At 66.7% G+C, this 112,238-nt stretch carries 110 protein-coding genes and 6 tRNA genes (2 of these 116 cut by a window edge); 43 read left to right on the forward strand and 73 right to left on the reverse strand.

Going from position 1 to position 112,238, the window contains the following annotated elements; all coding sequences use genetic code 11:
* Both KIH07_RS00705 and KIH07_RS00710 read left to right on the forward strand, forming a co-directional pair.
* A protein-coding gene (locus KIH07_RS00705) for an ATP-binding cassette domain-containing protein (protein WP_226490133.1) crosses the window boundary here: on the forward strand, window positions 1-730 show its 3' end. Its footprint begins 1,166 nt before the window's first position; 730 of the gene's 1,896 nt are visible here — the last part of the coding sequence; its start codon lies beyond the left edge, outside the window; the stop codon is at window positions 728-730.
* Between the two features lie 37 nt (window positions 731-767).
* On the forward strand, window positions 768-2,948 hold the full coding sequence (locus KIH07_RS00710; RefSeq protein WP_226490134.1) for an ATP-binding protein: 2,181 nt from the start codon (window positions 768-770) through the stop codon (window positions 2,946-2,948).
* Here KIH07_RS00710 and KIH07_RS00715 read toward each other — a convergent pair.
* Window positions 2,923-4,392: a PLP-dependent aminotransferase family protein gene (locus tag KIH07_RS00715; RefSeq protein ID WP_226490135.1), complete on the reverse strand. Its 1,470-nt coding sequence runs from the start codon at window positions 4,390-4,392 to the stop codon at window positions 2,923-2,925. The two genes, KIH07_RS00710 and KIH07_RS00715, sit on opposite strands and share 26 nt — an antisense overlap.
* 155 nt (window positions 4,393-4,547) lie before the next feature.
* On the opposite strand from KIH07_RS00715, the gene KIH07_RS00720 reads away from it, so the two are divergent.
* The 8 genes from KIH07_RS00720 to KIH07_RS00755 all read left to right on the forward strand — a co-directional run bounded on the left by KIH07_RS00720 (window position 4,548) and on the right by KIH07_RS00755 (window position 10,988).
* On the forward strand, window positions 4,548-5,186 hold the full coding sequence (locus KIH07_RS00720) for a LysE family translocator (RefSeq protein ID WP_226490136.1): 639 nt from the start codon (window positions 4,548-4,550) through the stop codon (window positions 5,184-5,186).
* Window positions 5,183-6,097, forward strand: coding sequence for a DMT family transporter (locus KIH07_RS00725; RefSeq protein ID WP_226490137.1), 915 nt, complete (start codon window positions 5,183-5,185; stop codon window positions 6,095-6,097). Before KIH07_RS00720 ends, KIH07_RS00725 begins: the two co-directional genes overlap by 4 nt.
* 106 nt (window positions 6,098-6,203) lie before the next feature.
* Complete coding sequence (locus tag KIH07_RS00730; RefSeq protein ID WP_226490138.1) at window positions 6,204-6,533, forward strand: DHCW motif cupin fold protein; 330 nt, start codon at window positions 6,204-6,206, stop codon at window positions 6,531-6,533.
* Between the two features lie 20 nt (window positions 6,534-6,553).
* A complete protein-coding gene (locus KIH07_RS00735; protein WP_226490139.1) occupies window positions 6,554-7,765 on the forward strand; it encodes a PLP-dependent aminotransferase family protein in 1,212 nt (403 codons plus the stop codon).
* 5 nt (window positions 7,766-7,770) lie between these two features.
* Window positions 7,771-8,388, forward strand: a complete 618-nt coding sequence (locus KIH07_RS00740; protein WP_226490140.1) for a glutathione S-transferase family protein — start codon at window positions 7,771-7,773, stop codon at window positions 8,386-8,388.
* A gap of 14 nt (window positions 8,389-8,402) precedes the next feature.
* On the forward strand, window positions 8,403-9,308 hold the full coding sequence (locus KIH07_RS00745; RefSeq protein WP_226490141.1) for a PhzF family phenazine biosynthesis protein: 906 nt from the start codon (window positions 8,403-8,405) through the stop codon (window positions 9,306-9,308).
* Complete coding sequence (locus KIH07_RS00750) at window positions 9,305-10,000, forward strand: VOC family protein (RefSeq protein WP_226490142.1); 696 nt, start codon at window positions 9,305-9,307, stop codon at window positions 9,998-10,000. The genes KIH07_RS00745 and KIH07_RS00750 overlap by 4 nt, the downstream gene beginning before the upstream one ends.
* A gap of 16 nt (window positions 10,001-10,016) precedes the next feature.
* Entirely contained in the window at window positions 10,017-10,988 is a 972-nt protein-coding gene (locus KIH07_RS00755; protein WP_226490143.1) for a threonine dehydratase, read from the forward strand.
* A gap of 98 nt (window positions 10,989-11,086) precedes the next feature.
* Here the strand turns inward: KIH07_RS00755 and KIH07_RS00760 are convergent, their stop codons facing one another.
* A complete protein-coding gene (locus KIH07_RS00760; protein ID WP_226490144.1) occupies window positions 11,087-13,450 on the reverse strand; it encodes a PAS domain-containing sensor histidine kinase in 2,364 nt (787 codons plus the stop codon).
* A 155-nt stretch (window positions 13,451-13,605) separates the two neighbouring features.
* On the opposite strand from KIH07_RS00760, the gene KIH07_RS00765 reads away from it, so the two are divergent.
* The gene (locus KIH07_RS00765) at window positions 13,606-14,292 is read left to right on the forward strand and encodes a histidine phosphatase family protein (RefSeq protein ID WP_226490145.1); all 687 of its coding nucleotides are present in this window, start codon (window positions 13,606-13,608) and stop codon (window positions 14,290-14,292) included.
* Here the strand turns inward: KIH07_RS00765 and KIH07_RS00770 are convergent, their stop codons facing one another.
* On the reverse strand, window positions 14,293-15,126 hold the full coding sequence (locus KIH07_RS00770) for a creatininase family protein (RefSeq protein ID WP_226490146.1): 834 nt from the start codon (window positions 15,124-15,126) through the stop codon (window positions 14,293-14,295).
* 81 nt (window positions 15,127-15,207) lie between these two features.
* On the opposite strand from KIH07_RS00770, the gene KIH07_RS00775 reads away from it, so the two are divergent.
* Complete coding sequence (locus KIH07_RS00775) at window positions 15,208-15,984, forward strand: alanyl-tRNA editing protein (RefSeq protein WP_226490147.1); 777 nt, start codon at window positions 15,208-15,210, stop codon at window positions 15,982-15,984.
* Window positions 15,985-16,085: 101 nt separating this feature from the next.
* Here the strand turns inward: KIH07_RS00775 and KIH07_RS00780 are convergent, their stop codons facing one another.
* Entirely contained in the window at window positions 16,086-17,309 is a 1,224-nt protein-coding gene (locus tag KIH07_RS00780) for an SAM-dependent methyltransferase (RefSeq protein WP_226490148.1), read from the reverse strand.
* 290 nt (window positions 17,310-17,599) lie between these two features.
* Here KIH07_RS00780 and KIH07_RS00785 point away from each other — a divergent pair, with 290 nt between their 5' ends.
* Complete coding sequence (locus tag KIH07_RS00785) at window positions 17,600-19,804, forward strand: protein-disulfide reductase DsbD family protein (protein ID WP_226490149.1); 2,205 nt, start codon at window positions 17,600-17,602, stop codon at window positions 19,802-19,804.
* Window positions 19,805-19,828: 24 nt separating this feature from the next.
* Here the strand turns inward: KIH07_RS00785 and KIH07_RS00790 are convergent, their stop codons facing one another.
* Entirely contained in the window at window positions 19,829-20,038 is a 210-nt protein-coding gene (locus KIH07_RS00790; RefSeq protein ID WP_226490150.1) for a DUF4287 domain-containing protein, read from the reverse strand.
* Window positions 20,039-20,662: 624 nt separating this feature from the next.
* Between KIH07_RS00790 and KIH07_RS00795 the strand changes: the two genes are divergently transcribed.
* Window positions 20,663-21,595 (forward strand): right-handed parallel beta-helix repeat-containing protein, encoded by a 933-nt coding sequence (locus tag KIH07_RS00795; protein ID WP_226490151.1) that lies wholly within the window; start codon window positions 20,663-20,665, stop codon window positions 21,593-21,595.
* A gap of 616 nt (window positions 21,596-22,211) precedes the next feature.
* Here the strand turns inward: KIH07_RS00795 and KIH07_RS00800 are convergent.
* Entirely contained in the window at window positions 22,212-22,805 is a 594-nt protein-coding gene (locus KIH07_RS00800; RefSeq protein WP_226490152.1) for a YdeI/OmpD-associated family protein, read from the reverse strand.
* A 298-nt stretch (window positions 22,806-23,103) separates the two neighbouring features.
* Here KIH07_RS00800 and hemE point away from each other — a divergent pair, with 298 nt between their 5' ends.
* From hemE to KIH07_RS00820, 4 genes are all read left to right on the forward strand, one after another.
* Window positions 23,104-24,207, forward strand: coding sequence for a uroporphyrinogen decarboxylase (hemE, locus tag KIH07_RS00805; protein ID WP_226490153.1), 1,104 nt, complete (start codon window positions 23,104-23,106; stop codon window positions 24,205-24,207).
* 241 nt (window positions 24,208-24,448) lie between these two features.
* Window positions 24,449-24,727, forward strand: coding sequence for a hypothetical protein (locus KIH07_RS00810; RefSeq protein WP_226490154.1), 279 nt, complete (start codon window positions 24,449-24,451; stop codon window positions 24,725-24,727).
* A 16-nt stretch (window positions 24,728-24,743) separates the two neighbouring features.
* On the forward strand, window positions 24,744-26,930 hold the full coding sequence (gene priA, locus KIH07_RS00815) for a primosomal protein N' (RefSeq protein WP_226490155.1): 2,187 nt from the start codon (window positions 24,744-24,746) through the stop codon (window positions 26,928-26,930).
* Window positions 26,931-26,939: 9 nt separating this feature from the next.
* Window positions 26,940-27,323, forward strand: a complete 384-nt coding sequence (locus tag KIH07_RS00820; RefSeq protein ID WP_226490156.1) for a DUF167 domain-containing protein — start codon at window positions 26,940-26,942, stop codon at window positions 27,321-27,323.
* 303 nt (window positions 27,324-27,626) lie between these two features.
* On the opposite strand, the gene katG is transcribed toward KIH07_RS00820, so the two are convergent.
* Window positions 27,627-29,822, reverse strand: coding sequence for a catalase/peroxidase HPI (gene katG / locus KIH07_RS00825; RefSeq protein ID WP_226490157.1), 2,196 nt, complete (start codon window positions 29,820-29,822; stop codon window positions 27,627-27,629).
* 323 nt (window positions 29,823-30,145) lie between these two features.
* Between katG and KIH07_RS00830 the strand changes: the two genes are divergently transcribed.
* Together KIH07_RS00830 and KIH07_RS00835 are read left to right on the forward strand one after the other, a co-directional pair.
* Window positions 30,146-30,694, forward strand: coding sequence for a hypothetical protein (locus KIH07_RS00830; protein WP_226490158.1), 549 nt, complete (start codon window positions 30,146-30,148; stop codon window positions 30,692-30,694).
* Between the two features lie 38 nt (window positions 30,695-30,732).
* A complete protein-coding gene (locus tag KIH07_RS00835; RefSeq protein ID WP_226490159.1) occupies window positions 30,733-32,025 on the forward strand; it encodes a DUF2235 domain-containing protein in 1,293 nt (430 codons plus the stop codon).
* 39 nt (window positions 32,026-32,064) lie between these two features.
* Here the strand turns inward: KIH07_RS00835 and KIH07_RS00840 are convergent, their stop codons facing one another.
* Window positions 32,065-33,027, reverse strand: coding sequence for an AEC family transporter (locus KIH07_RS00840; RefSeq protein ID WP_226490160.1), 963 nt, complete (start codon window positions 33,025-33,027; stop codon window positions 32,065-32,067).
* 161 nt (window positions 33,028-33,188) lie between these two features.
* On the opposite strand from KIH07_RS00840, the gene KIH07_RS00845 reads away from it, so the two are divergent.
* The 4 genes from KIH07_RS00845 to panD all read left to right on the forward strand — a co-directional run bounded on the left by KIH07_RS00845 (window position 33,189) and on the right by panD (window position 37,529).
* A complete protein-coding gene (locus KIH07_RS00845; RefSeq protein ID WP_226490161.1) occupies window positions 33,189-35,264 on the forward strand; it encodes an ATP-dependent helicase in 2,076 nt (691 codons plus the stop codon).
* On the forward strand, window positions 35,261-35,764 hold the full coding sequence (locus tag KIH07_RS00850) for a hypothetical protein (RefSeq protein ID WP_226490162.1): 504 nt from the start codon (window positions 35,261-35,263) through the stop codon (window positions 35,762-35,764). The genes KIH07_RS00845 and KIH07_RS00850 overlap by 4 nt, the downstream gene beginning before the upstream one ends.
* A gap of 252 nt (window positions 35,765-36,016) precedes the next feature.
* Window positions 36,017-36,997 (forward strand): cytochrome-c peroxidase, encoded by a 981-nt coding sequence (locus KIH07_RS00855; protein ID WP_226494600.1) that lies wholly within the window; start codon window positions 36,017-36,019, stop codon window positions 36,995-36,997.
* 151 nt (window positions 36,998-37,148) lie between these two features.
* A complete protein-coding gene (gene panD, locus KIH07_RS00860; RefSeq protein ID WP_226490163.1) occupies window positions 37,149-37,529 on the forward strand; it encodes an aspartate 1-decarboxylase in 381 nt (126 codons plus the stop codon).
* Window positions 37,530-37,632: 103 nt separating this feature from the next.
* Here the strand turns inward: panD and KIH07_RS00865 are convergent.
* From KIH07_RS00865 to trpE, 28 genes are all read right to left on the reverse strand, one after another.
* Window positions 37,633-37,708: transfer RNA gene (locus KIH07_RS00865), tRNA-Phe, on the reverse strand.
* Window positions 37,709-37,763: 55 nt separating this feature from the next.
* On the reverse strand, window positions 37,764-38,459 hold the full coding sequence (locus tag KIH07_RS00870; RefSeq protein WP_226490164.1) for a response regulator: 696 nt from the start codon (window positions 38,457-38,459) through the stop codon (window positions 37,764-37,766).
* A 30-nt stretch (window positions 38,460-38,489) separates the two neighbouring features.
* Window positions 38,490-40,739: a sensor histidine kinase gene (locus tag KIH07_RS00875; protein ID WP_226490165.1), complete on the reverse strand. Its 2,250-nt coding sequence runs from the start codon at window positions 40,737-40,739 to the stop codon at window positions 38,490-38,492.
* Window positions 40,740-40,758: 19 nt separating this feature from the next.
* Window positions 40,759-41,379 carry a DUF4390 domain-containing protein gene (locus KIH07_RS00880; RefSeq protein ID WP_226490166.1) on the reverse strand — a complete coding sequence of 207 codons (621 nt, stop codon included), beginning with the start codon at window positions 41,377-41,379 and terminating at the stop codon, window positions 40,759-40,761.
* A gap of 73 nt (window positions 41,380-41,452) precedes the next feature.
* Window positions 41,453-42,868 (reverse strand): 16S rRNA (cytosine(967)-C(5))-methyltransferase RsmB, encoded by a 1,416-nt coding sequence (gene rsmB, locus KIH07_RS00885; protein ID WP_264181779.1) that lies wholly within the window; start codon window positions 42,866-42,868, stop codon window positions 41,453-41,455.
* 52 nt (window positions 42,869-42,920) lie between these two features.
* On the reverse strand, window positions 42,921-43,991 hold the full coding sequence (locus tag KIH07_RS00890; protein WP_226490168.1) for a M48 family metalloprotease: 1,071 nt from the start codon (window positions 43,989-43,991) through the stop codon (window positions 42,921-42,923).
* Between the two features lie 24 nt (window positions 43,992-44,015).
* Window positions 44,016-44,609: a LemA family protein gene (locus KIH07_RS00895; protein ID WP_226490169.1), complete on the reverse strand. Its 594-nt coding sequence runs from the start codon at window positions 44,607-44,609 to the stop codon at window positions 44,016-44,018.
* Between the two features lie 207 nt (window positions 44,610-44,816).
* A complete protein-coding gene (gene rpoC, locus KIH07_RS00900) occupies window positions 44,817-49,031 on the reverse strand; it encodes a DNA-directed RNA polymerase subunit beta' (RefSeq protein WP_068176142.1) in 4,215 nt (1,404 codons plus the stop codon).
* 27 nt (window positions 49,032-49,058) lie between these two features.
* A complete protein-coding gene (rpoB, locus tag KIH07_RS00905; protein WP_226490170.1) occupies window positions 49,059-53,183 on the reverse strand; it encodes a DNA-directed RNA polymerase subunit beta in 4,125 nt (1,374 codons plus the stop codon).
* A 296-nt stretch (window positions 53,184-53,479) separates the two neighbouring features.
* A complete protein-coding gene (gene rplL, locus KIH07_RS00910) occupies window positions 53,480-53,857 on the reverse strand; it encodes a 50S ribosomal protein L7/L12 (protein WP_226490171.1) in 378 nt (125 codons plus the stop codon).
* Between the two features lie 41 nt (window positions 53,858-53,898).
* A complete protein-coding gene (gene rplJ, locus KIH07_RS00915; protein ID WP_226490172.1) occupies window positions 53,899-54,435 on the reverse strand; it encodes a 50S ribosomal protein L10 in 537 nt (178 codons plus the stop codon).
* A gap of 254 nt (window positions 54,436-54,689) precedes the next feature.
* Complete coding sequence (gene rplA, locus KIH07_RS00920; protein ID WP_226490173.1) at window positions 54,690-55,385, reverse strand: 50S ribosomal protein L1; 696 nt, start codon at window positions 55,383-55,385, stop codon at window positions 54,690-54,692.
* Window position 55,386: 1 nt separating this feature from the next.
* On the reverse strand, window positions 55,387-55,818 hold the full coding sequence (rplK, locus tag KIH07_RS00925) for a 50S ribosomal protein L11 (protein ID WP_226490174.1): 432 nt from the start codon (window positions 55,816-55,818) through the stop codon (window positions 55,387-55,389).
* 116 nt (window positions 55,819-55,934) lie between these two features.
* Window positions 55,935-56,510 (reverse strand): transcription termination/antitermination protein NusG, encoded by a 576-nt coding sequence (nusG, locus tag KIH07_RS00930; protein WP_226490175.1) that lies wholly within the window; start codon window positions 56,508-56,510, stop codon window positions 55,935-55,937.
* Window positions 56,510-56,893, reverse strand: coding sequence for a preprotein translocase subunit SecE (secE, locus tag KIH07_RS00935; protein WP_226490176.1), 384 nt, complete (start codon window positions 56,891-56,893; stop codon window positions 56,510-56,512). Before secE ends, nusG begins: the two co-directional genes overlap by 1 nt.
* A 155-nt stretch (window positions 56,894-57,048) precedes the next feature.
* Window positions 57,049-57,124 (reverse strand) — tRNA-Trp (locus KIH07_RS00940).
* A 26-nt stretch (window positions 57,125-57,150) separates the two neighbouring features.
* A complete protein-coding gene (gene tuf, locus KIH07_RS00945) occupies window positions 57,151-58,341 on the reverse strand; it encodes an elongation factor Tu (RefSeq protein WP_068176647.1) in 1,191 nt (396 codons plus the stop codon).
* 44 nt (window positions 58,342-58,385) lie between these two features.
* A tRNA-Thr gene (locus KIH07_RS00950) sits at window positions 58,386-58,460 on the reverse strand.
* Window positions 58,461-58,524: 64 nt separating this feature from the next.
* Window positions 58,525-58,598: transfer RNA gene (locus KIH07_RS00955), tRNA-Gly, on the reverse strand.
* Window positions 58,599-58,673: 75 nt separating this feature from the next.
* Window positions 58,674-58,759 (reverse strand) — tRNA-Tyr (locus tag KIH07_RS00960).
* 61 nt (window positions 58,760-58,820) lie between these two features.
* Window positions 58,821-59,567 carry a uracil-DNA glycosylase gene (locus KIH07_RS00965; protein WP_226490177.1) on the reverse strand — a complete coding sequence of 249 codons (747 nt, stop codon included), beginning with the start codon at window positions 59,565-59,567 and terminating at the stop codon, window positions 58,821-58,823.
* 8 nt (window positions 59,568-59,575) lie between these two features.
* Window positions 59,576-60,376, reverse strand: coding sequence for an indole-3-glycerol phosphate synthase TrpC (trpC, locus tag KIH07_RS00970; RefSeq protein WP_226490178.1), 801 nt, complete (start codon window positions 60,374-60,376; stop codon window positions 59,576-59,578).
* Complete coding sequence (locus KIH07_RS00975) at window positions 60,369-60,512, reverse strand: hypothetical protein (RefSeq protein ID WP_226490179.1); 144 nt, start codon at window positions 60,510-60,512, stop codon at window positions 60,369-60,371. Before KIH07_RS00975 ends, trpC begins: the two co-directional genes overlap by 8 nt.
* Before the next feature lie 11 nt (window positions 60,513-60,523).
* Entirely contained in the window at window positions 60,524-61,591 is a 1,068-nt protein-coding gene (gene trpD / locus KIH07_RS00980) for an anthranilate phosphoribosyltransferase (protein WP_226490180.1), read from the reverse strand.
* Between the two features lie 15 nt (window positions 61,592-61,606).
* A complete protein-coding gene (locus tag KIH07_RS00985; RefSeq protein ID WP_226490181.1) occupies window positions 61,607-62,263 on the reverse strand; it encodes a LysE family translocator in 657 nt (218 codons plus the stop codon).
* Between the two features lie 22 nt (window positions 62,264-62,285).
* Entirely contained in the window at window positions 62,286-63,359 is a 1,074-nt protein-coding gene (gene ltaE / locus KIH07_RS00990) for a low-specificity L-threonine aldolase (RefSeq protein WP_226490182.1), read from the reverse strand.
* Window positions 63,356-63,949: an anthranilate synthase component II gene (locus KIH07_RS00995; protein WP_226490183.1), complete on the reverse strand. Its 594-nt coding sequence runs from the start codon at window positions 63,947-63,949 to the stop codon at window positions 63,356-63,358. The genes ltaE and KIH07_RS00995 overlap by 4 nt, the downstream gene beginning before the upstream one ends.
* A gap of 5 nt (window positions 63,950-63,954) precedes the next feature.
* Window positions 63,955-65,454 (reverse strand): anthranilate synthase component I, encoded by a 1,500-nt coding sequence (trpE, locus tag KIH07_RS01000; RefSeq protein ID WP_226490184.1) that lies wholly within the window; start codon window positions 65,452-65,454, stop codon window positions 63,955-63,957.
* A gap of 407 nt (window positions 65,455-65,861) precedes the next feature.
* Here trpE and KIH07_RS01005 point away from each other — a divergent pair, with 407 nt between their 5' ends.
* Window positions 65,862-66,473 (forward strand): chalcone isomerase family protein, encoded by a 612-nt coding sequence (locus KIH07_RS01005; protein WP_226490185.1) that lies wholly within the window; start codon window positions 65,862-65,864, stop codon window positions 66,471-66,473.
* A 118-nt stretch (window positions 66,474-66,591) separates the two neighbouring features.
* Here KIH07_RS01005 and gph read toward each other — a convergent pair whose 3' ends face one another.
* Window positions 66,592-67,242, reverse strand: a complete 651-nt coding sequence (gene gph, locus KIH07_RS01010; RefSeq protein ID WP_413465796.1) for a phosphoglycolate phosphatase — start codon at window positions 67,240-67,242, stop codon at window positions 66,592-66,594.
* A 151-nt stretch (window positions 67,243-67,393) separates the two neighbouring features.
* Window positions 67,394-68,074: a ribulose-phosphate 3-epimerase gene (rpe, locus tag KIH07_RS01015; protein ID WP_226490187.1), complete on the reverse strand. Its 681-nt coding sequence runs from the start codon at window positions 68,072-68,074 to the stop codon at window positions 67,394-67,396.
* An 89-nt stretch (window positions 68,075-68,163) separates the two neighbouring features.
* Between rpe and apaG the strand changes: the two genes are divergently transcribed.
* From apaG to KIH07_RS01050, 7 genes are all read left to right on the forward strand, one after another.
* Window positions 68,164-68,565 carry a Co2+/Mg2+ efflux protein ApaG gene (apaG, locus tag KIH07_RS01020; protein WP_226494601.1) on the forward strand — a complete coding sequence of 134 codons (402 nt, stop codon included), beginning with the start codon at window positions 68,164-68,166 and terminating at the stop codon, window positions 68,563-68,565.
* A 47-nt stretch (window positions 68,566-68,612) separates the two neighbouring features.
* Window positions 68,613-70,709 (forward strand): site-specific recombinase, encoded by a 2,097-nt coding sequence (locus KIH07_RS01025; protein WP_226490188.1) that lies wholly within the window; start codon window positions 68,613-68,615, stop codon window positions 70,707-70,709.
* Window positions 70,702-71,676, forward strand: coding sequence for a thiamine-phosphate kinase (gene thiL, locus KIH07_RS01030; protein WP_226490189.1), 975 nt, complete (start codon window positions 70,702-70,704; stop codon window positions 71,674-71,676). The genes KIH07_RS01025 and thiL overlap by 8 nt, the downstream gene beginning before the upstream one ends.
* Window positions 71,677-71,810: 134 nt before the next feature.
* Window positions 71,811-72,353 carry a phosphatidylglycerophosphatase A gene (locus KIH07_RS01035; RefSeq protein WP_413465686.1) on the forward strand — a complete coding sequence of 181 codons (543 nt, stop codon included), beginning with the start codon at window positions 71,811-71,813 and terminating at the stop codon, window positions 72,351-72,353.
* A 126-nt stretch (window positions 72,354-72,479) separates the two neighbouring features.
* A complete protein-coding gene (locus KIH07_RS01040) occupies window positions 72,480-72,965 on the forward strand; it encodes a CinA family protein (protein WP_226494603.1) in 486 nt (161 codons plus the stop codon).
* Window positions 72,966-72,982: 17 nt separating this feature from the next.
* On the forward strand, window positions 72,983-74,131 hold the full coding sequence (locus KIH07_RS01045) for a DNA alkylation repair protein (protein WP_226490190.1): 1,149 nt from the start codon (window positions 72,983-72,985) through the stop codon (window positions 74,129-74,131).
* 17 nt (window positions 74,132-74,148) lie between these two features.
* A complete protein-coding gene (locus tag KIH07_RS01050; RefSeq protein ID WP_226490191.1) occupies window positions 74,149-75,066 on the forward strand; it encodes an alpha/beta fold hydrolase in 918 nt (305 codons plus the stop codon).
* Window positions 75,067-75,070: 4 nt separating this feature from the next.
* Here KIH07_RS01050 and KIH07_RS01055 read toward each other — a convergent pair whose 3' ends face one another.
* Entirely contained in the window at window positions 75,071-76,231 is a 1,161-nt protein-coding gene (locus tag KIH07_RS01055) for an Acg family FMN-binding oxidoreductase (RefSeq protein ID WP_226490192.1), read from the reverse strand.
* 33 nt (window positions 76,232-76,264) lie between these two features.
* A complete protein-coding gene (locus tag KIH07_RS01060; protein WP_226490193.1) occupies window positions 76,265-77,320 on the reverse strand; it encodes an NAD-dependent epimerase/dehydratase family protein in 1,056 nt (351 codons plus the stop codon).
* A 103-nt stretch (window positions 77,321-77,423) separates the two neighbouring features.
* Here KIH07_RS01060 and KIH07_RS01065 point away from each other — a divergent pair, with 103 nt between their 5' ends.
* Window positions 77,424-78,314, forward strand: a complete 891-nt coding sequence (locus tag KIH07_RS01065; protein ID WP_226490194.1) for a LysR family transcriptional regulator — start codon at window positions 77,424-77,426, stop codon at window positions 78,312-78,314.
* Window positions 78,315-78,346: 32 nt separating this feature from the next.
* Window positions 78,347-79,012 carry a glutathione S-transferase gene (locus KIH07_RS01070; RefSeq protein WP_226490195.1) on the forward strand — a complete coding sequence of 222 codons (666 nt, stop codon included), beginning with the start codon at window positions 78,347-78,349 and terminating at the stop codon, window positions 79,010-79,012.
* A gap of 97 nt (window positions 79,013-79,109) precedes the next feature.
* Here KIH07_RS01070 and KIH07_RS01075 read toward each other — a convergent pair whose 3' ends face one another.
* The gene (locus tag KIH07_RS01075; protein WP_226490196.1) at window positions 79,110-79,922 is read right to left on the reverse strand and encodes a UPF0149 family protein; all 813 of its coding nucleotides are present in this window, start codon (window positions 79,920-79,922) and stop codon (window positions 79,110-79,112) included.
* A 57-nt stretch (window positions 79,923-79,979) separates the two neighbouring features.
* Here KIH07_RS01075 and KIH07_RS01080 point away from each other — a divergent pair, with 57 nt between their 5' ends.
* Window positions 79,980-81,599 (forward strand): FMN-binding glutamate synthase family protein, encoded by a 1,620-nt coding sequence (locus KIH07_RS01080; RefSeq protein WP_226490197.1) that lies wholly within the window; start codon window positions 79,980-79,982, stop codon window positions 81,597-81,599.
* 82 nt (window positions 81,600-81,681) lie between these two features.
* Window positions 81,682-82,311 carry a hypothetical protein gene (locus KIH07_RS01085; protein WP_226490198.1) on the forward strand — a complete coding sequence of 210 codons (630 nt, stop codon included), beginning with the start codon at window positions 81,682-81,684 and terminating at the stop codon, window positions 82,309-82,311.
* 168 nt (window positions 82,312-82,479) lie between these two features.
* On the opposite strand, the gene KIH07_RS01090 is transcribed toward KIH07_RS01085, so the two are convergent.
* From KIH07_RS01090 to KIH07_RS01215, 26 genes are all read right to left on the reverse strand, one after another.
* Window positions 82,480-82,556 (reverse strand) — tRNA-Met (locus tag KIH07_RS01090).
* A 17-nt stretch (window positions 82,557-82,573) separates the two neighbouring features.
* Window positions 82,574-82,969 carry a 50S ribosomal protein L17 gene (gene rplQ / locus KIH07_RS01095; RefSeq protein WP_177137295.1) on the reverse strand — a complete coding sequence of 132 codons (396 nt, stop codon included), beginning with the start codon at window positions 82,967-82,969 and terminating at the stop codon, window positions 82,574-82,576.
* A gap of 73 nt (window positions 82,970-83,042) precedes the next feature.
* Window positions 83,043-84,029: a DNA-directed RNA polymerase subunit alpha gene (locus tag KIH07_RS01100; RefSeq protein ID WP_226490199.1), complete on the reverse strand. Its 987-nt coding sequence runs from the start codon at window positions 84,027-84,029 to the stop codon at window positions 83,043-83,045.
* Window positions 84,030-84,122: 93 nt separating this feature from the next.
* Window positions 84,123-84,746, reverse strand: coding sequence for a 30S ribosomal protein S4 (gene rpsD / locus KIH07_RS01105; RefSeq protein WP_068174959.1), 624 nt, complete (start codon window positions 84,744-84,746; stop codon window positions 84,123-84,125).
* 165 nt (window positions 84,747-84,911) lie between these two features.
* Window positions 84,912-85,316, reverse strand: a complete 405-nt coding sequence (gene rpsK / locus KIH07_RS01110) for a 30S ribosomal protein S11 (protein ID WP_068174956.1) — start codon at window positions 85,314-85,316, stop codon at window positions 84,912-84,914.
* Window positions 85,317-85,334: 18 nt separating this feature from the next.
* Window positions 85,335-85,700, reverse strand: coding sequence for a 30S ribosomal protein S13 (gene rpsM, locus KIH07_RS01115; RefSeq protein WP_226490200.1), 366 nt, complete (start codon window positions 85,698-85,700; stop codon window positions 85,335-85,337).
* Window positions 85,701-85,722: 22 nt separating this feature from the next.
* The gene (gene rpmJ / locus KIH07_RS01120) at window positions 85,723-85,836 is read right to left on the reverse strand and encodes a 50S ribosomal protein L36 (protein ID WP_084236402.1); all 114 of its coding nucleotides are present in this window, start codon (window positions 85,834-85,836) and stop codon (window positions 85,723-85,725) included.
* A gap of 43 nt (window positions 85,837-85,879) precedes the next feature.
* Window positions 85,880-86,098: a translation initiation factor IF-1 gene (gene infA / locus KIH07_RS01125; RefSeq protein WP_226490201.1), complete on the reverse strand. Its 219-nt coding sequence runs from the start codon at window positions 86,096-86,098 to the stop codon at window positions 85,880-85,882.
* A gap of 9 nt (window positions 86,099-86,107) precedes the next feature.
* On the reverse strand, window positions 86,108-87,421 hold the full coding sequence (gene secY, locus KIH07_RS01130) for a preprotein translocase subunit SecY (RefSeq protein ID WP_226490202.1): 1,314 nt from the start codon (window positions 87,419-87,421) through the stop codon (window positions 86,108-86,110).
* A 23-nt stretch (window positions 87,422-87,444) separates the two neighbouring features.
* A complete protein-coding gene (gene rplO / locus KIH07_RS01135; RefSeq protein WP_226490203.1) occupies window positions 87,445-87,876 on the reverse strand; it encodes a 50S ribosomal protein L15 in 432 nt (143 codons plus the stop codon).
* Between the two features lie 16 nt (window positions 87,877-87,892).
* The gene (rpmD, locus tag KIH07_RS01140) at window positions 87,893-88,075 is read right to left on the reverse strand and encodes a 50S ribosomal protein L30 (protein WP_068174949.1); all 183 of its coding nucleotides are present in this window, start codon (window positions 88,073-88,075) and stop codon (window positions 87,893-87,895) included.
* An 11-nt stretch (window positions 88,076-88,086) separates the two neighbouring features.
* Window positions 88,087-88,605, reverse strand: a complete 519-nt coding sequence (gene rpsE / locus KIH07_RS01145) for a 30S ribosomal protein S5 (RefSeq protein WP_068174947.1) — start codon at window positions 88,603-88,605, stop codon at window positions 88,087-88,089.
* 18 nt (window positions 88,606-88,623) lie between these two features.
* Window positions 88,624-88,989, reverse strand: a complete 366-nt coding sequence (gene rplR / locus KIH07_RS01150; RefSeq protein WP_068174944.1) for a 50S ribosomal protein L18 — start codon at window positions 88,987-88,989, stop codon at window positions 88,624-88,626.
* Between the two features lie 11 nt (window positions 88,990-89,000).
* On the reverse strand, window positions 89,001-89,534 hold the full coding sequence (gene rplF, locus KIH07_RS01155) for a 50S ribosomal protein L6 (protein WP_226490204.1): 534 nt from the start codon (window positions 89,532-89,534) through the stop codon (window positions 89,001-89,003).
* Window positions 89,535-89,557: 23 nt separating this feature from the next.
* Window positions 89,558-89,953 carry a 30S ribosomal protein S8 gene (rpsH, locus tag KIH07_RS01160; RefSeq protein WP_226490205.1) on the reverse strand — a complete coding sequence of 132 codons (396 nt, stop codon included), beginning with the start codon at window positions 89,951-89,953 and terminating at the stop codon, window positions 89,558-89,560.
* A gap of 18 nt (window positions 89,954-89,971) precedes the next feature.
* The gene (gene rpsN, locus KIH07_RS01165; protein ID WP_226490206.1) at window positions 89,972-90,277 is read right to left on the reverse strand and encodes a 30S ribosomal protein S14; all 306 of its coding nucleotides are present in this window, start codon (window positions 90,275-90,277) and stop codon (window positions 89,972-89,974) included.
* 8 nt (window positions 90,278-90,285) lie between these two features.
* A complete protein-coding gene (gene rplE / locus KIH07_RS01170) occupies window positions 90,286-90,825 on the reverse strand; it encodes a 50S ribosomal protein L5 (protein ID WP_226490207.1) in 540 nt (179 codons plus the stop codon).
* Window positions 90,826-90,827: 2 nt separating this feature from the next.
* A complete protein-coding gene (gene rplX / locus KIH07_RS01175) occupies window positions 90,828-91,148 on the reverse strand; it encodes a 50S ribosomal protein L24 (RefSeq protein ID WP_068174934.1) in 321 nt (106 codons plus the stop codon).
* Window positions 91,149-91,157: 9 nt separating this feature from the next.
* Window positions 91,158-91,526: a 50S ribosomal protein L14 gene (gene rplN / locus KIH07_RS01180; protein ID WP_056268999.1), complete on the reverse strand. Its 369-nt coding sequence runs from the start codon at window positions 91,524-91,526 to the stop codon at window positions 91,158-91,160.
* A gap of 204 nt (window positions 91,527-91,730) precedes the next feature.
* Window positions 91,731-93,317, reverse strand: coding sequence for a glycerol-3-phosphate dehydrogenase/oxidase (locus KIH07_RS01185; protein WP_226490208.1), 1,587 nt, complete (start codon window positions 93,315-93,317; stop codon window positions 91,731-91,733).
* Window positions 93,318-93,385: 68 nt separating this feature from the next.
* Window positions 93,386-95,119, reverse strand: a complete 1,734-nt coding sequence (locus KIH07_RS01190) for an ABC transporter substrate-binding protein (protein WP_226490209.1) — start codon at window positions 95,117-95,119, stop codon at window positions 93,386-93,388.
* Between the two features lie 109 nt (window positions 95,120-95,228).
* The gene (locus tag KIH07_RS01195) at window positions 95,229-95,537 is read right to left on the reverse strand and encodes a DUF2160 domain-containing protein (RefSeq protein WP_226490210.1); all 309 of its coding nucleotides are present in this window, start codon (window positions 95,535-95,537) and stop codon (window positions 95,229-95,231) included.
* Window positions 95,538-95,654: 117 nt separating this feature from the next.
* A complete protein-coding gene (locus KIH07_RS01200) occupies window positions 95,655-96,467 on the reverse strand; it encodes a carbohydrate ABC transporter permease (protein WP_226490211.1) in 813 nt (270 codons plus the stop codon).
* Window positions 96,460-97,353 (reverse strand): carbohydrate ABC transporter permease, encoded by an 894-nt coding sequence (locus KIH07_RS01205; protein ID WP_226490212.1) that lies wholly within the window; start codon window positions 97,351-97,353, stop codon window positions 96,460-96,462. The genes KIH07_RS01200 and KIH07_RS01205 overlap by 8 nt, the downstream gene beginning before the upstream one ends.
* Window positions 97,350-98,420 carry an ABC transporter ATP-binding protein gene (locus tag KIH07_RS01210; protein ID WP_226490213.1) on the reverse strand — a complete coding sequence of 357 codons (1,071 nt, stop codon included), beginning with the start codon at window positions 98,418-98,420 and terminating at the stop codon, window positions 97,350-97,352. The genes KIH07_RS01205 and KIH07_RS01210 overlap by 4 nt, the downstream gene beginning before the upstream one ends.
* 61 nt (window positions 98,421-98,481) lie before the next feature.
* Entirely contained in the window at window positions 98,482-99,564 is a 1,083-nt protein-coding gene (locus KIH07_RS01215) for an ABC transporter ATP-binding protein (protein WP_226490214.1), read from the reverse strand.
* Window positions 99,565-99,719: 155 nt separating this feature from the next.
* Between KIH07_RS01215 and KIH07_RS01220 the strand changes: the two genes are divergently transcribed.
* The 3 genes from KIH07_RS01220 (at window position 99,720) to proC (ending at window position 102,979) form a co-directional block, all read left to right on the forward strand.
* Window positions 99,720-100,502: a DeoR/GlpR family DNA-binding transcription regulator gene (locus KIH07_RS01220; RefSeq protein WP_226490215.1), complete on the forward strand. Its 783-nt coding sequence runs from the start codon at window positions 99,720-99,722 to the stop codon at window positions 100,500-100,502.
* Between the two features lie 26 nt (window positions 100,503-100,528).
* Window positions 100,529-102,022 (forward strand): glycerol kinase GlpK, encoded by a 1,494-nt coding sequence (gene glpK, locus KIH07_RS01225; RefSeq protein WP_226490216.1) that lies wholly within the window; start codon window positions 100,529-100,531, stop codon window positions 102,020-102,022.
* Between the two features lie 129 nt (window positions 102,023-102,151).
* Entirely contained in the window at window positions 102,152-102,979 is an 828-nt protein-coding gene (gene proC / locus KIH07_RS01230) for a pyrroline-5-carboxylate reductase (protein WP_226490217.1), read from the forward strand.
* Between the two features lie 117 nt (window positions 102,980-103,096).
* Here proC and KIH07_RS01235 read toward each other — a convergent pair whose 3' ends face one another.
* The 4 genes from KIH07_RS01235 to KIH07_RS01250 all read right to left on the reverse strand — a co-directional run bounded on the left by KIH07_RS01235 (window position 103,097) and on the right by KIH07_RS01250 (window position 107,798).
* A complete protein-coding gene (locus tag KIH07_RS01235; protein WP_226490218.1) occupies window positions 103,097-104,545 on the reverse strand; it encodes a carotenoid oxygenase family protein in 1,449 nt (482 codons plus the stop codon).
* The gene (locus KIH07_RS01240; protein ID WP_226490219.1) at window positions 104,542-105,579 is read right to left on the reverse strand and encodes a MerR family transcriptional regulator; all 1,038 of its coding nucleotides are present in this window, start codon (window positions 105,577-105,579) and stop codon (window positions 104,542-104,544) included. The genes KIH07_RS01235 and KIH07_RS01240 overlap by 4 nt, the downstream gene beginning before the upstream one ends.
* Window positions 105,580-105,788: 209 nt before the next feature.
* Window positions 105,789-106,712 carry a 4-hydroxybenzoate octaprenyltransferase gene (locus KIH07_RS01245; protein ID WP_226490220.1) on the reverse strand — a complete coding sequence of 308 codons (924 nt, stop codon included), beginning with the start codon at window positions 106,710-106,712 and terminating at the stop codon, window positions 105,789-105,791.
* 126 nt (window positions 106,713-106,838) lie between these two features.
* Window positions 106,839-107,798: a hydrogen peroxide-inducible genes activator gene (locus KIH07_RS01250; protein ID WP_226490221.1), complete on the reverse strand. Its 960-nt coding sequence runs from the start codon at window positions 107,796-107,798 to the stop codon at window positions 106,839-106,841.
* A gap of 164 nt (window positions 107,799-107,962) precedes the next feature.
* Here KIH07_RS01250 and KIH07_RS01255 point away from each other — a divergent pair, with 164 nt between their 5' ends.
* Window positions 107,963-108,421: a hypothetical protein gene (locus tag KIH07_RS01255; protein WP_226490222.1), complete on the forward strand. Its 459-nt coding sequence runs from the start codon at window positions 107,963-107,965 to the stop codon at window positions 108,419-108,421.
* 178 nt (window positions 108,422-108,599) lie between these two features.
* The gene (locus tag KIH07_RS01260; RefSeq protein WP_068174906.1) at window positions 108,600-109,076 is read left to right on the forward strand and encodes a hypothetical protein; all 477 of its coding nucleotides are present in this window, start codon (window positions 108,600-108,602) and stop codon (window positions 109,074-109,076) included.
* Window positions 109,077-109,087: 11 nt separating this feature from the next.
* Here KIH07_RS01260 and KIH07_RS25305 read toward each other — a convergent pair whose 3' ends face one another.
* Window positions 109,088-109,210 (reverse strand): hypothetical protein, encoded by a 123-nt coding sequence (locus KIH07_RS25305; RefSeq protein ID WP_264181780.1) that lies wholly within the window; start codon window positions 109,208-109,210, stop codon window positions 109,088-109,090.
* A gap of 18 nt (window positions 109,211-109,228) precedes the next feature.
* On the opposite strand from KIH07_RS25305, the gene KIH07_RS01265 reads away from it, so the two are divergent.
* A complete protein-coding gene (locus tag KIH07_RS01265; RefSeq protein ID WP_226490223.1) occupies window positions 109,229-109,783 on the forward strand; it encodes a hypothetical protein in 555 nt (184 codons plus the stop codon).
* Window positions 109,784-109,799: 16 nt separating this feature from the next.
* On the opposite strand, the gene recG is transcribed toward KIH07_RS01265, so the two are convergent.
* Complete coding sequence (gene recG / locus KIH07_RS01270) at window positions 109,800-112,022, reverse strand: ATP-dependent DNA helicase RecG (RefSeq protein WP_226490224.1); 2,223 nt, start codon at window positions 112,020-112,022, stop codon at window positions 109,800-109,802.
* A 79-nt stretch (window positions 112,023-112,101) separates the two neighbouring features.
* Here recG and queA point away from each other — a divergent pair, with 79 nt between their 5' ends.
* Window positions 112,102-112,238 carry the start of a tRNA preQ1(34) S-adenosylmethionine ribosyltransferase-isomerase QueA gene (queA, locus tag KIH07_RS01275; protein ID WP_226490225.1) on the forward strand. Its footprint extends 988 nt past the window's final position, so 137 of the gene's 1,125 nt are visible here — the first part of the coding sequence; its start codon is at window positions 112,102-112,104; its stop codon lies beyond the right edge, outside the window.

The following is a 112,238-nucleotide window of genomic DNA, read 5'->3' on the forward strand; positions in this document are numbered from 1 at the left end:
CGACCTGGACGCCACGCTGGAGGACTTCATCAGCCCGGGCAGCGAGTGGATCGAGATCGGCAACAAGCGCACCCACGTCAAGAGCTATCTGAGCGACTTTCTCTTTTCCCCGGCGCGCGCCAACGCGCCGGTGCGCACGCTCTCGGGTGGCGAGCGCAATCGGTTGCTGTTGGCCCGCCTGTTCGCGCGCCCGGCCAACGTGCTGGTGCTCGACGAACCGACCAACGACCTCGACATCGACACCCTGGAGCTGCTGGAGGACCTGCTGCAGCAGTACGAGGGCACGGTGTTTCTGGTCAGCCACGACCGGCGCTTTCTCGACAACGTGGTCACCAGCACGCTGGTGTCCGAGGGCGAAGGGCGCTGGCGCGAATACGTGGGCGACGTGCAGGACTGGCTGACCCAATCGGCCCGTGCCGAAGCCTTGCAGCGCGATCGCACGCCCGCGGCCACCACGTCCGCGCCTCCTGCAACGCCCGCGCCCGCCAAAACGCCCAGCGCCACAGCCAAACCGAAGCTGAGCTACAAGGAGCAGCGTGAATTCGATGCGCTGCCCGCGCGCATCGCTGCGCTCGAAGCCGAACAGGCCGAGATCGACCGCCTCCTTGCCGATGGCCAGCTTTTTGCCACCGACGCCACACGCGCCGCTCAACTTGGCGCCCGGCATGCCGATATCGAAGCGGAGTGGCTGCAGGCTCTGGAACGCTGGGAGGCGCTCGGCGGCAGCTGACGCCTTTCGTGCAAGGACCGCACGCAGCCCGTCTCTCATGCCAACGACGCCCCCTCGCATTGCTCAGGATCTGCAGCGCGCGCTCCAGGAGTTGCGCGCTGAGCGAGAGCGCACCCAGCAGTTGTTGGCCGAGCTGGAGCGGCAAAACCACGAACTGGACCAGTTGCGCAGCTCGGTGCACTGGGAGTCCAACAGCCGCCTGCTGGCCGAAGAAGCGCTGGACGCCACCCAATACCGACTGCAGCTGGCCGTGGACGCGGCCGGCCTGGCCTTGTGGGACTGGCAGCTCCGTTCGCCCCAGGTGTACCTGACGGCGCGCTGGGGCGAGATGCTGGGCGACGTCGCTATGGACGGCTACTGGGACACCACCGCCCTGCTTGAACGCGTGCACCCGGACGACCGGGGCCTGGTGCAGACCGCCGCGCGCAAACTGCGGACCGGGCGGCGGCAGCGTGGCGTGGTGCAGTACCGCGTGCGCACCGCCGACGGGAAATGGCTCTGGATCGAGAGCCACGGCATGGTCACGGAGCGGGACGCCACAGGGCGACCGCTGCGCCTCATGGGCACCCACGCGGACATTGGCGAGCGCAAGCGGGTGGAAGAAGCGGGCGTGCGCGCCCGCGAGCTGGCCGAGCAGGCCAGCCGGGCCAAGAGCGAGTTCCTGGCCAACATCAGCCACGAGGTGCGCACCCCGCTCAACGCCCTGATCGGTCTGACCCGCCTGCTGATCGACTCCCCGCTCAACCTTGAACAGAAAAGCTGGCTCGACCTGATGGACAAGTCGGCCCACGCCCTGCTGGACCTGCTCAACGATGTGCTGGACCTTTCGCGCATCGAAGCCGGCAAGCTGCCCATGGAAAACGTGCACTTCATGCTGCGCGACACCTTGCAGGAAGTGAGCGCTCTCTATGGTGAACAGGCACAGGCCAAGTCGCTGGGCTGGAGCCTGTTGCTGGCACCCGACCTGCCCGAGCGCATGCAGGGCGACCCCGGGCGGTTGCGCCAGGTGCTGGGCAACCTGCTGTCCAACGCGCTGAAGTTCACGCCGCGCGGTGGGCGCATCGTGATCACGGCGCGTGTGCTCGCCGCCAGTGCGACGGCGCCGCAACGCCTGCGGCTGCAGGTGCAGGACAACGGCGTGGGCATTGCCCGCAAGCACCAGGCCAGCATTTTTGACGCATTCACCCAGGCCGACGCCTCCACCGCACGCCGCCACGGGGGCAGCGGGCTCGGTCTGGCCATCTGTTCGCAGTTGGTCAAGCTGATGGGCGGCGGCATCGAACTGGTGAGCGAGCTGGGCCAGGGCAGCTGTTTCACCGTGACGCTGCCCATGGGCGACAACGCCGCGGATGCGGGGCCACACAGCGCGCCGATGGAACTGAGTGAAGTGGCCCAAGCCGGGCGGCGTTTTGCCGGCCTGTGCGTGCTGGTGGCCGAGGACCACCCGGTCAACGAGCTGCTGATGCAGCAGTTGCTCACGCGCCTGGGCTGCACCGTGCGACTGGCGCGCGACGGGGAACAGGCCGTGGCACGGTGGGAACAGGGCGGCGTGGATCTGGTGCTGATGGATGTGCAGATGCCGGGCACCAACGGTCTGCAGGCCGCCCAGCGCATCCGCGATCTCGAAATCGGCCGGCGCATCCGCCGCACCCCCATCGTGGCGGTGACGGCCAACGCCATGCCGGGCGACCGCGAGGCCTGCCTGGCCGCGGGCATGGACGGCTATATCTCCAAGCCGGTAAGCCCGCAGACCCTGATCCGCACCATGGACGAGGTGCTGATGCGCGTCTCGGGCGTGTTCAGCGACTGGCGCGAGGCGGTGGAGCTGGCGCCCGATCAGACCGGCGCCACCGGTACCGCGCCAGCGGGGCCGCTCGATCTCGACGCGCTGCGCCGCCGGCTCGACGGCGACGACACCACCCTGCGCCAGCTGGCGCTGGCCATGCGCAGCGACCTCGGCGAACGCCTGCAGCAGCTGCAACTGGCGCTTCAGGCCCGCAACGCCGACCTGGCGGTGGCCCACGCCCACGGGCTCAAAGGCTCGCTGGGCAGCATGACCGCCGAGCGCGGCGCGCGCCTGGCCAAGGGCCTGGAACTGGCGGCGCGCTCGCGCGACTGGCCGCTGTTTGGCCGTGTGTTGCCGCTGATGCAGGCCGAGGCCCAGCGCATCGACACCGCCCTGTCCGACCTGCTCAGCGCTGCGCCACCAGGCGACTGAAGACGCGCCAGAAGGCCGCGTCCTGCGTGGTCGCGAAATTGATGCGCATGAGCGTGCTGGGTGCGCGCGCGGCGTGGAACAACGCGCCGGGCGCGAGCAGATAACCCTCGTCGAGCATGCGCTGCGCCAGCACATCGGTGTCCACGCCGGTGTCCACCCAGCCAAACAGGCCCGTGGGCTCGGCCGCGAAACGGCAACCCGCCGCCAGCGCCAGCTTCACGCTGCGCGCCCGCGCCGCATCCAGCCGGGTGCGGATGCGCTCGGCATGGCGCCGCAGCTGCCCCTGCTCGATGCACAGCGCCAGGGCCTTCTCCAGCAGGGCCGGCGTGGTCAAGGTGGCCAGCAGCTTGGTGTCCAGCAAGGACTCCACCAGGGCGGGCGGCGCGGCCAGGAAGCCGATGCGCCAGTTGGGCGCGAGGATCTTGGCGAAACCGCTGACGTAGATCGTGCGCTGCAACCCGTCCAGCGCGCTCAGGCGCGTGGCGTGTTCGGGCGCGATGTGGCTGTAGGTGTCGTCCTCGACGATGTGGAAGTCGTGCTGGTTGGCCAGCTGCAGCACGCGGTGCGCGCTGCCGGGCGAGAGGCAGTAGCCGGTGGGGTTGTGGAACACGCTCACGCTCACGTAGAGCTTGGGCTTGTGCGCCTCGCAGTACTTCGCCATCACCTCCAGGTCGGGGCCGTCGGCACGGCGCGGCACGGGCAGGATGTGCATGCCCAGCGCCGAGAGCCGTGCGAACTCCACCGCCCAGCCCGGCTCCTCCACCATCACCGGATCGCCCGCGCGCAGCAGCGTGCGGCTGACGATGTCCAGCGCGTGGGTGGCGCCCACAGTGGTGATGATGTGCTCGGGCGCGGTGTGCACGTTCAGCGAGGCCAGCTTCTTGGCCAGCACGCGGCGCAGCCCGCCGTCGCCCAGCGGCTCGCCGTACTGCAGGGAAAAGTCCTGCAGCGCGCGCGTGCCGGTGACCTTGCGCACGGCCGCCGGCATGAAGGTCGATTCGAGCCAATCGGGTGGAAACACGCCCATGCCCGGCTGGGGCTTGTTGCTGATCTTGTGGAACATGCCGCGGATCAGCGCGGTGGCGTTGACCGGTGGCGCGTCGCGCCCGGGGCCGCGCATGGCCATCCAGTGGGCGGTGTTCCAGTGGGCCGCCGCGGCGCCCGGCGGCCCGGGCTCGCCCGCCGCCTGCGTGGCGTGGTCCGCGCGCTCCGGCGTCAGTTCCCGCACAAAGAAACCGCGGTTCTTGCGCGCCTCCACCAGCCCCTGCGCCAGCAACTGGTCGTAGGCGGCCACCACGGTGGATGGGCTCACATCGTGCTGCAGCGCGCACTGGCGCACCGAGGGCAGGCGCGCGCCGGGCGCCATCAGCCGGTTGCGGATGCGCTCGGCGAAACGCGTCGCCAACTGCTCGGTCAGGGATTGCGTGGAAGACTTCATCAACATGGGCGCGCATCCTTGGGGGGGTGTCTGTACTGCCACGGCAAACCATACAGTTCATCAACTGCACTGGTTAACTGTATTGGTCGTGTATTGATTTGAAAGATTACATTGAACCCCATCGATTGACAAGACCGACCGAACCACGCCCCACCCGCCCCATGAGCGCCTCCGAGCTGACCGCCCTGCTGCTGTTTTGCACCGCGATGAGTTTTTCGCCGGGGCCGAACACGACGCTGTCCACGGCGCTGGCGGCCAACCTGGGCCTGCGGCGCGCCATGCGCTTTTGCCTGGCGGTGCCCGCGGGCTGGACCCTGCTGATGCTGGCCACCGGCCTGGGGCTGGGCGCGCTGATCACCGGCGTGCCCGCGCTGCGCTGGGGCGTCACGCTGTTTGGTGTGGTCTACATGCTGTGGCTGGCCTGGAAGCTGGCGGGCGCGGGGCAGCTGTCCCAGGTGGACGCGTCGCGCCTGAACGTGGGCTTCTGGCAGGGCGTGGGCCTGCAGTTCCTCAACATCAAGGCCTGGATGCTGGCGCTCACGCTCACCGCGGGCTGGGTCGTCAACGCGGCCGGGCAGCCCTCGGACAACCCGGGGCAACGCCTGGCCATCATCTGCGGGGTGATGGTGGGATTCGCCTTCAGCAGCAATTTCCTCTACGCCCTGGTGGGCTCGCTGCTGCGCCAGTGGTTGGCGCAGGGCCGGCGCCTGCTGTGGTTCAACCGCGTGCTGGCCCTGGTGCTGGTGGCCACGGCCCTGTGGATGCTGATGGTGGGAACGCAACAAGGAGGCACCCCATGACCGCCGCCAAGGAAAAAGAAGCCCTGCTCTGGGGCCTGGTGGGCATCACCCTGTTTGCCGCCACGCTGCCGATGACGCGGCTGGCCGTGGGCAGCGCCGAGGCGCCACAGCTCTCGCCCTGGTTCGTCACCTTCGGGCGCGCGGCGGTGGCCGGGGTGTTGTCCATGCTCTATCTGCTGTGGCAACACACCCGAGGGCAGCTCAAGGTGCCCCGGAAAGCCGAGTGGCCGCTGGTGGGCGTGACCGCGTTTGGCGTGATCGTGGGCTTTCCGCTGTTTCTGGCACTGGCGCTGCGGCACGTGCCCAGCACCCATGGCGCGGTGGTCACGGCGCTGCTGCCCCTGTCCACCGCGGTGCTGGGCGCGCTGTGGTTCCGCCAGCGCCCCTCCAACGGTTTCTGGGCCTGCGCGGTGCTGGGCAGCGGCCTGGTGCTGGCCTACATGGTGTGGCGCGCGGGCGGCCTCTACCTGGGCGCGGCCAACATCTACCTCGTCATCGCCATGACCACGGGCGCCTTCGGCTACATCGGCGGCGCGCGCCTCACGCCGCGGCTGGGCGCCGAGCAGGTGATCTGCTGGGTGCTCATGTGCAGCCTGCCGCTCACCCTTCCGATGGCCTGGTTGTTTGCGCCGGCCGACGTCTCGGCCATTGCGGCCATCAGCTGGTGGGGCTTCGTCTATGTGGCGCTGTTCTCCATGTGGATCGGTTTCTTTGCCTGGTACCGCGCGCTGGCGCTCGGCGCGGTGCGCGTGAGCCAGATCCAGCTGGTGCAGCCGTTCCTGAGCCTGCTGTTTGCCGTTCCGCTGGTCGGCGAGCGGCTGGACGGGGTGACGCTGGCCTTCGCCCTGGCGGTGATCGCCACCGTCTACGCCGGGAAAAAGATGCCCGTGCACCAGAAAGTTCCCGCATGACCCCCAAGCCATACCTGGAGCCACACCGCCCGGTGCTGCGCGCCGACATGGCCCTGCGCGGGTTGCCGGTGGCGATCGGGGCCTACGTTTCCGTGAAGGACTGAACATGCAGCTGCACCACATCCCTTTTGGCACCACCGACTGGCGTTCCCTGCCGCGCGAAGAGAAAAGCGCCCAGGCCGGCCAGGCCTACTGGCGCACCCTGCAGCTGGGCGACGTGCGCGTGCGCATGGTCGAATACACCCCCGGCTACGTCTCGGACCACTGGTGCACCAAGGGCCACATCCTGCTGTGCCTGAGCGGCGAGCTGCACACCGAGCTGAAAGACGGCCGCCGCTTCACGCTGACACCTGGCATGAGCTACCAGGTGGCCGACAACGCCGAGCCGCACCGATCCACCGCGCCGCAGGGCGCCACCCTTTTCATTGTTGATTGACTGAACGACCGGAGATGCACATGAAACCCAACGATCTGCCCATGGCCAACCCCTGGACCCTCGCGCGCCGCGCCGAGCGCATGAACCCCTCGGTGATCCGCGAAATCCTCAAGGTCACCGAGAAGCCCGGCATCATCAGCTTCGCGGGCGGCCTGCCTTCGCCCAAGACCTTCCCGGTGGACGCCTTTGCCGCGGCCTGCGCTCAGGTGCTGGGCACCGACGGACGCGCCGCCCTGCAATACGCGGCCAGCGAAGGCTATGCGCCACTGCGCGAATTGATCGCGGCCCAGTTGCCCTGGGACGTGGACCCGGCGCAGGTGCTCATCACCACCGGCAGCCAGCAGGGCCTGGACCTGGTGGCCAAGGTGCTGATCGACGCCGGCAGCCGCGTGCTGGTGGAGACGCCGACCTACCTGGGCGCGCTGCAGGCCTTCGCCCCGATGGAGCCCGAGGTGGAGAGCGTGGCCAGCGACGCCGAGGGGGTGGACGTGGACGACCTCGAACGCAAAGCCGGCCGCGGCGCCGAGCGCGCCCGCTTCCTCTACGTGCTGCCCAATTTCCAGAACCCCACCGGCCGCAGCATGAGCGAGGCGCGGCGCCAGGCGCTGGTGGAGCGCGCGGCGGCCATCGGCCTGCCGCTGGTGGAAGACAACCCCTACGGCGACCTCTGGTTCGACCAGCCGCCGCCCCTGCCGCTGACCGCGCGCAACCCCGAAGGCTGCATCTACCTGGGCTCGTTCTCCAAGGTGCTGGCACCCGGCCTGCGGCTCGGTTATGTGGTCGCACCCAAGGCCATCATGCCGAAGCTCCTGCAGGCCAAGCAGGCGGCCGATCTGCACAGCCCCAGCTTCAACCAGCGCATGGTGGCCGAGGTGCTGAAAGACGGTTTCCTGGAGCGCCACGTGCCCACCATCCGCGCGCTCTACAAGCGCCAGTGCGCCGCGATGCTCGACGCACTGAAAACCGAGATGGCCGGCCTGAACGTGCAGTGGAACTCACCCGACGGCGGGATGTTCCTCTGGGTGCGCCTGCCCGAGGGCATGAACGCGGTGGAACTGCTGCCCAAGGCGGTGGACAAGGGCGTGGCCTTCGTGCCCGGCGCCGCGTTCTACGCGAGCGAACCGGACCCGCGCGCGCTGCGCCTGTCGTTCGTCACCGCCAGCGTGGAGCAGATCCACATCGGCGTTGCCGCGCTGGCCCAGGCGATCCGGGAACAACAGCAACCGGGCTGAGCACCATGCTGCGCATCTGGGGCCGCCTGAGTTCGATCAACGTGCGCAAGGTGGTGCTGTGCGCGCAGGTGCTGGGGCTGGAATTCGAGCGCATCGACGCGGGCCTGAGCTTTGGCGTCGTGAACACGCCGGACTACCGTGCCCGCAACCCCAACGGCCTGGTACCGCTGCTGCAGGACGGCGACTTCACGCTCTGGGAGTCGAACGTGATCGTGCGCTACCTGTGTTGCCGCGAAGGTTCGGCCCTGTACCCGCTGGACCTGCGGCAGCGCTTCAACGCCGAGCGCTGGATGGACTGGCAGCAGACCACGCTCAATCCGGCGGGCAGCCCCGGCTTCAAGCAGTGGATACGCACGCCGGACGCCCAACGCGACCCGAAGGTGATCGCCGCCTCGGTGGCCGCCACCGAACCGCTGTTCCAGCAACTCGACGACCACCTCGCCCGCCACGCCTTCATGGCGGGCGACGCGCTCACCATGGCCGACATCCCCATCGCCTGCGAAGTGCACCGCTGGTGGGGCCTGCCGCAGCCGCGCCCGGCCTGGCCGCACCTTCAACGCTGGTACGCGCAGTGGCTGGCCCACCCGGGCAGCCGAGGCGTGCTGGACCAGCCTTTGTCCTGACCCTGGAGCCCCCCATGCAGCAACGCCCGTTCAAACAGGTGGACGTGTTCACCACCACCCCCTACCGCGGCAACCCGCTGGGCGTGGTGCTCGATGGCACCGGCCTGTCGGCCGCCGAGATGCAGCATTTCACGAACTGGACCAACCTCTCGGAATGCAGCTTCCTGCTGCCGCCCACTCCCGAGGGCGCGGCTGCCGGCGCGGACTACCGCGTGCGCATCTTCTGCCCGGGCCGGGAACTGCCGTTCGCCGGCCACCCCACGCTGGGCAGCTGCCACGCCTGGCTGGAGGCGGGCGGCGTGCCACGCTCCGAACACGTGGTGCAGGAATGCGGCGTGGGCCTGGTGAAGCTTCGCCGGGGTGAAAGCGCGCTCCCTCGAGGAGCAGCGACCCGCGAAGCGGCGCAGCGTGGGGGCGATGCCCTGCTCGCGTTCGCTGCGCCACCGCTGATCAAGAGCGGTCCGTTGGATGAAGCCGATGTACAACTCATCGCGCGTGGCCTGGGCGTGGCGCGCAGCGACGTCACCGCCCACGCCTGGTGCGACAACGGACCCAACTGGCGCGGCGTGATGCTGCAGAGCGCCGAGCAAGTGCTGGCGCTCCAGCCCGATGGCGCGGTGCTGGCGGGGCTGGACATCGGCGTGGTCGGGCCCCACCCGGCGGGCAGCGACACCGCGTACGAAGTGCGCGCCTTCTTCCCCGGCAACCAGGGCCTGGCCGAGGACCCGGTCACCGGCAGCCTGAACGCCGCGCTCGCGCAGTGGCTGATCGGCACCGGCCTGGCGCCCGAACGCTACGTGGCCGCGCAAGGCACGGCGATGGCGCGCGAGGGCCGCGTGCACATCGAGCGCGACGCCAGCGGCAGCATCTGGGTCGGTGGCGCATCCGTCACCTGCATCGACGGGCGCGTGACGCTGTGAGCGTGATCCCGGGCGCCCAGATCGACCACCTGGTGGTGGCCGCGCGCACGCTGGACGACGGCGTGGCCTGGTGCGAGGCCACGCTGGGCGTGACGCCCGGGCCGGGTGGAGAGCACCCGCTCTACGGCACGCACAACCGCCTGCTGCGGCTGGCCTGCGCGAGCGCGCCACGCGCCTACCTGGAGATCATCGCGATCAACCCGCGGGCCACGCCCACGCGCCCGACCGGGCACGCGCGCTGGTTCGACCTGGACGACCCGGCCCTGCAACACCGGCTGGCGCAACACGGGCCGCAGCTGGTGCACTGGGTCGCCAGCGTGCCCGACATCGAAGCGGCCCACGCCCGCCTGCTGGCGCTCGGCATCCAGCGTGGCCCGGTGATCGGCGCCTCGCGCCCCACGCCGCAGGGCCTGCTGCAATGGCGCATCACCGTGCGCGAGGACGGCCAGCGCCTGTTCGACGGTGCCTTGCCCACGCTGATCCAGTGGGGCGACACGCACCCGGCCGCGTCCATGCCACACAGCGGCCTGACGCTGCAGGCCCTCACCCTCTCCCACCCCGAAGCGGCCCGGTTGCAGCAGGCCTTGGCCGCGATCGGCCTGGACGGCGTGGCCGTGGCGCCGGGCCCGGCCGCGCTCAGCGCACGGCTCAACACACCCCTGGGTCCGCGCACACCGTGCTCGATCCCCTGACTTCCCCGCTCAAACCATGCCCCACACCCTGCCCACCCTTGCCGACATCGAAGCCGCCGCCCAGGTGGTGTACCGCGAATTCCCGGCCACCCCGCAGTACCGCTGGGCCACGCTGAGCCAGCGCCTGGGCGCGGACTGCTGGGTCAAACACGAGAACCACACCCCGGTGGGCGCGTTCAAGATCCGTGGCGGCCTGACCTATTTCGATCGGCTGAAACAGCGCGGCGAAATGCCCCGCGAAGTGATCAGCGCCACGCGCGGCAACCACGGCCAGAGCATCGGCTGGGCGGCGCGCGCGCACGGCGTGGCCTGCAGCATCGTGGTGCCGCACGGCAACTCGCTGGAAAAGAACGCGGTCATGCGCGCCCTGGGTGTGAACCTGATCGAACACGGCGCCGACTTCCAGGAAAGCCGCGAGCACGCCGTGCGGCTGGCCGCCGAACGCGGCGCGCACATGGTGCCGAGCTTCCACAAGGACCTGCTGCGCGGCGTGAGCACCTACTGGTGGGAGTTCTTCAAGGCCGTGCCGCGGCTCGACGTGGTCTACGTGCCCATCGGCCAGGGTTCGGGCGCGTGTTCGGCCATCGCCGCCCGGCGGGCGCTGGGGCACGGCGCGCGCATCGTCGGCGTGGTCAGCGCCCACGCCACCACCTATGCGGACTCCATCGCCGCGGGTCGTGTGGTCGAAGCCCCCGTGACCACCGAACTGGCCGACGGCATGGCCTGCCGCGTGGCCGACCCCGAGGCCCTGGCCGTGCTGGCGCCACACCTGGACCACATCGTGCGGGTGACGGACGACGAAGTGGCCGCCGCCATGCGCACGCTGTTCGCCGACACGCACAACCTGGCCGAAGGCGCCGGCGCCGCAGCCTTCGCGGCCGCGTGGCAGGAAAAACAAACCCTCCAGGGCCTGAGCGTGGGCGTGAGCCTGAGCGGTGGCAATGTGGACAGCGCCATGTTCGCCAAGGTTCTGGCCAGCACCAACTGAAGACCGGGACCCTCCGGCGCGAAAGGTCCGAACCGGGAACGCGGCGGAACTGGCTTTGCCAGGCCGCTCGCGTTGCCCCCCCGGTGGGTGACCCGCCCTCAGGCGGGGCGCGGGGGGGACACCAACCGTGCCACCACCTCGCAGAACGCCTCGACCGCGTCGGTCTTGAACACCACCTCGCGCACACCGGCGGCCACCGCCTCGGCCTGCAGTTCGTCGGTGATGTAGCCCGAGGCCACGGCCACCGGCAGGTTCGGGCTGAGCGCCAGCACCGAGCGGGCCACGTCCAGCCCCGACATGCCGGGCATGTTGTAGTCGGTCATCAAGAGGTCGAAGGCGGCGGGCTCGTTGCGCACCGCGTCGATCGCCTGCTTCTGGTCGGTGAAGGTCGTCACCTTGTAGCCGCGTCGCTCCAGCAGCCGGCGCACCAGAAACACCAGCGTGTCGTCGTCATCCAGGTACAGGATGTGGCGCTGGGCGGTGATGAGGTCGTCGGCCATGGCGGGGGTCTCCACTGAAGTTGGTAAGGGCGGCTCGCTGTCGTCACGGTGTTCTGGCGCCATTGTGCCGCCATCCAGACCCGCCCCGCCGTTCGCGGCCAGGGGGGTTTTCGGGGCCGGCTCGGTGTGCGGTGCGGCCGGAAAGTACAGCATGAAGGTGGTGCCCTGGCCGGGCACGCTGTCCACCTGGATCGCGCCGCCGTGGGCCTGCACGATGCCCAGCACCACCGGCAGCCCCAGCCCGGTGCCGCTGCCCACCGCCTTGGTGGTGAAGAAAGGTTCGAAGATGCGGTTGCGCGTGGCCGCATCCATGCCGCAGCCGTCGTCCGTCACCATGACGCGCACGGCGCCCACGCCGCTGATCGCGCTGCTGCGCGCCAGCTCGGCGGGCAGGTTGGGGTCGCCCGGGGGCACGGTGTCGACCCGGAACTCGATGCGCCCGGGTTGGCCCTTCAAGGCGTGCACCGCGTTGGTCCCCAGGTTGAGCAGCACCTGCCCGATCTGGGTCGGGTCGGCCTGGATGTCCGGCGTGCCGGTGGCGAAGCACTGCACCAGTTGCACCTGCGAGGGCGTGGCCGCCCGCAGCAGGCTGCAGGACTCGGCCAGGATGTCGCCCACGCAGACCGGTTTGCGCTGCATCGGCTGCTGGCGGCTGAAGGCCAGCACCTGGCGCACCAGCTCACGGCCCCGGCGGGCCGCGGCGCTGATCTCGTGCAGGCTCTCGCGCGCCGGCGCGCCCGGCGGCAGGTCCTGGCGCGCCAGGTCGGCGTTGCCCAGGATGGCGGCCAGGATGTTGTTGAAATCGTGCGCCACGCCCCCGGCGAGCGTGCCCAGCGCTTCCATCTTCTGCGACTGGGCCAGTTGCTGTTCGAGCGCCTGCTGTTGCCACTGCGCCTGGCGCAGCGAGGTGATGTCCACGAAGGTGAACATCACGTGCCGCAGGCCGCCGATGGCGTCGTTTTCGGGGTAGGCGTTGCACAGCGCCCACTGGGTCTGCGCGCCGTCGCCCGACTGCATGCCCATGATCACGTCGGCCACGGGTTGCCCGGTGGCGAGCACGCGTTCAAACGGCACCTCGTGGCGCGGCATCGGTCGCCCGTCTTCGCGCAGCAGGCGCCAGTCGGGCGCCAGCGGTTCGGGCATCGCCGAACGGGCATCGCACTCGCTCCAGCCCAGGAAGCGCCGTGCCGCGCTGTTGACACTGGCCAGTGTCTGGTCGGGCCGGAACACCATCACGCCGGCGCTCAGGTTTTCGATCAGCGCGCGCGAGTCGGCCTCGCGGGTCTGCAGCACCTGCCGCGCCCGGTCCCCCTGCTGCTGCAGGCGCAGCGTGACCAGCGAACTGAAGATCACCAAGCGCAGCAGCACGTCGATCATGGTGGCCAGCAAGAGCACGGGCACCGCCGGGCTGGTGCGTTCGCCGGTGGCGCTGACCGGCAGGAACCAGACGCTCACCGCCAGCCCGATCAGCGCCACGAGCTTGAACCAGGTGACCCAGCGCAACACCTGCAGTTCCAGGATGCGGTGAATGGGGTCGAAGCGGCGGATGTCGTGCAGGGCCACGCCGGCGATCACGACCCCCGCCACGGAAAACAGGGTCTGGCGCGCCGCCATCGAGTCCCAGACCGAGGTCAGCAGCACATTGCCCACGAACACGGCCAGCAGCGCCGCCAGCACCGGCCGCAGCGCGTAGGGTTGCCCCAGGTAACTGCGGAGCCCGATCCACAAGAACGCCGCGCTGGCGACGAACGCGGTGTTGGCCACACCGAAGGTGAGCAGCTCGGGCCCATCGGGGCGCAACCCCAGCCCCACCGAACCCAGACCCGCCAACAGCCCGGAGACCGTCCACCAGCCCGGGCCGCCCACGGAGGGGTGGCGGCGCGACTGGGCGAAAAATGCGGCGGTTGCCAGCCCATCGACGCAAAGCCGAAGTGCCAGGATGGTCAGCAGATCAAGTTGCATGGAGGGTGGGCGGGTTTCTCGTGCTCCCATTGAAGCACAGGACCCCCCGGCCAAACGCCGGATCTGCCCTGCTTTTCCAGCGCGATTCCGGTCCGGGATGGCGGCAGTCGCTGCCGGGACAAAGCCCGTGCCCCGGCCTCCACCAGAATGCCGCCATGGGAATCCTCTACCTTGTGCGCCACGGCCAGGCCTCCTTTGGCGCCGACGACTACGACCGGCTCAGCGCGCTCGGCCAGCGGCAGAGCCAGCGGCTGGGCCAGTACTGGGCCGAACGCGGCCTGCGCTTTGACGCGGTGCTCACCGGCACGCTGCGGCGCCACGCGCAGACCTGGGCCGGCATCGCCGAAGGCGCCGGGCTGGGCGACGCCCAGGCGCTGGCCTGGCCCGGCCTGAACGAATACGACAGCGAGGCGGTGATCCGCGCCGTGTTGCCCCGCGGCGGGGACACGGTGCTGGGCGATCCGCACTCACCCGAGGGTTATCGCGCCCATTTCCGGCTGCTGCGCGACGGCCTGGCGCAGTGGATGGCGGGCACCGTGAGCCCGCAGGGCATGCCCAGCTACGGCGATTTCGTGCACGGCGTCACCAGCGCGCTCGACCATGTGCGCACGCACCACCACGGCCAGAAGGTGCTGATCGTCTCCAGCGGCGGGCCGATCGCCACGGCCGTGGGCCATGTGCTGGGCCTGAGCCCCGAGGGCACGATCGAGCTGAACATGCGCATCCGCAACAGCGCCGTGACCGAGTTCCAGTTCAGCCCGAAGCGCCACACCCTGCTGACCTACAACACTTTGCCGCACCTGGACGGCAGCGCGTACGCAGACTGGATGACGTATGCGTGATCAATCAAACGCCGTGCGCTCGGTGAGCGTGTCCGGCGGCAGGCGGTCGATTTCACCCAGCAGGTGCGCCAGGGCGCGCCCTGCCGCATCGAGCACCGCGCGGCCCTTGTCGGCGCTGGCGGCGCCCGCGTTGCCCACCGCGCCGCTGGCGTTGTAGTCCTGCATCATCCAGCCGAGCTTGGCGCTGCGGCCGTTGCCCAGGATAGGGAAGCGCTGGGCACGGTCCTGCGAGCTGGAGCGGAAGTAGCCGGCCTGGTCCATGCGCACCCGCCCGGGCGCAAGCGCCAGCATGAGCGACGTTTCGATCTCGCCGGCGTGCACGCCGAAGCGGTGCTCTTCGGCGCTGAAGAGTGCGTTCAGGTCCTGGCCCTGCGCGTCGGTCAGCGGCAGGTTGAACCAGCTCACGCTGTAGACCAGCATGCCCAGCCGCGCGCGCAGGTCGCGCGCCACCAGGTCCATCGCGCCCACCTGACCACCGTGGGCGTTGAACAGCACCAGCTTTTTCACCCCGCTGGCGGCCACGCACTCGCCGATCTCGGTCCACACGCGCAGCACGGTCTCGGCCTTGAGCGTGAGGGTGCCGGGGAAACGTGTGTGCTCCGGCGAAAAACCCACCGCCTGGGTGGGCAGGAACAGCGCCGGTAGATGGGGTGCGAGGTGCGGCAGCGCGGCGGCGATCACACCGTTGACGATGTCGGTGTCCACCGACAGCGGCAGGTGCGGGCCGTGCTGCTCGGTCGCGGCCACCGGGAGCACGGCGATGGCGCGCGCCTTGTCGAGCGAAGCGAAGTCGGCGGTGCTCAGGTCGGACCAGTGGCGGGCTTGGGCTTTCATGGGGGCATCTTACGGCGGTCCGCGCCTTCTTTGGGGCGGGTGGACCGGGGCCGGCGCGAAGCGCTCGGTAAGATGGATCACATGACCCAGGATCTCTTTCGCCAGGACGCTTACCTGCAGCACTGCGGCGCCACCATCACGGCCGTCAGCGAACACGGCATCGTGCTCGACCGCAGCGTGTTCTACCCGCTGGGCGGCGGGCAGGCCGGCGACGCCGGCGAACTGCGGCTGGCCGATGGCAGCGCCATCGCCATCGTCGACACCCGCAAGGGCAAAGACGCCGAAGGCCGGCCCACGGCCGACATCGTGCACGTGCCGGCGCCCGGCCAGGCGGTGGCCCTCGCGGCGGCCACCGTGGGCAGCCCGGTCACCGCCCACATCGACTGGGCGCGCCGCCACCGGCTCATGCGCTTTCACACCAGCACCCACCTGCTGTGCCATCTCGTGCCGGTGCCGGTGAACGGCTGCTCCATCACGCCGGACTACGCCCGCCTCGACTTCCACATGACCGACCCGCTGGACAAGGACGTGCTCACCGCCGGCATAGAGGCCCTGGTGGCCGCGGCCCACCCCGTGGCCATCGGCGCCATCACCGAGGAAGAGCTCGACGCCAACCCCGCGCTGGTCAAGAGCATGAGCGTCTCGCCCCCTCGCGGCAGCGGCAGCGTGCGCACGGTGCGCATCGGCCACACCGATCTGGTCGACCTGCAGCCCTGCGGCGGCACCCACGTGGCCAACACGGCCGAGATCGGCCGGGTCGTGGTCACGAAGATCGAGAAAAAGAGCGCCACCACGCGCCGCGTAATACTGGGGTTGCAGGACGCACCCCCCGCGTCGCCTTCGGCGCCACCCCCCTGAAGGGGGGCGACACCAGAGGCCCGGCAAAGCCGGTTCCTCGGTGTCTCTGGGGTGGGCCGTCCCGCGCGCCCCGCGCAGCGGCGGAGCGTGGGGGCTACTCCTTATTCCTGGTACATCCACCCCCGCGACCAGGGCAGCGCCTGTGCGCTCTGCCCGGCCGGGCGGCACAGCACCTGGTAGAGCGCCACCTCGTCGTGGTCAAACGCCCAGGCGCAACCCGCCAGGTAGATACGCCAGATGCGCCAGCGCCGCTCGTCCACCAGCGGCTTGATGCGCTCGGTGTTGGCCTCGAAGGCCTCGGTCCAGAGCTCGGTGGTGCGCATGTAGTGGCGCCGCAGGTTTTCCACGTCGAAGGCTTCCAGCCCGCCTTCCTGCAGCGTGCGCAGCACCGTGCTGACGTGGGGCAACTCCCCACGCGGAAACACATAGCGGTCGATGAAGCGACCACCGCCGTGGCGCGTTTCGCCATCCATCGCGTCGGTGCTGGTGATGCCGTGGTTCATGGCCCAGCCGTCGGGCTTGAGCAGCGCGCGGATGTGGCCGAAGTACGCCGCCAGATTGTCCAGCCCCACGTGCTCGAACATGCCCACGCTGGTGATGCGATCAAAGGGGCCGTCGCCGACGTCGCGGTAGTCCTGCAGCCGGATGTCGATGCGGTCCTCCAGGCCGGCGGCGCGCACCCGCTCGCGCGCCAGCTCAAACTGATTTTTCGACAGCGTCACGCCCACGCACTGCGCACCAAACCGCTGCGCCGCGCGCAGCACCAGCGCGCCCCAGCCGCAGCCGATGTCGAGCAGGCGCTGGCCCGGCTGCAGGCGGATCTTGGTGAGGATGTGGTCGATCTTCTTCACCTGCGCCTCGTCCAGCGTTTCGTCGCCGTTCTCGAAATAGGCGCACGAATACACCATGCCCGGGCCCAGCCACTGGGCGTAGAAATCGTTGGACACGTCGTAGTGGTACTGGATGGCCTCGGCGTCGCTCTCGCGCGTGTGGCCAAAGCGCCGGCGGATGCGCCCGAGCAGGCCTTTTTCCGGCTCGGCCGTTTCGGCCAGCCGGTGCGCCACCGCCAGGATTTCGGACAAGGGCCCGTTCACGTCGATCAGGCCCTCCACATAGGCCTGGCCCAGCGTGTCCAGGCCGGGGTCGATCAGCAGCGGCAGGGCCGATGAGTCGCGCACAAGGATCTCCACCCGGGGTTCCACGAAGTCGCCCAGCGCCAGCGCCGAGCTCCCGGCCTCGCCCCAGCGCAGACGCACCGGCAGGTTGGCCCGTGTCTTCACCCGCTGCGCCCAGGGCAGCAGCGCTCGCTCCACGATCGATCCCATGCACGCACCTCCATGCCAGTCCAAACCATGCGCCGAACCCGTTTTTACCGAAAGCCGCCCTTTCTGTGAACCCTGTCACGGAAATGCCCCCGCCGCGGCGCCGGCCAGGAGCGGCCACGCCACCGCCCGCCCCCAACAACAGTGTTACCTTATATTTGAGCGAATCATGCGCCCTGTGAACGCGTTGTGGTGCGGAACTTGAACGCAGCCGCGCCCTCATACTTCACCGGCACCGCCGGCCCGCCAGGGCCACCCACCCTCACCCGCTCCCTCGAATGCTCCCGAAACCCATGCCATCGGCCGTCGCGGCCACCCTCCGCCTGACGCTGCTCCTGCTGTGGGCGCTGTGCCTGCCGCTGGCGGCGCAGGCCCAAGGTCTGCTCTCGGGCGCCCCCGCCCAGACGGTGGTGCAGACCGACCAGGTGCGCGCCGAACTGCTGGCCCACGCCCCCGACGGCGCGGGCCCGGGCAAAACCGTCTGGGTTGGTCTGCAGCTCAGCCACACCCCCGAGTGGCACACCTACTGGAAAAACTCGGGCGACTCGGGCCTGCCGACCCAGTTCGAATGGACCCTGCCCCCGGGCGTGACGGCGGGCGACATCGCCTGGCCCACGCCGCGCAAGTTCCCGCTCGGCCCACTGGCCAACTACGGCTACGACGGCACGGTGCTGCTGCCGGTGCCGCTGACCATCGACCCCGGCTTCAACGGCAACCACCTGGAAGTGCAGCTCTATGCTGCCTGGCTGGTCTGCCGCAAGGAGTGCATTCCCGAAGAAGGCCGTTTCACGCTGCGCATCCCGGTGCAAGGATCGACCGGCCTGCACGGCAGCGTGTTTGACGCCGCCTTCGCCGCCGCCCCCAAAGACCAGCCCCCCGCCGACAGCGCCCTGCAGCCCGACACCGGCTTCCTGAAGGTGTCGCTCAGCGGCCTGCCCGCGGCCTGGCGGGGCCAGACCCTGGAGTTTTTCCCCGAAACCGCCGGCCTGATCGAACCCGGCTCGGCCTGGACCCAGGCCTGGGACGGCGAGCGCTGGAGCGCGCGCCTGCCGCTTTCACCACAGCGCAGCGAGAGCCCGGCCCGGGTGCCCCTGGTGGTGGCCCAGGCCAACCCGCCCGGCTCGGGCGCGGGCAGCGCCGGCGTGCGGCTCGACGTGCCGGTGCAAGGCGCCTGGCCGGCCGTCGCGGCCCTGCCCGTGGCCGTGCCCGACGCCCTGCAGGCCGCGCTCAACGCCAACGCCGCCCGCGCGGCCAGCGCCCCGCCGCCCGCCAGCGGCACCCCCATCACCCTCTGGGCCGCGCTGATCGGCGCGCTCCTGGGCGGCATGATCCTCAACCTCATGCCCTGCGTGTTTCCGGTGCTGGCCATCAAGGTATTGGCGTTCGCGAAACACGCCGACGACCGCACCGCCCACCGCGCCCACGGCCTGGCCTACACCGCCGGGGTGGTGCTGTCGTTCCTGGCGCTGGGCGGCCTGCTGCTCGGCCTGCGCGCCGCGGGCGAACAACTCGGCTGGGGCTTCCAACTGCAGAGCCCCGGCGTGGTGGCCGGGCTCGCCGTGCTGTTCACCCTGATCGGCCTGAACCTGGCCGGCCTGTTCGAAATCGGCAGCGTGCTGCCCAGCCGCGTGGCCAACTTGCAGGCCAAGAACCCCACGGCCGACGCCTTCCTCACCGGCGTGCTCGCCACCGCCATCGCCTCGCCCTGCACCGCGCCCTTCATGGGCGCCTCGCTCGGCCTGGCCATCGGCCTGCCCGCCGTGCAGGCGCTGGCCGTGTTCGGCGCACTCGGCCTGGGCATGGCCCTGCCCTACCTGGCCGCGAGCTGGTGGCCCGCCATCGCACGCGCACTGCCGCGCCCCGGCGCCTGGATGGACACCTTCCGCCGGGGCATGGCCTTCCCCATGTTCGGCACCGTGGTCTGGCTGATCTGGGTGCTGGGTCAACAGAGCGGCATCGACGGCGCCGCCGCCCTGCTCATGCTGCTGGTGGTGCTGGCGCTGCTGGTGTGGGCGCTCGGCCTGCGCGGCAAGAGCCGCGCCGTGCTGGCCGGCCTCTCGCTCGCCGGCCTGCTCTGGCTGGGCTGGGCGGTCGGCCCCAACGTGACGCGCCTGCAGGACGCCAGCCCCGGCGCCGCGGTGGCCACCACGGTGGACGGCCTGAACTGGCAGCCCTGGAGCCCCGAGCGCCAGGCCACGCTGCTGGCCGAGGGCCGGCCGGTGTTCGTCGACTTCACCGCCGCCTGGTGCGTGACCTGCCAGTACAACAAGCGCACCACCCTGGCCAACGCCGAGGTGCTCGGCGACATGGCCACGAAAAACGTGGCCCTGCTGCGCGCCGACTGGACCCGCCGCGACCCCGCCGTCACCGCCGCCCTGGCCAGCCTGGGCCGCAACGGCGTGCCGGTGTACGCGATCCACCAGAACGGGCAGCCGAGCACCGTGTTGTCCGAAGTGCTGAGCGTGGGAGAGGTTCGCGCCGCGCTCGCGGGTTTGTAATCCCCGAACCAGCCCGGCCCGCGTTCACTTCCTGGCCAAGAACCAGGCGACCAGCGCGTTGGCGTGGCCGTGACCCAGCTGGTGCTCGGTCTTGAGGAGGCTCACCAACTCCATGTGCTTGAGCGGGCCGGCCTGCGCCAGTACCTGCATCCAGTGGGCGATGGGTTTGCCATACGTCTTCTCGATGGATGGAAAGTAGGATGCGGGACCTTTCACCACTTCTTGCGTTGCCATGGAGGCTCCTTTCGGTCGTTGTTGCGAGGCAAACGGGGCGCGCAGTCTAGATGCACCCACACGCCATGGGCAGCAGGCGACATGGGCTGACTGGCTCCATCACAACGACGAACGTGGGGGCTGGATTTCGACAGACGGAGCGACGGCATCGAAGTGCCACGACGGGTCTTGGAGATCAGGCCCGTGTGGCATGTTCACGATGGCATTTGCATGGGGGAGTGGGAGCTCCCATCGGGCAATCGACCCATTGCGCATCCGCACCTCGGTTCAGATGGGCAAAGGGTCAGGCCTCGGGTGTTTTCGTCGAGCGTGCCAGCGTTGGTGAAATCAATTGCCTCCAGAAGAGTATTCACCAACGGGTGCCGCTGGTCGTGCAACCAATAACTGGTTCCACAGGGGCCCATTCAATGATCCGGGATGCGACACATGGCTGCGCCCGGAGTTGTAACCATCTCCAACTTGTGCAACAAGTCCGTCTATACTGAAAAAGCAGTTGAAGGACGGGGGTCAGTCTGTCGGCTGCAACGGAGGCAAGACCAAAGCGGTTCGAACCTCATCGCATAGGCGGTGAAAAAATCGGACTTCCGACTGACTGCAGTGTCCACATTTTTGAGGAGAATAGGTATGAAAAGAGCTCGTTTCAATCCAATAACTCTTATCCTCGCGCTTTTCGCGTTGGCGGCCGGCTCGATGGCGCAAGCGCAGGCGACCCGCACTTGGGTGTCCGGTGTGGGCGATGATGTCAACCCCTGTTCCCGCACCGCCCCGTGCAAGACCTTTGCGGGGGCCATCTCAAAGACCGCCACGAATGGCGAAATTTCGGTTCTGGATCCGGGTGGGTATGGCGCCGTGACGATCACCAAGTCCATTACCATTGATGGAAGCAAAGGCGCCGGATTTGGCTCGATCCTGGCGGCGTCCACCAACGGAATTATTATTAACATCACGGATATGGCTGACACCCGAAAAACCGTGGTTCTGCGCAATCTGTCCATTAACGGCGGCGGCACCGGGTTGAGGGGAATCAATATCCTGGCGGCGGCGAAAGTGATCATCGCGGATAGCCAGATTTTTGGTTTTCAGGGAAGCCCAGGCGTAGGCATCAGCGATACGCGCGCCGGGGGCAAGCTGATTGCTTACGGCACCGAAGTCAGCCACAATTTGGGAAGCGCGATCCTGATGCAACCCACGGCTCTCGTCACGGCGGCGCTCGATCACATGCAACTTAGCGCCAATGGCAATTCGGGAATATTCGCGGGAAACAACACTCGGGTCACCATCAGCAATTCCATCGTTGCAGGCAACGTCTCTCACGGCGTGTTCGCGGACGGCACCGGAATCATCAACTCCGACAATGTGCACATATCAAACAACGGCAACACAGGCGTCATTACCACCGGTGGAGGGACTATTCGCCTCTCCAATTCCGTTGTGACGAACAATGCCGTCGGCTTTAACAATGGCGGAACGATCAACACCTTTACACCCGCCAGCAACAAGATCATGGGTAACGCAGGCGCGAATGTCGGAGCGCTTACGCCAATAGCTCAGCAGTAACACGCAACGACCGATTGATGCTACGTTCCAAAGCCAGCCGCTATTCGGCTGGCTTTTTTGTGCTCCAGCCTTAAGGGTCACGCCGCCTGGGTTTATAGAGACACAGCCCGCCATACCGGAAGCCAACGGATACGGTTGGCAAAAAATCGACCCTCATTGTGGTCGCGCCCACATGGGTCAATTAGACATGATTGGATTCTCCACTTTTCAGCGCAATCCATATACTCGACGTGAGGGGGCTCCAATACGGCGTGATTTCGTCGTTCACCAAGGTGCGATAGAACGCGCAAACTGCACCCATCACCCGCGTCGAAATCGCCTCCAGCACTGCTGATGCAGCCTGCCAGGTCCGGTGCGCCTTGACATCACCAAAGGAAGCTCGCAGCCACCCCATCTTGACCGCAGGACGCGGTCATGCTTTTGGGAATGCGTTGTCAGGCTGGCGGCCAGCGATGTGGCAGCAGCTCGCCGATCTGGGCGGGCACCACCGGGATCGATATCGAGAGGACGGCTTTCATGATGCCCGACATTCAAAATCGGAGGCGTTGCACGGCTTTATCGCGCAGCGTCCCCTGCAACGCAGAGCGGGGTGTCTTGCGATAAGTTCTTGAATGGGTCATGGATGCACCTTCTCGTGCCGTTCCAGCATTGATACGAACTGTGAAATTCGTCTTGCGCGCGTTTCGACCTTCTTGGCCGTTTGAATCCTGAACAGAACAGCGTACCGATTCCGGCTGTCGAGCGTTTCGAAAAACGCTTTGGCTCGCGCATTGCCATCCAAAGCAGACTGAAAATCGCTGGGTACAGTTGCTTTGCTGGATGAGTCATACGCAGCATCCCATCGTCCGTCGAGCTTCGCGCGCTCAATCTCTTTCAGCCCAGCAGGTCTCATTTTCTTTGCTTCGATCAGAGCCAGCGCTTTGTCTCGATTGATCTTCGACCAAAGACTCTTGTCCGAGCGTCGGGTAAATTTCTGGAGCCAGAATTGATCGCTGTGCGCCTGCTTTTGCCCATCTATCCAGCCAAAACAAAGTGCGACTTCGACGGCCTCGTCGTATGAAACCGACAGCGCATCGGTGCCCTTCTTTGCGAGCTGTAACCAGACCCCAGACGATAAGGTGTGATTTTCATTCAGCCAGGCTGACCAGTCCAGTTGCCGTTCAAAGCAATGAATCGGCAGCTCAGTCGAGGACTTGGATTGAGGCTTCATTCGCGATTCCTGAGGGGCCGATGTAGTTGAATGCATCATGAGCCTCCCTTGTGGCTGATGAACCTTGTTGACCTGGACCCCGAACAGCGCGAGGTGGCGGCGGGCTTTTTTCTGAATGGGCAGTGTAAGTTTCAATCGGCCATGCGGGCAATGGCAGGCACCGGTTGACAGGCCTGCTGTGTGCGGCTCAACACGCTGGCCCGCCACCGTCTGATCCGCCTGCGCCAGCGCAAACCGCCCACCCACCCCAGGCGGGATAATCCCCGCTTCCCATCAGACGACCGCACCGGACACCCCCATGAGCCACGCCCCCCTGCAGAACGACACTTTCCTGCGCGCCTGTCTGCGCCAGTCCACCGAGTACACGCCTGTGTGGCTGATGCGCCAGGCCGGGCGCTATCTGCCGGAATACCGCGCCACGCGCGCCAAGGCGGGCAGTTTCATGGGGCTGGCGACGAATGTGGACTTCGCCACCGAGGTGACGCTGCAGCCGCTGGACCGCTACGCGCTGGACGCGGCGATCCTGTTTTCCGACATCTTGACCGTGCCCGACGCCATGGGCCTGGGCCTGTCGTTTGCCATGGGGGAAGGCCCGAAGTTCGAGCGCACCGTGCGCACCGAGACGGACGTGGACCAGCTCGCCGTGCCCGACATGGACAAGTTGCGTTATGTGTTCGACGCGGTCACCAGCATCCGCAAGGCGCTCAATGGGCGGGTGCCGCTGATCGGTTTTTCGGGCAGCCCCTGGACGCTGGCCTGCTACATGGTGGAGGGCGGCGGCTCGGACGACTACCGCGCGGTGAAGACGCTGATGTACAGCCGCCCGGACCTGATGCACCGCATCCTGGCCGTGAACGCGGATGCGGTGGCGGTGTACCTGAACGCGCAGATCGAGGCGGGCGCGCAGGCGGTGATGGTTTTTGACAGCTGGGGTGGTGTGCTGGCGGACGGCAAGTTCCAGGACTTTTCGCTGACCTACACCAAGCGTGTGCTGGCGCAGCTCAAGCGCGAACACGACGGCGCCACCATTCCGCGCATCGTGTTCACCAAGGGCGGCGGCCTGTGGCTGGACGACATGAAGCCGATGGACTGCGAGGTGTTGGGGCTGGACTGGACGGTGAACCTGGCCAAGGCGCGCGCGCAGGTGGGCGAGGGCCCGCACGGCAAGGCGCTGCAGGGCAACATCGATCCCAACGTGCTGTTTGCTTCGCCGACCCAGATCGAGGTCGAGGTGGCGAGCGTGCTGGCGAGCTTTGGCACGCCGCACCAGGGCCCGGGCGAAGGCGCCACCCACATCTTCAACCTGGGCCACGGCATCAACCAGCACACCCCGCCCGAGCACGTGTCGGCCCTGGTGGACGCGGTGCACGCGTTTTCGCGGCAGCAGCGGGCGCGGGCCTGAACGCCAGCGGCCGTGAGCGCCGCGGCCCGCAGCGCGAAGGTACTCCCGTGAGCGCCGCCCGACCGCTCCGAAGGCGCTCAGCCCCGCAGGGCACAGCGCGGAGGGTCGTCCAGTGAGCACCGCGGCCCGCCTGGACAGCGCGCCTTGGGGCAGGCCTCAGCGACGGGAAAAACCGTCATGCGCCGGTCACAATGACCACCGCCCGACAGGCCCATAGCACAAAACCAGCGGAAAAGAGGACTTGACAGCCATCACTTATGCACAAAATTTGTGCTGCGGCGCGCAAAAGGGTCCGGCTCTGGAAAACCGTGAAGTCTTTGACACCCATCTTTGCAAGCTGTTGATTTCATTGGATATTGATTTCTGCTTTTTTTCCGGGCAGTTTAAACAAACCCTTGATTTTCAAGGGCTCCCGGCCCGTCAACACCATCTATCAACAAAGTTATCCACAGAAAACCTGAACAGTCGCGGAAGCGAAGTCAAATCAACAACTTACATCGCTTTCCTGCAGTTCGACTGAGGAACAACCGCTAACCATGGCTTTCTGGCCCAGTGTGATCGTGGCGACCCCGGCCCACAGCGGGGTGGGCGCCAGCCTGACTTACCGAAGTGAGTTGTTGCTCGCGCCGGGTGCGTTGGTGCGGGTGCCGCTGGGTTCGCGCGAGGTGCTGGGCGTGGTCTGGGACTGCCCGACCACACCGCCCGAAGGGCTGACCGAGGCGCAGACCAAGGCGGTGGCGGGCGTGCTCGACGGCCTGCCCCCGCTCAACGGATGCTGGCGGCAGTTGGTCCGCTTCGCCGCCCAGTACTACCAGCGCAGCCTGGGCGAGGTGGCGCTGGCCGCGCTGCCGCCGCAGTTGCGCGAGCTGGGCAACGACCAACTGGCACGCCGGCTCAAACGCCGCGCCAAGGCCGTGGCCAGCGCCGCGCCGGTGGCGGAAACGGGCACCGCCCCGGTGCAGCCCGGCGGCCACGACCTGAGTGCCGAGCAGGCCGAAGCGCTGCAGGCCTTGGCGGCGGCCACCGCGCCGGTGCTGCTGTACGGCGCCACCGGCAGCGGCAAGACCGAGGTGTACTTGCGCGCCACGCAACAGGCACTGCAGGCGGGCGCCCACACCCAGGTGCTGGTGATGGTGCCCGAGATCAACCTCACGCCGCAGCTGGAGACGCGCTTTCGCGAGCGCTTCGAGCCCGCGTTCGGTGCCGGCTCGGTGGTCTGCCTGCACAGCGGCATGACGCCGGCACAGCGCCTCTCAAGCTGGCTGGCGGCGCACACGGGCAGCGCGCGCATCGTGCTGGGCACGCGCATGGCGGTGTTCGCCAGCCTGCCGGGGCTGCGGCTGATCGTGGTGGACGAAGAGCACGACCCGAGCTACAAGAGCCAGGAGGGGGCGCGGTATTCGGCGCGGGATCTGGCGGTGTATCGGGCGAAGATCGAGAGTGAGGCTTTGGCCACTGACGGAACGGGTCTGCACGCGGGCCCTCACCCCCGCCCTCTCCCAGAGGGAGAGGGCGTGAATACCCCTCGCTGCCAGGTGCTGCTGGGCTCGGCCACGCCTTCGCTGGAGAGCTGGCACGCGGCCGACCAGGGGCGTTATGTGCGGCTGGCGATGCCCGGGCGCATCGGCGGCGGGGCGCTGCCGCGCCTGCGCCTGGTGGACATGAACCACCAGCCCAAGGGCGCCGTGCTGGCGCCGCCGCTGGTGGCGGCCATGGGCGAGCGCATCGCGCGCGGCGAGCAGTGCCTGGTGCTGCTGAACCGCCGCGGCTACGCGCCGGTGCTGGCCTGCCACGACTGCGGCTGGAAAAGCGGTTGCCCACATTGCAGCGCCTACCGCGTGTTCCACAAGCTGGACCGCACCCTGCGCTGCCACCACTGCGGCTTCACCGAGCGCGTGCCGCGCGCCTGCCCGGACTGCGGCAACATCGACATCGCGCCGGTGGGCCGCGGCACCGAACAGATCGAAGAACAGCTCGCCGGCCTGCTGGCCGACGTGCGCCGGCCCGACGGCAGCCCGGCCCGGGTGGCGCGCATGGACGCGGACTCGACCCGCCTCAAGGGCAGCCTGGAAATGCAGCTCGCCGCGCTGCACAGCGGCGAGGTGGACGTGTTGGTGGGCACGCAGATGATCGCCAAGGGCCACGATTTCCGGCGCATTACCCTGGTGGCCGGCATCAACGCCGACTCGGCCCTGTTCGCCAGCGACTACCGAGCGCCCGAGCGCCTGTTTGCGCTGCTGATGCAGGCGGCGGGCCGCGCCGGGCGCGACGCGGCGCAGAGTGGCGCGAGCGAGATGTGGGTGCAGACCTGGTACCCGCAGCACCCGCTGTTTGCCACGCTCAAAAAACACGACTACCCGGCCTTCGCCGCCGAACAGCTGACCGAGCGCGAGCAGGCCGGCATGCCGCCCTACGGCTTTCAGGCCCTGCTGCGCGCCGACGCGCGCACCCAGCAGGCCGCGCAGGCGTTTCTGAACATCGCCGCCGAGCAGGCCACCGGCCTGCCGCTCCGCGACCAAATCACGCTCTACCCCGCCGTGCCGCTGACCATCCAGCGCGTGGCCAACGTGGAGCGCGCGCAGATGCTGGTGGAAAGCGCCTCGCGCGGCGCTCTGCAGCGCTTTCTGGCGGCCTGGCAGCCGGTGCTGCACGGTTGCCGCAGCGCGCCCGAGGCCAAGGGCCTGGTGCGCTGGGCGGTGGACGTGGACCCGCTGTCCATTTGAGGGAATCCCATGGCACGCAAATCCAAAGCGGCACCCCAGCCGCCAGAACCCGAAGACGAAACCGAAGAACCGGGCTCGCCCGCACCGCGCATGAAGATGAACACGCCCTGCGCGTGGGACGGCGACACGCTGGTGGTCAACATCCTGGGCACGCCGGCGGCCAAGCGCGACGCGATCGGCAAGACCAAGGGCCACCAGCTCAAGGTGAGCGTGACGGCCACGCCGGTGGCGGGCAAGGCCACCGATCACATGGTGAAGTTCCTGGCGGAAGAGTTCGACGTGCCGGCCAAGGCCATCACCGTGGTGTTCGGCCGCTTCAACGTCAACAAGCAGCTGCGCATCCTGGCGCCGAAGAAGATACCGGCGGTGCTGGCGAAAGTGCTGGAGGGCTGAGCCGCGCGCGGTGTCACGGGGGTTTCACGAACGCCGCCCAGAATCGCACCTGTGCTTGATGTCCGACACACAACGGACGGCACACCCGGCCACCCTGGTGGCCGATCCATTCGAGCTGGGCGGTATCGGCGCCGCTCAGCCCACCGCACCAGCGCTCAGGTGCAGCCGACGGGTCAGCGCAAACCGGGCGAAATCGGCGTCGAAGCTCACCAGCCGGCCAGCCCAGGATGCGGTGGAACCGGCTCCGCCGGGCCACTCGCATCGCCCCCTGGGGGGTGACGGGCGCAGCCCGGCGCGGGGGGGTTACAAATCCATAACCTTGGTCCAGGCCGCGACGAAGTCTTTCACGAACTTCTTGCCACCGTCGTTCTGCGCATACACCTCGGCGATGGCACGCAGCTGCGAGTTGGAGCCGAAGGCCAGGTCCACGCGGGTGGCCGTCCATTTCACGGCGCCGGTCTGGCGGTCGCGGCCCTCGTAGGCGTTGTCACCGGTCGGCTTCCAGGCGGTGAACATGTCCACCAGGTTGACGAAGAAGTCGTTCGTCAGTTGGCCCGGGCGCCTCGTGAACACCCCGTGCTGCGAGCCCCCAACGTTGGCGCCGAGCACGCGCAACCCGCCGACCAGCACCGTCATCTCAGGTGCGCTGAGCATGAGCAGTTGCGCCTTGTCGAGCAGCATCTCTTCGGGCGACACGCTGTAGGCGGCCTTGCGGTAGTTGCGGAAGCCGTCGGCCTGGGGTTCGAGCGCGGCGAACGATTCCACGTCGGTCTGTTCTTGCGTGGCGTCGGTGCGGCCGGGGGTGAACGGCACCTCCACCGGCTGGCCGGCGGCCTGGGCAGCGGCCTCCACGCCGGCGTTGCCGGCCAGCACGATCAGGTCCGCCAGCGACACTTTCTTGCCCCCGGTGGCGCCGGTGTTGAAGCCGCGCTGGATTTCCTCCAGCACGGCCAGCACCTTGGCCAGCTGGGCCGGCTGGTTGGCTTCCCAGTCTTTCTGCGGGGCCAGGCGGACGCGGGCGCCGTTGCTGCCCCCGCGCCGGTCGGAGCCGCGGTAGGTGGAGGCCGAGGCCCAGGCGGTGGACACCAGCTCGCTCACGGAGAGGCCCGAGGCCAGCACACGGGCCTTGAGTTCCTTCGCGTCGGCGGCGTCGATCAGCGGGTGGTCCACCGGCGGCACCGGGTCTTGCCAGATCAGGTCTTCGGCCGGCACCTCGGGGCCCAGGTAGAGCGACTTCGGCCCCATGTCGCGGTGGGTCAGCTTGAACCAGGCGCGGGCGTAGGCGTCGGCGAACTCGTCCGGGTGGGCGGCGAAGTGGCGCGAGATCTTCTCGTAGGCCGGGTCGAAGCGCAGCGAGAGGTCGGCCGTGGTCATCACAGGCGGGTGCTTCTTGCTCGGGTCGTGGGCGTCGACCACCATGTCCTCGGGCGCCACGTTCTTGGCGCGCCACTGAATGGCACCGGCCGCCGTGGTCATCTGTTCCCACTCATATTTGAAGAGCACCTTGAAGTAGCCCATGTCCCACTTCGTCGGGTTGGGTTTCCAGGCGCCTTCGAAGCCGCTGGTGGTGGCGTCGCCGCCCTTGCCTGTGCCATGCTGGTTGATCCAGCCCAGGCCCATTTCCTCGATGGGCGCGGCCTCGGGTTCGGGGCCGACCAGGGCCGCGTCACCGGCGCCGTGCATCTTGCCGAAGGTGTGGCCGCCGGCCACCAGGGCCACGGTTTCATGGTCGTTCATGGCCATGCGGGCGAAGGTCTCGCGCACGTCGCGGCCGCTGGCCACCGGATCGGGCTTGCCGTCCGGGCCCTGCGGGTTCACGTAGATCAGGCCCATCTGCACAGCGGCGAGCGGATTCTCCAGATTCCGCTCGCCGCTGTAGCGGCTGTTGGGTTTGTCGCTGGTGGCCAGCCACTCCTTTTCCGCGCCCCAGTAGATGTCCTCTTCGGGCGCCCAGATGTCGGCACGGCCACCGCCGAAACCGAAGGTCTTGAAGCCCATGGTTTCCATGGCCACGTTGCCGGCCAGGATGAACAGGTCGGCCCAGGAGATGGCGTTGCCGTACTTCTGCTTGATCGGCCAGAGCAGGCGGCGGGCCTTGTCGAGGTTGCCGTTGTCGGGCCAGCTGTTGAGCGGTGCGAAGCGCTGGTTGCCGGTGTTGGCGCCGCCGCGGCCGTCCGCCGTGCGGTAGGTGCCGGCGCTGTGCCAGGCCATGCGGATGAACAGGCCGCCGTAGTGGCCGTAGTCGGCCGGCCACCAGTCCTGGCTCTGGGTCATCAGCGCCGCCAGGTCTTTCTTGAGCGCGGCGTAGTCCAGCTTCTGGAAGGCCTCGGCGTAGTCGAAGTCCGGGTCCATCGGGTTGGACACCGGCTGGTGCTGGTGCAGGATGGACAGGTTCAGCTGGTTGGGCCACCAGTCGGCATTGGACTGGGCGCCGTGCGTGGCGCGCGCGCCGGCGGCGGCGTGGAAGGGGCATTGGGCTTCGGTTTGGGGGGTGCTCATGGTGTTCTCCTGTGGGTGGGCGGTTGACCGGAAAAGGGGGAAAAGGGGTTCAGAACGTGGCGGCCAGGGCCGCCAGGGCGTCCATCCAGTCGCGGTGAACCCAGGGGGTGGAGGCAGACGGTGCCATGACGGGACTCCTGTGCGTGTGAGGGAACCCATACCTTAGGGATGCCCGGTTGAAATGTCGACTCAATTGAACCAATAAATTCGATAGCCAACACCAATGAATCGATGCAGAACCTCACGGGGGCGTCTTCCCGCCCACAGGATGGAACTGTTCAAATGCGCGCGCACCCATGACCATGCCCCCAAGGAGGACAAAGATGACGATGACGGTGATGAAGCGGACCTGGCGCGCGCTGATGGCGCTGTGGCTGGCGGTGCTGCTGGCGGCCTGCGCCAGCGGCCCGAAGCTGGTTTCGCACGGGTTCAGCTTCAATGGTTTGCACGACAAGTGGATCGAGTCGGTCGATCTGCTCGCCTATGCGTATGGAGACCGGTACTACCGGGTTCGAGACGATCTGGAGCACCCGAGATCGTCCCTGTTTGCTGGAAAGGCGAGTTTGCCGCCCGGCAATTCGGTCGATGGTCCGATGCCGGTGGGGGAATTTCTCTACGTCAAATGGCGCGTGAAAGCCAGCGGCGAGGTGCTGGAGCAACGCGTGGATCTGCGTGATCGCCTGCCCAGGGACATGACCGACCACGAACTGACCTTTGTGATCGACGGGCGACAGCTGTTTGTGTATGTGGTGACGCCTCGCCGCAAACGGTCTTTCGATGACCCCCCCATCCTCAAGACATGGCGCTCCGAGTTCGCTCACGCCTACGAAGTCTTCCCTGAGTTTCAGCGCCCGCAGAAAGGAACCAACTGATGGGAACCTCGGCCGTCAGACCACTGAATAATGAAGAAGTGAGCCGACTGCCCGAAGCGCGCGCAGCCATGGAAATGGCAGGCCAAGCTGGGTCATCCAGTCGATTCAACTTCTTTGCCGCCTTCGATGGCACCAACAACGACAAGGACAACCTCGAATTGTCCGGTGACCCCTACCCGACCAACGTCGGAAATTTGGATGATCAGGCCAAAGATGCCGAAAGCGCCACCTTCAGACGCGGCTACTACCCAGGCGTTGGCACCGGTGGCGACCAGGGCAACCTTATCAACGCCGGCATCAACCCCACACCAGCCATCGACGCAGCTGCGGGAAAAGCCTATGTGCAGTTCAGCGATGCCGCACTGAAATACCTTAGAACCCATCCCGACGCCACCCCCGCCGACCTCGGTGCCTCCGTCACCGGTTTCAGCCGCGGCTGCACCTCGGCCGTGCGCTTCGCCCAGCTCGTCAACGAACGCGGCCTGGTGGCCCCCGACGGCGCCGTGGTCGCGAAGCCGGGCAGCGTGCCCATCACCGCGATGGCGCTGATGGACCCGGTAGCCACCGGCGTTCAGGGCGAGCTGGCCGTGCCGCCCAATGTCAAAGGCCAGGTGCTGGTGGTGCAGGCCGAGCAGGAAAACCGCAGCTGGTTCCGGCCACTGGACTACAGCGACGACCCACGCGTCGTCACCGTGCGCCATCCCGGCAACCACGTCGGCGTGGGCGGCGGCTACGACCGCAACGGCACCGCCGCGAATGTGCACGAGGGCATCACCGCCTACTTCCAGCGCCGAGGCCTGCCGCTGGCCGACGTGCCGCCCGAGCAGCGCCACGACCCCAGCCAGCGCCCCTGGCTGCGCACCGAGGCCTACCAGACCGCGCGCAATGGCGACGTGCTGACCGAGGACAACGGCAAACCCAAGGCGCGCTGGCCGCTGGACGACCCGGACCAGCCCCGGGTGCAGGTCAAACCGCCCATGTCCGAACAGCACAAGGCCTGGCTCCGGCAGGCCTACACCGAGCTGGCCCCCACGCTCAAGACCACCGGGCTGAGCCCCGAGCAGTGCCTGCAGGTGAGCGCGGCCTGCGTGGCCAGCGCCGCAGGGCACGACGGCTGGGGCCCGCCGCAGCGTTTTCTGGTGAGCAAGGACGGCGGGCGGGTCGCGGTGCAACACCAGAGCGGGCGCTTCGACGAGCTGAGGGTGGACGACTCGCTGCGAACCAGCGCCCAAAGCCATCTGGATCGTGCGCAGGAGGCCCGGGACACCGTGCCCGGACCACAGCAGGAACGTGCAGCACCGGTGCGCAGCGAGCAAGCGCTCGCGCGCTGATGCGCGGGCCGTTCGCGGCACCCCGAGACGAACCCGGGCTCAGGTCAGCAGGGACACGGCCCCGGAAAACGTCAGGAACGCCGCCGCCGTGGTCATCAGGATGATGCGGGCGATGCGCCCGTTGTCGGCGCCCAGGCGCTCGGCCAGCAGCGAGACGTTGCTGGCGCTGGGCAGCGCCGCCACCAGCACCATCACCGTGAGCGCGAACGGATCGAGCGGCACGCCGATCTGGATCGCGCCCGTGCCCACCGCGAGCACCAGCAGCGGGTGCAGCAGCAGCTTCATCAGCGCCACGGGCACGTAGTCCGACAGCGGCATCGGGTGGTTGGACTGGATCTGCGAGCGCGCCAGCACCGCGCCGATGGTGAACAGCGCCACCGGCGAGGCCGCGTCGGCCAGCAGCCAGGCCGTCTTTTCCACCGGCCCGGGCAGGCTGAACCGCACGGCCGAGGCCACGGCGCCCAGGATGATGGCCCAGGGCATGGGATTGGCCACCACGCCGCGCAGGGCTTTTTTCGCAGCGTCCAGCATGGCGGCGGCGCCATGGCCCTCGCCCTCGTCGAGCCGCGAGAGCGCGATGCACAGCGAACTGGTGATCACCATGTCCACCACGATCAGCACGATCACCGGCCCCACGCTCTGCGGCCCCAGCAGCGCTGCCAGCAGCGGCACACCCATGAACCCGGTGTTGGGAAAAGCCGCGACCAGCGCACCCAGCGACGCGTCGTTCCAGCGGATGCGGCGGTTCAGCGTCATGACGACGGCAAACCCCACCATCACCAGCGCGCACAACAGGTAGACGCCGGCCACCGACGCGTCCAACAGCTGCGCGATCGGCGTGGTGGAGCCGAAGCGGTACAGCATGCAGGGCAGCGCGAAATACAGCACGAAGCCGTTGAGCCCGGGGATCGCCTCCAGCGGCAACATGCGCCGGTGCGCCGCCACGAAGCCACCCAGCACGAGCGCGAAAAAAGGGAAGGTGACGAGCAGGATGTTGAGCACGGTGCGCGATTGTCTCAGGCGGCTTCAAACCGACCGGGACCCAGGTACAAAGCGCTGAGCTTCCAGCGACAGGCCCCCAGTGGCCCGCACGGCTCAACCACCCCCACCCTGCCGGTATCATCCATGGCTTCGCCCGTCCCGCCCGCCTCCCGATCGCCCGCATGTCCCACGGCCTGAACCTTGCCCAACTCGACGCCGTGAACCACCTGGGTGGGCCTTGCCTGGTGCTGGCCGGTGCCGGTTCGGGCAAGACGCGGGTGATCACGCACAAGATCGGTCGGCTGATCCAGGCCGGGCTGGCGGCGGACCGCATCGCGGCCATCACCTTCACCAACAAGGCCGCGAGCGAAATGCGCGAGCGTGCCGGCCAGCTGGTGGGCCGCGACGCCAGGAAGGTGCTGATCTGCACTTTTCACGCGCTGGGCGTGCGCCTGCTGCGCGAAGACGGCACGGCGCTGGGCCTGAAGAAGCAGTTTTCCATCCTCGACACCGACGACATCACCAGCCTGCTCAAGGACTGCGGCGGCACCACCGACGCGGCCACCGCGCGCGGCTGGCAATGGACCATCAGCGCCTGGAAGAGCGCGGGCCTGAACTCGGCCCAGGCGCTGGCCGCCGCGAAGGACGAAGACGAGCGCGTCACTGCCACCATCATGGCGCGCTACGAAGAGCGCCTCACCGCCTACCAGAGCGTGGATTTCGACGACCTGATCAGCCTGCCGCTCAAGCTGCTGAGCGAACACGCCGACGTGCGCGAGCGCTGGCAGCAGAAGATGGGCCACGTGCTGGTGGACGAGTACCAGGACACCAACGCCACGCAGTACGAGCTCTTGAAACTGCTGGTGGGCGAGCGCGCGCGCTTCACCGCCGTGGGCGACGACGACCAGTCGATCTACGGCTGGCGCGGCGCCACGCTGGACAACCTCAAACGCCTGCCGCAGGACTTTCCCGAGCTCAAGGTCATCAAGCTGGAGCAGAACTACCGCTCCACCAGCGCCATCCTGCGCGCGGCCAACAACGTGATCGGGCCCAACCCCAAGCTGTTTCCCAAGACGCTGTGGAGCGATCTGGGCGAGGGCGAGCCGGTGCGCGTGGTCGATGCCGACAACGAGGAGCACGAGGCCGAGCGCGCGGTGGCGCGCATCCAGAGCCTGCAGGCCAGTTCGCAGCACAAGGAGTGGCGCGACTTCGCCATCCTCTACCGCGCCAACCACATGGCGCGCTCGTTCGAGCAGTCGCTGCGCCGCGCCAACATTCCCTACAAGGTCTCGGGCGGCCAGAGCTTTTTCGACAAGGCCGAGATCCGCGACCTCTGTGCCTGGCTGCGCCTGCTGGTGAACAACAACGACGACCCGGCCTTCCTGCGCTCGGCCACCACGCCCAAGCGCGGCATCGGCCACACCACGCTGCAGGGGCTGGGCAACTTCGCCACGCAGTACAAGCTGAGCCTGTTCGAGGCGCTGTTCGCGAACTCGCTGGGCACCGCCCTGCCCGCGCGCGCCGTGGCCACGCTGCACGAGTTCGGCCGCGCGGTGAACGACCTCGAATACCGCGCCAGACACACGGTGGGCCACGAGGCGGCGCGCGCCTTCCTCACCGAGTGGCTCAAAGACATCGCCTACGAAAAGCACCTCTACGACAGCGAGGACAACGAGAAGGTCGCGGCCGCGCGCTGGACCAACGTGATGGACTTCTGCGACTGGGTGGCCGGGCGCTGTGGCGGCAAGATCGAAGACGACGCCGGCATCCAGACCGAAACCGAACGCAAAACGCTGCTGGAGGTGGTGCAGACCATCGCGCTGATCTCGACGCTCAGCGAGCGCGAGAAAGACCAGAACGTGGTGACGCTGTCCACGCTGCACGCCTCCAAAGGCCTGGAGTGGCCGCATGTGATGCTGGTCGGTGTGAACGAAGGCCTGCTGCCGTTCAAGATGGACGAAGAGCCCGGCCAGAGCGACGCGGCGGTCGAGAACATGGCGCAACGCCTGCAGGAAGAGCGCCGTCTGATGTACGTGGGCATCACGCGCGCGCAGCGCACGCTGGCCGTGAGCTGGCTCAAGCGGCGCAAGAAGGGCCGCGAGAGCATTCCCGGCCAGGCCAGCCGCTTCATCAAGGAGATGGCGCTGGACCAGAACACCGTCAAGGAAGACCCGCGCGAAAAACTGCGCGCCCTGCGCGCCGAGTTCGCCCAGCGCGCCACCGAACAGGCCGCACAGAAAGCGGCCGAGACGCCATGAAGCAGCCACCGAAATCCCTTCGCGCCGGGCTCTGCCTGCTCGGCTTGGCCCTGGCCTGGGCAACGCCGACCGCCGCGCAGACCCCGCCCGCCCAGCCCGCCAGCGCGGCCACCACCTGCCCGAGCCTGGACGAGGACCCGGCCCGGCTCCATGGCCTGTGGCAGTTGGCCCTGTGGCTGCCCGATGGCAGCGAAGCGGCGCCGGTGTCCACCGGCGCGCTGCTGTTCGAACGCCACCCCGACTACCCGGGCAGCGTGCGCGGCAACCTCAAGCGCTCCACCGAGGGCCACGACGTGCTGGCGCTGGTGGCGGGCGACGTGAGCGAAGGCGTGTTCAACCTCGACGAATCGAGCGACGGCGTGCTCATGGACGCCGTCTGGACCGGCACCCCGCAAGACTGCGGACAGCTGATCCGCGGCACACGCCGGCCGGCCGAAGGCCGCGCGTCGGGCGTTCCCGTGCTGCAATTTTCATTGCACAAGACCCCCAGCACACGCTGATCTCCCGCCGGTGGGCGGGATGCGGGGCGGCGCCCACACGCCCCACGGAAAACGCTATGAGATCAATAGCCAGTTCCTATTGAGAACGGTCAACGGGTTGACCCCGGTCAAACAACACCCGGGTTTACCCCCATAGAGTGGGTCCGTCACAAGCGAACGTCTGCGGACAGACACACCGCCACCTCTGCCGTGACTCTTCTGACACTCTGCAAAGGAAATACCTTGAAAACCACGACATCACTCCCGTCGGCCATGTGCGCATGGGCCATCGCAGCAATCCTGGTCAGCGGCTCCGCCATGGCGCAAAACACCGAGCCGGTGTCCCCCGTTCCCGCCCCCAAGGCGGTGAATCCCGCCGCCGTGGAACTTGGCAAGAAGCTGTTTTTTGATCCGCGGCTGTCCAAGTCCGGCTTCATCTCGTGCAACTCGTGCCACAACCTGAGCCTGGGCGGCACCGACAACCTGAAGACCTCCATCGGCCACCACTGGCAGCAGGGCCCCATCAACTCGCCCACGGTGCTGAACTCGCGCCTGAACCTCGCGCAGTTCTGGGACGGCCGCGCCAAGGACCTGAAAGAACAGGCCGGCGGCCCGATCGCCAACCCGGGCGAAATGGCCTTCACGCACGAGCTCGCCATCGAGACGCTGAAATCCATCCCCGGCTACGTGGAAGAATTCAAACAGGTCTTCAAGACCGATCGGCTCAGCATCGACGAAGTGACCACCGCCATCGCCGCGTTCGAGGAAACCCTGGTGACACCGAACTCGCGCTTCGACCAGTGGCTCGACGGCGACAAGAAGGCGCTGACCAAGGACGAACTCGCCGGCTACCAACTCTTCAAGGACAGCGGCTGCGTGGCCTGCCACAACGGCCCCAACCTGGGCGGCAACTCGTTCCAGAAAATGGGGCTGGTGCAGGCCTACAAGACCGCCAGCACCGCCGAAGGCCGCAAGGGCGTGACCGGCAAGGACGCCGACCGCCTGAACTTCAAGGTCCCGACACTGCGCAACGTGGAACTGACCTACCCCTACTTCCACGACGGTGAAGCCGCCACGCTGACCTCTGCTGTGGACCTGATGGGCCGCCTGCAGCTGGGCCGCGAGTTCAGCAGGGAAGAAAACGCCCGGATCGTGGCCTTCCTCAAGACCCTGACCGGCCAGCAGCCGCAGATCGCCCTGCCGATCATGCCGCCCTCGACCGACAAGACCCCCAAGCCCCGGCCGTTCAACTGAACGGCCGGGCACACCTCCCCGCCGCCCGAACGCGTGGCCACGCATCGGGGGGGGCGGCAGGGTGTGGGGACAAGGGCCCTGACGGCGGCGCCTGTTCACCTCGGGCGCGCGCTGTCACAATCGCGCTTCGTTGAGAGAAAGGCCCCATGACATGTTTCGCTCCCTGTTGAAATCGAAAATCCACCGGGTCGCGGTCACGCACTGCGAACTGCACTACGAAGGCTCATGCGCCATCGACGAAAACCTGCTGGAAGCGGCCAACATCGTCGAAAACGAACAGATCCACATCTGGAACATCAACAACGGTGAGCGCTTCACCACCTACGCGATCAAGGGCCAGCGCGGCACCGGCATGATTTCCGTGAACGGATCGGCCGCACGCCGCGCCGCCGTGGGCGACCTGATCATCATCGCCGCCTTCGCCCAGGTGCACGAAGATCAGGTGGCCACGCACAAGCCGCAGCTGGTGTTCGTGGACGAAGCCAACCGCCAGATGGAACTGCGCCACGCGGTACCGACCCAGCAACTCTGAGGGTACGCAAGCGCGCCCACCAGGGCCGCGCAGGCGGCCCGCCGTCAGGGTCGGCCCGGGCAACAAAAAAGCCGCTGTTTTCACAGCGGCTTTTCCTTGTATTTGGTGGCCTGGGACGGAATCGAACCATCGACACGCGGATTTTCAATCCGCTGCTCTACCAACTGAGCTACCGGGCCAAAGAGAAGCGGAAGTATAGCAGCTTCGACGGCCGATTTTTCCGCTACGGGCCACTCAGAGCGCGCCGCGTTTGCTGCGGGCCAGGTCCACGCCGAGCTGCTTGAGCTTGCGGTAGAGGTGGGTGCGTTCCAGACCGGTCTTTTCGGCCACGCGGGTCATGGAGCCGGACTCCTTGGCCAGGTGGTATTCGAAATAGGCCTTCTCGAACTCGTCGCGCGACTCGCGCAGCGGGCCTTCAAGGTTGAACGAGCGCATGGACTGCGGGCCCATGTCCATTGCCACCGGTTCAGGCAGGCTACCGCCGGTCATGGCGACTTCCACCGTGAGATCGGCCACGGGCAGGCCGCCGTTCTTGATGGGCGCTGCCATCAGACTGGGTTTGGCCACGGCCTTGTTCAACCCCAGGTCCACCGCCTTGAGCAGTTTTTGCAGGGTGATGGGTTTTTCCAGGAAAGCGGTGGCGCCGATGCGCGTGGCTTCGACGGCGGTGTCGATGGTCGCGTGGCCACTCATCATGATCACCGGCATGGAGAGCAGCCCGGTGCTGGCCCATTCCTTGAGCAGGGTCACGCCGTCGGTGTCGGGCATCCAGATGTCGAGCAGCACCAGATCGGGCCGCAACATGGCGCGCACGGAACGTGCCTGGGCGGCGTTTTCGGCAAGTTCGACCGTGTGTCCCTCATCGTTGAGGATCTCCGAAAGCAGGTCCCGGATCCCCAGTTCATCGTCTACGACCAAAATAGTTGCCATGGCTTGCAGTGTGCCCCTCAGTACATGTTGTCAATTCGCAACTGCGAATGATAACGACACTTGCGCACCCTCCACCTTGCCGTCGATCAACAGATTGGACAAGTCGACCCGGCCCCCGTGCTCGTCCATCATTTTCTTGACCACGGCCAGGCCCAGCCCGGTGCCCTTGACCTTGGTGGTCACGTAGGGTTCGAAGGCGCGCTTGAGGATGTGTTCGGCGAATCCGGGGCCGCGGTCCACCACGGACAGGCGCACCCAGTTGCCCTTGTCGGACAAGCGGGTGCGCAGCAGCACCTCGGCGCCGGGTTGGCCGGCCATGGCGTCCTGCGCGTTCTGCACCAGGTTGTGCAGCATCTGGCGCACCTGCTGGGGGTCGGCCAGCACCGGCGGACAGTCGGGAGACAGCTCGTGCCGCACCGGCACGGCGGCGTGGTCGTAGAGGCTCAGGATGTCGCGCACCAGCGCATTGAGGTCGGTTCGGGTGAGCTGGGCCGCGGGCAGGCGCGCGTAGTCGCGGAACTCGTTGACCAGGCGTTTCATGGCATCGACCTGGTCGACGATGGTGCGCACCGACTTGTTCAGGATCGCCTGCTCGGGCGGCTGCACCTTGCCTTCGAGTTTCATGGCCAGGCGCTCGGCCGACAGCTGGATCGGGGTGAGCGGGTTCTTGATCTCGTGCGCCAGGCGGCGCGCCACCTCGCCCCAGGCCTGCGAGCGCTGCGCCGACACCATTTCGGAGACATCGTCGAACACCAGCAGGCGCTCGTTGTTCGGCAGCAGGGCGCCGCGGGCGATGAGGGTGATGCCTTCGTCGAAAGGCGTGGCGCCGTCGGCCCGGAGTTCGAACGACTGCTGCCAGTAGCCCCCTTCGTGCGGGGTCTGCTCGGACAGGAAGCGCTCGAACTGCTGCAGCACACCCGAGGCAAAGGGCTCCAGCCCGGGCACGTCGACCAGCGGGGTGCCCAGGTGCAGGGCCAAAGGCGTGTGCAGGATGCGCTCGGCGCCGGGGTTGACGCTGTGCACCCGCCCTTCTTCGTCCAGCACCACCACGCCCGCGGTGAGGTTGTCCAGGATGGTCTGCAGGTTGCCGCGCGCCGCGTCGACCTGTGCCATGCTGCGCTGCACGTCGGCGCGCGCGTCCGACAGGTCCTGCGTCATGCGGGCAAAGGTCCGTGTGAGTCCGGCGAGCTCGTCGCGCGCGGCCAGCGAGCGCTTGGGGGAGAGGTCACCCGCGGCCACTTCGCGCATGCCTTCGGCCAGCACCAGCAGCGGGCGCACCAGCTGGTTGCCCAGCAGCACCGCCAGCAGCACCGCGCCGAACACCGCCAGGAACAGGGCCAGCGTGAGCGTGCCGATGTACATGCGGCGCAGGCCCTGGCGGGCCAGCGCCCGCTCCTGGTATTCCCGGTTGGCCTGTTGCACCGCCAGGGCATCGGTCACCAGAGCGGCCGCCAGCGGCACCACCACCTGCAGGTAGCGCGGCTCGGCATCGAAGCCAAACCCCGGTGAACTGACCAGGGCCAGCACCTTGATGCGGGCGCGCCCCGCGGCCAGCACGGCTTCGAGCTCGCCGTCGCCGCCCTCTTCCAGGCCTTCGATCTGCGCGGCCACCCGCACCGTGCGCAGGTTGCGCAACTGCGCGAGGCTGGGGCGCTCGGGGTTGATGTCGAAGCGCGATTCCCCCGAACTGGCCAGCGCCTGGCCCGAAGCGCCCCACAGCACCAGGTCGCTGGCCCCGAGCTGCTCGCGCAGGCGCTCCAGCGCCAGCACGGACGAGGCGTTGGGGGTACGCGCCAGGCCTTCGGCGGCCATGCGGGTCTTGCTGCTGAGATCGGCGGTCAGCGTGTCGAGCGCGGTGCGCCCCAGGTTCAGGCCCGCGTTGAGCGCGGACTCCACGCGCACGTCGAACCAGCTTTCGATGGAGCGCGAGACGAACTGGTAGGACACGGTGTAGATCAGCAGCCCGGGCAACACCCCCACCAGCCCGATGATGCCGGCGAGCTTGACCAGCAGCCTGCTGCCGAACTTGCCGCGCTTGAACCGCATCGCCAGCCGCACGGCCAGCCACAGGATGATCAGCAGCAGCACGGCGGCCACGGCCGCGTTGATCCCCACCAGCCAGGCGAAGTTCTGCTCGTACAGCGCCCGGTTGCGGGTGGCCAGCGTGAGCAGGAACAGCAGCACCATGCCCACCCCGGCCATGAACACCAGCGCCGCGGCGAACGCCCAGCGCGCCGGGGCGGTGCGCTTCTTGGGTGGATGGGTGTCGCTGGGACTCACGGTGCGATGCGCTCCACGGTCAGCGCTGGGGCTCGGTCACGTCGGCTTCGTCTTTGTCAGGCAGCGGTTCGGCGGGTTTTTCGGCTTCGACGTGTTCCGGCACGCGGAGTTCGCGCTGCAGCTCCACCGTCCAGTCGGGCTGGTTCACCATGCCGATCTGGAACGGGCGCGGCAGCAGCGACAGGTCCAGCCGGAACGCCAGTTCGACGCGGTGGGCGCTGTCGGCCTGGGGGCCGTCGGCGATGCGCCAGCGCGAGATCCGCCCCACACCGGCCAGCGCATCGGCCAGGGTGGCGTAGTTCTGGTGCAAGGCGTACTGCAGCCCCGCCCCGCCGCTGTCGGCACCCGCGTCGTTGGACAGGCTCAGACGCCAGCGCCGCGTGAGCGGCTGGTAGGCCAGGCGCAGCGTGCGCACCGCGCTGGACACGCGCTTGTCGGTCCAGTACCAGCGCTTGCGGTACACGTCGGCCTGCCAGACGAAATACAGCGGCACCGATTTCTGCAGGGCGTCTTCGACCGCGTGCGCCGGCGACAGCCCCAGCCGGGCCGACAGAAACAGGCCGTCGGCGGTGCGCTGCAGGGCCAGCTGCAGGGTCTCGGGTTCGCGGGCATGGGCCGACCAGGGCAGCAACAAGGCCATCCAGGACGCGCAGATGAGCGCTCGCAGCCAGTGCCACACAGGGAGGGTCGGAAATGAGGTGTTCAGCGCGGGTTCAAGGCCGGGCCTTGTCGATGCGGGCGTAAAAGAATCCGTCGTATCCACCCGGAACATTGTCGTTGAACTCCCCATCGGCAATGACCGTTCCCGGCAGCAAATGACCCGGTGACGCCTGCAGGACGGCGTCGGTGTGGCGCCCAAGGAACGCCTGGACCTGATCGGCCCCTTCGGCACGAAACACCGAGCAGGTGCAATACAGCAATCGCCCGCCCGGCTTGAGCAGCGGCCACAAGGCGTCGAGCAGTTGGCGCTGGATGGCCACCAGTGTGTCCACGTCGGCCGCACGGCGCAACCAGCGCACGTCGGGGTGGCGCCGCACGATGCCCGAGGCGGTGCACGGGGCGTCGAGCAGGATGGCGTCAAACGGCTGGCCGTCCCACCAGGCGGCGGGCTGGCCGGCGTCGGCGCACTGCACCTCGGCGCTCAGGCCCAGGCGGTGCAGGTTGTCGTGAATGCGCACGCAGCGGCGCGCGTCCACGTCCAGCGCCAGCAGGTTCAGCTCGGCGCGCTCCAGCAGGTGGGCGGTCTTGCCGCCGGGGGCGGCGCAGGCGTCGAGCACGCGGTCGGCCGCGGTCCACCCGCGCCCGGCGAGCAGCAAGCCCGCGGCCATCTGCGCCGCGCCGTCCTGCACCGAACAATGGCCCTGGCTGAAACCGGGCAGGCGCTCGACGGGCTGCGGCGCATCCAGCACCAGGCCGTCCTCACCGATGGCGCGGGCGCTCAGGCCCATGGCTTGCAGCGCCTGCAGGTAATCGGCCCGGCGGGTGCGGCGGCGGTTGACGCGCAAGACCATCGGGCCGGGCTGGTTGTTGGCCGCCAGGATGGCCTGCCACTGCCCGGGGTGGTCGCGCTGCAGCCGCTCGATCCACCAGGCGGGGTGGTTCCAGCGCGCCACCGGCTGGCCGGCCACGTCGGCCAACAGGGCATCCCTCTCCCGCAGAAAGCGCCGCAGGCAGGCGTTGATGAAAGCCGCCTGGCGGTGGGTGTTGCGGTCCTGCCGGGCAGCGTCCACCGCCTGGTTCACCACGGTGTGGGGAGCGTATTGCAGGCCCACCCGTTGGGGCACGCCCTCGGCATCGTCGGGCTCTTCGGGCAGGAGCAGGGCCACGGCGCTGTGGAGCAGGGCCTGCACCGCGGCGTCGGGTTTGCGCTGCACCAGCCGGGCCACCAGCGCACGCGCGCTGCCCAGATGGCGCAACACATGGAAAGTGAGCGCCTGCACTCCAGGGCGCAGAGCCGCGTTGACCTGCGGCAGCACGTCGCTGAGCGAACGCCCCTGCTCCACCGCGAGCACGCAGAGCGCGGTCTGGTGCAGTTGCGTGGCCAGGCTGGGCGCGAGCCGGGGCGCGCTGCCCTGGTCAGAGGTTGTGGACGGGGAGTTGGGGGTTGGGTGGCTCACATGGGCATCCATGTTGGGGTGTGCGGAGTGTGGGGCCAATGGCCTTCCACCCACCGTCACGGGGTCAAATCAGGGTCCACCCCGGGTCGTCGCCGGGGTTGCTGGCGGGAGGGGGTGGCGCCTCGCTGGCCGGCGGGGGCTCATCGTCGCGGGTCAGCGGCAGCGGGCCCATGGCCCGGCCGTAGATGCGGTGGATGCGCTGCTCCAGCGTGGGGTGCGAATCGAGCCAGTGGGCCACGGCGCCGGATTCGTTGGCCACCAGCAGCATGTGCTGCACCATGGAGCCCACGCGCCGCGACACCACGCCTTCGCGCTGCTGGCTCATGATCTTGCGCAGCACGCCACCCAGGCCGTCGCGGCTGCGGGTCCACTGCACGGCGCGGGCATCGGCCAGGTATTCGCGCTGGCGCGACACCGCGGCCTGCAGCGCATGGCCGGCGAGCCAGCCCAGCCAGCCCGCGGCCATAATGGCCAGACCGATCAGGGCCAGGGCCATGCGGCGGTCTTTTTCGTCCGGCTCCACCAGTTGCCGCCCCATGCGGTACAGCATTTCCAGCCCGAACACCATGCCGATGAGCCGCATGTTGAGCCGGGTATCGCCTTCGCCGATGTGGCTGAACTCGTGCGCCACCAGGCCCTGAAGCTCCTCGCGCGTGAGGTGTTCCAGCGCACCGCGGGTGACGGCCACGACGGCGTCGTCCTCGTCCCAGCCGGCGGCAAAGGCGTTGATGCCCTGATCGCGCGCGACCACCATCGCCAGCGGACGCTTCATGCCCGACGAGATCGACATCTCGTCGACGATGTTGGAGAAGCGCTGGTCGTCAAAATCGCCCGAGGGCTGGGCCGGGCGCGCGCCCATCTGCTCGGCCAGCCGCTGCCCGCCACCGCTGGCCAGGCGCGAGGTTTCCACCCACCAGCCCCCCAGCACGAACAGCAGCACCACGGCGGTGTTGACCGCGAAATAGTGGCGCGGGTAGCTCATGTCGCCGGGTACCCAGAAACCCCAGGTCAGGCCCCAGGCCAACGCCAGCGCGGCGTTGATCGCCAGCACCAGCAGCAGCACGGTGAGCACGAAGGCGAGCAGCAGCTTGCGGGTCTCACCGCGCGCGTCGCGCTGAAATTCAAAGAACCGCACGGTGGCGCCCTGCGCAGGAGGGCCTCAAAAAGCGACCTTCACCGCCTGGCGCTCGACGTCGCTGGTGGTGGACTCCAGCATGGACTGGGGCTGGAAGTTGAACAACCGCGCCACGATCAGGGTGGGGAACTGCGCGGCCGCGTCGTTGAACTCCAGCACGTTGTCGTTGTACGCCTGGCGCGCGAAACCGATCCGGTTCTCGGTGCTGGACAACTCCTCGCTGAGCTCGCGCATGGTCTGGTCGGCCTTGAGATCGGGGTAGGCCTCGACCACGGCGAACAGGCGCCCGAGGGCCCCACCCAGCACCTGCTCGGCACCACTCAGCGCACCGAGCGCACCGGCATTTAGCGGGCTGCCCGCGGCCGTCTGCTCGGCGGCCTTGGCCTGGTTGCGGGCCGCGACCACGGCCTCCAGCGTCTGCGCCTCGTGGGCCAGGTACTTGCGCGCGACCTCCACCAGGTTGGGGATCAGGTCGTAGCGGCGCTTGAGCTGCACGTCGATCTGGCCAAAGGCGTTGGCGATCGCGTTTTTCAGGCGCACCAACCGGTTGTAGGCCCCCACGGCCCAGAAGAACACCAGCAGGCCCAAGGCCAGCAACACCCACAGCGTGGCAGACATGTTCTCAACTCCTTGTATCGGACATCCAGTACCCACCGGACCGGGCAGCCCTGCACCGGCACCTGCCCGCAGAGGGCGCCCGCAATATACCCCAGCCCTTTGCGCAAGCCCCCTGGCCGAAGACAGGCGCCCAGAAAAAAGCCCCCGGTCGGATGACCGGGGGCTTTTTAGGAGCGGCCGGTGGGCCGGCCCTGGGCGGGTTGCGCCTTATTCGGCGGATTCGCTCGGGCTGGACGTGTCGGCCTGATCGGCCGCCAGCGACAGCGCATCGGCTTCGGCGATGGCGCGACGCTCTTCGTCGTCCATCTTTTCCTTGACCTTGCGCGCCTCGTGGTAGGCCATGCCGGTACCGGCCGGGATCAAACGACCCACGATCACGTTTTCCTTCAGACCACGCAGCTCGTCGCGCTTGCCCATGATGGCCGCCTCGGTCAGCACGCGGGTGGTTTCCTGGAAGGAAGCCGCCGAGATGAACGAGTCGGTGGACAACGAGGCCTTGGTGATACCCAGCAGCACGTTGCTGTAGACCGCGGGCAGCTTGCCCTCGGCGCGCAGCGCGTCGTTGGTGTTGAGGATCTCGGAACGCTCGACCTGCTCACCGGCGATGTAGTTCGAATCGCCCACGCTCTCGACGACCACGCGGCGCAGCATCTGGCGCACGATCACTTCAATGTGCTTGTCGTTGATCTTCACGCCCTGCAGGCGGTACACGTCCTGCACCTCGTCCACGATGTAGCGCGACAGCTCTTCGATGCCCAGCAGGCGCAGGATGTCCTGCGGATCGGCCGGGCCGTCCACCACGCTCTCGCCCTTGTTGACCACCTGGCCTTCGTGCACCAGGATGTTCTTTTCCTTGGGGATGAGCTCGTCCCAGATCTTGCCTTCCGGATCGGTGATCTGCAGGCGGACCTTGCCCTTGGTTTCCTTGCCGAACGACACCGTACCGGTCATCTCGGCCAGCATGCCCTTGTCCTTCGGGCTGCGGGCTTCGAACAGCTCGGCCACCCGCGGCAGACCGCCGGTGATGTCGCGCGTCTTCTGGCCTTCGACCGGGATGCGGGCCAGCACGTGGCCGGGGCCGACGTCCTGACCGTCGCGCACTTCCAGCAGCGCGCCGATCTGGAAGCCCACCGTCACCGAGTGGTCGGTGCCCGGGATCTTCACTTCGTTGCCCTGGGCGTCGAGCAGCTTGACCAGGGGGCGCACCACCTTGGTCGAACCGCGGTGCTTCGGATCGATCACCACCAGCGAGGACAGGCCGGTCACGTCGTTGACCTGCTTGGCCACCGTCAGACCTTCTTCCACGTTCTCGAACTTCACCTGACCGGCGAATTCCGTGATGATGGGTCGGGTCAGCGGGTCCCAGTTGGCGAGGATGGCACCGGCCTTGATCTGCTGGTCGGCCTTGACCGCCAGGATCGCGCCGTACGGCACCTTGTGACGCTCACGCTCGCGACCGATTTCATCGTGGATGATGATCTCGCCGGAACGCGCAATCACCACCAGCTCGCCCTTGGTGTTGGTCACGTAACGCATGGTCGCGTTGAAACCAATGGAACCGCTGGACTTGGCTTCCACGCTGGAGGCCACGGCCGCACGCGACGCCGCACCACCGATGTGGAAGGTGCGCATGGTCAGCTGCGTGCCGGGTTCACCGATGGACTGGGCGGCGATCACACCGACGGCTTCGCCGATGTTCACCAGGCCGCCACGGCCCAGGTCGCGGCCATAGCACTTGGCGCAGATGCCGAAGCGGGTTTCGCAGGTCAGTGCGGTGCGCACCTTCACCTCGTCCACGCCAGCGGCTTCCAGATCGTCGAGCATGTCCTCGTCCAGCAGGGTGCCGGCCGGCAGCAGAACCGCGCGGGTCTCGGGGTGGATCACTTCCTCGGCCGTGGTGCGGCCCAGGATGCGGTCGCGCAGCGACTCGATCACCTCACCGCCCTCGACGATGGCGCGCATCAGCGTGCCATTGGTCGTGCCGCAGTCCTGGCTGTTGACCACCAGATCCTGCGTCACGTCCACCAGACGGCGGGTCAGGTAACCCGAGTTGGCGGTCTTCAGCGCCGTGTCGGCCAGACCCTTACGGGCGCCGTGCGTGGAGATGAAGTACTGCAACACGTTCAGACCTTCACGGAAGTTCGCCGTGATGGGGGTCTCGATGATGGAGCCGTCCGGCTTGGCCATCAGGCCGCGCATGCCGGCGAGCTGGCGGATCTGGGCCGCGCTACCGCGGGCACCGGAGTCGGCCATCATGTAGATGGAGTTGAACGACTCCTGGTCGACTTCCTTGCCGTGGCGGTCGGTGGTCTTCTGCTTGGCCAGCTGGGCCATCATGACCTTGGAGATCTCGTCACCGGCCTTGCCCCAGATGTCCACCACCTTGTTGTAGCGCTCGCCCGCGGTCACCAGACCGGAGGCGTACTGCTGGGCGATTTCCTTCACTTCCTTCTCGGCGCGGTCGATGATGGCCGGCTTTTCCTTGGGCACCAGCATGTCGTCCACCGCGATCGAGATACCGGCGCGGGTGGCCAGACGGAAGCCGTTCTGCAGCAGCTTGTCGGCGAACACGACCGTCTCCTTCAGCCCGCACTTGCGGAACGAGCTGTTGATCAGGCGCGAGATTTCCTTCTTCTTGAGCGCCTTGTTCAGCACCTCAAAAGGCAGGCCCTTGGGCAGGATTTCCGACAGCAGCGCACGGCCCACGGTCGTGTCCACCAGCGAGGTGCTGGGCACGAATTCGCCGGTTTCCTTGTTCTTGGCCCACTCGGTCAGGCGAACGCTGATCTTGGCGGTGATTTCCACCACGCCGTTGTCCAGGGCGCGCTGCAGCTCCAGCAGGTCGGCAAAGATCATGCCTTCGCCCTTGCCGTTGATGCGCTCGCGGGTCGCGTAGTACAGACCCAGCACCACGTCCTGCGAGGGCACGATGGAGGGTTCGCCGTTGGCCGGGAACAGGATGTTGTTCGAGGCCAGCATCAGGGTGCGGGCTTCGAGCTGGGCTTCCACCGACAGCGGCACGTGCACGGCCATCTGGTCACCGTCGAAGTCGGCGTTGAAGGCCGCGCAGACGAGGGGGTGCAGCTGGATCGCCTTGCCTTCGATCAGGATGGGCTCAAAAGCCTGGATGCCCAGGCGGTGCAGCGTCGGTGCGCGGTTCAGCATCACCGGGTGCTCTTTGATCACCTCTTCCAGGATGTCCCACACCACCGGCGTGCCGGCTTCGACTTCCTTCTTCGCGGCCTTGATGGTGGTCGCGATGCCCATGGCTTCCAGGCGCGAGAAGATGAAAGGCTTGAACAGCTCCAGGGCCATCAGCTTGGGCAGGCCGCACTGGTGCAGCTTGAGCGTCGGGCCGACCACGATGACCGAACGGCCCGAGTAGTCAACGCGCTTGCCCAGCAGGTTCTGGCGGAAGCGGCCGCTCTTGCCCTTGATCATGTCGGCCAGCGACTTCAGGGCGCGCTTGTTGGCGCCCGTCATGGCCTTGCCACGGCGGCCGTTGTCCAGCAGCGAGTCCACAGCTTCCTGCAGCATGCGCTTTTCGTTGCGCGCGATGATTTCAGGGGCCTTCAATTCCAGCAGACGGCGCAGACGGCTGTTGCGGTTGATGACGCGGCGGTACAGGTCGTTCAGGTCGGAGGTCGCGAAGCGGCCGCCGTCCAGCGGCACCAGCGGACGCAGGTCCGGCGGCAGCACGGGCAGCACGTCCAGCACCATCCACTCGGGCTTGATGCCCGACTTCTTGAAGGCTTCCAGCACCTTGAGGCGCTTGGCGTTCTTCTTGATCTTGAGCTCGGAGCCGGTCAAGTCGTTGCGCAGCTTCTCGATCTCGATGTCGAGGTCGATGGCCTGCAGCAGTTCCTTGATGCCCTCGGCGCCCATCTTGGCGATGAACTCGTCGCCGTACTCCTTGCGCTTGGCGTCGTAGTCGTCCTCCGACATGATCGCGAACTTCTTCAGCGGGGTCATGCCCGGATCGACGATCACATAGGCTTCGAAGTACAGCACGCGTTCGATGTCGCGCAGCGTCATGTCCAGAATCAGGCCCAGACGCGACGGCAGCGACTTCAGGAACCAGATGTGGGCGCAGGGCGCGGCCAGGTCGATGTGGCCCATGCGCTCGCGGCGCACCTTGGTCTGCGTGACTTCAACGCCGCACTTCTCGCAGATCACGCCGCGGTGCTTGAGGCGCTTGTACTTGCCGCACAGGCATTCGTAGTCCTTGATCGGACCGAAGATCTTGGCGCAGAACAGGCCGTCGCGTTCCGGCTTGAAGGTGCGGTAGTTGATGGTCTCGGGCTTCTTGACTTCGCCGAAAGACCACGAGCGGATTTTTTCCGGCGAAGCCAGGCCGATGCGGATGGCATCGAAGTGCTCGTCGGGCGTGAACTGCTTGAACAGGTCGAGTAATGATTTCATGGGTTCAATCCTTGTCTTGCCGGCGAATTAGGAGCGTTCCAACTCGATGTCGATACCGAGTGAGCGAATTTCCTTGACCAGCACGTTGAACGACTCGGGCATGCCCGCGTCGATCGAGTGCTCGCCCTTGACGATGCTTTCGTACACCTTGGTGCGGCCCTGCACGTCGTCGGACTTGACGGTGAGCATTTCCTGCAGGATGTAGGAAGCGCCGTAGGCTTCCAGCGCCCACACTTCCATCTCGCCGAAACGCTGTCCACCGAACTGCGCCTTGCCGCCCAGCGGTTGCTGCGTGACCAGGGAGTACGGACCGGTCGAACGGGCGTGCATCTTGTCGTCCACCAGGTGGTGCAGCTTCAGGTAGTGCATGTAGCCCACGGTGGTCTTGCGCTCGAAAGCGTCACCGGTGCGACCGTCGTACAGCTGCGCCTGGGTGCGGGTTTCGGTCAGGCCCTTGGCCTTCGCGATGTCGTCCGGATACGCCAGCTTGAGCATGTCCATGATTTCCTGCTCGGAAGCGCCGTCGAACACCGGGGATGCGAACGGCACACCGCGGGTCAGCTCTTCGGCCATGGCGCGCAGCTCGTCGTCGTTGAGCTTGGACAGGTCTTCCTTGCGGCCCGTGCCGTTGTAGATCTGTTCCAGGAAAGCACGCACTTCGGACATGGCGGCCTCGCGCTGCAGCATGTCGCCGATGCGCTGGCCCAGGCCCTTACCGGCCCAGCCCAGGTGGACTTCCAGCACCTGACCGATGTTCATGCGCGAAGGCACGCCCAGTGGGTTCAGCACGATGTCCACCGGCGTACCGTCGGCCAGGTGGGGCATGTCTTCCACCGGCGTGATCTTGGAGACCACACCCTTGTTGCCGTGGCGGCCGGCCATCTTGTCACCGGGCTGCAGGCGGCGCTTGACGGCCAGGTAGACCTTGACCATCTTGAGCACGCCCGCGGGCAGCTCGTCGCCCTGCGTGAGCTTCTTGCGCTTCTCTTCGAACGCCAGGTCAAAGCTGTGGCGCGTCTGCTCCATGGAGTTCTTGATCGACTCCAGCTGGGCCGCCACGTCGTCTTCCGCCGGACGGATGTCGAACCAGTGGTACTTCTCGACTTCGTCCAGGTAGGCCTTGTCGATCTTGGTGCCCTTGGCCAGCTTCTTCGGGCCGCCATTGGCGACACGGCCGGTCAGCAGCTTCTCGATCCGGTCAAAGGCGTCGGCTTCCACGATCCGCAGCTGGTCGTTCAGGTCCAGGCGGAAACGCTTGAGTTCGTCGTCGATGATCTGCTGGGCGCGCTTGTCGCGCGTGATGCCTTCGCGGGTGAAGACCTGCACGTCGATCACGGTGCCTTGCGAGCCCTGGTCCACGCGCAGCGAGGTGTCTTTCACATCGCTGGCCTTCTCGCCGAAGATCGCGCGCAGCAGTTTTTCTTCCGGCGTCAGCGTGGTCTCGCCCTTGGGCGTGACCTTGCCCACCAGCACGTCGCCAGGCAGCACTTCGGCGCCCACGTAGATGATGCCGGAGTCGTCCAGGCGGTTGAGCTGCTGCTCGGCCAGGTTGGGGATGTCGCGGGTGATTTCTTCCGCGCCCAGCTTGGTGTCGCGCGCCATGACCACGAGTTCCTCGATGTGGATCGAGGTGTAGCGGTCTTCGGCGACCACGCGCTCGGAGATCAGGATCGAGTCTTCGAAGTTGTAGCCGTTCCAGGGCATGAAGGCGATCAGCATGTTCTGGCCGATCGAGATCTCACCCAGGTCGGTCGACGCGCCGTCGGCGATCACGTCGCCCTTGCCCAGCTTGTCGCCCTTCTTGACGATCGGACGCTGGTGGATGTTGGTGTTCTGGTTGGAACGCTGGTACTTGATCAGGTTGTAGATGTCCACACCGACTTCACCGGCCACGGCCTCGGCGTCGTTCACGCGGATCACGATGCGGGTCGCGTCCACGTAATCGACCACGCCGCCGCGATTGGCGGTCACCACGGTGCCGGAGTCGATCGCGGCCACGCGCTCGATGCCCGTGCCGACCATCGGCTTCTCGGGGCGCAGCACGGGCACGGCCTGGCGCGACATGTTGGCGCCCATCAACGCGCGGTTCGCGTCGTCGTGCTCCAGGAAGGGCACCAGCGAGGCGGCCACCGAGACGATCTGCGCGGGCGACACGTCCATGTACTGGATGGTGTCGGCCGGGGTCAGGATCGATTCGCCCTTTTCACGGGCGGAGATCAGGTCACCGGTCAGCTTGCCATCCTTGTCCAGTGCGGCGTTGGCCTGGGCGATGACGTACTTGCCTTCTTCGATGGCCGACAGATAGTCGATCTGGTTCGTCACCTTGCCGTCCACCACACGGCGGTACGGGGTCTCGATGAAACCGTACTCGTTCAGGCGGGCGTACAGGGCCAGCGAGTTGATCAGGCCGATGTTCGGGCCTTCAGGCGTTTCAATGGGGCAGACGCGGCCGTAATGCGTGACGTGCACGTCGCGCACCTCGAAGCCAGCGCGCTCGCGGGTCAGACCGCCCGGGCCCAGGGCCGACACGCGGCGCTTGTGGGTGATCTCGGCCAGCGGGTTGGTCTGGTCCATGAACTGCGACAGCTGGGACGCGCCGAAGAACTCCTTGAGGGCCGCGGAAATCGGCTTGGAGTTGATCAGGTCGTGCGGCATCAGCGGCTCTTGCTCGGCCTGGCCCAGACGCTCCTTCACGGCTTTCTCGATACGCGCCAGACCGGTGCGGTACTGGTTCTCGGCCAGTTCGCCCACGCAACGCACGCGGCGGTTGCCCAGGTGGTCGATGTCATCAACTTCGCCACGGCCATTGCGCAGGTCCACCAGGATCTTGACCACGGCCAGGATGTCTTCGTTGGACAGCACCATGGCGCCGGTGGATTCGTCGCGGCCCACGCGGGCGTTGAACTTCATGCGGCCCACGCGCGAGAGGTCGTAGGTGTCCGGGTTGTAGAACAGGCGGTGGAACAGGGCCTGCACCGCGTCTTCGGTCGGCGGCTCGCCGGGGCGCATCATGCGGTAGATGGCGACACGGGCGGCGAACTCGTCGGCCGTTTCGTCACTGCGCAGGGTCTGCGAAATGTAGGCGCCCTGGTCGAGTTCGTTGGTGTAGAGGCACTGCAGGTCCTGCACGCCGGCACTGCGCAGCTTCTTCAGCAGGGCTTCCGTCAGCTCGTCGTTGGCCTTGGCGATGATCTCGCCGGTGTCGGCGTCCACGATGTTGCGCGCGACCACGCGACCGATCATGAAGTCTTCGGGCACGCTGATGTGCGTGGTGCCGGACTGCTCCATCTCGCGGGTGTGGCGCACCGTGATGCGCTTGTCCTTGGCCACCACGACCTTGCCGCTCTTGTCGGTGATGTCGAAACGGGCCACTTCACCACGCAGGCGCTCGGGCACGAAGGCCATTTGCGCGCCGCTGTCCATCAGGCGGAAGTGGTCGTTGACGAAGAAGTTGGCCAGGATGGTTTCCGGCGTCAGGCCGATGGCCTTGAGCAGGATGGTGACCGGCATCTTGCGGCGGCGGTCGACGCGGAAGAACAACACGTCCTTCGGATCGAATTCGAAGTCGAGCCAGGAGCCGCGGTAGGGAATGATGCGGGCCGAGAACAGCAGCTTGCCCGAACTGTGGGTCTTGCCCTTGTCGTGTTCGAAGAACACGCCCGGCGAGCGGTGCAGCTGCGACACGATCACGCGCTCGGTGCCGTTGATGATGAAGGAACCCTTGTCGGTCATCAGGGGCACTTCACCCATGTAGACCTCTTGTTCCTTCACTTCCTTGATGACCTTGGACTGGTTGGTCGAAGACTCGCGGTCGTAAATGATGAGCTGCACACGGGCGCGCACGGCCGATGCGAAGGTCAGACCACGGGTCTGGCACTCACGCACGTCGAACGCCGGGCGAGCCAGGTTGTACTCGACGAACTTCATCTCGACAAAGCCGTTGTGCGAGACGATGGGGAAGGCGGCCTCGAACGCGGCCTGGAGGCCTTCGTTGGTGCGCTTTTTCGGCGCGGAGTCGGCCTGCAGGAAGGCGGTGTATGCATCCTTCTGCATCTGCAGCAGGTAAGGAATCGCGAGCACGTTCTCGCGGGTACCAAAACTCTTGCGGATGCGTTTGCGTTCGGTGTATGAATAGTTCGATGCTGAGGCCATGAGATCTCCGGACTTGAGGTCTGCGGCGACTGTCTGCCTACCAGGGAGAACTCCTGGTGGCTTGCTTGGTGGCTGGCCTCTACCAACCATTGGCGGACGGCCTGCGCATTGCACACAGGCCCGAACCAAGTCGTTTTCTGCAGTCGGGGTCAGAAAACACTGATAAGCAAACTCGACAGAATTTACTTATCAGTGTTCATTTAAAACACGGCGCCTATGGAACTAGCACAGGCGGCTCTGAAAGCACCAAAGGCTGGAGGCCCTTTCGAGCACTCCAGCCCCTGACCAGAACCGAATTACTTGAGCTCGGCCTTGGCGCCGGCTTCCACCAGCTTCTTCACAGCGGCTTCGGCGTCGGCCTTGGCAATCGCTTCCTTCACGTTCTTCGGAGCGCCATCGACCAGGTCCTTGGCTTCCTTCAGACCCAGACCGGTGATTTCGCGCACGGCCTTGATGACGGAGACCTTGTTCGCGCCGGCTTCGAGCAGCACGACGTTGAATTCGGTCTTCTCTTCAGCGGCGGCGGCGCCAGCGCCAGCACCACCAGCGGCAGGAGCGGCCATGGCGGCAGCGCTCACACCAAACTTCTCTTCGATGGCTTTCACCAGGTCGTTGAGTTCCATGACCGTCATGCTGTCCAGCGCGGTCAAAAATGCGTCTTTATCGAATGCCATTTTGATTTCCTAACAATTGGTTAAACGAATCTGCCACGCCTTCAGGCGGCGGCAGCTTCCTCTGCCGGGGCTTGTGCCGCCGGGGCAGTGCCTTCGCCTTTTTTCGCCGCCAGCGCGCCCAGCACAACGGCCGTACGCGACATGGGGGACATCAGCAAGCCACACAGCTGGGCCAGCAGCACTTCCTTCGAAGGAATGCTGGCGAGCTGCTTCACGCCCTCGACGTCCAGGACTTTGCCACCGTAGACACCTGCACGAATCACCAGCTTGTCGTTGGTTTTCGCGAATTCGGCCACCACTTTCGCGGCGGCCACGGCGTCTTCGGAGAAGCCATAGATCAGCGGACCGGTCATCTGGTCAGCGGCCACTTCAAAACTGCTGCCAGCCACCGCACGGCGGGCCAGGGTGTTTTTCAACACGCTCAGGCTCACACCGTTGCTGCGGGCTGTGACGCGCAGTTTGTCCATGTTCGCGACCGTGATGCCACGGTATTCCGCCATCACGAGCGTTTGAGCTTTAGCGGCGAGGCTGGTCACTTCGGAAATGACCGCTTCTTTCTCACTGCGATTCAGACTCAAGGTCTACTCCTTAAATGTGCCTTCGGTCATCGGACCTCTGGCACGCCTCATTGCAGCGACCAACTGTTTAGGGAACAAGTTCCATCTGCAGCGGGATCGCCATCTGCGTTGGCTTTTCACAATTAAGTCGGGCCATTCCCTCACAGGTTCGGACCAACACCAACGGTCTTGGATGGCCCCACACAGCGGCATCGTTGCCGCCCTGCGGGCCCACCACACCCGGGCCACCGCAGTGGCCCGAATTCTTTTCGCGATCAGGCCGCGATGGATTGCATGTCGACGCGAACGCCCACACCCATGGTCGAGGACACCGCCACCTTGCGCAGGTACACACCCTTGCTGGTGGCGGGCTTGGCCTTGGTCAACGCGTCCAGCAACGCCACCAGGTTGCCCTGGAGCTTGTCGGCGTCGAACGAACGGCGGCCGATGGTGCCGTGCACGATGCCGGCCTTGTCCACGCGGAACTGCACCTGACCGGCCTTCGCGTTGCGCACAGCCTGGGCAACGTCGGGCGTCACGGTGCCGACCTTCGGGTTGGGCATCAGGCCGCGCGGGCCCAGGATCTGACCCAGGGTACCGACCACGCGCATCGCATCGGGCGAAGCGATGACCACGTCGAAGTTCATGTTGCCGGCCTTGATGTCGGCGGCCAGATCGTCCATGCCGACGATGTCGGCACCCGCGGCCTTGGCTTCCTCGGCCTTGGCGCCCTGGGCGAACACGGCCACGCGCTTGGTCTTGCCGGTGCCGTTGGGCATCACGACGGCGCCACGCACCACTTGGTCCGACTTCTTGGCATCCACGCCGAGCTGGATCGCCACGTCAATGGATTCATCGAACTTGGCGTTGGCGCATTCCTTGATGATGGCCAGGGCATCGGTCAGTGGGTACAGCTTGTTGCTGTCCACTTTGCCTTCGAAAGCCTTCTGTTTTTTGGTCAGTTTGGCCATGTCACACGCCCTCCACAATCACGCCCATCGAGCGGGCCGAACCGGCGATGGTGCGCACGGCGGCGTCCACATCGGCAGCGGTCATGTCTTTCATTTTGACCTTGGCGATTTCTTCCAGCTGAGCGCGGGTGATCTTGCCAACCTTGTTCTTGTTGGGCACCGAAGAGCCCTTGTCCAGCTTGATGGCCTTCTTGATCAGGGTCGTCGCGGGCGGCGTCTTGATGATGAAGGTGAAGCTCTTGTCCGCGAATGCCGTGATCACCACGGGCAGCGGCAGACCGGGCTCGACGCCCTGGGTCTGGGCGTTGAACGCCTTGCAGAACTCCATGATGTTCAGGCCGCGCTGACCCAGCGCCGGACCGATCGGGGGAGAGGGGTTGGCCTTACCAGCTGGCACTTGCAGCTTGATGAAGCCGACGATTTTTTTCGCCATTTTTTAGCTCCTGCGAGTGCAGACGGCTGCCATCAAGACAGCCTCCTCGCGTTGGGGGACCCGGGAGAATCAAATGGCACAGGCGTCGGGCCGACCCGCCTGTGCCACGAAAAAACTCAGGTCTTCTCGACCTGGCTGAATTCGAGCTCGACCGGCGTGGCACGACCGAAAATGGTCACGGACACGCGCATCTTGTTCTTCTCGTAGTTGACTTCTTCGACCGTGCCGTTGAAGTCGGTGAACGGGCCTTCCTTGACACGCACGTATTCGCCCACGACGAACTCCACCTTATGACGCGGCTTGTCAGTGCCTTCCTGCATCTGGTTGACGATCTTCTGGACGTCTTCTTCGGAGATCGGCGCCGGACGGTTCTTGGCACCGCCCACGAAACCGGTGACCTTGTTGGTGTGCTTCACCAGGTGCCAGGTTTCATCGTCCATCACCATTTCCACCAGCACATAGCCGGGGAAGAATTTGCGTTCGGTGGTGCGCTTCTGACCGTTCTTGACTTCCACCACCTCTTCGGTGGGCACCAGAATGCGACCAAACTTGCTCTGCATGCCTTCGCGGTTGATGCGCTCGACGATATTGCGCTCGGCGGCCTTTTCCATGCCGGAATAGGCGTGCACCACGTACCAACGCATCCCTTCGGCGGGCACGCCATCGGTCACGGGGCTTTGATGATCGGTCATTATTTTCTCCAGCCCAGGATCAGGTCGTAAAACAGCCACTCAACGGTCTTGTCGGTCAGCCAGAGGAACAGCGCCATCACGAACACGAACGCAAACACATAGGCCGTCATCTGGATCGCCTCCTTGCGGGCCGGCCAGACCACTTTCTTGGTTTCGCGCCAGGCGTCCCGCCCGAACGCCACCAACTGCCTGCCGGACTCGGATACCCCAAACACCACCACGGCCGCCGCCACGCCCACGATCAGCGCCACCCACTGAACCAGCGCACCCCGACCCGAAAGCAGGTAAAACGCCACAAAGGCACCCAACAGCAACGCGGCCGCCGCCGCCAGCTTGGCCTTGTCGGCACTGGTGTTGACGGTTTGAACTTCGGAAGTGGCCATGAGGATCCAGACGATTCAGTACAAAACTCGCATCTAAAGCCCAAAAAAGGCAAGAGGCTTGAGACACGCAAGCCCACCAGAGGTCTTGACGACTTCGGCGGGCTTGTAAAACCACAAAACAGTTCGGAATCAGATTCCGGCGTTGCCCTGTTCGGTGGCAGGGGCAGTAGGAATCGAACCTACAACCTTCGGTTTTGGAGACCGACGCTCTGCCAATTGAGCTATACCCCTACTGGCTTGTGCCCCCAGGAGGGCGATTACTCGATGATCTTGGCGACGACGCCGGCGCCGACGGTGCGACCGCCTTCACGGATGGCGAAGCGCAGACCTTCTTCCATGGCGATCGGGGCAATCAGCTTGACCGTGATCGACACGTTGTCACCCGGCATGACCATTTCCTTGCCTTCGGGCAGCTCGATGGAGCCGGTCACGTCGGTGGTGCGGAAATAGAACTGCGGGCGGTAGTTGTTGAAGAACGGGGTGTGACGGCCGCCTTCGTCCTTGGACAGCACGTAGACCTCACCGGTGAAGTGGGTGTGCGGCTTGATGGAGCCGGGCTTGCACAGCACTTGGCCGCGCTGCACATCTTCGCGCTTGGTGCCGCGCAGCAGGATACCGACGTTGTCGCCGGCCTGACCCTGGTCGAGCAGCTTGCGGAACATTTCCACGCCGGTGCAGGTGGTCTTCTGGGTGGTGGAGATGCCGACGATTTCGATTTCTTCACCGACCTTGATGATGCCGCGCTCGATACGACCGGTCACGACGGTGCCGCGGCCGGAGATGGAGAACACGTCTTCCACGGGCATCAGGAAGGCACCGTCCACCGCGCGCTCGGGCGTGGGGATGTAGGTGTCCAGGGCGTCGGCCAGCTTCATGATGGCTTCTTCACCCAGAGGACCCTTGTCGCCTTCGAGGGCGAGCTTGGCCGAACCATGGATGATGGGGGTGGCGTCGCCGGGGAAGTCGTACTTGTCCAGGAGTTCGCGCACTTCCATTTCAACGAGTTCGAGCAGCTCGGCGTCGTCGACCATGTCGCACTTGTTCAGGAACACGATGATGTAAGGCACGCCGACCTGGCGGGCCAGCAGGATGTGTTCGCGGGTCTGGGGCATGGGGCCGTCGGCGGCGGAGCACACCAGCACGGCGCCGTCCATCTGGGCGGCACCGGTGATCATGTTCTTGACGTAGTCGGCGTGGCCGGGGCAGTCGACGTGGGCGTAGTGGCGGTTGGCCGTTTCGTATTCCACGTGGGCGGTGTTGATGGTGATGCCGCGCGCTTTTTCCTCGGGCGCCGCGTCGATCTGGTCGTAGGCCTTGGCCGAACCGCCGAACTTGGCCGCCAGCACGGTGGTGATGGCCGCCGTCAGCGTGGTCTTGCCGTGGTCAACGTGACCAATGGTGCCCACGTTCACGTGCGGCTTGGTCCGCTCAAATTTCTCTTTTGCCATTTTTCAGCTCCAAAATCAAAATTGCCGAAACACCAGAACAAATATGGTGCCCTTGGCGGGAATCGGACCCGCGACCTCTCCCTTACCAAGGGAGTGCTCTACCACTGAGCCACAAGGGCCAAGACACCCGGACAACCCGGACATCTCAGAAAACTGTTCGCACCATCAACAACCGAAGCAATCTGGAGCGGGAGACGGGAATCGAACCCGCGTCATCAGCTTGGAAGGCTGGGGTTCTACCATTGAACTACTCCCGCCCGAAGGAACCAGACCTCTTGGCCTGAAACACTTTGAACGCGACATCCCAATCGCTCTTGCATCACATCCGTTGCTGGTGGAGGGGGCTGGATTCGAACCAGCGTACGCGTAAGCGGGCAGATTTACAGTCTGCTGCCTTTAACCACTCGGCCACCCCTCCATAGCGCAGCCCAGCATTATGCCACGGTTTTTTGGCCTATGTCAGCAACATTGTTCGTTGTTCACCAATCAATCGCCGGTCCGCCTTGGGCGGTCAGCCAGCGGTTCACGGCACCAAAATGGCCGGATCCGATGAACGGTACAGGGCCCCGGCTGGCGGACAAAGGCGAAGGGTGGTTGGCGGACAGCATCAAGTGGCGGGCCCCATCGATCAGACCCAGCTTCTTCTGGGCGTGTGCGCCCCAGAGCAGAAACACCTTGGGCAGCCCGGACTCGCTGCAACGACGGATGACCGCGTCGGTCAGCACCTCCCAGCCCTGCCCGGCGTGGCTGGCGGGCTGACCGTCTTCCACCGTCAGGCAGGTGTTGAGCAGCAGCACCCCTTGTTGTGCCCAGCGCACCAGCGAACCATGGGTGGGCGCCGGCAGCCCCAGATCGCGCTGCAGTTCCTTGAACATGTTGCGCAGGCTGGGCGGAATCTTCACCCCCGGAGGCACGGAAAACGCCAGCCCCTCGGCCTGGCCAGGGCCGTGGTATGGGTCCTGGCCCAGAATCACGACCCGGACCTGCGCAAGCGGCGTCAACTCCAGCGCCCGCAGTGGTCGCGGCGGGTAGATGAGAGCCCCCAAGGCCAGGCGCTGGCGCAAAAAGCCCAGCAAGCCCTGTCCTGTGGATGACATCCAGAAGTCGTCGACCAGGGGCGACCAGTCGGCCGAAACCGGCCAGCGCACCGGATCGGCCAACAGCAATTGCCGAGCCGAATCGCCCAGGACTACCCCGGAATCGCCCCAATCCAGCGCGCCTTGCATCGCGTAACTCAGGCAAACAGCTCGGCCAGCGCCAGGCCCGGCTCGGGCGCCCGCATGAAGGCCTCGCCAACCAGGAAGGCGTGCACGCCAGCGGCGCGCATTTTCATCACATCCTCACGCCCCAGGATGCCCGACTCGGTAACCAGCAGGCGGTCGGACGGCACATCGGGCAGCATGTCCAGCGTGGTCTGCAGCGTGACGTCGAAGGTCCGCAGGTTGCGGTTGTTGATGCCCACCAGCGGGGTTCTGAGCTTGAGCGCACGCTGCAGTTCGTCGCGATCGTGCACCTCGACCAGCACCGCCATGTTCAGCCCCTGCGCCAGCGCTTCCAGATCGGCCATCTGCGCGTCGTCCAGGCAGGCCGCGATCAGCAGGATGGCATCGGCCCCCATGGCGCGGGCTTCGTAGATCTGGTACGGGTCCACCATGAAGTCCTTGCGCAGCACCGGCAGGTCGCAGCTGGCGCGGGCCTGCTTCAGGTAGTCGGCGCTGCCCTGGAAAAACTGGCGGTCGGTCAACACCGACAGGCAGGCGGCGCTGACCTTGCCGTTGCCTTCGGCGTAGCTCTGGGCAATGTCGGCCGGGATGAACTCTTCGCGCAACACGCCCTTGCTCGGGCTGGCCTTCTTGATTTCGGCGATCACCGCGGCCTGGCTTGCGGCGATCTTGGCGCGCAGCGCGCCCTCGAAGTCGCGCGTCAGCACCCGGCTTTCGGCGTCGAAGCGCACCACGTCCAGCGGCTTCTTCTGGCGCGCGGCGGCGATTTCCTCGTGCTTGACGGCCACGATCTTGTTGAGGATGTCACTCATGGGTTTCGTTTTCCTGGGGTGGGGGCGCCTGCAGCACCTTCTTGATGACCCGGTGCATCACCACACCGGCCACGATGAACAGCAGCGAGACGCCAATGGCGATCCAGGCGCCTTCGTTCTGCAACCAGACGGGCATATGCCTCTCCTTCAGGGGCCGGTGCCGGCGGTCGCGGTCTGGGTGAAGGCCTGCAACTCGGCCAGCTTGGCGGCCGCGGCGCCCGATTCGATGGTGCGCCGTGCCAGGGCAATGCCCTGCCCCATGTCGTCGCAGACGTTGGCAGCGTACAGCGCCGCGCCGGCGTTGAGCGCCACGATGTCGCGCGCCGCCTTGAGCGCAGGCTCATCGCGGCGGTCCAGCACGCCCAGCAGCATGGCCTTGGAGTCTTCGGGCGTCTCCACGCGCAGCGCGCGGCTGCTCGCCATGGTGAGGCCAAAGTCCTCGGGGTGGATTTCGTATTCGGTGATCTCGCCGTTCTTCAGCTCCCCCACCATGGTGGCGGCGCCCAGCGAGACCTCGTCCATGCCATCGCGGCCATAGACCACCACGGCATGGTCGGCGCCCAGGCGCTGCAACGCACGCACCTGGATGCCCACCAGATCGGGGTGGAACACGCCCATGAGAATGTTCGGCGCCGAGGCGGGGTTGGTGAGCGGCCCGAGGATGTTGAAGATGGTCTTGATGCCCAGCTCGCGGCGCACCGGCGCCACGTTCTTCATGGCCGGATGGTGGTTGGGCGCGAACATGAAACCCACGCCCACCTCCTCAATACAGCGCGCGATGGCATCGGGCGGCAGGTTGATGTTGACGCCCAGGCTCTCCAGCACATCGGCGCTGCCGCTCTTGCTGGACACGCTGCGCCCACCGTGCTTGCTGACCTTGGCGCCCGCGGCCGCGGCCACGAACATGGAGCAGGTGGAGATGTTGAAGGTGTGCGAGCCGTCGCCGCCGGTGCCCACGATGTCCACCAGGTGCGTCTTGTCGGCCACGTTCACCTTGGTGGAGAACTCGCGCATCACCTGCGCGGCCGCGGTGATCTCGCCGATGGTCTCCTTCTTCACGCGCAGGCCGGTGATGAGCGCGGCCATCATGACCGGCGACATCTCACCGCTCATGATCAGGCGCATCAGGTGCAGCATCTCGTCGTGGAAGATTTCGCGATGCTCGATGGTGCGCTGCAGGGCCTCCTGCGGGGTGATCTTGTGGCTGTGGGGCATGGGTGTCTCCAGAACTTAGCGAGAAGGATTGTCCGACATGGCCAGTTTGAGGCCAAAGCCGACGAACATGACACCCGCGGCGCGGTCCAGCCAGTGCATGGTGCGCCGAACAGCGCGGGCGCGACGGGCCATCCAGGCGGCAGCCAGCGCCCAGCCGATGTTGACGGGAATGGCGTTGACATTGAACAGCGTGCCCAGCGCCAGAAACACCCAGGTCGTGTGCTCGACGTTGGGGGCGATGAACTGCGGCACGAAGGCCAGGAAAAAGATGGCCACTTTGGGGTTGAGCACGTTGGTCCAGAAGCCCCCGCTGAACACGCGTCGCAGATCGACGGACACCAGCGGCGCACCCGTCAGGGTATCGGCGTCCAGTGGGCCGCCGCTCGCCCGCGAGTGCAGCAGCTTCACGCCCACATACAGCAGATACGCCGCACCGGCCCACTTGAGCAGGTTGAAGGCCGTGGCCGATGCCGCCAACAAGGCGCCCACGCCCAAGGCCGCCGCAACGATGTGAACGAAACAGCCCGCCGTGATACCGAGTCCGGCCACGATGCCCGCACGCGCCCCGCTGCGCAGCGAGTGCGTGACGACGTACAGCACATCGGGGCCGGGCGTGAGGTTGAGCAGCCAACCCGCAGCGATGAACAGCAGGAGTTGCGAAGTGTCGGGCATGGTGCTCTCCTGCGGAGGGAGGTCAGTAAGGGCCGGAGCGAGAGGCGCTCGCCTCACCTGCAGGCGCCTCGGCAAAGAAGCGACGCACCGTGGCGATGGTGTGATCGATGCCAGCCGCGTCCACGTCCAGGTGGGTCACGAAACGCAGGCCGATCAGACCGGTGGCGAGCACGCCGTTCGCTTTCAGAAAATCCAGCAGCGCCGGGCCACGGCCATCGGCCACGTCGACAAAGACGATGTTGGTCTGGGCCGACTTCACCGTCAGGCCGTCGATCCCGCGCAGGCCATCGGCCAGTCTGCGGGCGTTGGCGTGGTCGTCGGCGAGCCGGTCCACATGGTGGTCCAGCGCGTGCAAGGCGCAGGCGGCCAGCAGCCCGGCCTGACGCAGGCCGCCGCCGGCCATCTTGCGGATGCGGCGGGCGCTCTGGATCAGCGCCTGCGAACCACACAGCGCGGAGCCCACCGGTGCACCCAGGCCCTTGCTGAAGCAGACCGAGAGGCTGTCGAACTGATCGGCGATCTCGCGCAGGCGATCGAAGGCGCCCTGCCCCGTCGCGGCCGAGGCGACGGAAGCGTTGAACACCCGCGCGCCGTCCAGATGCGTGGCCAGCCCGTGCGCGCGCGCCAGCTGCGTCGCCCCCTGCAGGTAGTCGTCGGGCATCACATGGCCGTTCCAGGTATTTTCCAGACACAGCAGGCGGGTGCGCGCGAAATGCGGGTCGTCCGGCTTGATGGCGGCAGCGATGTCGGCCAACGCCATGCGGCCCTGCGGATCCTGCGTCAGCGGCTGCGGCTGCACGCTGCCGAAGACCGCGGCACCGCCGCCCTCGTAGCGGTAGGTGTGGGCCAGTTGGCCCACGATGTATTCGTCACCCCGGCCACAGTGCGCCAGGATGCCGCAGAGGTTGCTCTGCGTGCCCGAGGGCATGAAGAGCGCGGCTTCCTTGCCGGTGAGGGCCGCGATGCGCTCCTGCAGCGCGTTGACCGTCGGGTCGTCACCGAACACGTCGTCGCCCAACGGGGCGGCCATCATGGCCGCGCGCATGGCGGCGGTCGGTTGCGTGACGGTGTCGCTTCTGAGATCAACGATTTTCATGCTTGCTCTAAAAAGTTCTTGAGCATGGCGTGTCCATGCTCGGTGAGGATGCTCTCCGGGTGGAACTGCACGCCTTCGATGGCCAGGGTCTTGTGCTTCACGCCCATGATCTCGCCGTCCGGTGTCCAGGCCGTGACCCTCAGGCAGTCGGGGCAGCTCTCGCGCTCAATCGCCAGCGAGTGGTAGCGGTTGACGATGAACCGCTCCGGCAGGTTCGCGAACACACCTTCCTGCGTGGTGGTGATGACGCTGGTCTTGCCGTGCATCAGCTCCTGTGCCCGGATGATCTTGCCGCCAAAGGCCGCGCCGATGCTCTGGTGGCCCAGGCACACGCCGAGGATGGGCAGCTTGCCGGCGAAGTGCTGGATCGCTGCCACCGAGATGCCGGCTTCGGCCGGCGAGCAGGGGCCGGGCGAGATCACGAGGCGGTTGACCTGCCCCGCGTCCACACGGCGCTGGATCTCGTCGACCGTGATCTCATCGTTGCGCACCACGGTCACGTCGGCGCCGAGTTCACCGAAGTACTGCACGATGTTGTAGGTGAAGGAGTCGTAGTTGTCGACCATCAGGAGTTGAATAGGTTTGCTCATGGTGTTCACTCCAGGCCTTCTTCCACCAGTTCCGCCGCACGCAGCAGCGCACGGGCCTTGTGTTCGGTTTCCCTCCACTCCATCTCGGGAATGGAATCGGCCACGACACCGGCGGCGGCCTGCACGTAGAGTGTCTGGTTCTTGATGATGCCGGTGCGGATGGCGATGGCCACGTCCATGTCGCCGGCGTAGCTGAGGTAGCCACAGGCGCCGCCGTAGAGGCCGCGCTTGGTGGGCTCCAACTGGTCGATCAGCTCCATGGCGTGCACCTTGGGCGCGCCGGTCAGCGTGCCGGCCGGGAAGGTGGCCTTGAGCACGTCCATGTTGGTCATACCGTCCACCAGCGTGCCTTCGACGTTGCTCACGATGTGCATCACGTGGCTGTAACGCTCCACCGCGAAGGCTTCGGTCACTTTCACCGAGCCGATCTTGGCGATGCGGCCGATGTCGTTGCGCGCGAGATCGATCAGCATCACGTGCTCGGCGCGCTCCTTCGGGTCGTTCACCAGCTCGATCTCAGTGGCCTTGTCTTTCTCGGGCGTGGCGCCGCGTGGTCGGGTGCCGGCGAGCGGCCGGATGATGACCTTCTGGCCCTCGTCCACCTGCTCCTGCCGCACCAGGATCTCCGGCGAGGCCCCCACCACGTGGAAGTCGCCAAAGTGGTAGTAGTACATGTACGGCGACGGGTTGAGCGAACGCAGCGCGCGGTAGAGCGAGAGCGGCGACTCGGTGTAGCGCTTCCTGATGCGCTGGCCCACCTGCACCTGCATGAAGTCGCCGCCGGCGATCAGTTCCTTGGCGCGCTCCACCGCGGCGATGTAGTCGGCCTTGGCGAAATCGCGCTCGGCCGGATGGCCCTGGCTGGGTTTGACGACGGGTGCGCTCACCGAATATTTCAGCGCCTCTTTCAGTTCGCGCACACGCTTCTTGGCGTTGGCGTAGGCCTCGGGGGCGGCCGGGTCGGCGTAGACGATCAGATAGAGCTTGCCCGAGAGGTTGTCGATGACGGCCAGTTCCTCGCACTGCAACAGCAGGATGTCTGGGCAGCCCAGGGTGTCGGGCGGGCAGGTGTTTTCCAGCTTCTTTTCGATGTAGCGCACCGCGTCGTAGCCGAAGTAGCCGGCCAGGCCGCCACAGAAACGCGGCAGGCCCGGGCGCAGCGCCACCTTGAAGCGCTGCTGGTAGGCCGCGATGAAATCGAGCGGATTGCCGTGGTTCGTCTCGACCACGGTGCCGTCGCGCACCACCTCGGTTTTGGCCTCAGCGCCGAAACCGCTGGCACGCAACAGCGTGCGCGCGGGCAAGCCGATGAAGCTGTAGCGGCCGAAGCGCTCGCCGCCGACGACGGATTCGAGCAGGAAGCTGTGTTGGCCATCGCCCCGACCGTGCGCCAGTTTGAGGTACAGCGAGAGCGGGGTTTCGAGGTCCGCGAAGGCCTCGACCATGAGCGGGATGCGGTTGTAGCCCTGTTGCGCGAGGCTCTTGAATTCGAGTTCGGTGATCATGTTCAGACACTCCATCGGCCCCCTGCTGCGTCGCAGCGAATGGAACCGTGTTTTTGAGGCGCCCGGTCAGCAGGCCTGCCGGGTTCGGGGAGTGGGGTGGCGCAGGCGGGGGGCCGAAAGGCCGGACCGGGACCCGCGCACCCCGGGGGGGAGGTGCACGTTTACGCTGGCTTGCGCCAGGGCCAGGCTCCCCGGCCCTTGCGGCTCGGCAGATTGCCCGTGAGGGATGTGCGTGTGTTGAACATGGGGCCAAAGTGTAGCAAAGCTGTTCAGCTCCCGGCCGGGCAAATGCGGCCCGTCCCCGGGTTCTCCGGTGAAACCCTGTTGCGTTCGGCCATGGGGGTGATGAAAATGCTTTTTAGAACGGTCGTTCTTTTTTCAACACCCTCCGTGTGGAAGCCCTCGCCATGAAACACCCCTCTCGCCGCATCGTGCGTTCCGTGGCCGGCCCGTTGTTGGGGCTGTGTCTCTGTCTGGGGACGCTGCAGGCCGAGGCGGCCACGGTCGAACTCAGCGGCGTCACGCTGGAAGACCGGGTGAGTCTGGCGGGCAGCTCGCTGCAGCTCAACGGCGCTGGCGTGCGCTACAAGGCTGTGTTCAAGGTCTACACCGCCGGGCTGTACCTGAGCCAGAAAGCGAGCACGCCCGATGAAGTGCTGGCAGCGCCCGGCCCCAAGCGCATGACCATCACCATGCTGCGCGAAATCGATTCGACCGAGCTCGGCAAGCTGTTCTCTCGCGGCATGGAAGACAACATGGAGCGCAGCGCCTTTTCCAAGCTGATTCCCGGCGTGATGCGCATGAGCCAGGTGTTCAGCGACCACAAGAAGCTCAAGGAAGGCGAGACTTTCGTGCTGGACTGGATTCCGGGCACCGGCACGGTGCTCACCATCAAGGGCAAGGTCGAGGGCGAACCCTTCAAGGAGCCTGAGTTCTTCAACGCGCTGATGCGCATCTGGCTCGGCCCCAAGCCGGCGGACTGGCAGCTCAAGGACGCGCTGCTGGGCAAGAAGAAATAGAGGACGGCCCTTGCCCCCACGCTCCGCCGCTGCGCGGGTCGCTGCCCCCCGAGGGGGCTGATCCGCCTCGGGAACGGCCCGGCGGCGGATCGCAGGCCCGCCGCTGCGCGGGTCGCGCTCAGTCCAGCAGCTCGGTCAGCGAATCCACCAGCAGATCGTGCGGCGCCTCGGCGATGGGGTCGCCATGGTTGTAGCCGTAGGTCACCAGGGCCACCGGGCAGCCCGCAGCGCGTGCGGCGATGCCGTCGTTCTGCGAATCGCCCACCATCAGGGTCTGCGCCGGGGTGCTTCCCAGGGCCTCACAGGTCTTCAGCAGCGGCAGCGGGTCGGGTTTCTTGCGCTCGAAGCTGTCGCCGCCAAACACCTGGGAGAAGTAGCCCGCCAGGCCTTTGAGCTCCAGCAGCGCCTGCGCGAAGGCCAGCGGTTTGTTGGTCAGGCAGGCCAGCGCCCGCCCGGACGCCCGCAGGCGCTGCAGGCCCTCCTCGACACCGGGGTACACGTCCGCGTGTTGGCCGTTGACGAACAGGTAGTGGTGCTGGTAGCGCTGCAGCGCCAGCTCGTCCACCTGGTCGCGCGGCCAGCTCAGGGCCACCGCGTCGGAAGCGATGACCTCGGGCAGGGCCAGCTGGTGCGCCAGCACCGTGCGCACCAGGTGCTCCGAGCCCTTGCCCACCGTGCGCTCGACCAGGTCGCGCGCCACCGGCGGCAGGCGCAGGTCGTCCAGTGTGTGGTTGAGCGCGACCACGAAGTCGCCCAGCGTGTCCACCATCGTGCCGTCCAGATCGACGATGACCGACCGGATGTCGGAAAATTTCAAGAGACTTCTCCGGAGAAAGTGTCCAAACCCAGGATGCCGTGGAACCGACTTCGCCGGGCCACAGGCATCGCCCCCAGGGGGTGACGCGAAGCGACGCGGGGGCTTATTTCAGCGCCACACGCATCTGGTCGATCACGGCCTTGTAGTCGGGCTTGCCGAAGATCGCGCTGCCGGCCACGAAGGTGTCGGCGCCCGCGTCGGCCACGCGGCGGATGTTGTCGGCCTTGATGCCGCCGTCCACCTCCAGCCGGATGTCCCGCCCGCTGGCTTCGATGCGCTTGCGCGCGGCCTCGATCTTGCGCAGGGCCGAGTCGATGAAGCTCTGACCACCGAAGCCGGGGTTGACACTCATGATCAGGATCAGGTCGATGTCGTCGATGGTCCAGTCCAGCACGTCCAGCGGCTCGGCCGGGTTGAAGGTGAGGCCGGCCTTGCAGCCCCGGGCCTTGATGGCCTGCACGCTGCGGTGCACGTGGGCGCTCGCGTCGGGGTGGAAGCTCACCAGGTCGGCCCCGGCGTCGATGAAGGCGCCCGCGAGCGCGTCCACCGGCTGGATCATCAGGTGCACGTCGATCGGCACCGGCGTGCCGTCGGGCGCCTTGGCGTGCGGTTTCAGCGCCTGGCAGATCATGGGCCCGAAGGTCAGGTTGGGCACGTAGTGGTTGTCCATGACGTCGAAATGGATCCAGTCGGCGCCGGCGGCGATGACGTTTTTCACTTCCTCGCCCAGACGGGCGAAGTCGGCGGCCAGGATGGACGGGGCGATGCGGTAGGGGGTGGGCATGGGGAGGGCGGCGGAAGGGTGAAGAAAGGCAATTCACCGCATTTTCGCAGGCCCGGCAGGCGCCGCCCTGGCGCGGTAACATGCCGCTCATGTCGAAATACCAGTTCACCTGCGAGGTCGAGCCCCAGTACCTCAGCGAGCAATCCGCGCCCGAGGAGGACCTGTACGCCTTCGCCTACACCATCACCATCACCAACACCGGTGATGTGACGGCGCAGCTGATCGCGCGCCACTGGATCATCGACGACGCGCAGGGCCACACCGAAGAGGTCAAGGGCCTGGGCGTGGTGGGCAACCAGCCGCTGCTGCGCCCCGGCGAGTCCTTCCAGTACACCAGCGGCACGCGGCTGAGCACGCCCTCGGGCAGCATGCGCGGCAGCTATTTCTGCGTGGCGGAAGACGGCGAACGGTTCGAGGCCCCGGTGCCCGAGTTCGCGCTCCAGGCCGACGCCTCCGGCGCGGGCGACGGCCCCGCGCGCGTCCTGCATTGAGCCGGCTGGCCCGCGCGCGCGGCGTGCTCCCCCTCCCGAACCGAGGCATGGACCTGCCCGCCCTGCTGGACGCGCTGGATGCGCTGGCCCCGATGGCGCAACGCCACCTGTGGCTGATCGAGCTGCTGCGCTGGGTGCGTGGCGAGGCCCAAGACCCCCAGGCCAGCGTGGCGCGCGTGCGCCTGCTGCTGGACACCGTGCAGACGCGCCCCGAATGGCTGGCGCGCTGGCACGACTGGTGGCGGGTTTTCACCGGCAGCGTGGACGCCACGCCGCTGCTGGCCGACTACGGTTTCGCGCCCCGCACCGCCTTCCTCAGCGAGTTCGGCCACCGGCTGCGCCGCAAGATCCTGCCCGGCACGCCCGAGACCACCGATCTGGCCGAGCTGTTCGGCCTGCTGCTGCCCAGCCGTTTCGACGTGCGCTGGCTCAAGGCGCTGGACAGCGCCACGCTGCAGCGGCTGCACGCCCTGCTGATCGCACCACCGGACGCCCTCCCCACCGCCGCACCGGCGCTGGCAGCGGCCGAGAGCGCCGCGAGCTCGCCCGCCAGCTTCTGGCAAACCGCCCTCATGGACGCGCTGGTGTTCTGCGTGAGCCAGGTCAGCGCCACCGGGTTTGCCTCGGAAATCCGGGTCCGCATGTCCGCCGAGGCCCAGGTCTCGCGCCCGTTCCACGAACTGCCGTCGTCCTTCGAGGTGATGCGCCAGGCGGTGCAGCGGCATGGGCCCCACAGCGCCCAGGCACTGGAGGCGGCCGCGCTGCTGCGCGCCCAGCTCGACGCCTGCCGCCACGCCGCCTACACGGTGTACTCGCACCTCGAAACCCACGGCGTGTCGGTGGGCATCGTGTTCCGGCTGCGCCAGCTGCGCGAGCGCATCGTGCGCGTCAAACAGCTGCTGGACTGCCTGCAGTCCAGCCAGCCCGAGCGTGCCACGGTGGCGCTGCTGGCCGATCTGGCGCAGATGAGCCAGGACAACCGCAGCATCCGCGCGCTGATCGCCAGCAGCTCGCACCTGACGGCGGCGAAGGTGGCCGAGCGCAGCGCCGAAAGCGGCGAGTACTACATCACGCGCGACGCGGCCGAATACCGCCAGATGCTGGGCAAGGCCGCGGGCGGCGGCGCGGTGCTGGGCCTGACGACCTGGGTCAAGTTCTCGCTCTACGCGCTGGGGCTGTCGGCGTTCTGGGCCGGCTTTGCCGCCGGGCTCAACTACGCGTTCTTTTTTGTGCTGATCCAGTTGCTGCACCTCACGGTGGCCACCAAACAGCCCGCCGTGACCGCGCCGGCCATGGTGGCCAAGCTCCGGGACATCCGCCAGCCCGGCGCCGTGCGCCGCTTCGTGGACGAGGTGGCCAACCTGTTCCGCTCCCAGATCGCCGCCATCGCGGGCAACGTCGGCCTGGTGATCCCAGTGGTGCTGCTGCTCAGCCTGGCGCTGCGGTTCGTCACCGGCGCGCCCATGATCGACGCCGACCAGGCCCGGCACGTGCTGCACGACCTGCACCTGCTGGGCCCCACCCTGCTGTTTGCCGCGCTCACGGGAGTGCTGCTGTTCGCCTCCAGCATCGTGGCCGGCTGGGTGGAAAACTGGTTCGTGTTCCACAAGCTGGACTCGGCCGTGCGGCACAACCCGCGCTTCACGCGGCTGCTCGGCCCGGCGCGCGCGGCACGCTGGGCCAGCTTTCTGCGGCAGAACATCTCGGGCCTGGCGGCCAACATCTCGCTCGGTTTCATGCTCGGCCTGGTGCCCGCGTTCGCCGCGTTTTTCGGCCTGGGTCTGGACGTGCGCCACGTCACGCTTTCGGCCGGCCAGGTGGCCGCGGCGACGGCCTCGCTGGGCCTGGGCGTGCTGCGGGAGCCGGGCTTCTGGTGGGCGGTGGCCGGTGTGCTGGTGGTCGGGCCGATCAACCTGGCCGTGAGCTTCTACCTCGCCTTCCAGCTGGCGCTGCGCGCGCAGAACATCAGCGAGGTGAACCGCGTGCGCATCCGCGCGTCGATCCGCCACCGCATCCGGCGCGCGCCCCTGAGCTTCCTGTGGCCCCCACGGCATCTGCCCGAGGACGAAGCCGAGAACGCGCCCCTCAACCCCGATGGCCCGGTCTCGGCCATCGATGCCGACGCCCAACGCAGCCATGGGTGAATTCGAACTCATCCGCCGGCATTTCCAGCGCCCCGGCGTGGCGCTGCCCGGCAACGTGGCACGGGGCATCGGCGACGACTGCGCGCTGCTGCAGCCGGCACCCGGCCACCAGCTCGCCGTGTCCACCGACATGCTGGTCGAGGGCCGGCACTTTTTTCCCGACGTGGCGCCCGAAGCGCTGGGCCACAAAGCACTTGCGGTCAACCTGAGCGATCTCGCCGCCATGGGCGCGCGGCCGCTGGGCTTCACGCTGGCGCTGGCCCTGCCCGCGGCCGACGACGCCTGGCTCAACGCCTTCGCCCGGGGCCTGTTCGCGCTGGCCGACGCGCACGCCTGCCCCCTGGTGGGCGGCGACACCACGCGCGGCCCGCTCAACATCTGCATCACGGTGCTCGGTGAGGTGCGCCCCGACCAGGCGCTGCGGCGCGACGCCGCCCGGGCCGGCGACGACCTCTACCTGAGCGGGCGCACCGGCGAAGCGCGGCTGGCGCTGGAACTGCTGCTGGGCACCGGCTGGGCCAGCGCGCACACCCCGCCAGACGCCCTGCCCCGGTTGCGCACACGGCTGGAGCGCCCGGTGCCCCGCCTCGCGCTGGGCCAGGCGCTTGCGGGCCTGGCGCACGCGGCGATCGACCTGAGCGACGGCCTGGCCGGCGATCTGGGCCATGTGCTGCAGGCCAGCGGCGTGGGCGCCGAGCTGGCACTGGCCGAACTGCCGCTGGCGCCCGACCTGCGGGCCCTGCCCGAAGCCCAGCGGCTGGACTGCCTGCTCAACGGCGGCGACGACTACGAGCTGTTGTTCAGCGCCCCGCCCGGCGCGCGCGCCGCCATCGAGGCCGCCGCCCGCACCAGCCAGACCCCCGTGCACCGCGTGGGCCGCATCAGCGCCGAACCGGGCCTGCGCTGGCTGGACGCCGCCGGCCAGCCGGTGGCGCTGCGTGCGCGCGGCTTCGACCACTTCAAGTGAGATGAAGCACCCCCGCCGCGCTGCGCGCGACCCCCTTCAGGGGGCAACGCGATGCGGCCTGGCAAAGCCAGGACCAAAGCGTTCTGGGCGGGCACGGGCTGCACCGTTTCACACCGCCTCATAATCGATCCACCATGGTTGACACCCCCGATCCGTCCGACCGTTTTGCCGCCAGCGCAGCGCCCATGCTTCGCCCGACCTGGGCCTTTCTGGTCGCCCACCCGGCCCATTTCATTGCGCTCGGCGCGGGTTCGGGCCTGCCCCGTTTCGCCCCGGGCACGGCGGGCACGCTCTGGGCCTGGGTGGTCTTCCTGCTGCTGCAGCCCCGGCTGCCCGACCTGGGCTGGGCGCTGCTGATCGGCGTGGGCACGCTGGTGGGCTGGTGGGCCTGCACGGTCACGGCGCGGCACATGCGCATGGCCGACTCGGGTCACATCGTGGTCGATGAGATCCTGGCCTTCTGGCTGGTGCTGTGGCTGGTCTCGCCCACCAGCATCTGGGGCCAGCTCTACGCCTTCGTGCTGTTCCGCCTGTTCGACGCGGTGAAGATCGGGCCCATGGCCTGGGCCGACCGGCGTTTCAAGGGCTTTGGCCCGCGCGGTGGTTTCGGCATCCTGCTCGACGACTTCGCCGCGGCCGGCTGCACCCTGCTCGTGATCGCCGCCTGGAGGTATTGAGCCCACCCCCGTCGCTGGCTCGCTGCGCGTAGCCGCTCCGCCCCTCAAGGGGCAACACCTGCGGCCTGGCAAAGCCCGTTTCGCGGTGTTCTTGACCGATCCCCCTCACTCACAACCATGACCGCCATGAACCTGCCGCCCACCGCCACACTGGTTGAACAACTGGCCACCGAACTCAAGGCGCGCGGCCAGTTCCTGGCCACGGCCGAGAGCTGCACCGGCGGCCTGATCGCCAGCGCCTGCACCGAGCTCAGTGGATCGAGCGACTGGTTCGAGCGCGGCTTCGTCACCTATTCCAACGCCGCCAAGTCCGAGCTGCTGGGCGTGTCCGCCGCGCTGATCGAAGAACACGGCGCGGTGAGCGAGGCGGTGGCGCGCGCCATGGCCACCGGGGCGGTGGTCAACGCCCACGCGCACTGGTCGGTGGCGGTCACCGGCATTGCCGGCCCCACCGGTGGCAGCGCCGACAAACCGGTGGGCACGGTGTGGTTCGGCTGGGCCACGCCCGAGGGCGTGTTCACCGAACACCAGCGCTTCGACGGCGACCGCGCCGCCGTGCGCCAGGCCACGGTGCGGCACGCGCTGGCCGGGCTGCTGCTCCGCCTGCGCTGACGGGAGCGCCCTCAGACATGGCCGAACCGTTCAAGAACCTCATCAACCCCCGCACCGTGGCGCACGCGGGCGCCCACCTGCAGCGGGTGTGGCCCGGGTTTCAGCGCCAGCGCTTCGAACAGCAGGCCGGCGACGGGCTGGAAGCGCTGGAGTTCAAGGCGCGCGCCATGCAGCTGGCCGACGCGCTGGAGGCCACCCTGCCGGGCGACTTTGCCGCCGCCTGCGAGGTGATGGAAGCCAGCCTGGCGCCGCCGCTGCCGCTGGACGCGCAGGGCGAGCCCATCGCCTTGGCGGCCGACCGACGGGATGAGGGTCTGGCCGGCTGGGTGGTCTGGTCCATGGGCGAGTTCGTGGCGCGGCGCGGCGTGAACGGCGAGGTGCCGCGCGCGCTGGCCTGCCTGCACGCGCTCACCCAGCGTTTCTCGGCCGAGTTCGCGATCCGCCCACTGATCCAGCAACACCCCGGCGTGGTGCTGCCCACCCTGGCGCAGTGGGCGCACGACCCGAGTGCGCATGTGCGCCGGCTGGTGAGCGAGGGTTCGCGCCCGCGCCTGCCCTGGGGCCTGCGGCTGCAAGCCCTGGTGGCCGACCCCGCGCCCACCCTGCCGCTGCTGCGTGTGCTGCAGGACGATGCCAGCGCCTATGTGCGCCGCAGCGTGGCCAACCACCTGAACGACATCGCCAAGGACCACCCCGAGCTGGTGGCCCGCTGGGTCGGCGAGCACCTGCGCGGCGCCACGCCGGACCGCACGGCCCTGCTGCGCCACGCCAGCCGCGGCCTGATCAAGCAGGGCCACCCGCCCACGCTGGCCGCCTGGGGCCTCGGGCTGGGTCTGCAGGGCGAGGCCGGCCTGAGCCTGTCCACCGACCACGCGGCGGTGGGGGAAGACATCGGGCTGCACGTCACGCTGCGCTCCACGGCGCGCACGACCCAGCCGCTGGTGGTGGACTACGCGGTGCACCACGTGCGCGCCAACGGCGGCACCAGCCCCAAGGTGTTCAAGGGCTGGAAGCTGGCGCTGGGCCCGGGCGAAGCGCGCAGCCTGGAGAAGCGCCACAGCCTGCGCCCGGTGACCACGCGCACGCTTTACCCGGGCAGTCACCGCATCGATCTGCTGGTCAACGGCCAGACCTGCGCCAGCGCCCACTTCGAGCTGTTGCCCTGATACCCCACGGAGACCCCATGACCGACACACCCTGGTTTGACGGATTCGAGCGGCGCGAGATTCGGCTGGGCACGGCCGGCGCTCCCCGCCATGTCACGCTGCGCGTGGGTGGCCAGGCGCTGGGCCCGGTGCTGGTGCTGCTGCACGGTTTTCCGCAGACGCACGTGATGTGGCAGCGCGTGGCCCAGCGGCTGCGCGGCGCCTACCGGCTCGTCATGCCGGACCTGCGCGGCTACGGCGACTCACCCGCGCCGGCGGACGCGCCGCGCCACGAACAGGCCAGCAAGCGCGCCATGGCCAGCGACGTGGTGGCGGCACTTGACGCGCTGGGTGTGGACCGGTTTTTCCTCTGCGGCCACGACCGCGGCGGCCGCGTGGCGCACCGGCTGGCGCTGGACTTTCCGCAACGCGTGCTCAAGCTCGGCGTGATCGACATCGCGCCTACGCTCGACATGTACGCCCGCACCGACATGGATTTCGCCCGCGCCTACGACCACTGGTTCCACCTGATCCAGCCCGCTCCCCTGCCCGAGGCCATGATCGGCGGCGCAGCGCTGGCGTACCTGCACGCCAAGCTCGGCGGCTGGGGCGCGGGTGGCCTGGGTCACATCGAGCCCGAGGCGCTGGCCGAATACGAACGCTGCTTCTGCCGGCCTGAGGCCATCCACAGCGCCTGCGAGGACTACCGCGCCAGCGCCGACATCGACCTGGAACACGACCGGCTGGGCCGCGAGCGCGGTGAACAGATCGCCTGCGACACCCTGGTGCTCTGGGGCGCCAAGGGCGTGGTGCAGCGCTTTTTTGATCCGCTGGCGCTCTGGCAGGCGCGCTGCGCGGCGAGCGTCAGCGGGCAGGCTCTGCCGGCGGGCCATTTCATTCCCGAAGAGCTGCCCACCGAGACCGCCGCGGCCCTCGCCGGGTTCATGCGGCTCTGAACGCTCAGGTCGGGAGGATGTGCGCGTCCAGCCCGCGCCGCGGCGCCGGCCCGACCGCTGGCGCGTAGCCCAGGCGCGTCCACATCTGCACCGTCTGGCCCGATGAAGAGGCATCCAGCAGGCGGTGGATCGCCGCATAGGACCCGGCCTGCTCGGGGTATTCCTGCAGGGCCTGCTGCAAAGGGTGCATGGACAGGCCCGCGGCCGTGGCGGCGAGCTGCGCACGCACGTAGGCACGGCCCGCGTTCACCTGCGTCGCGCGGTCATTGCCCTGGGTCAGCATCCAGAAAAACGCCGGGGTCGCGGCGATCTTCGCGTTGAAGTCCTCGATCTGGCGTGTGGTGGCGGCGTCCCCCGGCGCCGGTGCCCGGCTGCGGTCGAACAGGCCCACGGCGCTCAGCGCGCGCACCAGCGGATCGTTGAGCGAGAGGCCATCGCGGTGCTCGGCGATCTCCTTCGGCCCGATGCGCAGCACCCGCAGCGATTCGAGCATGGTGCGCGGCGTTTCCAGCTCGATGCGCCAGGCCTCCATGGCAATGCGGCGGTGCTGCGCCAGCGCCTCGGCCTGCGCCGCCCCCACGAACCCGGCGCGCACCGCATGGGGCGCGAGGCTGGCGGCGATAGCCTGCAGCGCCGCCGGGTCGGGCTCGCGCGCCTCGTAGGCTTCGCGGTTGGTGTGGCGCTGGAACACCGCCGCAAACAGCGGGTCGGGCTGCAACGAGGCGTCGGGCCGCAATCGGATGTGGGCCGTGGGTCGAGCGTCCAGCGCCTGCGGGCCGAAGGCGCCCTGCGGGAACAGCGTGATCTCGGCACGCAGACCGCGCTGGCGCGCGGCCAGATCCAGCAGTTCCAGGAAAGTGCCCTGGCTCATCATCATCTGGCGCGAGAACGGATCGGTCTCGGGCAGCAGGCGGCTGCGGTCGATGAACAAGGTGATCGCGTCCGGCTCGCGCAGGTCCACCAGCCAGGACTGCAGGTTGTGCGAATGCGGCGCCAGGATGGCGTGGGCCAGCACCCAGCGGCGCGGGTCGGGCTCGTTGCCCGGCCCCTGCCAGGCGGCGATGGCCTCGGGCGGCAATGCGCTGCTGCAGGCCGCCAGGCCGCCCGCGGTGGCGGCCACCACCACGCCGCCACCGGCGATGCGCAAGAAAAGTCGGCGTTGCATGGCGGGCTCCTGTGGGTGGGCGGTCGCGAGGCATCAGGCCGGCGTGGACACAGTGTGCACCCGGGGCTCGGCGACCGCGGGCAGCATGCGCAAATCCTGCAGGGTGTGCGCCAACGCCTGCGGCCAAGGCGTGTGGGGTTCGCTGCCGATCAGCGCCAGCAGGCGGCGGTTGTCCAGCCGGTACGGCCGGTTCCAGAGGTAACGCAGCGCCACCAGCGTGCCCCAGCTCGGCACCAGGGGCCCCAGCAGGGAGAGCAAGGGCCACGGCATGCCACCCACGCGCAGCGGCGCGCCCTCGCGCAACCAGCCCTGCTGCCGGGCCAGCGGCTGCAGGGCATCGACCCAGTCCTGACCCGAGAGGTCGTGGCCACTGAAATGCAGCGATTCGAACGGTGCCATTGCCGCGCGCACGCCGGCCACCGCCACGAACGTTCGGGCCAGGTCGGGCAGGTAGGCCCAAGGCGTGCGCACGTCCAGAGGCCCGGGGAACACCAGCTTGCCGCGCCGCAGGCCGGTGAGCATGGCCAGGTCGAGCCAGGTGCCGCGCCCCTGGCCATAGAAGTTGCCGGCGCGCACGATCACCGCGCGCAACTGGCCCTGGCGGGTGGCCTGCTCCAGCCGCGCTTCCATGTCGGTGCGGATGCGGCCCATGGCCATGCTGGGACGCTGCGGGGAGTCTTCAAGCAGCACGGCCGGCATGGCCTCGCCATGGTTGTACACATTGCCGGGCAGCATGATCGTGGCCCCCAGCGCCTGCGCCACCGCCATGCCGGACCGCAGCAGCGGCCAGGCTTCGCGCGCCCAGGCCTGGCGCGTGTAGTGGTTGGGGTTGAGCGCATGCACCACCACCGAGGCGCCGCCGCCGCGACGCACCTGCGCGACCAGCGCCTCGACCGCCTCCGGGGTGTCCAGCGCCTGCGCCAGCCACCTGACGCCGGGCACCTCGGGGGCCATGGCGCCAGGCCGCATCTGGGCCAGCACGCGCCAGCCGCCGCGCGCAAACGCCTGGGCCGCGGCCAGGCCGAAGCGGCCACGGCCACCGAGGATCAGCACCGTCTCGGCGGCGTGTGAAGAAGGCAGATCGTGCATGAGAGGACTCCATGGGGCACCGACCACCGGCACCATGGGACCGATTGTGGAAACATCCACCCCCATACACAATGGCCCGAAACCGAACACCAGACATACACATATGCATACCGGAGACTTCAACTGGACCTTGATCCGCTCGTTTCTGGCAGCGCTCGACCACGGCAGCCTGATGGCGGCCGCGCGCGCCCTGGCCACCAGCCAGCCCACGGTGGGCCGCCACATCGGGGAGCTCGAAACGCAGCTGGGTGTGGTGCTGTTCGAGCGCACCGGCCGCGGCCTGCTGCCCACCGCCCACGCGCTGCGGCTGGCCGACGCGGCACGCGCCATGTCGGTCGCGGCCGACCAGCTCGCGCGCCAGGCCTCGGGCGCGCAGGCCGACCCGCGGGGCTCGGTGCGCATCAGCGCCAGCCAGCCCGTCACCTGCGTGCTGTTGCCGCCGGTGCTGCTGCAGATGCGCCAGGCGCTGCCCGACATCCAGATCGAGCTGGTGTCGAGCAACGCGGTGAGCAACCTGCTGCAACGCGAGGCCGACATCGCGCTGCGCATGGTGCGACCCGACCAGGGTTCGCTGGTGACCAGGCGTGTCGGGCAGGTCGCCATCGGCGCCTATGCGCACCGGGACTACCTGCGCCGGTGCGGCACGCCACGGGTGCCCGAGGACCTGCTGACCCACGACCTGGTCGGCTACGACCGCAACACCGACATCGTGCAGGGCTTCGCCCGCATGGGCTACCCGATCGAGCGCGAACGCTTCGCGGTGCGCACCGACGACCTCAACGCCTACCAGGCGGCAGTGGACGCGGGGCTGGGCGTGGGTTTTCTGGCCCGCTACGTGGCCCGCCAGAACCCGGACCTGGTGCCGCTCCTGCCCATGCTGCCCATACCGCCGCTGCCCGTGTGGCTGGCGGTGCACCGCGAGATCCGCAGCAACCCGCGCATCCGCGCCGTGTGGGACTTCCTCGCGCGGGCCTTGCCGCAGGCGCTAAGCTGAGCGCCGTTGCCCCTCTCACCCAAGGAAATCCGATGCTCACCGTCCACCACCTGAACAACTCGCGCTCGCAGCGCGTGCTCTGGCTGCTCGAAGAACTGGGCGCGCCCTACGAGATCCAGCGCTACGAGCGCGACCCCGAGACCATGCTGGCGCCCCCCTCGCTGCGCAAGGTGCACCCGCTGGGCAAATCGCCGGTCGTGACCGACGGCCGGGCCACGCTGGCGGAGTCGGGCGCCATCATCGAGTACCTGGTGGAGACTTATGGCGAGGGCCGCCTCGCGCCCGAGGCGGGCACGCCCGCGTTTCAGCGCTACCGCTACTGGCTGCACTACGCGGAGGGCTCGCTCATGCCGCCCCTGCTGCTCAAGCTGGTGTTCGACCAGGTGGAGAAGGCGCCACTGCTGGTGCGCCCGGTGGCCAAGGCGATATCGGCCACGGTCAAGCGCCGCTTCATCACCCCCAACCTCACGCAGCACCTGGATTTCCTGGAGGCCGAGCTGGCCAGTTCACCCTGGTTCGCCGGGCGCTCGTTCAGCGCGGCCGACGTACAGATGAGCTTTCCGGTGGAGGCCGCGGCCGCGCGCGCGGGGCTGGACGAGAGCCGTCCCCAGCTGATGGACTGGCTGCGCCGCATCCACGCTCGACCCGCCTACCAGCGCGCCATCGAGCAGGGCGGCCCGTTCGAGCTGATGGCCTGATCGGCGCCCCTGGAGGGCTTGTTCTGGACTCGTCGAAGGAAGGAGTCGGCCCGAGCGGGAGACGGCGGCCATGCGTGCAGCGCCGCCGCTCGGGGGACTATTCACCCATGCCGTGGCACTTCTTGTATTTTTTGCCGCTGCCACACCAGCAGGGGTCGTTGCGCCCCGGGGTATCGGCCTTGCGCGCGGACGCGATGCGCGGCCCCAGGCTCTGCCAGAGCTGGCGCAGGTCGTACACCGCCCAGATGGCCGCGCCAAACGCGTTCAAGCGCTCGTCGCTCACGCTGGGCGCACCGTCTTCGCTGTGCATGCAGACCGTGGGCGGATCGGTGTCGTCCTCGGTCAGCGCCACGATGGCGTCGAGCGCGTCGTTGAGCCAGCCGGCCGCTTCCTTGTCGCGCGGGGCGGCCCATTCTTCGGGCCAGCTTTCCACCACGAACATGAAGCCCAGGGCCCAGACCTGGCCGAACGCGGGCAAGGCCTGATCGCCCATTTCGGCGCGTGCTTCCTCGGACAGGCTGGCCACCGCGCCGCGCACGTCCATCACCTCGGGGTGGTAGCTGCGTTCGTCTTCGAGTGTCTCGACCGGGGCGCCCAGCGCCGTGGCGACCTCGTTCCAGCGCCGTGTCCACAGCTCCATGAAACGCGCGAACTGCGCGTCGTCCGCGAAATGGGTGTCTTCGGGATCGCTGCCGGGCACGCCCGGCGCGCTGTTGCCGGTGCCGAGCAGCACGGGAAAATACTCGCTGGGCAGGATCAGGCGGCGCGTGCACAGCAGCGCGGCCATGGCACCTTCGCAGAACTCCCACTGCGGCACGTCCTCGCCGCGCGTGCGCAGGTCGTCCAGGATGGCGTCGAGCGCATCAAAATCGTCGTTGTCCATGGGGACGGGCGTGGTATCGGTGTTCATGGGGGAAAACGGCAGCGGGTTTTATGATGCTGGGCAGTGTAAGCCCCCAAGGAACCCATGCTCGAACGCCTCAACGCCATTTATCCGGTGCGCTACACCGCGTTCGCCCTGTGCGTTCTGTGCGCGCTGCTCAGTCTGTTCACGCTGGTGGGCTTTGGGGTCGGGGCACTGGTTTTCGTGTTGTCCACGGGGCTCTCGGTGCTGGGGTTCTGGGACCTGCGCCAGACCAAAAGCTCGGTGCTGCGCAACTACCCGGTCATCGGCCACTTCCGCTTCATGCTGGAAAAGATCCGGCCCGAGATCCGCCAGTATTTTCTGGAGAGCGACACCGAGGCCACGCCGTTTTCGCGCAGCCAGCGCAGCCTGGCCTACGCGCGCGCCAAGGGCGAGACCGACAAACGCCCGTTCGGCACCCAGCGCGACATGCGGGCCGTCGGGCACGAGTGGCTCAACCACTCGCTCGCGCCCACCGCGCTGGACTCGCACGATTTTCGCGTCACCATTGGCGGCCCTGCCTGCACCCAGCCCTACGCGGCCAGCGTGTTCAACATCTCGGCCATGAGCTTCGGCGCGCTGTCGGCCAACGCCATCCAGGCGCTCAACGCGGGCGCCAAGCGGGGCGGCTTCGCGCACGACACGGGCGAAGGCTCCATCTCGGCCTGGCACCGGCTCAACGGCGGCGACCTGATCTGGGAGATCGGCTCGGGCTACTTCGGCTGCCGAGGCGACGACGGGTTGTTCAGCGAGGACAAGTTCAAGGCCAACGCACTCGATGCCCAGGTCCGGATGATCGAGATCAAGCTCAGCCAGGGCGCCAAACCGGGCCATGGTGGCGTGCTGCCGGGCGCCAAGGTGACGCCCGAGATCGCCGCCGCGCGCGGCGTGCCGATCGGCGTGGACTGTGTTTCGCCCGCCGCGCACAGCGCGTTCTCGACCCCCATGGAGCTGATGCAATTCGTCGCGCGGTTGCGCGAGCTCTCGGGCGGAAAACCGACCGGTTTCAAGCTCTGCATCGGCCACCCCTGGGAATGGTTTGCCATCGTCAAGGCCATGCTGGAGACCGGCATCACGCCCGACTTCATCGTGGTCGACGGCGCCGAGGGCGGCACCGGGGCCGCACCACTGGAGTTCACCGACCACGTGGGGGCGCCGCTGCAGGAAGGCCTGCGCCTGGTGCACAACACGCTGGTGGGCGTGAACCTGCGCGACCGCATCAAAATCGGCGCCTCAGGCAAGGTGGTGAGCGCCTTCGACATCGCACGCTGCCTGGCCATCGGTGCCGACTGGTGCAACAGCGCACGCGGCTTCATGTTCGCCCTGGGCTGCATCCAGGCCCAGTCCTGCCACACCGGCCAGTGCCCCACCGGTGTCTCCACGCAGGACCCGGTGCGCCAGCAGGCGCTGGTGGTGCCCGACAAGGCCACACGGGTGTTCAACTTCCATCAGCAGACCCTGAAGGCGCTGCAGGAACTGGTGCAGGCGGCCGGCTTGCAGCACCCGGGCGACATCACGGCGCAACACATCGTGCGCCGCGTCAACGAAAACGAAGTGCGCCTGCTCGCCAACCTGTTGCCCATCACCCAGCCCGGAGCCCTGCTGCAGGGTTCCGAAGGGCAGCACGCGGTGTTCACCACCTACTGGGAACAGGCGCGGGCCGACCGGTTCGGCCTGACCTGACCCGCACGCCACATCGGCCTCCGACGCAGCGCATGGTCTGAGCAACGACATCCCCACCCGTTTCCCACACCAAGGAAAAGACATGCCGTCCAGCCCCCGCTCGCCACAGGTGTCCCCCAACAACCCCTGTCCCTTCCTGAGGGCGCTGGTCGCCCAGGGCCTGCTGGCCGACGACGTGGCCAGCCTCGGGACGGTCACCAGCACCATTGCCGAGGTGGCGAACGCAGGCGATGGACAACCAGCGCTCCCTGCCGCGGCGATCCGGGCGATCGCGCTGCTGGCGAACGGACTCACGCCACTGCAAATGGCGCGCAACGGTTTTGGTGGCCTGCGCTTGAACGAACTGAGGAATGGTCCCTTGGACAAGAAGGGCGCCGGTTCACGCATTCTGGATGCGACGGCCAAGGTCAGCGCGAAAGAGCTCGCACGGCTTGCGGAATTTGCGAGCGAGAAAACCAATGTCGATGGTCGCACCGAACCCGGGCTCGATCTGGAGGAACTGCAGCGCATGATGGACGCCAACTTTGAGCGCGCGGCCGGCAACCGGCGCAGCATCGACAGAAAGCTGATGGACGGCGAATGGCCTATCCTGCTGAAGGTGATGGGCAAACAAGGCAAGACTGGCCGGTACCTCAGCCTCAAAGAAGTGGGGGAGCTGTTTGTCGAACGCCGACTGCCAGAGCGGATGTCGAGGCGACTGACGAAGGTCTGACGAGCGCTCGATCAGGTCGCTACCGATGCGCCCGGCAGAGGGCCTGTGGGATTGGCCCCTCTAACCACCAACAAGGCGCCCCGTTGGAGCCCACGACTTCTGCAGCCCACAAACAAAAAAGCCCACGTTACCGTGGGCTTCAATGACAAGCCAGGGGCTTGATTGGATTGGTTGCGGAGGCAAGATTTGAACTTGCGACCTTTGGGTTATGAGCCCAACGAGCTACCAGGCTGCTCCACTCCGCGTCAAGCCTTGTATTCTATCACGCTTTCGCGTCGTCGGCCGCCGGAGCGGCATCTTCTGCACGATCCACCAGTTCGACCAGCGCCATGGGTGCATTGTCGCCCACGCGGTAGCCCATCTTCAGGATGCGGGTATAGCCACCCGGGCGGGCTGCGAAGCGCGGGCCCAGTTCGTTGAAGAGCTTGACGACCACATCACGGTCGCGCAGGCGGTCAAAAGCCAGACGGCGGTTTGCCACGGTCGCGACCTTGGCCAGGGTGATCATGGGTTCCACGACGCGGCGCAGCTCTTTGGCCTTGGGCACCGTGGTCTTGATGACTTCGTGCGTGAGCAGCGAGTTCATCATGTTGCGCAGCATGGCGAGGCGGTGCTCGCTGGTGCGGTTGAGTTTACGTAGTCCGTGTCCGTGACGCATGGTGATTTCCTTTCAGTGTTTTGCCTCCAGCCGTATCAGGTACTGGAGGTTCGTCAGACTTTGATCGACGAGTTCAGTGTTTGTCGAGACCAGCCGGCGGCCAGTTTTCGAGCTTCATGCCCAAGGTCAGGCCGCGCGAAGCGAGCACTTCCTTGATCTCGTTGAGCGACTTGCGACCCAGGTTGGGGGTCTTCAGCAACTCATTCTCGGTGCGCTGGATCAGATCACCGATGTAATAGATGTTCTCCGCCTTGAGGCAGTTGGCCGAACGGACCGTGAGTTCCAGCTCGTCCACCGGACGCAGCAGGATCGGATCGAACTGCTGCGAGCTGCGCTGGGCCGGCGCGTCAAAGGCGGAGAGTTCCACGCCTTCGAGTTGCGCGAACACCGCCAGCTGTTCCACCAGGATCTTGGCCGACGCGCGCACCGCTTCTTCCGGGCCGATCGAACCATTGGTCTCGATTTCAAGCACCAGCTTGTCCAGGTCGGTACGCTGCTCCACGCGAGCGCTTTCAACGGTGTAGCTCACGCGCTTGACGGGCGAGAACGAAGCGTCGAGCACGATGCGGCCAATCGAACGCGACTGGTCGTCGTTGCGGCGCAGGCTGCCGGGCACGTAACCGCGGCCCTTTTCGACCTTGATCTGCATGTCCAGCTTGGCGCCGGCAGACAGCGTGGCGATCACATGGCCGGGGTTGACGATCTCGACATCGTGCGGCGTCTGAATGTCGGCCGCCGTGACCAGACCTTCACCGTCCTTGCGCAGGCTCAAGGTCACTTCGTCGCGGTTGTGCAACTTGAAGACCACACCTTTGAGGTTCAGCAACATGTTCACGACATCTTCCTGCACACCATCAATGGAGGAGTATTCGTGAACCACGCCGGCAATGGTGACCTCGGTCGGTGCATGCCCGGTCATCGAGGACAGCAAGACCCGGCGCAGGGCATTGCCCAGCGTGTGACCGTAGCCACGTTCAAAAGGCTCGAGCGTCACTTTGGCGCGATGGGTCGACAGTTGCTCGACGTTGATGGTTTTGGGCTTCAGCAGATTGTTCAGCATTCAAACTTCCTTCAGTACCCTCGGCTCGTTACACCGATAAGGCAGACGGAGCATGGCCCGGTCACACCGTGCAGGCGCAGACCGGGAACGAAATTAACGGGAATACAGTTCGACGATCAGCGATTCGTTGATGTCGGCACCGAACTCATCACGGTCGGGCGACTTCTTGAACACGCCTTCGGCCTTGTCCACGGCCACGTCAACCCAGGCGGGGAAACCGATCTGCTTGGCGAGTTCCAGCGCTTCGATCACACGGGCCTGCTTCTTGGACTTCTCACGCACCGCGACCACGTCGCCGGCCTTGACCGAGTAGGAGGGGATGTTGACCGACTTGCCGTTGACGGTGATCGCCTTGTGCGACACGATCTGGCGGGCTTCGGCACGGGTAGAAGCAAAACCCATGCGGAAGACGACGTTGTCCAGACGGGCTTCCAGCAAGAACAACAGGTTGGCGCCGGTGTTGCCGCGGCGACGGTCCGCCTCGGCGAAATAGCGGCGGAACTGACGTTCCAGCACGCCGTATGTGCGCTTGACCTTCTGCTTTTCACGCAGTTGCAGACCGAAGTCCGACGTGCGTTGGCCAGAGGTGCGGCCGTGTTGGCCCGGCTTGGAGTCGAATTTGGCCTTGTCGCTGATCGAACGGCGTGCGCTCTTGAGCAACAGGTCCGAGCCTTCACGGCGGGAGAGTTTGGCCTTGGGGCCGAGGTAACGTGCCACGTTGGTTTCCTTGAATCACACTGCCGCAACCCGATGTTGCGGGAGCCTCCCGTTGGACGGGGGCGGTGGGCTTAGCAAAAATGCCACCGCAGGCGACTGCGGTGGCGCTCGAGAAAAAAGCTTTTGATTGTACCGCGCTGGCGGCACCGCCTCAAATGAGGCGATTTAGATGCGACGACGCTTCTGCGGACGGCAACCGTTGTGCGGCACCGGCGTCACGTCGGCAATCGAGTTGATCCGGATGCCCAACGCACCCAGTGCACGCACCGAGGACTCACGACCCGGGCCCGGGCCCTTGATCTCGACATCCAGGTTCTTGATGCCCTGCTCGATCGCGGCTCGACCCGCGACTTCCGAAGCCACCTGGGCCGCAAAAGGCGTCGACTTGCGCGAACCCTTGAAGCCCTGACCACCCGAAGACGCCCAGGACAAGGCGTTGCCCTGACGGTCGGTGATGGTGATGATGGTGTTGTTGAACGACGCGTGCACGTGGGCAATGCCGTCGGCAATGTTCTTGCGGACTTTTTTGCGAACGCGGGCAGATGCGCTGCTGGAGGGAGACTTAGCCATGAGGATCCTTCAAACCGATTACTTCTTCAGCGACTGGGCCGCCTTGCGGGGACCCTTGCGCGTGCGGGCGTTGGTCTTGGTGCGCTGACCACGGACTGGCAAACCACGACGGTGGCGGAAGCCACGGTAGCAACCAATGTCCATCAAACGCTTGATGTTCATGGTGGTTTCACGGCGCAGGTCACCCTCGATCGTGAACACACCGACCTGGTCACGGACTTTTTCAAGTTCCGCGTCGCTCAAGTCCTTGATTTTCTTGGCGTAGTCGATGCCGCAGGCTTCGCAAATCTTGCGAGCACGGGTACGGCCAATGCCAAAAATTGCCGTCAAGCCGATTTCGGCGTGCTTGTGCGGCGGAATGTTGATGCCTGCAATACGAGCCATGTTGGTCCTCTGAACTTCCGAATCAGCCTTGACGCTGCTTGTGGCGGGGATCGGTGCAAATCACTCGCACGATGCCATGCCGCTTGATGATCTTACAGTTGCGGCACATTTTTTTGACCGAAGCCGAAACTCTCATAGTCTTCTCCTAGATATTCCAAAAATATTCAACCAGCCACCGCTCACTTCGAGCGAAACACAATCCGCGCCCGGGTGAGGTCGTAGGGCGTGAGTTCTACCTTGACCTTGTCACCCGGCAGGATGCGGATGTAATGCATCCTCATCTTGCCGGAGATGTGTCCCAAAACCACATGACCATTTTCGAGCTTGACCCTGAAAGTCGCATTGGGCAGGTTTTCAAGCACCTCGCCCTGCATTTCGATCACATCGTCCTTGGCCATACGCAAAGCTCAAAGGGAGGTTTTGAAATTGGCCTTTTTAAGCAGCGATTCGTATTGCTGCGACATCATGTAGTTCTGCACCTGGGCCATGAAGTCCATGGTGACCACCACGATGATCAACAGTGACGTGCCACCAAAATAGAAAGGCACGTTGTACTTCAGGATCAGAAACTCGGGCAGCAGGCAGACGGCGGTGATATAGATCGCGCCGGCCAGCGTCAGTCGCAACAATATCTTGTCGATGTAGCGGGCCGTCTGGTCACCGGGGCGAATGCCCGGGATGAACGCGCCACTCTTCTTCAGGTTGTCGGCGGTTTCGCGGCTGTTGAACACCAGCGCCGTGTAGAAGAAGCAGAAGAAAACAATGGCCGCAGCGTACAACGCCACATAGATCGGTTGACCCGGCGACAAGGCCGAAGCGATGTCGCGCAGCCAACGGGTCGAGTCGCCGGTGCTCACCCAGCTCACCACCGTGGTGGGCAGCAGGATGATGCTGGAGGCAAAGATCGGCGGAATCACGCCGGCCATGTTCAGCTTGAGCGGCAGGTGCGATGACTGACCGCCATACACCTTGTTGCCCACCTGACGCCGAGCGTAGTTCACCAGAATCTTGCGCTGACCGCGTTCGACAAACACCACGAAGTAGGTGACCAGGATCACCAGCGCGATGATGAAAATCGACACCAGGATGTTCATGGCGCCGGTACGCACCAGTTCAAGCAAGCCACCAATGGCGCTCGGCAGACCCGCCGCGATACCCGCGAAGATCAGGATCGAAATCCCGTTGCCCAGACCGCGCTCGGTGATCTGCTCGCCCAGCCACATCAGGAACATCGTTCCCGCCACCAGGCTGACCACGGCGGTCAGGCGAAAGCCCATACCGGGATCGATCACGAGCCCCTGCTGACCTTCCAGCGCCAGGGCGATGCCCATGGACTGGAAGATGGCCAGGGCCAGCGTGCCGTAACGGGTGTAGGACGTGATCTTGCGACGACCGGCTTCGCCTTCCTTCTTCAGTTGCTCGAACGTAGGCACCACATAGGTCATCAACTGCATGATGATCGACGCCGAGATGTACGGCATGATGCCCAACGCGAACACGGTGAAGCGCGACAACGCTCCGCCCGAGAACATGTTGAAGAGGCTGAGAATACCGCCGGCCTGGCCCTTGAACAGCTGTTCCAGCTGCGCAGGGTCGATGCCGGGCACAGGAATGTGCGCCCCGATGCGGTAAACCACCAGCGCCAACAACAGGAACACCAGCCGGCGACGCAGGTCGCCGAACTTTCCTGTCTTGGCCAGAGTCGTGGATCCAGTTGCCACAGATTGCTTCCGCTGGTGTCGAATCAGGCCAACGAACCGCCAGCGGCTTCGATCGCCGACTTGGCCGCTGCGGTGGCACCGATGCTCTTGAGCGTCACGGCACGCGTGATCTCACCGGTCTTGATGACCTTCACACGACGCGCGATGTGGGCCACGAGGCCGGCCTGCTTGAGCACAAGCAGGTCGATCTCGGCGGCTTCCAGCGCGTTGATGTCGGCCAGGGTCACTTCAGCGTTGAACTGCAGCTGAGCGGATTTGAAGCCACGCTTGGGCAGACGACGCTGCAGAGGCATTTGACCGCCTTCGAAGCCCACCTTGTGGTAGCCACCCGAGCGCGATTTCTGGCCCTTGTGGCCACGACCGGCCGTTTTGCCCAGGCCGGAGCCGATGCCACGGCCGACGCGACGCTTGGCGTGCTTGGCGCCTTCTTGGGGCTTGATGCTATTGAGTTCCATGTCTTGCGACTCCGGTTCAGAGTACCTTGACCAGGTAGCTGATCTTGTTGATCATGCCGCGCACGGCGGGCGTGTCCTGCAGCTCGCTGATGCTGTTGAGCTTGCGCAGACCCAGGCCGCGCACGGTGTCGCGGTGCGACTGCTTGGTACCAATGGGGCTACGCACCAGTTGGACCTTGACGGTGTTTTGTGTGGTCATGATCGCTCCAATCAGCCCAGAATGTCTTCAACCGACTTGCCGCGCTTGGCAGCCACATCGGAGGGCGTGGTCGAATTTTTCAGTGCGTCCAGCGTGGCGCGCACCAGGTTGTAGGGATTGCTCGAGCCATGGCTCTTGGCCACCACGTCGGTGATGCCCAGCACTTCGAACACGGCGCGCATCGGGCCGCCCGCGATGATGCCGGTACCCTTGGAAGCAGGCAGCATCATGACGTTGGAGGCACCATGCTCACCGTGCACGCTGTGGTGCAGCGAACCGTTCTTGAGCGACACCTTGATCATGTTGCGGCGGGCCTGTTCCATGGCCTTCTGCACGGCCACCGGCACTTCACGCGCCTTGCCCTTGCCCATGCCAACGCGGCCGTCGCCGTCACCGACCACGGTCAGTGCTGCGAAACCGAGAATACGACCGCCCTTGACCACCTTGGTCACGCGGTTGATCGCGATCATCTTCTCGCGCAAACCGTCGTCGTTCGCTTCGTTCTTGATGTTTGCCGTAAATTTAGCCATTTTGTGTATTCCGTTTGATCAGAACTGCAGACCGGCCTCGCGGGCCGCGTCTGCCAGGGCTTTCACCCGGCCGTGGTAGGCAAAACCGGAACGGTCGAACGCCACCTTCTCGATGCCGGCGGCCTTGGCCTTTTCAGCGATGCGCTTGCCCACCAGTTGTGCGGCAGCGGTGTTGCCACCCTTGCCGGCGCCACCGATCTGGGCGCGCACCTCGGCTTCGGCCGTGGAGGCGGAGGCCAGCACACGGGTGCCATCGTCGGAGATGACGTTGGCGTAGATGTGCAGGTTGGTGCGGTTCACGGTCAGGCGGACGGCGCCTTGCTGCGCAATACGGATGCGCGTCTGGCGGGCCCGACGGAGACGTTGCTCTTTTTTGGTCAACATGATCCTGATCCTTATTTCTTCTTGGTTTCCTTGATCACGACCTTCTCATCCGCATAGCGGATGCCCTTGCCCTTGTAGGGCTCGGGGGGGCGCACAGCGCGCACCTCGGAAGCGATCTGCCCCACACGTTGGCGGTCGGAACCCTTGATCAGGATTTCGGTCGGCGTCGGGGTTTCCACCTTGATGCCGGCGGGCATGTCCATCACCACGGGGTGAGAGTAGCCCACCGTCAGGTTGAGCTTGGAGCCCTGGGCCTGGGCCTTGTAGCCCACACCGAGGAGCGTCAACTTCTTCTCGAAGCCCTTGCTCACACCGTTGACCATGTTGTTCACCAGCTGACGCATGGTGCCGGACATGGCATTGGCTTCGCGCGACTCATTCACCGGTGTGAACGAGAGCGAGCCAGCGTTGTTTTCGACCTTGACCAGGGCGTTTTCCGCCAGCGCCAGGGCGCCCAGGGCACCCTTGACGTTGATCAGGTTGTCTTTGACGGCCACCTCCACCCCAGCAGGGATGGCGACCGGCAGTTTTCCAATACGTGACATTCAGTTGCTCCTCAATGCCCGCATCAGGCGACGTAACACAGGACTTCACCACCGACACCGGTGGCGCGGGCCTTGCGGTCGGTCATCACGCCCTGGGGCGTGGTGACGATGGCCACACCCAGACCGTTCTGAACCTGGGGAATGGCGTTGCGACCGCGGTAAACACGCAGGCCGGGACGGCTCACGCGCTCGATGCGTTCGATCACGGGACGGCCAGCGTAGTACTTGAGAGCAATCTCAAGTTCGTTCTTGCCGTCGTTGCTCTTGACCTGGAACCCGTCGATGTAGCCCTCGTCCTTCAGGACCTGGGCGATCGCGGTTTTGACCTTCGAAGCCGGCATCGTCACGACGGCCTTCTCGACCATCTGCGCGTTGCGGATGCGGGTCAACATGTCGGCGATAGGATCACTCATGCTCATTTGTGGTTCTCCTAGGGCTTACCAGCTGGCTTTGGTGACACCGGGAATCTCACCGGCGAACGCCATTTCGCGAACCTTGGCACGGGCCAGGCCGAAATAGGCGAAGGTCCCACGCGGACGACCGGTGATCTCGCAGCGGTTGCGCTGGCGGGTCGGGTTCGAATTGCGGGGCAGCTTCTGCAGACCCAGACGGGCCGCGTCACGCTCTTCGTCGGTGCGCTTGGCGTCGTTGGCGACGGCCTTGAGCTCGGTGTATTTCTTGGCGAACTTGGCGGCGAGTTTCTCGCGCTTGAGTTCACGTTGGAGTAGTGCTTGTTTAGCCACGCGCCACCTCAGTTCTTGAACGGGAAACGGAAACCAGCCAGAAGAGCCTTGCACTCTTCGTCGTTCTTGGCGGTCGTCGTGATGCTGATGTTGAGACCGCGCAAGGCATCAACCTTGTCGTACTCGATCTCAGGGAAAATGATCTGCTCTTTGACGCCGATGTTGTAGTTACCGCGGCCGTCAAACGCCTTGCCGGAAATACCGCGGAAGTCACGCACCCGGGGCAGCGCCACGGTCACGAAACGATCGAGGAATTCGTACATGCGGGCGCCACGCAAGGTCACCATGCAACCGATGGGCTGCTGTTCGCGGATCTTGAAGCCCGCAATGGCCTTGCGGGCCTTGGTCACCACCGGCTTCTGGCCAGCGATCTTGGTCAGGTCGCCAACAGCGTTGTCCATGACCTTCTTGTCGGCAACAGCCTCGCTCACACCCATGTTCAGCGTGATCTTGGTGATGCGGGGCACCTCCATGATCGACTTGTAGCCGAACTTCTCGACCAGGCTGGGGGCGATCTTGTCGCGGTAGATTTCTTGGAAACGTGCCATGTTCATGCCACCTTGATTTCTTCGCCGCTGGACTTGAAGACGCGCACTTTCTTGCCGTCGGCCAGGAGCTTGATGCCCACGCGATCCGCCTTGCCCGTGGCGCCATTGAAGATGGCCACATTGGACTGGTGAATCGGCATGGTTTTTTCAACGATGCCGCCGGTCACACCCTTCATGGGGTTCGGCTTGGCGTGCTTCTTGACGATGTTCACGCCCTCAACCACCAGCTTGCTGTCGTCGGCGCGCAGCACAACCTTGCCGCGCTTGCCCTTGTCGCGGCCGGCAATCACGATGACTTCATCGCCACTACGAATCTTGTTCATGATGATTCCTCAGAGAACCTCGGGCGCCAGCGACACGATCTTCATGAACTTCTCGGTGCGCAGCTCGCGCGTGACCGGTCCGAAGATGCGGGTGCCGATGGGCTCCAGCTTGGCATTGAGCAACACTGCCGCGTTGCCGTCGAATTTGATCAGGGCGCCGTCTTGACGACGGATGCCTTTGGCGGTGCGAACCACCACAGCGTTGTAAACCTCGCCTTTTTTGACGCGGCCACGGGGCGCTGCTTCCTTGATGGTGACTTTGATGACGTCACCCACGCTGGCGTAGCGGCGCTTGGAGCCACCGAGCACCTTGATGCACATCACGGACTTGGCGCCCGTGTTGTCAGCAACATCGAGTCGAGATTGCGTTTGGATCATTTGATTTAAGTCCCAACTTGAATCCCCCCAGCCACCACGGCCGGGAGTGATCAGTCTTGGGCCCGTCGTTGCCAGCCGCATCAACCCTGCAGGCCTGCTGCAGACTGGACACGACCCGCGTCGGTGGGCGGATAACTTCGCCTTTTTACAGCGAAGCCGCAGATTATTGCACTACACCTTTGGATTGTCAACCGGCTTTTGCGCTCAACCGGCGGTACGGCTCGGCAAATAGTGGTCGCACAACGACAGGAACCGGTCAAGCTCCGGGTCCGCGACCTGTTCCTGGGTCAGGATGGCCGCGACGTCGGGCGCCATGCCCGCCGCCGCGCGGGCGTCCAGGAACAGGGCCCGCCAACGCCGGGCCAGCACATCCTCCACCGTGTGGGCGTGCTCATGGCGCGCGGCGTAGCGCACCATGGCCTCGGTCAGCCCCATGCCCAATGAGCGGTCGTGCCCCGGGCAGTCCAGCACCCTTTGACGCTCCGTTCCATACAGATGCAGGCCCGGTGGGGCATAGATCGGTGTGGCCGGCGCGCCGGCGGTGGGCGCGCCCAGCAGCGTGTGGCGTTCGCTCAAGCCACCGGGGCGCCGGGGCAGCAGTGCACTGGTAAAGCAACGGTCCAGCACATCTTCGGCCATCGCCCGGTAGGTGGTCCATTTGCCCCCCGTGACGGTGACGAGGCCATTGGCGTCCACCACGATGGTGTGTTCGCGCGACAGGACCTTGGTGCCGCCCTCGGTGGTTTCCGGTGGCGCCACCAGGGGGCGCAGCCCCACCCAGATGCTGCGGATGTCCGCTTTCGTGACCGGGCGGCTCAGCACGTGGCCGGCCTCGCTCAGGATGAAATCCAGTTCCTCGGCAAAGGCATCGGGTTCGCGGGGCAGGTCCTGGCGCGGCGTGTCGGTGGTGCCGAGCACCAGTTTTCCCAACCAGGGCACGGCAAACAGCACCCGGCCATCGCGCGTCTTGGGCACCAGCAGCGCGTGGTCGCCCGGCAGAAAGTCGCGGTCCACCACCACGTGCACGCCCTGGCTCGGGCTGACCATGCGTTTGGGCGCGTCCTGGGCACTGGCGCCGCTGGAATGGGCGCGCAGCTCGTCGACCCAGACGCCGGTGGCATTGACGACACACCGGGCCCGCACTGTGTATTGCTCTTCAGAAAAGCGATCGCTCACATCGAGCTCGGAGACCGGGTGGCCGGCGTCGTCCATACGGCGCACCGCCGTGACCCGGGCGTAGTTCAGCACCAGCGCGCCCGCGGCTTCGGCGGTGCGGGCCAGGGCCAGGGCCAGCCGGGCGTCGTCGAACTGGCCGTCCCAGTACTGCACGCCGCCGTGCAGCCCCTGGGGATTCACCCCGGGCAAGGCCTCCAGGGTCTGCCGGCGGTTCAGGAAGGCGGTGCGACCCAGCCCGGCGCGCCCGGCCATCAGGTCGTACAGCTTGAGCCCCACGCCGTAGAACGGGGTCTGCCACCAGCCGTAGGACGGCATGACGAAGGGCAGCGGCTGCGCCAGGTGGGGCGCGATGCGCAGCACCGTGGCGCGCTCGGCCAGCGCCTCGCGCACCAGGGCCACATTGCCCTGCGCCAGGTAACGCACGCCACCGTGCAGCAGCTTGGTGGAACGGGAAGAGGTGCCGCCGGCGAAGTCGTGCGACTCCAGCAGCACCACGGAGAAGCCGCGCAGCGCGGCATCCAGCGCCACCCCGAGGCCGGTGGCGCCGCCGCCCACCACCGCCAGATCAAACAGGGTTTTTTGGGCCAGCGATTGGAGCAGTTCTGCGCGTTTCATGGTGTTTGGGGTGGCCCCTTGCGCCGGTGGGCGCAAGGGGCGGTTGCGACTCGATCGGTCAGGCGTCCTCAGCGGACCTTGCCGTTCTTCCAGGCGTTGAGCAGCTGGTCGTAGGCGATGGTTTCACCCTTGGGCTTCTCGTTGGCCAGCTTGGCCCACGGGGCACCCTTGTCGCTCAGCCACTTCTTGGGGTCTTCCTTCTTGTTGAGCTTGGGCGCGCAGCGGTCCATGCCGGCGCGCTCCAGACGGGCCATCACCTGGTCCATCTGTTCGGCCAGGTTGTCCATGGCTTGCTGGGGCGTTTTCTCGGCGGTCACAGCCTGGGCCACGTTCTGCCACCAGAGCTGGGCCAGCTTGGGGTAGTCGGGCACGTTGGTGCCGGTGGGCGTCCACGCCACCCGCGCCGGGCTGCGGTAGAACTCGACCAGGCCACCGAGCTTGGGCGCCATGTCGGTCATGGCCTTGCTCTGGATGTCGCTCTCGCGAATCGGGGTCAGACCGACGATGGTCTTCTTGAGCGAGGTGGTCTTGGCGGTCACGAACTGCGCGTACAGCCAAGCGGCGGCGGTCCTGTTCTCGTCGTGCTTGTCGAAGAAGGTCCAGCTGCCCACGTCCTGGTAGCCGTTCTGCATCCCCTGCTTCCAGTACGGACCGTTCGGGCCAGGCGCCATGCGCCACTTCGGCGTGCCGTCCTCGTTCACCACCGGCAGGCCCTTTTTGGTCATGTCGGCGGTGAAGGCGGTGTACCAGAAGATCTGCTGCGCGATCTGGCCCTGGGCGGGCACGGGGCCGGCTTCGCCGAAGGTCATGCCGCTGGCTTCTTTCGGCGCGTACTTCTTCATCCAGTCGACGTACTTGGTGAGTGCGTAGACGGCGGCCGGCGAGTTGGTGGCGCCACCGCGCGAGACGCTCGCACCCAGCGGCGTGCAGCCGTCGGCCGAGGCGCGGATGCCCCATTCGTCGACCGGTTTGCCGTTGGGGATGCCGATGTCGGCGGTGCCGGCCATCGACAGCCAGGCGTCGGTGAAGCGCCAGCCCAGCGACGGGTCCTTCTTGCCGTAGTCCATGTGGCCATAGATGGGCTTGCCGTCGATGGTCTTCACGTCTTCGCTGAAGAAGGCGGCGATGTCTTCGTAGGCCGACCAGTTGAGCGGCACGCCCAGGTCGTAGCCGTACTTGGCCTTGAATTTGTCTTTCAGGTCCTGGCGCGCGAACAGGTCGGCACGGAACCAGTACAGGTTGGCGAACTGCTGGTCGGGCAACTGGTAGAGCTTCTTGTCGGGGCCGGTGGTGAAGCTGGTGCCGATGAAGTCCTTGAGGTCCAGACCGGGGTTGGTGTATTCCTTGCCCTTGCCCGACATGTAGTCGGTCAGGTTCATGATCTTGCCGTAACGGTAGTGGGTGCCGATCAGGTCGGAGTCGGAGATCCAGCCGTCGTAGATCGACTTGCCCGACTGCATCGAGGTCTGCAGCTTCTCGACCACGTCGCCTTCCTGAATCAGGTCGTGCTTGACGTTGATGCCGGTGATCTCGCTGAAGGCCTTGGCCAGCGTCTTGCTCTCGTACTCGTGGGTGGTGATGGTTTCGGACACCACCGAGATTTCGTTCACGCCCTTGGCCTTGAGCTTGGCGGCGGCATCGATGAACCACTTCATCTCGGCGGCCTGCTGGTCCTTGCTCAGGGTGGAGGGCTGGAACTCGCTGTCGATCCATTTTTTGGCCGCGGCCGCATCGGCCCAAGCCAGATTGCATCCCAGGGCCGCGATGGCCGCGACGGCCAGTGCGGTATGACGAAATTTCATGTTGTCTCCTCTAGCAATGTGCTTCCCCGGTGTTGACGCTGAACGGCTCGGCCCCGGGGAAGCAATGGGCCGAATTCAACGGAAAGAGAAAAACGGTCCCGAGTCGCGTTCAGCCTTTGCGTAAGGTCCAGACCAGCCAGACCATGGACAGCACGAACGAGATCCAGATGCTGGGCTCCTGCTCCAGCGACATCCACTCGGTGATCCAGCCGGCGATGCCAACGAAGGCGAGGTTGATGTAGGCCGCCCCGAGCAGGCCGATGAACAGGCGGTCACCGCGCGTGGTGGCCATGGGCAGAAAGCCCTTGCGCATCGTCGTGGGCGACTTGAGCTCCCACACCGTCATGCCTGCGAGCATCAAGACGATGCAGGTGAAGAAAATCGCGACCGGCGTGGTCCACGCCATCCACTCAAACATCTGAAGTCTCCAAAAAAGTTAGAGCGCAAGCCCCGCCAACCCAGGCCGCCGCGGAACCGCCCTTCGACAAGCTCAGGACGGGCCGCCAGCGGCGCCCCCTGGGGGGTCGGGGGGTGCTCATACCCGTCCCATGGCGAAACCTTTGGCGATGTAGTGACGGACGAACCAGATCACGATCGCGCCGGGCACGATGGTCAGCACACCAGCGGCCGCCAGCGTGGCCCAGTCCATGCCACTCGCGCTCACGGTCCGGGTCATGGTGGCCACGATGGGTTTGGCGTTGACGCTGGTGAGCGTGCGCGCCAGCAGCAGCTCGACCCAGCTGAACATGAAGCAGAAGAAGGCCGCCACACCCACGCCGGCCTTGATCAGCGGCAGGAAGATGGTGAGGAAGAAACGCGGGAAGCTGTAGCCGTCGATGTAGGCGGTCTCGTCGATCTCGCGCGGGATGCCCGACATGAAGCCTTCCAGAATCCACACCGCCAGCGGCACGTTGAACAGCAGGTGGGCCAGCGCCACCGCCAGGTGGGTGTCCATCAGGCCGACCGTGGTGTAGAGCTGGAAGAACGGCAGCAGGAACACCGCGGGCGGGGTCATGCGGTTGGTCAGCAGCCAGAAGAACACGTGCTTGTCGCCCAGGAAGCTGTAGCGACTGAAGGCATAGGCCGCGGGCAGCGCCACCGTGAGGGAGATCGTGGTGTTGATCGCCACGTAGATCAGGCTGTTGATGTAGCCCGAGTACCAGGACTCGTCGGTGAAGATGGTCTTGTAGTTGTCCCAGGTGAAGGCCTGGGGCAGCAGGCTGAAGCTGGAGAGGATTTCCTGGTTGGTCTTGAAGCTCATGTTGACCATCCAGTAGATGGGCAACAGGGCAAAGATCAAATAGGCGATCAGGAAGACCGTACGCTTCTTGAACCGGCGATCATTCATGGCCGCCCTCCTTCTCGGTTTGTCCCAGGCGTTGCATCCAGTTGTAGAGCACGAAGCAGAACAGCAGGATGATGAGGAAATAGATCAGCGAGAACGCCGCCGCCGGCCCCAGGTCGAACTGGCCAACCGCCTTCTGCGTCAGGTACTGGCTGAGGAAGGTGGTGGCGTTGCCGGGGCCGCCGCCGGTGAGCACGAAGGGCTCGGTGTAGATCATGAAAGAGTCCATGAAACGCAGCAGCACGGCGATCATCAGCACGCCGCGCATCTTGGGCAGCTGGATGTAGCGGAACACCGCGAATTTGCTCGCGCCGTCGATGCGCGCGGCCTGGTAGTAGGCGTCGGGGATGCTGCGCAGGCCGGCGTAGGCCAGCAGGGCTACCAGCGGGGTCCAGTGCCAGATGTCCATCAGCAGCACGGTGAGCCAGGCGTGCAGGGCGTCGCCGGTGTAGCTGTATTCGATGCCCAGCCGCTGCAGCGTGGCGCCCATCAGGCCGATGTCGGCGCGGCCGAAAATCTGCCAGATGGTGCCGACCACGTTCCAGGGGATCAGCAGCGACAGCGCCACGATCACCAGCGTGGCCGAGGCCTTCCAGCCCGCGGCCGGCATGGACAGCGCCAGCGCGATGCCCAGCGGTATCTCCAACAGCAGCACGGCCAACGAGAACTTCAGCTGGTTCCAGAGCGCCGCATGCAGGTCTTGGTCGCGCATCACGGCGGCGAACCATTCGGTGCCGACGAAGACGCGGCGCTCGGGCGAAATGATGTCCTGCACCGAGTAGTTCACCACCGTCATCAGCGGCAGGATGGCCGAGAAGGCCACGCAGATGAAGACCGGCAGGATCAGGAACCAGGCCTTCTGGTTCACGGGTTTGGTGGTCGCGCTCATGCCATGAGCTCCTCGTTCTTGTAGTAGCAGGTGTGTTCGCCCAGCACCTGCAGCCCCACCCGGTCGCCCACCGCGGGCGGCGTGGCGTCGGGCGCGAGCCGCGCCTTGAGGGTCTGGCCGGCGAGGTCGCAGGTCACCAGCAGGTAGGTGCCGATGTCCTGCACCTGGCGCACGGTGGCGGGCAAGGCGCCGATCGCGCCGACCGGCACCAGCCGCAGGTATTCGGGGCGGATGCCCAGCTTGAGATCGCCCGCGGGCAGCTCGCGGTCCGCGCTCAGGCCAAGACCGCCCACGCTGAGCGCGCCGTCGGCCACGTTCGCCGGCAGGAAGTTCATGCCCGGCGAGCCGATGAAGTGGCCCACGAAGGTGTGGGCCGGCTGCTCGAACAAGGCCTCGGGCGTGCCCATCTGCACCACCTTGCCGCGCGTCATCACCACCACCTGGTCGGCAAAGGTCAGCGCCTCCACCTGGTCGTGCGTCACGTAGATCAGGGTCAGCTTGAGCTCGTGGTGGATCTGCTTGAGCTTGCGGCGCAGCTGCCATTTCAGGTGCGGGTCGATCACGGTCAGCGGCTCGTCGAACAGCACGGCCGACACATCGGGCCGCACCAGACCCCGGCCCAGCGAGATCTTCTGCTTCTGGTCGGCGCTCAAACCCGCGGCGCGCATGTCGAGCTGGTGGCTCATCTCCAGCATCTCGGCGATCTGGCCCACGCGGGCCTGGATCTGGTGCGCCGGCACCTTGCGGTTCTTCAGCGGGAACGCCAGGTTTTCCGCCACCGTCATGGTGTCGTAGATGACCGGGAACTGGAACACCTGGGCGATGTTGCGCTGCTGCGGCGTGGCGCGGGTCATGTCCTGGCCGTCGAAGGTCACGCTGCCGTGCGAAGGCACCAGCAGACCCGACATGATGTTGAGCATGGTCGTCTTGCCGCAGCCCGAGGGGCCGAGCAAGGCGTAGGCGCCGCCGTCTTCGAAGCTCATCTTCAGCGGCAGCAGCGCGTAGTCGGCGTCCTCTTTCGGGTTCGGCTTGTACGAGTGCGCGAGATCCAGATCAATGCGGCTCATTGGGAAACCTCCGTGCTTCGCACTGCGGTGCGAGTTGGCTTGGAGCGGTCCGGCGCGGCGCTCATCGCTGTGCTCCTTTGCGCTCAGGCGCGATCAGCAGATCCCCCGCCTGGTCGAACACATAGACCTGCGCCGGATTCAGGTGCAGGGTGATGGGGCTGCCGAGCTCAAAGTCGTGCACGCCGGTGAGCTGGGCCACCACCTCGCCCACGCCGGTGTGCACGTGCACAAAGGTGTCCGAGCCCGAGATCTCCGCCAGCTCCACGGTGCCGGGCAGGGTCACATCGCCCTCGCGCGGATGCACCCGCAGGGCGCTGGCGCGCACGCCCACCGTCAGCGCGCGGGTGGCGCGCTCCGGCAGGTTCACGGCCAGGCGCGGCCCGCCGCCCAGCTGCACGCCGCTGTCCACCACCTCGGCCGCCAGCAGGTTCATCGGCGGGTCGCTGAAGGCGCGCGCCACGCGGATCGATTTGGGCACGTGAAAGACCTCGGCGGTCGGTCCGTATTGCAGCAGTTCGCCCGCGTCCATCACCGCCGTGTAACCGCCCAGCAGCAAGGCTTCACCGGGCTCGGTGGTGGCGTAGACCACGGTGGAGTCGCCGGCGGCGAACAGCTGGGTCAGCTCTTCGCGCAGTTCCTCGCGCAGCTTGTAGTCCAGGTTCACCAGCGGCTCGTCCAGCAGCATCAGGGGCGCGTTCTTGGCCAACGCGCGGGCCAGCGCCACGCGCTGCTGCTGGCCACCGGAGAGCTCGGCCGGCAGGCGGTCCAGAAAGATGTCGATGTGCAGGCGCTCGGCGAGCTGCCGCACCTGGGCGTCGATCGCGGCGCGCGGCAGGCCACGCAGTTTCAGCGGCGAGGCGATGTTGTCGGCCACCGTCATCGAGGGGTAGTTGATGAACTGCTGGTAGACCATGGCCACGTTGCGTTCGCGCACCGGAACGCCGGTCACGTCGACGCCGTCCACCAGCACCCGGCCGGTGCTGGGCACGTCCAGCCCGGCCATGAGGCGCATCAGGCTGGTCTTGCCGGCCTGGGTCGCGCCCAGCAACACCGTGACCGCGCCGGGCACCGGGGTCAGGCTCTGGGGATAGAGGTGGACCGATGGTCCGACCGTTTTCCCCACGTATTCCAGAGAGAGCTGCATTTCAGGTCCAGAAGAAGGCCAGTCACCCGGGTCGGGCGTTTTCGTTTCGGCGATTCTATTGTTCGTTTATGTTCTTTTTTATTCGGTATTTACCCTTAAGGGCAAAAATAACTTTTCCGTTATGTTCGGGTTGTCCTGTTTCAGAATCCGTCCGCATGAACCTCGCGCCCCGACACACCCAGTTGCTCGAAGACGTGCGCGTCCGCGGCCCGCAGACCATCGAAGCCCTGGCTGAACGCTTTGGCGTGACCCTGCAGACCGTGCGCCGCGATGTGCAGCGCCTGGCCGAGGCCGGCCTGCTCTCGCGCTTTCACGGCGGTGTGCGCCTGCCGGGCTCGACCACCGAAAACATCGCCTACCGGCAGCGCCAGGCCATGCAGTCCGAGGCCAAGCGCGCCATCGCGCGCGCCATCGCGCAGCGGGTGCCCAACGGCTGTTCGCTGATCCTCAACATCGGTACCACGATCGAGGCGGTGGGCCACGAACTGCTGCGCCACCGCGGCCTGCGCGTGATCACCAACAACCTGCACATCGCCGCGCTGATGAGCACCAACCCCGACTGCGAGGTGATCGTGGCCGGCGGCCTGGTGCGCGGCGCCGACCAGGGCATCGTGGGCGAGGCCACGGTGGACTTCATGCGCCAGTTCAAGGTGGACATCGGCCTGATCGGCATCAGCGGCATCGAGTCCGATGGCACGCTGCGCGACTTCGACTACCGCGAGGTGAAGGTGGCGCGCACCATCGTCGAGCAGTCGCGCGAGGTCTGGCTCGCCGCCGACCACAGCAAGTTCAACCGGCCCGCCATGGTGGAACTGGCGCGGCTCGACGAGATCGACGTGATGTTCACCGACGCGCCGCCACCGCCCCCCTTTGGCGAACTGATGGCGCAGGGCCACGTCGAATGCGTGGTGGCCGACCGCTCGGACGACCCCGCCTGATCCCCACCACCTCAGCGAGACAAACCATGACCTACCTGCTCGCCCTGGACCAGGGCACTTCGAGTTCGCGCAGCATCGTGTTCGACCGCGACGGCCATGTGGTGGCCATGGCGCAGCGCGAGTTCCGCCAGATCTACCCCCAGCCGGGCTGGGTGGAACACGACCCGCGCGACCTCTGGACCACGCAGCTGGAGACCGCGCGCGAGGCGCTGGCCAAGGCCGGCCTGAAGGCCAGCGACATCCGCGCCGTGGGCATCACCAACCAGCGCGAGACCACGGTGGTGTGGAACCGCCAGACCGGCGAGCCCGTTTACAACGCCATCGTCTGGCAGGACCGCCGCGCCGAAAGCACCTGCGTGGCGCTGCGCGAGCGCGGCCTCTCCGACACCGTCTTGCAGAAAACCGGTCTGCGCATCGACGCCTATTTCTCGGGCACCAAGCTGCAGTGGATCCTCGACCACGTGCCCGGCGCGCGCGCGCAGGCCGAGGCCGGCGAGCTGGCCTTCGGCACGGTGGACAGCTGGCTGATCTGGCAGCTCACCGGCGGCGCGGCCCACGTGACCGACCACAGCAACGCCGCGCGCACCATGCTGTTCAACGTGCACACGCAACGCTGGGACGAAGAGCTGCTCGCGGCCATGACCATCCCGGCGGCCATGATGCCGACCGCCCTGCCCTCCAGCGCCCATTTCGGCGAGGTACGCCCCGAGTGGCTGGGCGCGCCGCTGGTGATCGGCGGCGTGGCCGGCGACCAGCAGAGCGCGCTGTTCGGCCAGGCCTGCTTCCAGGCCGGCATGGCCAAGAACACCTACGGCACCGGCTGCTTCATGCTGATGCACAACGGCGAGCGCTTCCAGACCAGCCAGAACGGCCTGATCACCACCGCCGCCGCGCAGCCGCCCGGCAAGCCGCAGTACGCCTTCGAGGGCAGCGTGTTCATCGGCGGCGCCGTGGTGCAGTGGCTGCGCGACGGCCTGCGCGCCATCCAGTCCAGCAGCGAGGTGCAGGCGCTCGCCGAGAGCGTGCCCGACGCGGGCGGCGTGGTGCTGGTGCCCGCCTTCACCGGCCTGGGCGCGCCCTACTGGCAGCCCGACAGCCGCGGCAGCATCACCGGCCTCACGCGCGGCAGCACGATTGCCCACATCGCGCGCGCCGCGCTGGAAAGCATCGCCTTCCAGAGCGCCGCGCTGCTCGACGCCATGAGCCGCGACGCCGTGGCCAGCGGCGGCGTGCCGGTGAACGAGCTGCGGGTGGACGGCGGCGCCTGCGTCAACGACCTGCTGATGCAGATCCAGGCCGATCTGCTGGGCATTCCGGTGGTGCGGCCGGCCGTGATCGAGACCACCGCTCTGGGCGCGGCCTACCTCGCAGGCCTGCAGTGCGGGCTGTACGCCGGGCTGGACGAACTCTCAAAACAGTGGCGTGCCGAGCGGGTGTTCCACCCGACGCTCTCGCGAGAGCACGCCGCAGAAAAAATGGCGAAGTGGGAGCACGCGGTGCGCCAAACCACGGCGGCATAGCCGCCTCCCCCCCGCGCCGCTGCGCGTCACCCCCAGAGGGGCGGCACCAGAGGCCCGGCAAAGCCGGTTCCTCGGTGCCCTTGGAAAACTCCCCCTCGCGCCTGCTACGGAGCGGGCGACAATCTTGGCATGAACACCTCCACCCACCCCATCATCACCTTCATCGGCGGCGGCAACATGGCCAGCGCCATCATCGGCGGTCTGGTCCGTCAGGGCCACCCGGCCACCGCCCTGCAAGTGGTCGAGCCCTGGGACGAGCAGCGCGCGCGGCTGGCGCAGCAGTTCCCGGGCATGACCGTGCTGCCGGCCGCCAGCGCCGACCTCCAGTCCTCCGACCTCGTGGTCTGGGCCGTGAAGCCGCAGACCTTCAAGGAGGCCGCTCTGGCCGCCGGCCCCTTCCTCGGGCAGGCCCTGCACCTGAGCGTGGCCGCCGGCATCACCAGCGAGAGCATGGCCGGCTGGCTGCGGACGCAGCGCATCGTGCGTGCCATGCCCAACACGCCCGCGCTCGTGGGCCTGGGCATGACCGGCCTGATGGCGCGCGCCGCCGTGTCGGCGGACGACCGCACGCTGGTCGAGCGTGTGGTCCGCACCACCGGCGAGCTGGTGTGGGTGAACGTGGAAGCGGACCTGGACGCGGTGACCGCGATCTCGGGCTCCGGCCCGGCCTACGTCTTCTATTTCCTCGAAGCCATGCGCGACGCGGGCACCCGCATGGGCCTGCCGCCCGAGGTGGCCTACCAGCTCGCGGTGGGCACCTTCGTCGGCGCGGCCACTCTGGCGCAGCGCTCGGAAGACCCGCCGCAGACGCTGCGCGAGCGCGTCACCTCGAAAGGCGGAACGACCTACGCCGCGCTCACGTCCATGGACGCGGCGGGCGTGAAGGCGAAGTTCGAAGAGGCGCTGTTCGCCGCGCAGAAGCGGGCCGAAGAACTGGGCCGCGAATTCGGCAAGTAGACCTCGCGCGACGAGCGAGGACCGGGCCCAAAGCCGAAGTACGTCCTTCCCCAAAACAGCCATGCATGTGACGGTCTCGGTTCGCAGCGGCTGGCCGTCTGGCCAGGCACTGGCTCGCTACAGGCCAGGCCGCCAAGTCCCGTGGAAACCGAACGGCACGCGGTGCGGCAGCCGGGCGACCGCAACAGGCCCCGCCGCCAGGTCCATCGCATCGAACACCAGCAGGTCGCTGCGCCTTTCCTGCCCACGCCAGGCCACGGCAAGCAGCCAGCCGTCGCCCTCGGCTGCGTCGGTCGCGCGCGGCACGAACACCGGTTCGGACACCACGTCTCCATGCGGCAGCGTGTGCATGCTGCGCTCGCCGCTATCGAAGTCAAAACGGGCGAGGCTGTCGTAGAGCACGCTTTCCGAGTCATCCCTTGCGCGCGAGGTCCCATGGCAGGTGTAGAAGCCGTAGCGGTTGCGCCGGCCCGCGTAGCGCTCGTCGATGCGCGGAAACTCCGCCACCAGATCGTCGAGGTACTCGCGCCGGAACCCGGTGTCCTCGCCGCTCAGGTCGAAGGTCCAGCGGCACAGGCGCGCGGCCATGGCGTCGGGGTCGCCGGGACGGCCGTCGGTATCGGGCAGGCCCGGCGCCGTTTCCGACTGCATCACATAGGCCACGACGGTGGCGCCGTCGTCCCACGCATTCATCACATGAAACACATGGCAGGCGTCGGCGTCGAACCAGCGCAGTGCGTCAGCCGCCCCACCCTGTTGCATCACGCCGACATGGGTCCGCAGGCCGGCATCCCAGGCCAGCAGTGGCTTGCCGCGCATGGCGCGTTCCACGCTGAGCGTCAGCGGCGTGACGGGAAAGAGCACATGCCGGCGCGTCACCATGAAGTCGTGCGCCATGCTGGCGTACGGCGCTGTGAACGACTGGAGCCGCGTGACCTCGCAGTGCTTGTCCATCACGCCGTAGAGCATGGTCGGCGAACAAGGGCCGTCGGGCGAGTACGCGAAGAAATGCAGTTCGCCGCTCTCGGGGTCAATCTTCGGGTGCGCAGTGCAGCGCGAGGTCACGCAGCCGCCGAAGCTCTGGTGTCCTTTGGACGCCAGCGTACAGGCGTCGAGCTCAAAAGGCTGATGCGACTCTTCAAGAGCGAACAGCCGGTCGCCATGCCACAGCATGCTGGTGTTGGCCGTGCCGCCGTTTCGGCCCTGCGCCAGCGGGTCGCTGGTGGCGGGGTTGCCGAAGGTGCCGAAGAGCGCACGTCCGGCTTCATGTTCCAGTTGCCATTTGGGGGTGCGCGCCCAGCGGTTGCTGTACGACACCTTGCCCTCGGAGAGGTGGAAGGCATGCACCATCCCGTCGCCGGAGAACCAGTGATAGCTGTCGTCGCGCGGTGCGTATCGCGGGTTCGGGCCGACGCGGTAAAGACTGCCCGACAGCTCGGGTGGCAGCGTGCCTTCGATCTCGAGCGCCGCGATGTCATGCTCCTCGGTGAGCGGCGCGTAGTTGCCAGTGAAAAAGTGAGGATTCGTCTGCGTTTGTGCGTTCACGTGGGGGCCTTTGGGATTCATTCAGGAGGTCCGTCGAGGTGCGCGATGGCTTGCCCGACATAGGCGGCCAATGTCTCGTCGATGCCCGAGCCGGCCCGCAGCGCTGCATCGTGATGGAACGCGCGTTGCAGCTTCGCGTGCAACGCGGCATCGCCGCCAGCCTTGGCGAGCGAGAGTGCCTGCCAGCGCAGCGCCAGCGCGCGCATGGCTGCACCATCGGTGGGAGCGCTCGCCAACATCTGTTGCCGAACCTCGGCAATGAGCGGCGGCCATGCATCGGTCTGCGCAACGTAGTGCTGGCGCAACGTGGCCATGTCACCGGCGCTGCAGTAAGGCGCGTAGAGCTGGAGGCGCGCGAAGGCCATCGCGTGCGAGATGTACTGGATGCCGGCACGGTCCACACCGGTCAGCGCGTGGAGCGACGGCTCGTTCCAGTGCATGGCGTAGAGCTTCATCAGCAGGCCTTCGTCACCACCGGCTTCTTCGAGCAACAGTGCCATCCAACGCTGCGCCAGAACCTGTGCCTCCGGGTTCTCGGGCGAAACGCCGGCCGCAACCAGGCGTTGCAGCCACGCCGACAACGCCGCGCGCTCGGGCGCCACTGCGCCGCTGAAACCGTCGCGCTGCGTCTTGAGCCTGCGCTGCTCGTCCTCGCTGAAGTACTTCGAGCCCGCGACCATGCTCTCGAGCGCCAAGAGCCAGTCGTCGATGCCGGGCTCTTCGCTGGCTTGCAACTGGTCCTGCAGCGTGAGCAGGTGGGTGCGCAGCGCCGATGCCTGCAGGATTTCCCGGTCGAGTTGCGCCACCTGCCGGGCCACGACTTCCGAAACCCCGCCGGCCGCGTTGTCGAGCAGGCCTTGTATGTCGGCGAGCGACAGATCGAGTCGCCGCAGCGCCTGGATGCGGTAAAGCCGCGCCACGTCTTTCCGGCCATACAGGCGGTAGCCACCACTGGACCTTTCGGACGGCACCAACAGGGCGATGTCGTCATAGTGCCGCAATGCGCGCACTGTCAGCCCGGTGCGCCGGGCCAGTTCACCAATCATCAAAAACATGCCTTCCCTCTCAAGTTGAAGGCATCCTAGACCGTGCCGTTGCGAGAGGGTCAAGCACTTTTCGTGGCCCGCACTCCGGTCCGCCATCGGCTTTGTCGACCGGCGCCACGTGCCCGCCGCGGGGCCGCTCCGGGGCGCTGATGCGGTCTTCCTTGGCGTTGACGGGCCAATTGGCGAGCAGTCGGGAACGGCCCGCGCAAGCGGCGCGCTCAGATCGACCCGAGCACCACTCCCCCAAACACCGTGAACCCCAGCCAGTGGTTGAGGCGGAAGGCCTTGAAGCAGCCGTCGCGCGTGCGATCCTTGATAAGCCGGTAGTGCCAGGCCACCTGGGCCAGCGCCACCAGCAGCATGGCGCCCCAGACCCAGGGGTTCACCACGGACCACAGCGCCGCGGTCCAGATGCCCAGGAAGACCAGGTAGAACGCCGTCACCGCCGGCACGTCGGCGTCGCCCAGCGTGATGGCCGAGGTCTTCATGCCGATGCGCAGGTCGTCGTCGCGGTCCACCATGGCGTATTCGGTGTCGTAGGCCAGCACCCAGAACAGGTTGCCCGCCATCAGCAGCCAGGCCAGCGGCGGCACGCTGTGCCACACCCCGGCCCAGAAGCCCAGCGCGTTCCAGGGCGCCACGCCGGAGAACAGTTCCAGCACCGGGCCGCCGTTCACCGCCGCAAAGGCCATCGGAATGCCGAAGCTGAAGGCCACGCCCAGCACCGCCTGCGGCATGGACACAACCCGTTTGGCGTAGGGGTAGACCAGCGACAGCACCAGGCCCAACACCGACCAGGCGATGGTCGCCACGTTGGTCGTGAGCACCAGCAGGAAGGCCACGAAAGCGAGCACGGCGCCCACGCCCAGCGCCTCGCCCACGCCCACGCGCCCGCTGGTCACCGGCCGCTGCGCGGTGCGCTTGACGTGTTTGTCGAACTCGCGGTCGGCCACGTCGTTGACGCAGCAGCCGGCGCTGCGCATGAGGATGGTTCCGGCCACGAACACCAGCAGCAGGTGCGGCCCCGGAAAACCACCCGCCGCCACCCACAGGGCGGAGAGCGAAGGCCAGAGCAGCAACAGCCACCCTGCGGGGCGGTTCCAGCGGATCAGGTCGAGGTAAAGGTTCAGTCGATCAAACACGGCAGGACTCAGCGGTCAGGTGGGCGCGCCCGGGATTCCAGCACACGGCAGAACCGCCCTTCAACAAGCTCAGGACGGGCTGCTGGTGTGGTCCCCCTGGGGGAAAACGCGAAGCGGCACAGGGGATCAAGACAATCGCTTCACGCCCGGCAGTTCGCAGGCATAGATCGCATTGCGCAGTTCGGCGATCGCCTCGTAGCGCGTGAAGCTGCGCCGCCAAGCCAGCACCACGCGGCGTGTGGGCGGCTCGCCCTCAAACGGCAGGTAGCGCACGTAGGACGAGTCGCCGAAGTCCTGGCCCGCGTTGGGCGCGCCGTCCAGCGCCGAGCTGGGCACGGACAGGCGGGGCACCAGGGTCACGCCCATGCCGGCGGCCACCATGTGCTTGATGGTCTCCAGCGAGGAGCCTTCAAAGCTCTTGCGGATGCCTTCGGTGTCGTTGGAGAAACGGGCGAACTCCGGGCACACCTCCAGCACGTGGTCGCGAAAGCAGTGGCCCGTGCCCAGCAGCAGCATGGTCTCGCGCTTGAGCTGTTCGGAGGTGACGCAGCTCTGGCGCGCCAGCGGGTGGTTCACCGGCACCGCGGCCAGGAAGGGCTCGTCGTACAGCGGCGCGATCGCCAGATTGGTGTCCGGGAAGGGCTCGGCCAGGATCGCGCAGTCGATCTCGCCCAGGCGCAGCTGCTCCAGCAGCTTGACGGTGAAGTTCTCCTGCAGCATCAGCGGCATCTGCGGCGTGCGCTCGATCACCTGGCGCACGAGGTTGGGCAGCAGGTAGGGGCCAATGGTGTAGATCACCCCCAGGCGCAGCGGGCCGGCCAGCGGGTCTTTGCCGCGTTTGGCGATCTCCTTGATCGACGCGGCCTGTTCCAGCACGGTCTGCGCCTGGCGCACGATTTCTTCGCCCAGCGGCGTCACGCTGATTTCGCTGGCGTTGCGCTCGAAGATCTTGAGCTCCAGCTCTTCTTCCAGCTTCTTGATGGCCACCGAGAGCGTGGGTTGCGACACATAGCAGGCCTCGGCCGCCCGGCCAAAGTGCCTCTCGCGCGCCACGGCCACGATGTATTTGAGTTCGGTGAGCGTCATGGCCGGTATTTTGCGCCGACTCCACACCCCGCCCCCCATGATCGAACTTGTGCTCGATCAACAGGCGTTTGGTGACAAATTGTTATATTGCCGTGCCGCACACGCCCAAAGCCGGGCCGTGGCAACGGCTCCACAACACCAAACCCCTCACGGAGGACATGAACATGAAAAAACACTTCTGGGCGCTCGCCCTCGCCACGCCCCTGCTGCTGAGCGCCTGCGGCGGCGGCAGCGACGCCCCTGCGGACAGCTCTCCGGCCGACAAGTACGTGGGTGTATGGTCCACCCCCTGCGTGGACCTGGGCAATGGATCCTCCGTCTTGCAGGACTGGACATTCACCAAGACCGGCGCGACCAACCTGACCATCGATGCGGACGGCACGGTGCACTCGGGTTCGAGCTGCAGCGGCAAAGGCTCCCCTGGCAACCATGTGCAGGGCTCCATGTCCATCAATGGCCAAACGGCGGGTGCAGACCGGGTGAGCGCCCACTTGGGCGCAACGCAGACCAAGGAGCTCTGGCTGGTGCAGGGCGCAGAAATTCATATGCGATCCACCGGTGCGCGCGATGCCGAAGGCTACCCCACCACCGTGGGCAGTGATTTCGTGATGCGACGCAAATAACCCTGTCACCGAGGGCTGTCAGGTCTTCAAGAATTGGCTTCGACCACCCACCTCGGGAGATGTGTTGTTCGGCCACCGCAAGGTACTGTGCCAGCATGCCCGCAAACACATGCCCGTCGCCGGATCAGCGAAGCGCCACTGAAACAGCTCCACAACATCAACCCTATCAAAGATGAACATGAACACGAAAAAACACTTCTGGGCGCTCGCCCTCGCCACGCCCCTGCTGCTGAGCGCCTGCGGCCCTAGCGGTGATGACCCAGTAGACAGCTCGCCGGCCGGCAAGTACGTGGGCGTCTGGGACATTCCGTGCGAGGCTGACGGGTCGTCGTCAGCCGCGGGCGAAGTCACCCTGAACAAGTCCAACGACAACCTCGTATCCGGGACGCTGACTTTGCGTGTTTTCGCCAATGCAAATTGCTCGGGCGCACCCTCTTCCAGTGAGACACTTCCCGCCTCCTTGACCATTCATGGCACGGGCTCCGTCAGCGGCAAGACGGTCGACAAAGTCACGGCGACGCTCGGCAACGACGCTGAAAAGGACATCCACTACGTCGAGGGCGACCGCTGGTTCGAATCCCCCGAAGGCTCTCCAGTGGATGCCGAAGGGTTCCCGACCACGCTTGACATGAGCCGCGCTACCGTCAGACGTTGATCGTCGGGCCGTCAGGCCTTCAAGAACTCGCTTCGCCCGCCCAACCAGCGGGCGATGTGCTTTTCGGCCATGGCCTTGAGGCGCTCGCGCGCCACGGCCACGGTATCTTTGCGATCAGTCAGCGTCAGGTACATCGGCCATCGCGGCACAACGTGAGCACGTTGCTGAGATTCGGTCTTCTGGCCGACCGTACAAGCGGCGGTAAAAACACCAAACAACCCCTTATGGAGGGCATGAATATGAAAAAACACTTTTGGGCGCTCGCCCTCGCCACGCCCCTGCTGCTGAGCGCCTGCGGCGGCTCTGACGAGACCTCAACAACCGAACCCTATGTTGGCACCTGGCTGAAGTGCAGCCCACCCAGCAACGGTTCCGGCTTGGCGTTAGCGACGCTCTTGACGGTCGAGAAGATCGACAACTCGACGTTGAAGATGACCCCCGTGAGCTACTCCGGCTCCAGCCCCGACTGCAAGGACCTGGGTCTTTCGATCAGACCGTACGTCAGCTACACCTATGTCCTACAGGGCCCGAAGACCATCGGTGATGACGAGGGCGAGAAAGCAGCCATCGTCGAGGGTGTGGGTGCTCCTTTCAAGACCCTGCTGCTGATCAAAGGCGGCAAGCTCTATTTCGGAGACAAAAGCAAGCTCGATGCAGAGGGGTTCCCGGACGCATTTGCCTTCGACGAACCCTGGACCGCTCGGTAAATCCAATCTCGGAGGCTCATGCCTTCAGGTATTCGGCTTTGCTGCCGAGCCAGCGGGCGATGTGCTTTTCGGCCGCCGCCGGGTGCTGCACCAGCATGCGCGCGGCGGCGCCCCGGGCCCAGTCGAGCAGGTGCCCGTCGGTGGCCAGGTCGGCGAAACGCAGCATCGCGGCCCCCGACTGACGGGCACCGAGGAATTCGCCCGGGCCGCGGATCTCCAGGTCGCGCCGCGCGATCTCGAAACCGTCGCTGGTTTCGGCCATGGCCTTGAGGCGCTCGCGCGCGGTTTCGCCCAGGCGCCCGCCCTCGGGTGGCGTGTAGAGCAGCACGCAGGCCGACGCCGCCGCGCCGCGCCCCACCCGGCCACGCAGCTGGTGCAGCTGGCTCAGGCCGAAGCGCTCGGCGTGTTCGATCACCATCAGCGAGGCGTTGGGCACGTCCACGCCGACCTCGATCACCGTGGTGGACACCAGCACGCCCATGTGGCCACTGGTGAACAGCGACATCACCGCCTTCTTCTCGGCCACCGGCATGCGCGAGTGCAGCAGGCCGACCACGGTGCCAGACAACGCGTCACTGAGCTCGGCGTGCGTGGCCGTCGCGTTCGACAGATCGAGCGCCTCGCTCTCTTCGATCAGCGGGCAGACCCAGTACACCTGCCGGCCCTGCGCCACCTGGGCACGGATGCGTTCGATCACCTCGTGGCGGCGCTGGTCGGACACGACCTTGGTGACGATGGGCGTGCGCCCGGGGGGCAGTTCGTCGATGGTGGAGACGTCGAGGTCGGCGTAGTAGCTCATGGCCAAGGTCCGAGGGATCGGGGTGGCCGTCATCATCAGCAGGTGGGGCTCCTGTTCGAGGGGCCCTCGACCAGGCTCAGGACAGGCTTCGACAAGCTCAGCCCGAACGGGATCACCGGCAGGCGAAGTACCGGGCAGCGTCTCAGCCAACCCAACCTCCGTTCGCCCTGAGCCTGTCGAAGGGCTCGCCGAGCCTGGCCCCATCTTGGATCTCAATGCCAGCCGCTGCGCCACCCCAAACCGGTGCTGCTCGTCGATGATGGCCAGCGCCAGGTTCTGGAACACCACCTGGTCCTGGATCACGGCGTGTGTGCCCACCACCAGCGCGGCCTCGCCGCTGGCGATCAGCGCCAGCATCTCGCTGCGCTGTTTTTTCTTCTGGCTGCCGGTGAGCCAGGCCACACGTTGGCCCAAGGGCGCGAGCAGCGGCTCCAGCCAGCCGACGAGTTTGGCGAAATGCTGCTCGGCCAGGATCTCGGTGGGCGCCATCAGCGCGCACTGCCAGCCCGAGTCGATGGCGATGGCGGCGGCCAGCGCGGCCACCACCGTCTTGCCCGAGCCCACGTCGCCCTGCAGCAGGCGGTGCATGGGCACGGGGCGGGCCAGGTCGCGCGCGATCTCCTCGCCCACGCGGCGCTGCGCCCCGGTCAAGGCGAACGGCAGCACCGCGAGCAGCTGTTCGTGCAAACCACCCGGCACCGCGCGCAGCGTGGGCGCGCGCAGGGCATCGCGCTCGCGTTTGGCCGTCAGCTGCGACAGCTGCTGGGCCAGCAGTTCTTCGGCCTTCAGGCGCTGCCAGGCCGGGTGGCTGCGGTCTTCCAGCGCGTCGAGCGACACGTCCGGCCCCGGGTGGTGCAGGTAGCGCAGGGCGTCGCGCAGCGTCCAGGTGCCGTGCACCACCGCCTTCAAGCCGTCCAGCAACTCGGGGGGCAGGGTTTCGCTCAGGTCGGCGCGCGCCAGCCCGCTGGCCACCACCTTGCGCAGGTAGGCCTGGGGCAGTTGAGCGCTGGTCGGATACACCGGCGTGAGCGCATCGGGCAGTTCACCGCCGGCCGCGTGAAACGCCGGGTGCACCATGGTGCGGCCCATGAAGCCGCCACGCACTTCGCCGCGCACCCGCACCCGCGCGCCCACGGCCAGCGCCTTCTGGTGCGAGGGGTAGAAGCTGAAGAAGCGCAGGGTGCAGGTGTCCGAGCCGTCGTCCAGCGTCACCAGCAGTTGGCGGCGCGGGCGCAGACTAACCTCGCTGTGCGTGACCGTGCCCTCCACCTGCACCGTCTGGCCGTCGCGCGCATCGGCCAGCCGCACCACGCGGGTTTCGTCTTCGTAGCGCAGCGGCAGGTGCAGCGCCAGATCGATGTCGCGCGTGAGCCCCAGCTTGTGCAGGGCTTTCTGCGGGGCAGAAAGCGCCTTGGCGGGGGCGGGCTTGGCGTCGGGCATGGGACAATTCTGCCTGTCTTTTTATCCACCCCTTTCCCGACTTCCACTTGGAACGGGCCTTGTCCGGCCCTCAAGCAGCATGAATCCTTCCACGTCTCCATCGGCCCGCGCATTCACCGTCGCCGACTTCGATTTCCAGCTTCCCGACGAACTCATCGCCCAGCACCCCGCCGCCGAACGCAGCGCTTCGCGCCTGCTCGACGGCACGGGAGCGCA

This window comes from Hydrogenophaga taeniospiralis, from assembly GCF_020510445.1.
Taxonomy (GTDB): domain Bacteria; phylum Pseudomonadota; class Gammaproteobacteria; order Burkholderiales; family Burkholderiaceae_C; genus Hydrogenophaga.

Coding starts and splice junctions, on each gene's coding strand:
- rplL (WP_226490171.1), bottom strand. CDS start 53,857: ATGGCATTCGATAAAGACGCATTTTTGACCGCGCTGGACAGCATGACG.
- KIH07_RS01040 (WP_226494603.1), top strand. CDS start 72,480: ATGAACCTGCCGCCCACCGCCACACTGGTTGAACAACTGGCCACCGAA.
- KIH07_RS00965 (WP_226490177.1), bottom strand. CDS start 59,567: ATGCAAGGCGCGCTGGATTGGGGCGATTCCGGGGTAGTCCTGGGCGAT.
- KIH07_RS00770 (WP_226490146.1), bottom strand. CDS start 15,126: ATGAAAGCCCAAGCCCGCCACTGGTCCGACCTGAGCACCGCCGACTTC.
- KIH07_RS01060 (WP_226490193.1), bottom strand. CDS start 77,320: ATGCACGATCTGCCTTCTTCACACGCCGCCGAGACGGTGCTGATCCTC.
- KIH07_RS01260 (WP_068174906.1), top strand. CDS start 108,600: ATGAACACGAAAAAACACTTCTGGGCGCTCGCCCTCGCCACGCCCCTG.
- rplR (WP_068174944.1), bottom strand. CDS start 88,989: ATGTTGACCAAAAAAGAGCAACGTCTCCGTCGGGCCCGCCAGACGCGC.
- KIH07_RS00820 (WP_226490156.1), top strand. CDS start 26,940: ATGGCACGCAAATCCAAAGCGGCACCCCAGCCGCCAGAACCCGAAGAC.
- rpoB (WP_226490170.1), bottom strand. CDS start 53,183: ATGGCCTCAGCATCGAACTATTCATACACCGAACGCAAACGCATCCGC.
- rplK (WP_226490174.1), bottom strand. CDS start 55,818: ATGGCGAAAAAAATCGTCGGCTTCATCAAGCTGCAAGTGCCAGCTGGT.
- KIH07_RS01045 (WP_226490190.1), top strand. CDS start 72,983: ATGGCCGAACCGTTCAAGAACCTCATCAACCCCCGCACCGTGGCGCAC.
- KIH07_RS01205 (WP_226490212.1), bottom strand. CDS start 97,353: ATGAGCGCGACCACCAAACCCGTGAACCAGAAGGCCTGGTTCCTGATC.
- KIH07_RS01100 (WP_226490199.1), bottom strand. CDS start 84,029: ATGCTGAACAATCTGCTGAAGCCCAAAACCATCAACGTCGAGCAACTG.
- secE (WP_226490176.1), bottom strand. CDS start 56,893: ATGGCCACTTCCGAAGTTCAAACCGTCAACACCAGTGCCGACAAGGCC.
- priA (WP_226490155.1), top strand. CDS start 24,744: ATGGCTTTCTGGCCCAGTGTGATCGTGGCGACCCCGGCCCACAGCGGG.
- rplF (WP_226490204.1), bottom strand. CDS start 89,534: ATGTCACGTATTGGAAAACTGCCGGTCGCCATCCCTGCTGGGGTGGAG.
- KIH07_RS01190 (WP_226490209.1), bottom strand. CDS start 95,119: ATGAAATTTCGTCATACCGCACTGGCCGTCGCGGCCATCGCGGCCCTG.
- rsmB (WP_264181779.1), bottom strand. CDS start 42,868: ATGGATGCCCATGTGAGCCACCCAACCCCCAACTCCCCGTCCACAACC.
- KIH07_RS00775 (WP_226490147.1), top strand. CDS start 15,208: ATGACCCAGGATCTCTTTCGCCAGGACGCTTACCTGCAGCACTGCGGC.
- KIH07_RS01185 (WP_226490208.1), bottom strand. CDS start 93,317: ATGAAACGCGCAGAACTGCTCCAATCGCTGGCCCAAAAAACCCTGTTT.
- apaG (WP_226494601.1), top strand. CDS start 68,164: ATGTCGAAATACCAGTTCACCTGCGAGGTCGAGCCCCAGTACCTCAGC.
- KIH07_RS00780 (WP_226490148.1), bottom strand. CDS start 17,309: ATGGGATCGATCGTGGAGCGAGCGCTGCTGCCCTGGGCGCAGCGGGTG.
- KIH07_RS00730 (WP_226490138.1), top strand. CDS start 6,204: ATGCAGCTGCACCACATCCCTTTTGGCACCACCGACTGGCGTTCCCTG.
- KIH07_RS00755 (WP_226490143.1), top strand. CDS start 10,017: ATGCCCCACACCCTGCCCACCCTTGCCGACATCGAAGCCGCCGCCCAG.
- KIH07_RS01200 (WP_226490211.1), bottom strand. CDS start 96,467: ATGAATGATCGCCGGTTCAAGAAGCGTACGGTCTTCCTGATCGCCTAT.
- infA (WP_226490201.1), bottom strand. CDS start 86,098: ATGGCCAAGGACGATGTGATCGAAATGCAGGGCGAGGTGCTTGAAAAC.
- recG (WP_226490224.1), bottom strand. CDS start 112,022: ATGCCCGACGCCAAGCCCGCCCCCGCCAAGGCGCTTTCTGCCCCGCAG.
- KIH07_RS00735 (WP_226490139.1), top strand. CDS start 6,554: ATGAAACCCAACGATCTGCCCATGGCCAACCCCTGGACCCTCGCGCGC.
- KIH07_RS00795 (WP_226490151.1), top strand. CDS start 20,663: ATGAAAAGAGCTCGTTTCAATCCAATAACTCTTATCCTCGCGCTTTTC.
- rpmD (WP_068174949.1), bottom strand. CDS start 88,075: ATGACCACACAAAACACCGTCAAGGTCCAACTGGTGCGTAGCCCCATT.
- KIH07_RS00985 (WP_226490181.1), bottom strand. CDS start 62,263: ATGCCCGACACTTCGCAACTCCTGCTGTTCATCGCTGCGGGTTGGCTG.
- rpoC (WP_068176142.1), bottom strand. CDS start 49,031: ATGAAATCATTACTCGACCTGTTCAAGCAGTTCACGCCCGACGAGCAC.
- KIH07_RS00785 (WP_226490149.1), top strand. CDS start 17,600: ATGCCATCGGCCGTCGCGGCCACCCTCCGCCTGACGCTGCTCCTGCTG.
- KIH07_RS00800 (WP_226490152.1), bottom strand. CDS start 22,805: ATGAAGCCTCAATCCAAGTCCTCGACTGAGCTGCCGATTCATTGCTTT.
- KIH07_RS00745 (WP_226490141.1), top strand. CDS start 8,403: ATGCAGCAACGCCCGTTCAAACAGGTGGACGTGTTCACCACCACCCCC.
- KIH07_RS01065 (WP_226490194.1), top strand. CDS start 77,424: ATGCATACCGGAGACTTCAACTGGACCTTGATCCGCTCGTTTCTGGCA.
- KIH07_RS01035 (WP_413465686.1), top strand. CDS start 71,811: ATGGTTGACACCCCCGATCCGTCCGACCGTTTTGCCGCCAGCGCAGCG.
- KIH07_RS01255 (WP_226490222.1), top strand. CDS start 107,963: ATGAAAAAACACTTCTGGGCGCTCGCCCTCGCCACGCCCCTGCTGCTG.
- gph (WP_413465796.1), bottom strand. CDS start 67,242: ATGGTGGACACGCTGGGCGACTTCGTGGTCGCGCTCAACCACACACTG.
- KIH07_RS01220 (WP_226490215.1), top strand. CDS start 99,720: ATGAACCTCGCGCCCCGACACACCCAGTTGCTCGAAGACGTGCGCGTC.
- KIH07_RS00855 (WP_226494600.1), top strand. CDS start 36,017: ATGTGCGCATGGGCCATCGCAGCAATCCTGGTCAGCGGCTCCGCCATG.
- rpmJ (WP_084236402.1), bottom strand. CDS start 85,836: ATGAGAGTTTCGGCTTCGGTCAAAAAAATGTGCCGCAACTGTAAGATC.
- rplN (WP_056268999.1), bottom strand. CDS start 91,526: ATGATCCAAACGCAATCTCGACTCGATGTTGCTGACAACACGGGCGCC.
- rplQ (WP_177137295.1), bottom strand. CDS start 82,969: ATGCGTCACGGACACGGACTACGTAAACTCAACCGCACCAGCGAGCAC.
- KIH07_RS00760 (WP_226490144.1), bottom strand. CDS start 13,450: ATGCAACTTGATCTGCTGACCATCCTGGCACTTCGGCTTTGCGTCGAT.
- trpE (WP_226490184.1), bottom strand. CDS start 65,454: ATGATCACCGAACTCGAATTCAAGAGCCTCGCGCAACAGGGCTACAAC.
- trpC (WP_226490178.1), bottom strand. CDS start 60,376: ATGAGTGACATCCTCAACAAGATCGTGGCCGTCAAGCACGAGGAAATC.
- KIH07_RS01005 (WP_226490185.1), top strand. CDS start 65,862: ATGAAACACCCCTCTCGCCGCATCGTGCGTTCCGTGGCCGGCCCGTTG.
- rpe (WP_226490187.1), bottom strand. CDS start 68,074: ATGCCCACCCCCTACCGCATCGCCCCGTCCATCCTGGCCGCCGACTTC.
- rplE (WP_226490207.1), bottom strand. CDS start 90,825: ATGGCACGTTTCCAAGAAATCTACCGCGACAAGATCGCCCCCAGCCTG.
- trpD (WP_226490180.1), bottom strand. CDS start 61,591: ATGCCCCACAGCCACAAGATCACCCCGCAGGAGGCCCTGCAGCGCACC.
- KIH07_RS01025 (WP_226490188.1), top strand. CDS start 68,613: ATGGACCTGCCCGCCCTGCTGGACGCGCTGGATGCGCTGGCCCCGATG.
- KIH07_RS00995 (WP_226490183.1), bottom strand. CDS start 63,949: ATGAGCAAACCTATTCAACTCCTGATGGTCGACAACTACGACTCCTTC.
- KIH07_RS00715 (WP_226490135.1), bottom strand. CDS start 4,392: ATGTTGATGAAGTCTTCCACGCAATCCCTGACCGAGCAGTTGGCGACG.
- tuf (WP_068176647.1), bottom strand. CDS start 58,341: ATGGCAAAAGAGAAATTTGAGCGGACCAAGCCGCACGTGAACGTGGGC.
- KIH07_RS00830 (WP_226490158.1), top strand. CDS start 30,146: ATGACGATGACGGTGATGAAGCGGACCTGGCGCGCGCTGATGGCGCTG.
- KIH07_RS01050 (WP_226490191.1), top strand. CDS start 74,149: ATGACCGACACACCCTGGTTTGACGGATTCGAGCGGCGCGAGATTCGG.
- KIH07_RS25305 (WP_264181780.1), bottom strand. CDS start 109,210: ATGTACCTGACGCTGACTGATCGCAAAGATACCGTGGCCGTGGCGCGC.
- rplO (WP_226490203.1), bottom strand. CDS start 87,876: ATGGAACTCAATAGCATCAAGCCCCAAGAAGGCGCCAAGCACGCCAAG.
- hemE (WP_226490153.1), top strand. CDS start 23,104: ATGAGCCACGCCCCCCTGCAGAACGACACTTTCCTGCGCGCCTGTCTG.
- KIH07_RS00765 (WP_226490145.1), top strand. CDS start 13,606: ATGGGAATCCTCTACCTTGTGCGCCACGGCCAGGCCTCCTTTGGCGCC.
- KIH07_RS01075 (WP_226490196.1), bottom strand. CDS start 79,922: ATGAACACCGATACCACGCCCGTCCCCATGGACAACGACGATTTTGAT.
- KIH07_RS01250 (WP_226490221.1), bottom strand. CDS start 107,798: ATGACGCTCACCGAACTCAAATACATCGTGGCCGTGGCGCGCGAGAGG.
- rpsM (WP_226490200.1), bottom strand. CDS start 85,700: ATGGCTCGTATTGCAGGCATCAACATTCCGCCGCACAAGCACGCCGAA.
- KIH07_RS01215 (WP_226490214.1), bottom strand. CDS start 99,564: ATGCAGCTCTCTCTGGAATACGTGGGGAAAACGGTCGGACCATCGGTC.
- KIH07_RS00880 (WP_226490166.1), bottom strand. CDS start 41,379: ATGGCCTTGTTGCTGCCCTGGTCGGCCCATGCCCGCGAACCCGAGACC.
- KIH07_RS00740 (WP_226490140.1), top strand. CDS start 7,771: ATGCTGCGCATCTGGGGCCGCCTGAGTTCGATCAACGTGCGCAAGGTG.
- rplX (WP_068174934.1), bottom strand. CDS start 91,148: ATGAACAAGATTCGTAGTGGCGATGAAGTCATCGTGATTGCCGGCCGC.
- glpK (WP_226490216.1), top strand. CDS start 100,529: ATGACCTACCTGCTCGCCCTGGACCAGGGCACTTCGAGTTCGCGCAGC.
- KIH07_RS00975 (WP_226490179.1), bottom strand. CDS start 60,512: ATGCCCGTCTGGTTGCAGAACGAAGGCGCCTGGATCGCCATTGGCGTC.
- proC (WP_226490217.1), top strand. CDS start 102,152: ATGAACACCTCCACCCACCCCATCATCACCTTCATCGGCGGCGGCAAC.
- rpsK (WP_068174956.1), bottom strand. CDS start 85,316: ATGGCTAAGTCTCCCTCCAGCAGCGCATCTGCCCGCGTTCGCAAAAAA.
- KIH07_RS00845 (WP_226490161.1), top strand. CDS start 33,189: ATGTCCCACGGCCTGAACCTTGCCCAACTCGACGCCGTGAACCACCTG.
- rpsE (WP_068174947.1), bottom strand. CDS start 88,605: ATGGCTAAATTTACGGCAAACATCAAGAACGAAGCGAACGACGACGGT.
- rplA (WP_226490173.1), bottom strand. CDS start 55,385: ATGGCCAAACTGACCAAAAAACAGAAGGCTTTCGAAGGCAAAGTGGAC.
- KIH07_RS00725 (WP_226490137.1), top strand. CDS start 5,183: ATGACCGCCGCCAAGGAAAAAGAAGCCCTGCTCTGGGGCCTGGTGGGC.
- KIH07_RS01055 (WP_226490192.1), bottom strand. CDS start 76,231: ATGCAACGCCGACTTTTCTTGCGCATCGCCGGTGGCGGCGTGGTGGTG.
- KIH07_RS00850 (WP_226490162.1), top strand. CDS start 35,261: ATGAAGCAGCCACCGAAATCCCTTCGCGCCGGGCTCTGCCTGCTCGGC.
- KIH07_RS01070 (WP_226490195.1), top strand. CDS start 78,347: ATGCTCACCGTCCACCACCTGAACAACTCGCGCTCGCAGCGCGTGCTC.
- KIH07_RS00710 (WP_226490134.1), top strand. CDS start 768: ATGCCAACGACGCCCCCTCGCATTGCTCAGGATCTGCAGCGCGCGCTC.
- KIH07_RS00895 (WP_226490169.1), bottom strand. CDS start 44,609: ATGTCTGCCACGCTGTGGGTGTTGCTGGCCTTGGGCCTGCTGGTGTTC.
- rpsH (WP_226490205.1), bottom strand. CDS start 89,953: ATGAGCATGAGTGATCCTATCGCCGACATGTTGACCCGCATCCGCAAC.
- KIH07_RS01235 (WP_226490218.1), bottom strand. CDS start 104,545: ATGAATCCCAAAGGCCCCCACGTGAACGCACAAACGCAGACGAATCCT.
- ltaE (WP_226490182.1), bottom strand. CDS start 63,359: ATGAAAATCGTTGATCTCAGAAGCGACACCGTCACGCAACCGACCGCC.
- KIH07_RS01085 (WP_226490198.1), top strand. CDS start 81,682: ATGCCGTCCAGCCCCCGCTCGCCACAGGTGTCCCCCAACAACCCCTGT.
- thiL (WP_226490189.1), top strand. CDS start 70,702: ATGGGTGAATTCGAACTCATCCGCCGGCATTTCCAGCGCCCCGGCGTG.
- katG (WP_226490157.1), bottom strand. CDS start 29,822: ATGAGCACCCCCCAAACCGAAGCCCAATGCCCCTTCCACGCCGCCGCC.
- nusG (WP_226490175.1), bottom strand. CDS start 56,510: ATGACCGATCATCAAAGCCCCGTGACCGATGGCGTGCCCGCCGAAGGG.
- KIH07_RS01080 (WP_226490197.1), top strand. CDS start 79,980: ATGCTCGAACGCCTCAACGCCATTTATCCGGTGCGCTACACCGCGTTC.
- KIH07_RS00870 (WP_226490164.1), bottom strand. CDS start 38,459: ATGGCAACTATTTTGGTCGTAGACGATGAACTGGGGATCCGGGACCTG.
- KIH07_RS01240 (WP_226490219.1), bottom strand. CDS start 105,579: ATGTTTTTGATGATTGGTGAACTGGCCCGGCGCACCGGGCTGACAGTG.
- panD (WP_226490163.1), top strand. CDS start 37,149: ATGTTTCGCTCCCTGTTGAAATCGAAAATCCACCGGGTCGCGGTCACG.
- KIH07_RS01210 (WP_226490213.1), bottom strand. CDS start 98,420: ATGAGCCGCATTGATCTGGATCTCGCGCACTCGTACAAGCCGAACCCG.
- KIH07_RS00790 (WP_226490150.1), bottom strand. CDS start 20,038: ATGGCAACGCAAGAAGTGGTGAAAGGTCCCGCATCCTACTTTCCATCC.
- KIH07_RS00720 (WP_226490136.1), top strand. CDS start 4,548: ATGAGCGCCTCCGAGCTGACCGCCCTGCTGCTGTTTTGCACCGCGATG.
- KIH07_RS01195 (WP_226490210.1), bottom strand. CDS start 95,537: ATGTTTGAGTGGATGGCGTGGACCACGCCGGTCGCGATTTTCTTCACC.